The organism is Desulfomicrobium apsheronum, assembly GCF_900114115.1.
Classification (GTDB): Bacteria; Desulfobacterota; Desulfovibrionia; order Desulfovibrionales; family Desulfomicrobiaceae; genus Desulfomicrobium; species Desulfomicrobium apsheronum.
On the sequence record NZ_FORX01000001.1, the window covers coordinates 113,817 to 229,159 of the forward strand.

Genomic DNA, 115,343 nt, shown 5'->3' on the forward strand with positions numbered 1-115,343 from the left:
AGTCAGGGGTATGAAAAAACATGTACTCCTCCTTGGTCTGGCCAGTTTGGTGGATGCGGGCGGAATTGTCCAGCGGGCAAGAGCGCAATGCATCTTGACGCGCTAAGTATTTGCGGCTACATTCCCAGTTTACTTTTTTTGAAGGAGAAATGAAATGAGCAAGAGAACATATCAACCGAGCACCACCAAGCGTAAGAGAAGTCACGGGTTTCTGGTTCGTTCACGGACCAAGAGCGGCCAGGCCGTGCTGCGCCGCAGAAGAGCAAAGGGAAGAAAAAGATTAGCCGTCTAGCCTACCCTCCCTCGTATCGACTGAAGAGACGGCCCCAGTTTTGTAGCTGTTATGACCGGGGCCGTCGTTTTTTTTCAAAGAGTTTCACCCTCTTTGTGCTCGAGCGGGAAGATGCCGGGGAGTCCTGGCGTCTTGGGCTTACGGTGAGCAGAAAAATTGGCAAGTCCGTGCGGCGCAATCGGGTCAAGCGTTTGGTCCGGGAGTACTTCCGGCTTCACCGGCATGATTTTCACCTGCGCGCGGACATTGTCGTGGTGCCCAAGCGGGGCGTTTGCGTGGATTCCATGGACCTTGCGCAGGTGTCCTCGGAACTTGGTCCACTGATGACAAAAATCGTGTCTCGGGTTGGAGCGGCCTAGGTCTTTCCGGAGTTTTCATGCGCCAAGCCTTCGTATACATCCTTTCCCTGTATCAGTATCTGATATCCCCGCTCTATTCTCCCTGTTGCCGTTTCACTCCTTCGTGTTCCGAATATGCCCGGCAGGCCATCTTGTCTCATGGAATTTTTCGGGGGATGGGCCTTGTCATCTGGCGGTTGTTACGTTGTCATCCCCTGTGTGCCGGTGGTTACGATCCGGTTCCCTCCCCTAACTTGTCAAAGAGAGATTGAAATCAATGGATAGCAATAAACGCGTCATCCTCGCTGTTTCCCTGTCGCTACTGGTGCTTCTGGGCTGGAATTACATATTCCCTCCGGCGCCTCCCCTGGAAACGGCCACACAGAATCTTTCCGCACCCAATCAGACCGAGGCGCCCGCTCCCCAGGACGCGGCGCAGGTGATGCCTTCCTCGCCAACCGTGCAGTTCACTCCCGCCGCGGGGGAAAAACTTTCCATTGAAACGCCCCTGTATCGCGCCGTGATCAACACCTCCGGCGGTGTGCTGGAGAGTTTCGAGCTCAAGGAATACAAGGAAACCATCGATCCGGACGCCAAAAACATCGATCTGGTCACGGCGCAGTCCGTGACCAAGGCGCCCATGGGTCTGATCTGGAATTCCATGCCGACCTGGGCCCAGGGCGAATGGACTGTGCAGGGCGGCGATCTGGATCTTTCCGACGGTCAGAGCGGCACCATTCAGTTGAGCGGCGTCGTAGGCGGCGTGCAGATGGACCGGGTGCTGACTTTCACCGGCGGCACCTACGAGGTCAAGGAAGAGGTCAAGATCACCAATGTCACTGCGGCGCAGATTCAGGGACATCTGGCCTTTTCCGTGTCCAGCGTTCCGCTCACGGCCGAGGGCGACAACTACAATCATACCAAGATCGCCTATATGACCGCTGGAAGTCTGACCGAGGAAGACAGCCAGAAGGATCTTCAGATCGGCGTTGAATCTCCCACTCCGGCCCAGTGGGGCGGCATCGAGAGCAACTACTTTCTGCTGGGTATCGTGCCAACCTCTTCGGACATGTTCGCCCGCGCCAAGCTTGAGGACAATGTCTACCGCATGACCGTCGCCGATCAGGTCCTGCTTGATCCAGGCATCACGCAGCTGCGCACCGTGTCCTACTATTTCGGGCCCAAGACGGAAAAGAACCTCTCCATCATGCCCAAGGACCTCAAAGGCAGCATGCACTACGGGTTTTTCGACATCATCGCCAAGCCGCTCAATCAGTTCCTGAATTTCCTGTACGGCTATGTCGGTAACTACGGCATAGCGATCATCATTTTGACCGTCATCATCAAGCTCCTCTTCTGGCCCTTGTCGCACAAGAGCTACAAGTCCATGGAGCAGATGAAGAAGTTGCAGCCCATGATGGCCAAGATTCGTGAAAAGTACGCCGATGACCGCGAAAAGATGAACTCCGAGATCATGCAGCTCTACAAGACCTACAAGGTCAACCCGGCCGGCGGTTGCGTGCCCATGCTGCTGCAGATTCCCGTGTTCTTCGCCTTGTACCAGGCCCTCCTCGGCGCCATCGAGCTCAGGCATGCGGCGTTCATTCCGACCCTGCCCTTCACGGACTTCGTCTGGCTGGCCGACCTCTCGGCCAAGGACCCCTACTACATCACGCCGCTGGTCATGGGCGCGACCATGTTCCTGCAGCAGCGTCTGTCTCCGCCCATGGGCGACCCGATGCAGGCCAAGATCATGATGTTCATGCCTGTCATATTCACCTTCCTTTTCCTGAACTTTCCTTCCGGTCTGGTCGTGTACTGGTTGATCAACAACCTGCTGTCCATCGCCCAGCAGTCGTACATGATCAAAAAATCGAAGTAGCATTGAGGTCATGCCCAGCGGCGTCCGTTCATGGACGCCGCCGGACATGATGTGATGCGTTTTTTGATTTTTTCAGGAACGTGAAGGAGAGCTGGATGAATACATACAAGGATTTTCAGGCCAAGACCGTGGACCAGGCCATCGATGACGCATGCCGCTTTTTTGCAGTTGAGCGCGACGCATTGGAAATTGAAATCGTCAGCGGCGGGTCATCCGGAATATTCGGTCTTGGCGCCAAAAAGGCGACCATCCGGGCTAAAAGGCGTCGCCTGAATCCGGCCGTGGAAGAGCCTTCCGTGACCGCTGTGCCCGAAACGGTGCGTGCCGTGCCTACGGCCGTTCCGGCTTTGCCCGAGGAAGAGGGCCTGGCCGACGATGCCGCCCTTGAGCCGGATGCAGCCATCGATTTCGACGAGGAAGACGAGCCTCGCCCCGTCACGACGCTTTCCCCCGAGGAGATGGTCCGGCTGGAAGCGGATATCCGCACGATCATGACCGCCCTCATAACGCCCATCGCGGTCAACGTGACCCTGACGGTCGACGTGGCGTCAAGTCCGATCACCGTGCATATCGAGGACGGGGACAACTCGGGCCTGATCATCGGTCGTGACGGGCAGACCATCACCGCGCTCCAGTATCTGGCCAACCGTATCGTCTCCAAATCCTGGCCCCAGAGTCCGCGCATCCAGCTGGATGCGGGCGATTATCGCCAGAAGCAGGAGGAGCAGCTCCTCGGCATTGCCCAGTTCCTCTCGGAAAAGGCGAAGAAATCCGGGCGGGTGCAGAGCACAAGGCCGCTGTCTTCCTTTCATCGCCGGGTCGTGCACATGGCCCTGCAGGACGATCGCGGCGTGCAGACACGCAGCAAGGGCGAAGGGCACATGAAGCGGGTTCTCATCCTGCCGGTCAAGCGCGGTAAACCCGGCGGCCGGCCACCCAGACGTCAGGAAGCCGCCCAGGCTCGTCAATCCTAAACTTCGCGGGCCCTAGGCCCGCTTTTTTTTCATCATGAATACAAACTCCGACACCATCGTGGCCATCGCCACTCCCCCCGGCCAGGGCGCCATCGGCATTGTCCGCCTGAGCGGCCCGGCCGCCGGGGAAATCGCGCGTGGTCTTTTTCATTCCTCTCGTCCAGGCTTCACGGCCTTTAAACCCTATCATCTGCATCACGGGCAACTGCGAGACCCTGAAGGAAATTTTCTGGATGAGGTGCTGGCGGCTTTCATGCCCGGTCCGGGTTCCTTCACTGGAGAGGACGTCGTTGAATTGCAGTGCCATGGCGGCGGCGCGGTTTTGCGCCGGGTGGTGGAGGAATGTCTGGAGCATGGCGCGCGGCTGGCGGCTCCGGGCGAGTTTTCCAAGCGGGCTTTTCTCAATTCGCGCATGGATCTGACCCAGGCCGAGGCCATCATGGAGCTGGTCGGCGCGCCCACGGCCGTCGCCGTTGGGCTGGCCGGGAGCAAGCTTGAGGGTTTGCTGGCGCGTCGCATCGGCGAGCTTCGGGCCGGTCTTGAGTCCTTGCGCGTGCAGCTCTGCGTGGCTGTGGATTTTCCCGAGGACGAGGTCGAGTGTCTGGCCCCCGAGGATCTGGCGCGGGGCGTTGCCGAGGTCTGCGAGGCCATGACCGAGCTGGCCGACAATTACGATCGCGGGCGCTGCTGGCGCGACGGGGCTTTGGTGGTTTTGGCGGGGCAGGTAAACGCTGGCAAATCAAGCCTCATGAACGCGATCCTGGGCATCAATCGGGCCATAGTGACTGACATCCCGGGCACGACGCGGGACTATCTGGAGGAATCCGTGCAGATCGACGGTCTGCCAGTGCGGCTGGTGGACACGGCGGGTCTGCGAGCATCCCTCGACAGCGTGGAGCTTTTGGGCATCGAGCGCAGCCGCGAACTTCTCGGCCGGGCCGATCTGGTCCTGCTGGTCATCGATTCCGAACTCGGGCCTGGAGCCGAGGATCTGGACCTGGCCCTGAATACGGACAATCTGCTCGTTGTGGCCAACAAGATGGATCTTGTGGGCGGCGAGCCTGCTTGGCTTGACGAGAGTCCATGGAGTGAACGGGAGCTGTGTCCGCTATCCGCCAAGCATGGCCATGGCGTGTCTGATCTGCTGGCGGCCATCCGTCGGATCGTGGCCGCCACGGGCGCTCCCGAATCCGGAGCGCTGGTGCCCAACCTGCGCCAGCACACGGCCCTGGTCCGCGCCAGCGAAGAGCTTGCGCAAATGCTGGACGAACTCGCGGGCGGACTGCCCTACGACATTCTCTCCGTCCGCCTGGACACGGCCTGCGTTCTTCTGGCGGAAATCACAGGTGAGATATCCTCCCAGGAGGTGCTGAGCGCCGTGTTCGACGGATTTTGCATCGGGAAGTGACTTCAGGGCAACGTGAAGTTGATCTCCACCCGTTCCAGGCTCACTGCCTCAAGAATTACGTTCAGGGTCTGGCCCATGGCGAAGGTTTTTCCGGTGCGCTGGCCGAGCAGATCCTGGCGTTCCGGGTCAAATACGTAAAAGTCGTCCAGGGTGGCGAGCCGCACCAGTCCGTCCACGGGCATGTCCAGAAGTTCCACCCAGAAGCCGAAGTCGGCCACCCCTGAAACTACCCCGCGCATCTCCTCTCCAATCCGATCCTCAAGGGCCAGAATGGCCGATCTCTTCTGAATCTCCCGTTCCGCCTCCATGGCTTTGCGTTCCAGGGCGTTCAATCCTTCGCAGATGCCCTGTACGTCTCCCACGCTCATTTTTTCCGCTTCATTCGCCAGCAGCCTTTTGAGTGACCTGTGCACCAGAAGATCCGCATAACGGCGGATGGGTGAGGTGAAGTGGCAGTACGCGACCGAGGCCAGTCCGTAATGACCGTCGTTGTCCGGTGAATATTGCGCCTGCATCATGGTGCGCAGGATGAGGCGGTTGACCAGATATTCGATGTCCGTGCCCTTGGCCGCATGTGATATCTGCTGCAGGCCCATCTGATCCATTTCCTTGGGCAGGCGGTCCACCAGGCTGGTGTGCGAGAGCATGCGCAGCAGGGTCTCCAGCTTTTTTTCGTCGGGCTGGGGATGGATGCGGTACGGGAAGACGCGCTGGCGCTCGCCCATGTATTCGGCCACGCGTTCATTGGCCGCGATCATGAACTCCTCGATGAGGCGGTGGCTGAAGAGACGGGTCCCGGCGTGGACGCTGATGATGTCCTCGATCACGCGGACCTGGGCCTCGGGGATGTCGAAATCCAGGCAGCCGCGATCCATGCGGCGCTTCATGAAAATCCTGGCCAGTTCCTCGGCGTCGCGCAGCATGGGCAGAAGCGGGGCCGTGTCCTGGTCCGGCGAGCCGTCCAGGGCGCTTTGCACCTGATTGTAGGTCAGACGGGCCTGACTCATGATCACAGCGTTGTAGAGCCGCGGCGCGCCGGGTTCGCCATCAAGCGAGTAGGGCGTGTCCACGACCATGGCCAGTCGCGGAACCATCGGCCGCAGGCTGCACAGTCCGTTCGACAGGGCCTCGGGAAACATGGGCTCCACCGAGAGTGGGAAATAATAGGAATTGCCCCGGGTCAGCGCCTCGACGTCCAGTGGGGAGCCTTCGGGAACGTAATGAGCCACGTCGGCAATGGCCACGACCAGGCGGTATCCGTTCTCCTGTCGTTCGACGTAGACCGCGTCGTCGAAATCCTTGGCCGTCTCGCCGTCGATGGTCACCAATGCGAGGCGGCGCAGGTCATTTCGGCCTGCCCAGTCCTCGGGGGAGGGGACGTCCGGCAGGGCTTCGGCCTGCCGCAGCGTAGGAACCGGAAAGACTTCGGGAATGGAATAGCCGGTCTTGACGAGCAGTTCCTGGGTGGCCAGATCCCGCTCTTCTCCCAGACGGCGTAGGGCGGTGCAGCGCCAAAGTCCCTTTTCTTGCTCCTCCACCGGCGCGACGCTCAGGATGTCGCCTTTTTCGGGGCTTGGAATGCCGCTGGTATCGACCACGGTGTAGAAGGGCATGCGCGAGTCCGTGGGATGGCAGAAATAGCTGTCCTGATGGATGCGCCGGCTGACCCGGACCAGGAGTTCACGCGTGGCCCGGTCCAGAACCTCGACGACGCGTCCTTCCGGGGAGTCCTTCTTGCGCGAGCTGTCGATGACGGCGACGACCTTGTCGCCGGGCCAGGCTCCACCGAAGTTGCTGGGGTGGATGAAGAGATCCTTTTGCTTTTTGTCTTCGGAAATGAGGTAGCCCACTCCCGAGCGGCGCACGTCGAGGATGCCGGTCATGCGCGGCAGGTTGTCCAGGAGCCCGTAGCTCTTGCCCATCTGCACGATTTCGCCGCTCTCGACCATCTGGGCCAGCGTTGATTTGATGACCTTCTTGAGGGAGGCGTCGGCGTCGAACAGATCGTAGATGTTCTTGCTGCGCAGGGGCGCACCGGCCTGGTGCAGGGCGGTAAGAAGGTTTTTCTTGGAAAATTTGGTTTGTTTAGCTTGCTTTTTCGGGGGCATGTAAAGTCCATGGTAGGTTGTGAAAACGATCGCCGAGCCAGTCGCGAAACGACAGGGGGCCGGCGGTTGAAAAGGATGTCGTTAGCTGTGGAGTCCACAGCCGTTCATCGGCAAAGGGCGCCAGTTTGACGGCGTCTTTTGGCGTGCAGACGATGTGCGCGCAGTTGTTGCGTTCGGCGGCCGCGACAATGGCCTGCCAGTCGGAGATGCCGAAGGGGTGATGATCGGGATAGATCAGATGACGGACCGGCTTTTCTCCGAGATCGGTCTTGCAGGTCTGACACACTTTGTCCGGATTGGCGATGGCCGTGACGAGCAGAAAGCGCTGGCCGTCCAGCGTGTCTTGGGTTTCGCCGGTCAAGGCGTTGGCCACGCCTCGGGCCGTGACCCGAAAAAAGAAGATGGGCTTGCCCAGGATCGCCAGCTTAATGTGGGCGATGGTTTCAAGGCAGCCGTCATCGTCGAACATGGTGTTGATCAGAAACGCATCGGCCCTGGCCAGGGCGGAGGTGTCCTCGCGCCATGATCCGGCGGGGATGACCCGGTTCCATTCTTCGTCCAGGTCGCGCGGACACAGGAGGCACAGGTTCAGATCGCGCTGGATGCGCAGGTGCTGGTATCCGTCGTCGAGGACAAAGAGATCGGCCATTTTTCTGGCCGCGATCTTGCCCGCCCGGACGCGGTTGGGATCGACCAGGATTTGGGCCTGAGGGTGCGTGCGTTTGAGCAGCAGCGGTTCGTCACCCGCCTCGTGAGGCGGACTCAAAAGTTGGACCGCATAGGGCAGGTGCGGCGGTTTGCCGCCATAGCCGCGAGTCAGCACCGTGGGGCGAAGCCCTTCGTCGCGGGCCCAGTCCAGCAGCCAGGATACGACCGGGGTCTTGCCCGTGCCGCCCCAGGAGATGTTGCCTACACTGATGCAGGGGGCCGGAGGCCGCCAGGACACGCGCTTGCCCGAAGCATAGAGCCTGGCGCGCAGGCGCATAAGCCGGGCGTAGGCCTTGCTTAGGGGGCCCAGTATGTGGGGAAACTGGCTTTGCAGACGAGATATGCGGTCAGGAGTCATGATATGGGCGCCGAAAAAGGGAAAGGGCGGCTAGCAGCCGCCCCTGGATTAGTTTCGGGAAGATCCGAAGAATCGCAGCAAAAAGAGAAACAGGTTGATAAAGTCCAGATAAAGGGTCAGCGCGCCGAGAATTGTGCCGCGACGGACGGCCACTGTATCGTCCATGGGCGCGGACTCACCCATGACTTTAAGCTTCTGGGTGTCGTAGGCGGTGAGACCGGTGAAGATGAGCACGCCGATGCCGCTGATGACGAAATCAAGGGCGGAGCTGGCCATGAAGATGTTCACGATGGAGGCGATGATGATGCCGATGAGTCCCATGAACAAGAAGCTGCCCCAGCCGGTCAGGTCCTTCTTTGTGGTAGCGCCGTAAACGCTCATGGCCGCGAACATGCCGGTGCAGACGATGAAGGCCTTGAAGATGGAGGCCGCCGTGTAGACCATGAGGATGGACGACAGCGTGGCACCGGTCAAGGCGCTGTACAGAAGAAAAAGTCCCGTGGCGGTGCCGGCGGACATGCGATGCACGCCTCCGGATATGGCCAGAACCAGGCCGAACTGGGCGATGATCATGCCCCAGAAAATTATGGGATTGGCAAAGATGACCTGGGCAATAGCGGGCGTGTTGGCCACGGTATAGGCAACCACGGCGGTCAGCCCCAGCCCAAGGCTCATCCAGTTGTAGACCCCGCGCAGAAAAAGGTTGGTCGCCTGCACATCGGTGCGGGTCTGGGAAACAGTCTGGAAGTTCATTGTTCCTCCTCAATATTGTTATTTTTGTTCAGAATGAATTCCGGCAGTCCTTGCACGTATCCAGAGCATCCATCGTTATACTCCGGCCTGCATGGATTGACGCCAGAAATCAGCCCCTTTGATTTAGGTCATCTGGGGCGCAAGTCAAGGATTGGCGCTCTTAGGCTCAAAAATGGGCTCGAACTGACAAATTTTGTCAGCCATGCCTTGAATTCGCATCAGTTTGCCTGTTCCAGCCACCAAGAAAACACACAGATATCCCTCCGCAACAAAAAAATCCCCCCGCCACACCCCGGTCGAACTTTTGATCGTTGTGGCGATCATCGGTATCTTGGCCGCGATTGCGATTCCGCAGTTTACGAAGTATAAGAAAAATGCTGCTGCTTGCAATTCAGATATTCGAAACTGTATATCTGAGGCCGCTGCTAGATTTGCCAATTCTACAAGCGATAATAGTACGAATTGTGTAAGCGAGATGCCCGGCAGTAAAGTCGGGTCAGGGAATACTGTCTACTGTCTAAGAAAAGGGGGCAAGTCTTCTTTTGACTTTTATCAATCATCTTGACGATATTCTCAATTCTTTCAGCCACTTTTTTATCTGTATCAACCTTCCTCTTCACTCGCGCAATGGCGCTGGCGACGGTGCTGTACTTCTCGATTTTGAAGTGCTCCCCGATTTGTTTCAGGCTGTCTCCTTTGAGGATTCTGGAGAGATATATGGAGATGTCACGGGGATCGTTAGTGATTCCTCGCACTGACGAGGTCAGGACGTTTTCGGTGACGCCATGGACTTCGCAGACGGCCTTTTTGATCGCCTCTATGGTGACCGGCGCAAGTTGCCTTGATTCCGGGACTTCGGGGCTGAGCTTGGCTTCAAAAAAACGGTCTTTGATGGTCTGGACGAAGTCCGAATTCCCCAGAATCGCGGGCAATTTCTTGAGGGAGAAAATCCTTTCGATCTCCTCGTCTTCGTCCCGGGCCATGAAGCGACGGTATTCGGCGCGCGCCTTGGTCGGATCGTCGGAGAATTGCGAAAGCAGCGTCTCGGTATGCAGCCATTTCCATGCGTCCCCGCGTCGTAGATAGCCGAGGTGGCTGCTCCAGGGATATTCCGACAGTGACTTGGTCAACCCGGCCTTCAAAGGATTGTGGTGGATGTACCGGATCAAGCCTTGAAGATATTCGTCTTCGCCGACCAGGATGGCCTTGTATCTGCCTTTGAAAAGCTGCCCGTCCAGACCGTAACGCCGATTGAACCACTGCGTGTATACGCCGCCAAGATGCCGCATGGCGCGCGCCAAGTTGCCCTCGGAAGACTGGACCAGAATATGGTAGTGGTTGGACATCAGGCAATAAGCTGCGACGTTCACCCGGAACATCTCCGACGTGCTTTTGAGCAGGTCGGTGAATGCCTTGTAGTCCTGGGCGTCGCGGAAAATGTTCTCCCGCTGCCGTCCCCGGTTCATGACATGGTGCCATGCGCCATTAAAATCGATTCTGAGTGGTCGTGCCATGTGAGGAGAGTGCCAGCTTGGGATGGTTTAGTCAAAAGAAGACTTGACCCCTTATGTATGTAGACCCCTTATGTATTTCGTGTATGCGCCGCCAAGATGCCGCATGGCACGCGCCAAGTTGCCCTCGGAAGACTGGACTAGAATATGATAGTGGTTGGACATCAGGCAATAAGCTGCGACGTTCACCCGGAACATCTCCGACGTGCTTTTGAGCAGGTCGGTGAATGCCTTGTAGTCCTGGGCGTCGCGGAAAATGTTCTCCCGCTGCCGTCCCCGGTTCATGACATGGTGCCATGCGCCATTAAAATCGATTCTGAGTGGTCGTGCCATGTGAGGAGAGTGCCAGCTTGGGATGGTTTAGTCAAAAGAAGACTTGACCCCTTATGTATTTTCTTATGTATTTTTTGCGGTCACGTATTGTCATGACATTGTCAGGACGTTATAGAGAGGATAATTAAGGAGGGATTATGGCAACTACGACATTGTCCAAAACCGAAAGGATCGATGTGCGGGCCAGTATTTCTGTGAAGCAGCTGCTGCAGGAAGCCGCCCACGCCAGCCATAAAAGTGTCAGCGAATTTTTGTTGGACGCTGGTGTCAATGCGGCAAACCAAGCCCTTTCCGATCGTCGCCATTTCGTGCTTGATGAGGTCCAGTGGGAAGCCTTCGAACAGGCCCTCGACAGACCGGTTCAGGCCAAGGCTCGACTTCGCAGTCTCATTACCGACGCCGGAGTGCTCGACTGATGTTCGAACCAGTGCGCAAGCTCCAATCTAGTGACGACCTCGACGGGTTCGACTGTGGTCAGCCTGCGCTGAATCAGTTTCTGCAACGGTTTGCGCTAATAAATCAGAAGGCCAGCTGTACCCAGACTTACGTGAGCACTGTCCAGGGGCGCGTGGCCGGTTTCTATTCCCTTGCAGTTGGGAGCGTGTCACCTGCGGATGCTCCGGGCCGGGTTGCCAAAGGGCTGGCCCGACACCCCGTGCCGGGCATGATTCTGGCCAGGCTGGCGGTGGATGTGGAGTATCAGCGCAAAGGCCTGGGACGGGCGCTTCTCAAAAATGCATTGCTGCGAACGCTGCAGGCTGCGGACATCGCGGGGATCAGGGCGGTTCTTGTGCATGCCAAGGACGAACAGGCCCGGGAATGGTATGCTGCCTGGGATTTTGAACCGAGCATGACGGACCCGTATCATCTTTTTTTACTTCTGAAAGATCTTAAGTCCGCCCTTGATCGATAATCTTGCTCCGGGCATGATGCACCGCATCATCCCCTCCAAGGAGCGCCCGTGAAATCACCCGACTATATCGACTTTAAGGCCATTACGGCCCTTTTCCAACTCGCCCACGCCGAATCCCGAAATTTTCTCTACGAATACGAAGTCTATTCCCTTCTCTCCAAATCCGGCGCCGAGACTCCTCCTCGGGCGCATTTGCTTGTTCGCGGGGCGCGGGTTTCGGATGAGGAGTTGATGGCCATTCCCGGGGACAAGGCGGTGCTCAAGATCGTTTCCCCGACCATCGTGCACAAGACCGAGGTCGGCGGGGTGCGGATTGTGGGTAAGACGGCGCAGGGTGTTCGTTCGGCCCAGCGGCGCATGCTTTATGAGGTGCCCGAGAACTATGCGGCCTGGATCGAGCGCAACCCTGATGCCGCGCCGCCTTCCTATCGGGGACTTGGCGGGCAGGCTCTGGTCGCGGCCATCAGCCGGGATTTGAAGGGGGTGCTGCAGGTGCAGTTCATGCCTCCCGACTCCGACACCTTTGGTCATGAGCTCATCGTGGGCCTGCGACGCACGCGCGAGTTCGGGATGGTTTTAAGCGCCGGGCTCGGCGGGACCGACACCGAGCTTTACGCCCAGCGGTTTCGCAAGGGGCAGGCCATTGTGGCGGCGTCCACGGCCATGACCGATGGGCAGACATTTTTCGAGCTTTTCCGCCAGACCATCTCCTACAAAAAATTGGCCGGATTGACCCGGGGGCAGCGCCGCATCGTCACTGACGAGCAGCTCATCGAGTGTTTTGAAAGCTTCGTGGCCATGGCCAATTTTTATTCGCCGGACAATCCGGACGCGCCCTTCATCATCGAGGAACTGGAGGTCAATCCCTTCGCCTTCACCGATTATCTGATGGTACCCTTGGACGGCATGTGCCGCTTTTCCCTGCCCGAGTCGCAACCCGCATGTCGCCCGGTGGGCAAGATCCACAAGCTGCTGCATCCGGAGCGCATCGGTATTGTCGGGGTTTCGGCTTCGCGGCGAAATTTCGGGCGCATCATTCTGGAAAACATCCTGGCCCAGGGCTTTGCCCCGGAGAACGTGACCATTCTGCGCGAAGGTGCCCCGGATCAAAGCGGGGTGCGGTGCGTGCCTGATCTGACCGCGCTGCCGCACAAGCTCGATCTTTTGGTCGTGGCCGTCGGCGCGGCTCAGGTGCCTGATCTGGTGGAGGAAATCATCAGCAGGGACGCGGCCCACGCGGTCATGCTCATTCCCGGCGGCATGGGCGAGACCGAGGACAGCCGCGAGCGGGCTGCGCAGGTGGTGGCGCGGATCAATCAGGCCCACGGGGAGGGCGATGGCGGGCCGATTTTTTTGGGAGCAAACTGCATGGGTGTGGTCTCGCGGCCCGGGCGGTACGACACCTGGTTCATCCCCGAGGAGAAGCTGCCGCGTGATCGGGGCAAGCCCTACCGCCGCGCGGCCCTGGTCAGTCAGAGCGGAGCCTTCATGCTGCATCGCAGCAGTCAGTGCCCGGAACTGGTGCCGGCCTACATGATTTCCATGGGTAACCAGACCGACCTGACCCTTGGCGACATGGTCAGCTATTTCAAGGATTCGGATCAGGTGGATGTCATCGCGGTCTATGCCGAAGGTTTCAGCGATCTTGACGGGCTGGCTTTTTGCCGGGCCGTGCGTGAGGCGGTCATGGCAGGCAAGGAGGTGGTCTTCTACAAGGCGGGCCGTACACCCGAAGGCAAGTCCGCCACCAGTGGGCACACCGCGTCACTGGCCGGGGACTTTATGGTCTGCGAGAGCTGCGTGCGTCAGGCCGGAGCCATCGTGGCCCAGAATTTCAACCAGTTTCAGGACCTTTTTCTGCTGGCGGAAACCCTGAATAGCAAGAAGATCCGGGGCAACCGTTTGGCGGCGGTGAGCGGAGCAGGATTCGAGGCGGTGGGCATGGCGGATTCCATCCAGAGCGACGACTATTCCATGCAGCTTGCGCCATTCGCCTTGGAAAGTGTGGACAAGATCGCCGGGGTGTTGCGGGAGAAGCGGCTGGACGCGCTGGTCAGCATCGTCAATCCGCTGGACATCAACCCCGCCGCCGACGATGACGGCCACGCGCGAATCGCCGCCATCCTGGCCGCAGACCCAGGGGTGGACGCCGTGGTTCTGGGTCTGGACCCTCTTTCTCCGGCCATGCACACCCTGGCTGATACCGATGTTGCGGCCTTTGACCTGCACGCCGAAGGCAGCATTGCACGGTTGCTGCCGGAAGTGATCAGGCAGAGCGACAAGCCCATCATCGGCGTCATCGACGGCGGCCGCCTTTATGACCCATTGCGCGACGTGCTCATGGCCGCAGGCGTGCCTGTTTTTCCGGTCTGCGACCGCGCTGTGTCAGCCCTGGCCCAGTACATTCAGGCCAGATTGTACGCTGATGTGCTGCGGGGTGGTTCCTAGTCTTCCACGACAGCGCCCAGATCTACCTGAACCCCGGCCTCCCTGGCCTTTAAGACCCGGCGCACGATCTTGCCGCTGCTGGTTCGGGGCAGGGCCTCCACGAATTCCATGGAGCGGATTACGGCCACGGGCCCCACTTCCTTGCGGATATGGGTCTTGAGCATGCGGATGATCTCGTTGCGGTCGTCCAGGGCCGCGAATTCCGCCTGTAGTACGATGTAGGCCTTGGCCACCTCCCCCTTTATCTTGTCCGGGATGCCGATCACGGCCGCATCGGCCACGGCCTTGTGGGTCAGGAATGCGTTTTCGAGTTCGACGTTGCCGATGCGGTGCCCGGCTATGTTCATGACATCGTCGGAGCGGCCGTGGATCCAGATCAGGCCGTCTTCGTCGCGGGTGGCGATGTCCCCTGCCCAATACTTGCCGGGCCCCAGGGGCCAGTAGGTCGCGTCGCGGAGTTCGGGTTTGCCGAAAATATCAAGCAGCATGGACGGCCAGGGCCTCGTCACGATGAGATTGCCCGCGACTCCGGCTTCCACGGGATTGCCGTCCTCATCGACGATGTCCACCTCAATGCCGGGCATGGGGCGGTGAACGGAGCCCGGTTTCAGGACCGAGACCGGAAAGGGGCTGATCATGCATCCGCCGGTTTCGGTCTGCCACCAGGTGTCGAGAATGGGGCATTGGGAGTGGCCGATGAATTTGTAGAACCAGAGCCAGGTATCGGGCGAAATCGGTTCCCCCACGCTGGCCAGGAGGCGCAGGGTCGAGAGGTCGTGCATGCGCGGATACTGGTTGCCGTAGCGCATGAGCATGCGGATGACGGTCGGCGCCGTGTAGAGGATGGTCACGCCGTAACGGGCCACGATGTCCCACATGCGGTCGGCCTGCGGGTAGAGGGGGTGCCCTTCGTACATGACCGTGGTCGTACCGGCGATGAGCGGGCCGTAGACCACGTAGCTGTGCCCGGTGATCCAGCCCATGTCGCCGGTGCACCAGAAGATGTCCGTGGGCTTGATGTCGAAAACCCAGTCCAGCGAGCGGTGCAGGCCGACCATGTATCCGGCGTGGCCGTGCACGATGCCCTTGGGCTCGCCCGTGGTCCCGGAAGTGTGCAGGATGAAGAGCGGATCATCGGAGTTCATGATCTCGGTCGCCGCATCGGAGCGCTCCTGGCGGACCAGGGCATCGTACCAGATGTCGCGGGCCTCGCCCATGTCCACGTCCAGTTTGGCGCGGTTGACCACGACCACGGTCTCCACGCAGTCGCACCCGCCCACCAGCGCTTCGTCCACGGTGGCCTTCAGGTTGACGATGCGCCCGTTGCGGTAGAACCCGTCGGCCGTGACCACCAGCTTGGCTTCGACCTCGGTGATGCGCTGGCGCAGGGCCTTGGCGGAAAATCCGGCGAACACCGCGCAATGCACGGCCCCGATCTTGGCGCAGGCGAGCATGGCCATCATGGTCTGGGGGATGAGCGGCATGTAGAGCACCACCCGGTCGCCCTTGCCAAGGCCCAGTGAACGCATGGCGTTGGCCAGTTTGTTCACTTCGCGGTAGAGTTCATAGTAGGTGTATTTCTTGGTGTCACCTGCCTCGCCTTCCCAGATGAGCGCCAGCTTGTTCTTGTTGGCCGTGGTGATGTGGCGGTCGAGGGCGTTGTACACGATGTTGCACTGGGCGCCCTTGAACCACTGGTAGCGAGGGGCCTCGGAGTCATCCAGGACCACGTCCCATTTGTTGAACCAGTCCAGCTCCTGGGCCGCATCTTCCCAATACCCCAGGTTGTCGGCCTTGGCCGATGCCTGGGCCGTGGCAAACTCCTGCGGATTGACATTGGCCTCGATGACCAATTGAGGCAGGGGGCGGAAGACGAGTTCTTCGCCATAGGCCATGTCGGTTTCTTTCATGGCGTTCTCCTTGCGCGGCAGGCCGCGTTTCATGCCGGTGCGTCGTTCCATATTGTGTACTCGTTTTAGTATTCGGGGAAAGCCCATTCTCGGCTAATGGCCTTTTGGGGCAGGTAAGCGCCGCTAGAGCTGCAAAATTTTCTTCAGTTCACCGATGCGCCGCCTGCTGACCGGTAGTTCGATCTTCTTGCGTCCGGCCGTGCGCAGCATGAAATTGCCGCCGGGCATGGATGCGATCTCCGTGACCATGTCCAGATTGACCAGATACTTGCGGTGTACCCGGCAGAATCGATGCGGCCGCAGGCGCGCTTCCAGATTCTTGAGTCGGTAGGATGTCAGGAAGCGGTCCTGGGCCGTATGCACGAAGCTGTAGTCCTCGTAGGCCTCCACGTACACGATCTGGGTGTAGGGAATGAGGATGTGGCGACCCTCCTGATTGACCGGCAGCTTTTCGATTTCCGGAGAACGCTCCCGACTCATGTCCCACGCCTGACGCAGGGCGTTGACAAAGACCTCTTCCTCGTCGTCGCCCATGGACAATTGCACGGTTTCTTCACTTATGTGCTGACGGGCCTGCAGGGGCTGGGTCGGCGGGGATGCCTTCTTGCGTGGAAGCAGCGGGCGCAGGCGCTCGATGGAGCGCGCGAAGCGGTTCGCGTTGGCGGGCCAGAGCAGGTAGTCGGCGGCGCCGAGCTCGAAGGCGGTGAAGGCCTGATCCTCTTCCGTGGCCAGAAAAATGAGCGCGGGCGGGTCGTCGCCCTGGGCCAGATGCGCGGCCAGTTCCATGCCGCTGACTCCATGCGGGAGATCGGTGCCCATGAAAAAGACATCGTAGGGAATGAAAGCCAGCATCTCCAGGGCCTCGAACGAGGACACGGCCTCCCCGAGCACGGCAATCTCCTTGACAGGAGAGAGCATGTCTCGCAATTGAGACCTGACTTCGGGATCCGGGTGAAGAAGCAACGCTTTGAGTTTGGACATGGCGCCAGCCTGGTCGCAGGTAGTGGGAAAACGATCATATATCCTTGATTTCAAAAGTTCTCAAGCGCTGTTCCAGCCTTCGATGCCGGCCTTGGAGCGGGCTTGTTCTTGCTTGCTCCGCTATATTTCAAGTTGCTGAATATATTGCCTTTTGTTGTTTATCTTTGAATTTTGCCCCTCCTCGCGTTCATTGGACATCCCAAAGAAAATCAAATATCAATAAACGTTTTACCCGTAACGAACGCAAGTCTCTCCCCCAACACAGGACATATGGCTACACAAGAAAATATCAGAAATTTCAGTATTATAGCCCACATTGATCATGGCAAGTCCACCCTGGCCGACCGGATCATGGAAAAGACGGGGCTCATCTCCGATCGCCAGAAAAAGGACCAGTACCTGGATCGCATGGAGCTGGAACAGGAGCGCGGCATCACCATCAAGGCCCAGAGTGTGCGCATTCCGTACAAGGCGAAAGATGGTCGCAACTATATCCTCAATCTCATCGACACGCCCGGTCATGTCGACTTTTCCTATGAGGTTTCGCGCAGCCTGGCCGCGTGCGACGGGGCGCTGCTGGTGGTAGACGCCACTCAGGGCGTGGAAGCCCAGACCCTGGCCAACGTTTACATGGCCCTGGACAATGACCTCGAAGTGCTGCCGGTCCTGAACAAGATCGACCTGCCCAGCTCCGAGCCGGAACGGGTGGCGGAGGAGATCGAGGAAGTCATCGGCATCGATTGCACCGATATCATCAAGGTTTCGGCCAAGTCCGGGCTTGGCGTGGAAGATCTGCTCGAACGGCTTGTCGAACGGGTGCCGCCGCCGAAGGGCGACACCGACGCCCCGCTCAAGGCCCTGATCTTCGACTCCTGGTACGATTCGTATCAGGGCGTGGTCGTGCTTTTCAGGGTCCTGGAAGGGCGGATCAAAACCGGGCAGCGCGTACAGATGTGCGCCACGGGCAAGAAGTTCGAGGTCACCAAGCTCGGCGTTTTTTCGCCCGAGCCCACGGACATAAAACAGCTCGCGGCGGGCGAGGTCGGCTTCATGTGCGGAGCCATCAAGGAGCTTAAAGATGCCCAGGTCGGCGATACCATCACCGATCCCGACAATCCCACAGCCTCCCCTTTCCCCGGATTCAAGACCATCAAGCCCATGGTTTTCTGTGGTCTCTATCCCGTGGAACCGGCGGAATACGACACCCTGAAGTCTGCGCTGGAGAAGCTGCAACTCAACGACGCCGCCCTGTACTACGAGCCCGAGACCTCGCAGGCGCTCGGCTTCGGGTTCCGTTGCGGGTTTCTGGGGCTCCTGCACATGGAGGTCATCCAGGAACGGCTTGAGCGCGAGTTTCAGGCCAAGCTCATTGCGACGGCTCCTTCGGTCATCTACCGAGTGACCCGTATTGACGGCGTGACCTTTGACATCGACAATCCGAGCAACCTGCCGCCGCAGGAAAAGATCCAGTCCATCGCCGAGCCCTTCGTCCGCATGGAGATTCACGTCCCGAACGACTATGTCGGCAACGTGCTGGGCCTTTGCGAGGAGAAGCGCGGCATCCAGAAGGACATGCGCTACATGACGTCCACCCGCGTGGTCATCAGTTACGAGCTGCCCTTCTCGGAGATCGTCTACGACTTCTTCGACCGCCTCAAGTCGGTGACCAAGGGCTTCGCTTCCCTGGACTACGAGGTCATCGACTACCGGGTGGCCGATCTGGTCAAGCTGGATGTGCTCATCAACAGCGAACCCGTGGACGCCATGGCCGTCATCGTGCACCGCTCCAACGCGGCGTACCGGGGCCGCGCCCTTGCACTGAAGCTCAAGCGGGTCATCCACCGCCAGCTGTTCGAGATCATCATCCAGGCGGCCGTGGGCAGCAAGATCATCGCGCGTGAGCGGGTTTCGCCCATGCGCAAGAACGTCACGGCCAAATGTTACGGCGGTGACATTACCAGAAAGCGCAAGCTCCTGGAAAAACAGAAAGAAGGCAAAAAGCGCATGAAGCGCATGGGCAGCGTGGAGATTCCGCAGGAAGCATTCCTGGCTGCCCTCCAGTCGGACGAATAGATTCTTACTTTCGATAACAACTGCATCGGCAGATTACGTATCAGGCAGGTAAAGACATGAACCCTCGTTGGCAGACAATGCTCAAGGAATACGCCGAAGCCCTCATCGTGGCGCTCATCTTGGCGTTTTTCATTCGTTCTTTCGTGGTCCAGGCATTCAAGATTCCGTCCGGATCCATGCTCCAGACCTTGCAGATCGGCGACCATCTGCTGGTCACCAAGTTTGCATACGGCGTAAAGATTCCCTTCACCAACACCATGATCATCGAGCGTGAAGGGCCCGATCATGGCGACATCATCGTGTTCGAATTTCCCGAGGATCCGTCCAAGGACTTCATCAAGCGGGTTATCGGCCTGCCGGGCGACGTCATCGAGGTTCGGGAAAAGAAGGTCTTTCGCAACGGCGTGGAACTTCAGGAGTCCTACATTCAGCATGTCGACACCTCGACGTCCGTGCCCCGGCGGGACAATTTCGGACCGGTCATGGTGCCGGAAAACAAGTACTTCGTCCTGGGTGACAATCGCGACGAATCCTACGACTCGCGTTTCTGGGGCTTTGTCGAGCGCAACACCATCGAAGGCAAGGCGCTCATCCTGTACTGGTCCTGGGCCAGCCTGACCGACATCCGCTGGGAACGCATCGGGCAGCTGGTGGAATAGGCATGATCGCCAAGGTCTCCACCGCCGCCTTGCTGGGAATCGACGGATTCTCCATCGAGCTTGAGGTGGACCTGGCGCGTTCGGGCATGCCCGCCTTCATCATGGTCGGGCTGGCCGAGGGCGCGGTGCGCGAGGCCAAGGAGCGCGTTTTTTCGGCGCTCAAGAATTCGGGCTTCAAGCTGCCGCCTAGCCGCATCACGGTGAACATCGCCCCGGCTGACATCCGCAAGGAGGGCTCGGGCTACGACCTCCCCCTGGCCCTTGGCCTTTTGGCCGGGGCCGAAGTCATCCCCGGGGAAAAGCTCTCCGGCCTCTATCTGGCCGGGGAGCTTTCACTTTCCGGGGAACTCAAACCCGTGCCGGGCGCCTTGCCTCTGGCACTCCGGGCCCGCGAAGCCGGTGCCCGGGGCATGATCGTGCCCGAGGCCAATGGCAGGGAGGCGGCCGTGGTGCAGGGCTTGCCGGTGTACGGATGCAGAAGTCTGGCCCAGGTTGTGCGTTTCGTGCTCGGCGAAGAGGATATCGCACCCCTGGTCTGCGACGTTGCCGGTCTGTGGGGTGAGCAGGAACAGTTCCGGCGGGACTTCTCGGAGGTCAAGGGCCAGGAGCGGGCCAAGCGGGCCATAGAGATCGCCTGTGCAGGCTCGCACAACATGCTTTTCATCGGTCCTCCGGGTAGCGGCAAGACCATGCTCTCAAGCCGCATCCCGACTGTCCTGCCGCCGCTCGGTTTCGACGAGGCCCTGGAAGTCACCAAGGTCTATTCCGTGGCCGGGAAGCTGCCGCCGGATCAGCCGTTGGTGGTGACCCGCCCTTTCAGATCTCCGCATCACACCATTTCCGACGCCGGCCTCATCGGCGGCGGGCAATATCCGCGTCCCGGAGAGCTATCCCTGGCCCACCGGGGCGTGCTTTTTCTGGACGAACTCCCCGAATTCAAGAAGCATGTCCTTGAAGTCCTGCGCCAGCCCCTGGAAGAGGGCCGCGTGACCATCTCACGCGCCGCCGTCTCGCTTGAATACCCCGGCGACGTCATGCTCGTGGCGGCCATGAACCCTTGCCCGTGCGGCTATCTGGGCGATGAGAAGCATCACTGCTCCTGCACGCCCATACAGATCCAGCGCTACCGTTCCCGTCTCTCGGGTCCGCTCTTGGATCGCATCGATCTGCACGTCGAGGTCCCGGCCGTTCCATACCGTGACCTGAAGCAGGAGCAGGGCAGCATCAGCTCCGCTGTCATGCAGGAGCGCATCAACGCCGCCCGCAAGGTCCAGCGGGAACGTTACGAGGGTTTGCACTTCTCCTCGAATTCAGAGCTTACGGGCAAATGGTTGGAGCGGTTTTGCCCTCTGACCGAGAGCGAGCATGTCTTTCTGGAAGGCGCGGTGCAGCGCCTGGGCATGTCGGCACGGGCCTTTGTGCGCGTGCTGCGCATTTCCCGCACCATCGCCGATCTGGCCGGAGACCGGGATCTTTCGACCATACATCTGGCCGAAGCCATCAATTACAGGGGTTTGGACCGTCAGAGCCGGGAATGAGGCGTTGGCCTGGCCGGGCGGGTTGTCAGCGTGCGGGCCATTGGTGTAGGCTTTGCGCATGAATTCTACTGAAGGAGTCGAACATGAGCTCTGTTTTTGACGATCGTGCCTATCGCGGCACCCTGACCCGCCGGGACTTCATCAGGCTTTCCGCCCTGGCCGCCGTGTCCACGGCCGTGGCGGGCTGCGCGGCCAATCCCGTGACCGGCCAAAGCCAGTTCATGCTCATGGGGGAAGGCGAGGAAGTCCAGATCGACAGGGTCAACGCGCCTCATCAGTTTTCAGCCGACTACGGCGTGAGCCAGGACGCGGCCCTGAGCGGCTACGTCAGCGGCGTGGGCGCCCGTCTGGCCAGGGTCACGCATCGCTCGCACATGCCTTACAAGTTCAATGTAGTGAACGCGACCTACGTGAACGCCTACGCCTTTCCCGGAGGGAGCATTGCCATTACGCGCGGCATCCTGGCCGAGCTGGACAGCGAGGCGGAACTGGCCGGCCTGATCGGTCATGAGCTGGGGCACGTCAACGCCAGGCACACGGCGGCGCGCATGTCCAAGAGCAAGATTCTTGGAGCGCTGGTCGGCGGCGCCTCGCTCATCGCGGGTTCGGCCAGTCAGAGTCTTGGCAACCTGGCCGGGACCGTGGGCGGCCTCGGCGCAAGTCTTTTCCTGGCCAAGTACAGCCGCGAGGATGAGCGCCAGGCCGATGATCTGGGCATGGAGTACATGGTCGGGGCCGGATACTCCCCCCAAGGCATGGTCGGGCTCATGGATGTGTTGCGTTCCATGGGCAGGAGCCAGCCCAGCGCCATCGAAGCCATGTTCTCCTCGCACCCCATGAGCACCGAGCGCTACGACACCGCCGTGGCCCGTTCGCGCACCCGTTTCGGGAGCAGCCAGAACCTTCCGGTTTACAGGGAACGCTATATGGATTCCACGGCCCGGCTGCGCAAGCTCGCACCCATGTTCAAGCGTTTTCAGGAAGGGGACAAGGCCATGGGCGCCAAGGAATACGCGGTCGCTCAAGGCCTGTACGCCGAAGGTCTCAAGTTTTCTCCAGACGACTATGCAGGGCTGGTCATGATGTCCAAGTGCCTGATTGCCCAAAAAAAGGGGAAAGCGGCGGCGGATTACGCGGCCAGGGCGAGACGGGTCTATCCCACCGAAGCCCAGGCCCATCACATGCACGGCGTGGCCTCCATCCTGAACAAGGATTACGCAAGCGCCCTGACGGATTTTTCATCCTATGAGCGGGTTCTGCCCGGCAACCCGACGACGATCTTCATGAAGGGTTTTTCCAATGAGGGCATGAAAAACAAACAAGATGCGGCCCGGGAATACCACCGCTACCTCAAGGTCGTGACCCAGGGCGAAATGGCCCAGCACGCTTATTCCAGGCTCAAGACCTGGGGATATCTGTAAACCTGAAGGCTGACTGCACAGGAGGCCACTTGGGAACGGGTGGCCTCTTTGTTTGAGGAATGTATGAAAACGAAGATGTTGGTTTTGACGCTTCTGATTGCGAGCTTTTTATGTTCAGGCACCCTCGGTCGGGCCGAGGGGGAGCCGCCTGTTTCCGAAAGCGTGACGGTGCTCTCCTCCTTTTTTCAAACCAAGGCCAAAGAGATAGATGGTCTGCAACGGGAAGTGGATCAGTTGCAGCAGGAACTGGACAGGCAGGAGGCGGGATTCAAGACAGCCCTTGAAACCGCCCGCGCGCGCTTGCAGACCATTGAAGTCATGGCGCGCATGGTCAAGACGAATCCATACGACATGCGCGTGACCCTGGCCGAGGCCACGTATCTGCAATTGACCCTGGCCAAGGAGTCGCAGCCGCTTGAGGCTTTGGTCAAGGAGGTTCAGACCAAGGCGATCACTGTCGACACCCTGCAGGAGGATCTGGATCGCAAATGGGCGACCGGCCTCGACAAGGCCGTGCGCGATGATGTGCAGGCCATGCGCCGGAATGTCACCGCCGTGGATCGAAAAGTGACGGATTTGCAGGACCGGCTGGAAAAATTGCAGGCCCAGATGGCTGAAATTCAGGCCCGCGCCGATGAGTGGGTAAGCAACTTTCAGAACCAGCTTCCTCTCATCTGGAAGGCGGAATTTCTGGATGCCAAGGAATTCAGTCTGTTACCGGCAACAGGTGCCGACGTCCGCAAGGATCTCGAGGACTGGTTTTCAAATCTCAAGATTTTGTTCGTCAGCCAGTATTCCATCGTGTCGCAGGAGCGAGGGGATTGGATCGGAATGCTCGTGCTGTTTTGGCTGCCCTTCGTATTTGTCGGTTTTGCCGCTTACAGATTTCTGGAACGGGTGTTTCAGAATGCCTACGCCGGCGGACGTTTGACTTCAGCTTTCGGCATTCTCTGCCTGTCTCTGGCACTTTCGCTGCTTGCGGCGTTTCTGGCCGGGCAGGTCAAGCAGACATCCCTGCTTCTGGCCGCCACGCATGTGCTCATGCTGATGGGCGTGCAGGCCTTGGCCTGGGTTTTTCGCAACGTGCGCGGGAGGTTGGAGAAGAAGAGCCTGCAACCGCTACTGCCACTGGTCTTTCTGTCCATCAGCGTGGCGGTGCTGGATCTGTTGCGCCTGCCGCAATGGATGGAGCATCTCACCTGGGTGGGCCTTGTGGTTTTGAGCAGTCTTTTCTTTGGCATGATTCAGCCCGCGCTGCGCTACGAGCGTCTCATCCGCAGGGTGCATCCCTACGCAATGGCGATTCTGGTGGCCATGGCCGTGCTCGGCTGGGGCAATCTGGCCGTGCTGGCCAGCACGCTGTGGGGTGTCCTGGCCCTGGCCGTCCAACTGGGGATCGGGGCGTCGAGCGTGGTGCGGGTGGTATTCGAAAACCTCGACAAGAGCGGCTTTAAGGCCCTGGTGGCGGATTTGGCCGTGACCTTCCTGACGCTGCTGGTCTGGCTGGTCGTGGTGCTCGGTATCATGGCCTGGATCTCGATCAATCTTGGCACCAACGTTGTTTATGAAAAACTGTCGACACTGGAATTGAACTGGGGGGATTTCTCCTTCAATTTCCTGCGTCTTGGCGTTGTTCTCCTGCTTTTTCAGGTTGTCCGCTCCCTGGCCCTGGCCTGGAAAACGGTCCTGGACAGCGAGAATCTGCGCTGGAAAAACATCGATCACGGCGCGGCGGCGTCGCTCCAGCGCATCGGCATCTATTGCCTGTGGTTGCTTTTCGGTCTGGTCAGCGTGAACCTGCTCGGCATCAGCCTGACCAACTTCGCGGTCATCGCCGGTGGTCTTTCGGTGGGTATCGGTTTTGGCATGCAGACCATCATCAGCAACTTCATCAGCGGTCTCATTCTTCTCTTTGACCGCGCCATTCAGCCCGGCGACATCATCGAGGTCAACGGGATCTGGGCCAAGGTCATGAGCGTCAACATCCGCAACACCGAGGTCCAGACCTTCGAAAACGCCAAGATCTTTCTGCCCAATTCCACCCTCATCGCCAACCAGGTCACCAACTGGACGCATCGCAACGATGTGAAAATCAGGCGGGATGTGCTTGTGGGCGTGGCCTACGGATCTGATGTGCAGCTGGTCAAGAAGATCCTGGTGGAAACCGCCGGAGAACACCCTGCAGTCCTGGCGAGCCCCGAGCCATGGGTCATTTTCAACGACTTCGGGGCCAGTTCCCTGGATTTCATCCTGCGCTTCTGGGTGCGACACGTTGATTTTGGGCTTTCCGCATGCTCGGAGATTCGTGAGACTATCGAAGCCAAGTTTCGTGAACACAGAGTGGAGATTCCCTTCCCGCAGATGGATGTGCACATGCGTCCCGGTGACGGGACCATCGAGGTCAAATCCAAGGCTTGAGTTCCTGACAACCCAAAATCAAGGGCCGTTCTTCCTGCGAAGAGCGGCCTTTTTTCATGTCCTTTTTCCGGCATGTGACGGTGGCTGTTCATAAATGCGTATGAGTGTGAAAGAACAAGTTCTGAACATCGCCTCGCAATGAGCAACAGTTTTTGAACACGATACGAACAGGCCTGATGACAGGAAAAAGGCTAGTCTAAAGCAGCTTGTAGGTATGTTTCTAATTAAGCTAACATTCTGAAATTAGAAAAGAAGTTAAGGTCAATGCTCGGTTTTTTCGTCCGCCGGATCTGCGTAGGTGTTCATAAGAGGAGCCAACTACCTGTGTTCCCAGAGATTTCAGAGTTATAAACAGCGAGGGAACAGCTTGCTGCACAATGTGGATCCGGGTGAGGTTTCTCGTTGGGCTTGTTGTTTGCAATGTTTGTAATATGTTTAATAGCTTGAAATAATGAGGTTAAATATGCACAGTCCGGAGGGAGGGGCAGTTGGAGGACAACGGTCCGCTTTGAGGGAACGGATGCGCGGGAGGGTGTGTCGGTTTGTTCGTATTCTTGGTATCTATCTAAAATAATGAGAACATTTTGCGAACATTCTCATCATTTTCGCCACGTGAAGGTGAATCTGCAGCAGGGCCGACCTTGCATTATGGTTTCGGAGCGCTGCATGTCCAGGCAGGGGCTATAGCCATGGGCGAAGGGTTCGTCCCGGGCGCAGGACAGCATGAAACCCAGTTCCGGCTCAAGGCTTATTTCCGCATAGACGCGGGCGTAGGCGCAGTTCGTGACGACAAAATTCAGAGTGTCGTCGCTGAGTTCCACATCTTCGATGACAAGAGCGTTGTCTTCCCGCCATCGTTCAAGAACGGTTGCGAAGTGTTTCAGATTTGGCCCGTCGGGAGCCTGACCGGCAAATGCCTGTCCGGCGGCCATGGCATCGGCCTGGATGGCTTCGGTCAGAATTTTTCCGGCCAGCGATGGATCAAGATTTGCTTTCAGGGAAGTGAAGATTCGGGCGGCAAGCACGGCCTGGGCCGTGCGGGCGGCGATCATGCTCATGGGGCCTCTTTGCTTTCAGTAGAGTCTTGAGGTACTGGGCGGGGCATGCTCGCAATGGATGTTCCCGCACGTTTTCGGGAAAGCGATTTCCCCGCCCAATCCCCGGTTTTGGCGGATTTTGACAGCCCCGAGCTGGACGAGTCCGGTCGCGGGGCTCTGCTTTGCCGCACCTGCGGCCAGCCCGTGACCCGGATTCGGGACCGGATTTCAGTGGGCGGCAAGCATGTGCATGCCCTGTTCAATCCTGCCGGCATCCTCTTTGAAGTCGGCTGCTTCGCCGCTGCGCCGGGATGCCGCTTTGAAGGTGATTTCACGCATGAGTTCAGCTGGTTCGCGGGTTATGCGTGGCGTTATGCCATGTGCCGCCGGTGCGCCGTCCACCTCGGCTGGGAATATCGCGGGGCGGGGGACGGGTTTACGGGCCTGATCATGGCCGAACTGCGCGAGTCAGGTTCATGACTTGTCTTTGTCCTTGGGCTGCCAACTGCAGCTCTTTGATGCCGGTCCTCAGCCGTGAATGCCGATTTTGGGGAATACGACCTTGATCAAGACCACCCATATGCCCACCAAGAGCAGTAGGTACAATATGCTTTCCATGTCATCCTCCTTGAGGTTGTGCTCCGAACTCCTTTCATGCGCACGCCTGGGGGCGGCGTCAACTCGTGTGATTCAAATCACGGCATGAGCATGGCAAATTCATTTCATGTTTCAGATGCGCCCGGGCTGGTCGATGCCCACTGCCACCTGCAGGACGGCTTTTTGCGTCATGCCCTGGAACCGGCCCTGATCCGGGCCCGAGCAGCCGGGGTGCGCATGATGTGCTGCAACGGGACCCACGAGGGGGATTGGGATTATGTGCTGGGGCTTGGCCGCAGCCATGCCGATATCTGTGTGTCTTTGGGCCTGCACCCCTGGTACGTGGCCGAGCGTGGACCGGGCTGGCTTGCACGGCTTGAAGAACTGGTGGCGGGCAACCCTGTCGGCGTCGGCGAAATAGGGCTGGATAACGCCCTGGAGGAACGCAACGACGCCGAGCAGGAGGAAGTGTTTCTGGCCCAGATGGAACTGGCGGCGCGGTACGGACGGCCCGTGACGGTGCATTGCCGCAAGGCTTTTGGCCGGTTGGCGGATCTGGTCGGAGGGATGCAAAGACGGCCGCCCTTCATGATGCTGCACGCCTATGCCGGGTCGCATGAGATGGTTCCGGTTTTTGAGAAACTGGGCTTTCACATCTCCATTTGTGCTTCCATAACGAGGACGGCCAATCGCAAGGCGCGCACGGCGTGTACAAAAGTTTCACCCGAGCGGTTGCTGGTGGAGTCCGACAGTCCAGCCATCGCTCCGGTCGGAGTGGATTTTGAACGCAACGAACCTGCTTACCTGCCCATGGTGGTGGAGGTGCTGGCGGAGTTGCGGGGAGAGAGGCCGGAGGGGGTGGCGGCGCAGACGGCTGCCAATGCGAGGGCGTTTTTTGGGTGCTGTGAGAGTGGCGGCGCGTTGACGTAATGAAATGTAGGGGCAGGCCTGCGTGCCTGCCCTTCTTCGCCCCCATGCCGCCCAATATCCGGGCGCCGCGCAGGGCAGCGATCCATCTTAATCTGATATTTTTGAACACGAAGAGAGACGATGCAATCCGTTATGGAGGATGACCAATGATGCAATTCGCCCGGACCATGCAGCTCATTGGCGAGGATGGCCTGGCCCGCCTGCAGGGGGGGACGGTGGCCGTGTTCGGGTTGGGGGCCGTGGGGTCCTATGTGGTGGAGGCTCTGGCTCGGGCCGGAGTGGGGAGCCTGGTTCTTTTTGACCACGATACCGTAGGGCTCTCCAACATCAATCGGCAACTTTTCGCCCTGCACTCGACCGTGGGCAGACACAAGGCGGATGTGGCTCGGGAACGGGTGCTGGACATCAACCCGGACTGTCGTGTCGAGGCCCGGGTGCAGTTCGTGGACGGAGACAACGTGGCCGGGCTCATGGAGCCGCGCTTCGATATGGTGGTGGACGCCATCGACGGCGTTAACTCCAAGGTCAACCTCATCGTGGCAGCACGCGAGGCAGGCCTGCCTGTCGTGGTCAGCATGGGCGCGGCGGCCAAGCTGGATCCCTCCAAGATCCTGGCTGCGGATATTTCAAAGTCCTTCATGTGCCCCCTGGCCCAGATCATCCGCAAGCGTCTGCGCCGCCGGGGCGTGACCACGGACGTGCGCTGCGTCTTCTCCACCGAGGCTGCGCTGAACAAGAACGCTCCGGTCATCGACGAGGGGCTTGAACAAGGCGTCAGCGGCCGTCCGCGCGCGCCAATCGGGTCCATTTCGTACCTGACGGGCATGTTCGGGCTCTACGTGGCCAGCGAGGTCGTGCGCGTCCTGCTCGGCGGATTCGAACCCGGTAAGGACGCTGAAAACACTAAGGGGGAAGAATGAGGACTCGTCTGGCTCTGCTGTGCATGATGGTGTTGCTCTTTTCCTGTTCCCCTAACCAGGATTGGCGCACGGCCAGTCGCGAACCTGCCGGGATCGCCCCCGATCCGGCCCAGACTCCCGAGGCCGTGCTGCATGTTTACGGAGCCGACGCCTGGGGCTGGCGGGGCTGGTTCGCCATCCATACCTGGGTCGCGGCCAAACGCACAGGGGAAGATTCCTACACGGTGTACGATGTGGTCGGCTGGAGGGCGTACAGGGGCAACCCGGTCGTGGGCATTGCCAAGGACGCGCCCGACCGCCACTGGTACGGTGCCCCGCCCCGTTTGCTCGTGGAACACAGGGGGCCGGGCGTGGACGAGATGATCGACGCCGTGGACCGCGCCGCCAGAAATTACCCGTGGCCAACGGAATACAAGGCCTTCCCCGGCCCCAACAGCAACACCTTCGTGGCCTGGATCGGCAGACAAGTCCCGGAACTGGGCCTGAACCTGCCTTTTTCCGCCATAGGCAGCGGGTACGCTGCTTCCAGGTGATCATTGGCTGGGGCGACTGGCCGTGTCAAAGCTAGGTCCCCAAATTGACCATCTTTGGGTTGAAGATTCTTTAACAAATTAGAATCATGCAAAAAAAAGACCCCGCGATCAGAAGATGCGCGGGGTCGGTTCGTACCTGCAGCGGCTTTCAGCCCTTGAGCTTCAAACCGATTTCGGCCAGGTATCTGGCCTGGAAGCGTACTCCCTCAAGCTCGTTCTCCGAAGGCTGCCTGGAGCCGTCGCCACCGGCGATGGTGCTGGCTCCGTAGGGCGAACCGCCGGTGATCTCGTCAATGCGCATCTGGCCCTGGAATGCATAGGGCAGACCGACCACCACCATGCCCTGATGCAGCAGATAGGTGTGAAAGGACAGAATCGTCGATTCCTGCCCGCCGTGCTGGGTCGCGCTGGACGCGAATACCCCGCCGGGCTTGCCGACCAGGGCACCCTTCATCCACAGCCCACCGGTCGAGTCCAGAAATTGCCTCATCTGGGCGGTCATGTTGCCAAAGCGTGTCGGAGTGCCAAACAGCACGGCATCGGCTTCCGCCAATTCCTCGACCGTGACTACCGGCACATCGGCCTGCGCCTTGGCCGCTTCCAGCGCGCCCATCTTGCCCAGGATGTCATCGCTCAACGTTTCACTCACGCGGCGCAGGGTCACTTCTACTCCCGGAATTTCACGGGCCGCAGCAGCGGCTGCTTCTGCCATGGTACGGATATGCCCGTAGGCCGAATAATAAATTATCAGCATTTTCATGATTACTCTCCATAAGTTGTGATCAGGATTAGTCACAATGTTGATGGTTTTGGTAGGCATTACTATTGACGAGTTTATTGATACGAGTCAAGGGCACCGGCCGAAATGATACGAAAACCCTGTTCTTTTCGTGCTTTGATACGGGATTTTACGGCGTAAGGATACGAAAAAGGAGGGCTGGAGGCAAAGAATGGGTGATTCGAGGCGGAAAATGTCGAAACGGTCAGATTTCGTCCAGTGTTCGCTCCCAAATCTTCTGCTGCGCCCGGGTCTGGGGCCAGGTCAGATTGTCCTCGAAGCCGTGGGGCCTGTCGGGACGGACTGAAATGATGCGTTCCTCGCCATGGCGCTCGATGGAAACTTCCACGGCATCCTCGTGCATTCTGGCCTTTGGGGAAAAGGATGCCAGGCAGGCCGCCGCTTCGGCCAGGATCTCATCGGTCCAGTTCAGCCCGGGAATCGGGACGCCGACGGCGCTGGGCCCGGGGAAGCTTTTGAGTTCGAGGACGTACTGTTCGGGGCTGACCAGTTTCAGGAGTTTCTGGTTGTCCCTGTGATCCCGGCCCATGACCATCCAGTGGCCGGTGACCGTGTCGGCCTCCCTGCGCCAGAGCTGTCGGCCGACGTTGGCCAGATCGAAATATGGGGCAAGGGGTTTGGGGAATGTTCGCATGATGGGCCAGTAGCGCCGGGCCGATTCCCGTTCTCCGAGGCGGCATCCGCCAGCCTGGGTCGGAATTTTGGTCACGCCCAGCTCCTTGGCCAGGGCGTATTGTCCTTTGCGTCCGCGGCCGACCAGGGAGCGCAGCTTGGCGCGATCGATCAGCCCTGATTCCTCCATGGGCGTGACGGGAAGCAGTCCCGCGCTTAGAGGGCGCAGCAGCACTTCGCGGACATCGGCGTCGTTGCGGATGATGTTCAGGGTGTCTGCGCGTTGCGACATGGGACGCTGCCCGAGAACCTCGCCGGAAATTATGTATGATGCTCCATAGACCGGCAGCAGCTTTTTGGCCCGGCGCAGCATGAGGATCTTGCAATCCACACAGGGGTTCAGGACCTTGCCGAAGCCGTGGGGAGGGAAGGCGGCCATGAGGTCCACGAATTCCTGACCCACGTCGATGGTCGTGATGGGGATGCCGTATTCCCGTTCCCATTCGGGCACCTGCTCCGGCTTGCCGAAAAAAGGACTGACGAAATGCAGCCCCAGGACCTTGTGTCCGAGGCTTTGCATCAGCTTGCTGGCCAGGATGCTGTCCAGGCCGCCGGAGAAAAGGGAAAGCGCGTCAAAGGTGTTCATGACCCGTGCTGCTAGCCAAAGCCCGGGAGAGGCGCAAGGATGAAAAATACATACGAGCCCCCCATTTTCACGCACTGCGCGGGAATTGTACGAATTTCCCGGCGACCTGAAGAATTGTCTTCCAAAACCATATTTGCTACGAATCACTGCTTGTCCGTTTTTCGGAAACCCCAACTTTCATGGAGCTGCTCATGGCCCGACCAAAAAACGTTTCTCCCGAAGATGCCCGCCGCGAAGCGCTGGAAACCGCGCTGGCAACAATCGAGCGCCGCTACGGCCTGGGCTCGGTCATGCGTCTTTCCGATACATCCCATCAGGTGGTCCCGGTCATTCCCACGGGTTCCATCGGTCTTGATCTGGCGCTGGGCGTGGGCGGCATTCCGCGCGGCCGGGTCACTGAAATTTTCGGGCCTGAATCCTCCGGTAAAACCACCCAGGCCCTGCACATCATCGCCGAAGCCCAGAAGCGCGGCGGCGTGGCGGCCTTCATCGACGCCGAGCACGCCCTGGATATCAACTATGCCCGCAGGCTCGGGGTCAAGACCGAAGATCTGCTCATCTCGCAGCCCGACTACGGCGAGCAGGCCCTGGAGATCGCGGACATGCTGGTCCGTTCCAGCGCCGTGGACGTGGTCGTGGTCGACTCCGTGGCCGCCCTCATCCCCCAGGCCGAACTGGAAGGAAGCATGGGCGAGACCCAGGTCGGCGGACAGGCCCGGCTCATGTCTCATGCCATGCGTAAGCTGACCGGCACGATCCACAAGTCGCGCACATCCATCATCTTCATCAACCAGTTGCGCATGAAGATCGGCATGACCGGTTACGGCAGCCCCGAGACGACCACCGGCGGCAATGCGCTGAAGTTCTACGCCTCCGTGCGTCTGGACCTGCGCCGCATCCAGACCCTCAAGGACAAGGAAGAGTCCTACGGCAACCGGGTGCGGGTCAAGGTCGTCAAGAACAAGATGGCTCCGCCCTTCCGCGAAGCCGAGTACGACGTGCTTTTCGGCACCGGCATTTCGCGCGTTGGGGAACTGCTCGACCTTGGCGTTGAGCAGGGCATCGTCGACAAGAGCGGCGCCTGGTACGCCTTCGGTTCGGAGCGGCTGGGCCAGGGCAAGGAGAACGTGCGCGCCTTTTTGCAGGATAACGACGATTTGCGCACGCAGATCGAACGCGCCCTGCTCGAACACCTGGGCATGCCCGTTCCGGAGCAGGAAGCGCCGGTTGAGCTCGCGCCCGTCGAATAGCTTTTTTTGGCTGAATTTTTTTCGTTGAACGTAAAGTGAAAAGCATGGATTTCCGCCTTTGCGGGGATGACGACAAACTGCCGCGTCAGGGATGCGTCATTTCCGTCAAGGCTTAAGTCTGTGCCTTTTTTATAAATATCTAGGCCCTGCAAGGAACAGGCAGGGTGAAACGAGGTGGATAAAGTGATCAGTGCCGGCGAAATTCGCAAACGGTTTTTGGAATATTTCCGGGAGCATGGACACAGCGTGCAGCCCAGCTCATCCTTGGTGCCCCAGGACGACCCGACCCTTCTGTTCACCAACGCGGGTATGGTCCAATTCAAGAAAATCTTCCTGGGCCAGGAAAAACGCGATTACACAAGGGCGGCTACATCCCAGAAATGTCTGCGTGTCGGCGGCAAGCACAACGATCTTGAAAACGTGGGACGCACTGCGCGCCACCACACCTTTTTCGAGATGCTCGGCAATTTTTCCTTTGGCGATTATTTCAAGGAAGACGCCATCCGTCTGGCCTGGAATTTCGTGACCGTGGAGCTGGGGCTCGATAAGGAAAAGCTCTTTGTGTCCATCTTCCGTGATGACGACGAAGCGGGAGAACTGTGGCGCAAGGTGGCCGGTGTGCCCACCGAGCGCATCTTCCGCCTGGGCGAGAAGGACAATTTTTGGGCCATGGGCGACACCGGCCCTTGCGGCCCGTGTTCCGAAATCTATGTGGACCAGGGCGCGGACATGGCCTGCGGCCCGGACTGCGGCATCGGCAAGTGCGACTGCGACAGGTACCTTGAAATCTGGAACTTGGTCTTCATGCAGTTCAATCGTTCCGAGGACGGAATCCTGACCCCCCTGCCCAAGCCCAGCATCGACACGGGCATGGGTCTTGAGCGCATCACGGCCGTTTGTCAGGGCAAGCGCTCCAATTTCGACACCGACCTTTTCCAGGGCCTCATCCAGACCATGGCCAAAAAGGCAGGCGTGGCCTACCATCAGGGCGAGGACTCGGACACGGCGCTGCGCGTCATCGCCGACCACAGCCGTTCCATCGCCTTTCTTCTGGCCGACGGCATGCTGCCTTCCAATGAAGGTCGCGGCTATGTGCTGCGCCGTCTGATCCGCCGCGCCTATCGCTTCGGCAAGCTGCTCGGCTTTGACGAACCCTTTCTGTGCGACACCGCTGACCAGGTCGTGAGCGAGATGGGCGGCACTTTTCCGGAGCTCGTCGCCAGCAGGGAGTTCATGGTTCGCGTCGTCCGTCAGGAAGAAGAGCGTTTTGGCGAAACCCTGGACAAGGGCCTGCGCATTTTGGAGGACGAGATGGCCGACCTGAAGGCGAAGGGCCTTTCGACCATCAGCGGGGAGACGGCTTTCAAGCTTTATGACACGTACGGTTTTCCGCTCGATATCGTCAACGACATCGCCGAAAAACAGGGCTTCAGCGTGGATGAAGCCGGTTTTCGCGAGCACATGGCCGTGCAGAAGAAGAAGTCCAAGCAGGCCTGGGCGGGTTCCGGCGACAAGGGTCTGGCCGGTCAGTTCGCGGCCCTCACTGGAGCTGGGCTGGAGTCGGAGTTTATCGGCTACGATTGCCTGACCGCGACCAGCCGCATTGTCGCACTGCTTGACGCCGAGGGGCAGCCGGTCGAGCGTCTGAATTCCGGCACGGGCTTCATGGTCACCTTGAAGACCCCCTTCTACGGCGAATCGGGCGGACAGATGGGAGACACTGGCCGTGTGCAGGCGCCCACGGGCAGCGCCAGAGTCCTGGACACCCTGAAGCCCGCTGCCGGACTTCTCGTGCACAAGATCGAAGTCGGCGGCGGAGAGATCCTGGCCGATCAGGAAGTGGAACTTTTTGTCGAGGAGGGCGAGCGCATCGCCACGGCACGCAACCACTCCTCCACCCACCTGCTGCACGCGGCCCTGCGCCGGGTGCTGGGCGAGCATGTCAAGCAGGCCGGGTCCCTGGTCGGGCCGTCACGGTTGCGTTTCGACTTCACGCACATAAGCGGCCTTTCGGCGGAGGAACTGCAAAAGGTCGAGGACGAGGTCAATCGGGCCATCCTGGCCGACGCGCCCATTGTCACCCAGGTCATGTCCTATGATGCTGCCGTGCAACAGAAGCAGGCCATGGCCCTTTTCGGGGAAAAATACGAGGCCGACGTGCGTGTGGTCGAGATGGCGGGCGAATCCGTGGAACTCTGCGGCGGAACCCATCTGTCCTCCACTGGTCAGGCCGGAACATTCGTCATTCTTTCCGAGGCGGGCATCGCCGCCGGTGTGCGCCGCATCGAAGCCCTGACCGGTTGGGACGCCCTGCGTCACTGGCAGGCGCAGCGCGAGGAAGTGCGCTCGGCGGCAGCCGCGCTCAAGGCCGCGCCTCATGAGCTGGGCAAGAAGATCATCGTCCTGCAGGATCAGTCCAAGGCGCTGGCCCGCGAGCTGCAAGCCTTGCAGGCCAGGGTCATGTCCGAGAGCGGCAAGGATCTGGCATCGGAGGCCAAGGACATCGCCGGAATGAAGGTGCTGGCCAGAAAGATCGACGCTCCGGACATGAATGCGCTCAGGAATCTCATGGACGACCTGCGCTCCAAGCTCTCAAGCGGCATCATCGCCCTGGCCGCCGAGATCGACGGCAAGGCCATGCTCGTGCTCGCGGTCAGCAAGGATTTGCACGGGCGCTACACGGCCCCGGCGCTCATCAAGGAGGTCTCGGGAGAGATCAAGGGCGGCGGCGGCGGCCGGCCAGATCTGGCTCAGGCCGGAGGCTCGGAGCCAGAGGGCATAGACCGGGCGCTGGCGAAGCTGGAAGCCTTCCTCGCCAAATAGAAGCAAGGAGCCGCCGAACATGGCGGCTCTTTTTTTTAGGCAAGACCAGGGCGCGAATTTTCCTCGCGGACGCATCGAAGCGCCCCGCGTGGCGGGATTTGGCAGGGTTTACAATGCGTTTTCTGGTTCGGCCCGAAGGACTACACCGTCACGCTGATCATGGGATTGACGGTGCGGGTCTGAAAGGCCTGCTGGCTGTAGGCGCCTGCGCGGATGCGCTGCAGGTTCGCGTTTTGGGAATAGTCTCCGGCGGGCCTGTACGGGGAAACGTGCTGGGTCAGGTACTGAAGCTCCAGCTCCTGCGCGAAATCCTTGAGGATTTTTGGCGCGGGTTCGTCCAGGGAGATGTTCTGGGTGCTCAGGCTTACGCCGAGCTTGCCGAGCTGCACGGCGACGGTGCGCGTGGACACCTTGGCCATGAGCATTTCCCGCGACTGCCCGCCATTCCACTTCACGTCGGAGCCAAGGCTCTGACTGGAATATGAACTTAGGGGATCGACGGTCATGGGGAAGTCCTTCCTGCACGGGATTTTAGTACTGCTTACGATTGCCGGGGGATTTTGACAAGCACGAGAAAAATGCCGCCTTCCCGGCAACTTGCATGACAAGCTGCGCGGCCTGAAGCATGCGGAGTGCGGGAGCGTACGCTACCTGGGGCAGGTTTCGCCGTCTTTGGGGGCGTCATCAAAGCGCCTTCGGGCAAAGGCACATAAGCCCTTTGCCATGGGGCGTGGGTGCCACGGGCCCCGGAAATCGCGCGAAGGCCGGGACTTCTCCAGCTTGTCACTTTCGTATTCTCCCGATACACAACCGGTTCCGGGTATTCGCTCGGAACCGGTTGTTTGCGCTTTTGCGCACCGTGAATCCGTTACCGTTTTTCCGTTGCCGTCGACAGGCAAATTTTAGGATATGTTATGGCTCAATACGTTGGTGTTTCATTCAGACGCCAGGGACAGATATATTATTTTTTGGCCACGCCGTTCGTGCTCTCGCTGCATGACATGGTCCTGGTCAAGACCGAGGAAGGGATCGGATTCGGGGAGATAGTGGCCTTGCGCGACAGTCTGCCCGAAGGCTTGGACCTGGAGTCGATCAAACCGATCTATCGTCCGGCCACGGCCGAAGATGTGGAGATTGGCCGCGAAAACGACGAGCTGGCCAAAGACGCCCGCAAGTACTGCCAGAAATCCATGGCGCGGATGAATCTGGACATGAAACTTGTGGACGTTGAGATCTACTTCGACAAAAGCAAGATGATCTTCTACTTCACGGCTCCGGGCCGGGTCGATTTTCGGGAGCTGGTCAAGGATCTGGTGCGAAATTACCGCACCCGCATCGAGCTGCGTCAGATCGGCGTGCGTCATGAAACGCAGATGATCGGGGCGCTCGGCAATTGCGGGCAGATGTGCTGCTGCCGCCGCTACCTGCGGCGCTTCGAGCCGGTGACCATCAAGATGGCCAAGGATCAGAACCTTTTTTTGAATCCGGCCAAGATTTCCGGGGTTTGCGGGCGCCTGCTCTGCTGCCTGGCCTACGAGAAAGAAAATTATGCTGATTTTCAGCGCCGCGCCCCCAAGCTGGGCCGTCGCTACATGACCACGCAGGGCCCCATGAAAACCCTGCGGGCCAACATGTTTCGAGATTCCGTCAGCGTTCTGAACGAGGTCGGGGATGAGCTGGATTTTTCCCTGTCCGACTGGGCGGCCATGATCCTGCCGGACCAGCCGCGCATGACCACCCGTGACGATGCCCCCGAGGACGTCCCGGCCGAGTTGGCCGCGCTCATGGATCCGGAGCTCAGAAACAAGACTGCGCGCCCGGAGCGCAGGCCCAAACCCCCTCGCAGGGAACAGCGTCCCCGCTCCGGCGGTGAGCGCCCCGCCGGACCCAAAACGGATCGCCCGGAGCGTTCCGAACGGACTGATCGTTCCGAACGTTCAGATCGTCCAGATCGTTCCGACCGACCCGCCCGTTCCGATCGGCCCGCCCGTCCTGATCGACCCGATCGTGCTCCTTCCCGTCCCAAAAGCGACGATGCGCCGACGCTGGCCGCCGACCGCCCCGAGAGCCGGCCGGAGGGTTCTGATCAGCAGCGCGAACGCAAGGAATATCGGCCCAGGGACAAGCGGCGAAGGTCAGGTCCCGGGCGCAAGGATCATTCACCAAAGCCCTCCGGGCAGCAATAAATTCCGGCAGACAAGGAGAACCGCTTGAAACCGTTTTTCATATCCACACCCATATACTACGTGAACGCCCGGCCCCATCTGGGGCACGGATATACGACCATTGTCGCCGACAGCGTGAGCCGTTTCCATCGCCTTAGGGGCGACGCGACATTTTTTCTGACCGGCACCGACGAACATGGCGACAAGATCGTGCAGGCCGCCGAGGCGGCCGGGCAGGATCCCAAGGCCTATTCCGATACCATCAGCCAGCTCTTCAAGGACCTCTGGCCCGTGCTGGAAGTGACCAACGACCAGTTCATCCGGACCACGGACCTGAAGCACAAGGCGTGCGTGCGTCACGTTTTGCAGACCGTGTACGACAAGGGAGACATCTACTTCGACGAGTACGGCGGGCACTATTGCTTCGGGTGCGAGCGTTTCTACACGGACAAGGAACTGGTGGACGGCAAGTGCCCGGACCATCAGACCGTGCCCACGTTCATCAAGGAAAAGAACTATTTTTTCCGCATGAGCAAGTATCTTGAGCCGCTGCGCGAGCATATCGAGGCCAATCCGGACTTCATTCAGCCCGAGCGCTACCGTAACGAGGTCCTGTCCATGCTCAAGGAGGACCTGGGCGATCTGTGCATTTCCCGGCCGAAAACGCGGCTGACCTGGGGCATCGAGCTGCCCTTCGATTCCGATTTTGTGACCTATGTGTGGTTTGACGCGCTCATCAACTACATTTCGGCTCTTGGCTATCCCGACGGCGAGGATTTTCGCAAATACTGGTCCGGGGCGCATCATCTGGTGGCCAAGGACATCCTGAAGCCGCACGCCATATTCTGGCCGACCATGCTCATGTCGGCGGGGATTCCGCTCTACAAGGGGCTGCGCGTGCATGGATACTGGACCGTGAACGAGACCAAAATGTCCAAGAGCATAGGCAACGTCGTCGCTCCCCTGGACATGGCCCAGAAATACGGCCTCAGCGCTTTTCGCTACTTTCTGCTGTCGGAGATGAGCTTCGGCCAGGACTCCTCTTTCAGCGAGGACGCCCTGGTGGGACGTTTCAACGCCGACCTGGCCAACGATCTGGGCAATCTCTTTTCGCGCAGCCTGTCCATGACCCACAAGTATTTTGGCGGGGCGGTGCCTGAATGCGGAGAGCTTCTCGATCTTGACCGGGAGGTGCTTGAGATCGGGCACAACGCCATGGCCAACTATCAGAGCCAGTTCGAACACTTTCAGTTTTCAAGGGCGCTCAAATCCCTGTGGGAGCTGGTCCGCCATCTGAACAAGTACATTGACTCTTCGGCTCCCTGGACCCTCTACAAGAACAAGGACATGAACCGTCTTGGGACGGTGCTCTATGTCATCCTCGAAGGCATGCGCAAGGTGGCCGTGCATCTGTGGCCCGTCATGCCGAGCACGAGCGAGACAATGCTGGCCCAGCTCGGGGTGAAGTTCAACGTCGAAGGTACGGACCTCGAGTCCGAAACTTCCTCCTGGTTCGGTCTTGCCCCGGGGACCCCCGTCGCGGAACGTTCCAATCTTTTCCCCCGCCAGGACCTGGAACAGCGGGAGGAGAAGGCCGCCGAGCCCAAGAAAGTCAAGCCCGCCAAGGAACCAAAGCCCGAACCCAAGATCGCGATGGCCTGTCCAGAATGTATCGAGTTCGAGGATTTTGCCAAGGTCGATCTGCGTGTCGGCACGGTGCTTGAGGCGAATCCGCATCCCGAAGCGGACCGCCTGCTGGTGCTCAAGATCGATACAGCCGACGAAACGCCGCGTCAGGTCGTGGCCGGTATTGCCGAATTCTTCAAGCCCGAGGAACTGGTGGGCCGGCAAGTGGTCGTGGTTGCCAATCTGAAACCGCGCAAGTTGCGTGGCCTGGTTTCCCAGGGCATGGTGCTGGCGGTGAAGAAGGAAGGGGGCCTCGCTTTGCTTGGGCCGAGCTCGGAAGTGGCCAACGGGGGCAAGGTGTCCTGATCAGGGCCGCAGCCTCGGACTCTGGATTTGAAAAGCAGAATCCCCGCTTTCGCGGGGATGAAATCATGGTGAAGCCAGTGGTCAGGGGGCTGGCCGGAACTCCGACCGGCCGCCTTGAGCCCCGCGTCATTCCCGCGAAGGCGGGAATCCATCTCCCAGACTTATCCGACGGACCCGTGCCATCATTTGGCGCGGGTCCGTCTTTTTGCTTGCGGTCTAGAACAGTCCGCTGATCACGCCCTTTTCGTCGATGTCGATTTTTTCAGCCGAGGGCACTTCCGGCAGTCCGGGCATGCGCATCATGTTGCCGGTGATGGGGACCAGAAAGCCCGCTCCGGAGGCGATCTCGACCTCGCGCACGGTGGCTACGAAATCCCGTGGGCGGCCGCGCAGCCCCGGCTGGTCCGAGAGGGAGCTTTGGGTCTTGGCGATGCACACGGGCAATCCCTCAAGGCCCAGTTGCTTGACTTTTTCCAGATCCTTCAGCGCGCCGGGCGCGTATTCCACCGAGGCCGCGCCGTAGACGCGGGTGGCAATGATCTCGATCTTTTCGCGCACGCTCTGGTTCCAGTCGTACAACGGCTTGTAGTGCGCGGTGCACTGGTCGGCCGTGGCCGCGACAAGCTCGGCCAGCTCCTCGGCCCCTTCGCCGCCCTTCTCCCAGGCTTCCATGACGGCTGCCTGCACTCCCATGAACTGACAGTGGTCGAGGATGACCTGATGCTCTTCATCCGTGTCCGTGGCGAAGCGGTTGATGGCCACGATGGGCGTGAGGTGAAAGAGGCGCACGTTCTCGATCTGCTTGGTGAGATTTTCAAGACCCCGGCTGAGGGCCTTGGCATTGGGCACGGGCAGGTGCGCAAGCTCGACCCCACCATGGTATTTGAGCGCCCGCACCGTGGCCACCAGGACCACTGCGCAGGGATCGAACCCGGCGGACTGGCACTTGATGTCCAGGAATTTTTCGCCGCCAAGATCAAAGCCGAATCCTGCCTCCGTGACCACATAGTCGGCCAGGCAAAGGCCCGTACGGGTGGCGATGACCGTGTTGGTGCCCTGGGCGATGTTGGCGAAGGGGCCGCCGTGCATGATGGCCGGATTGCCTTCCAGGGACTGGATGAGGTTGGGCTTGACGGCTTCCTTGAGCAGGGCGGCCATGGCTCCCTGGGCGTTCAGGTCCCGGGCGTGGATGGGTTCGCGGGCAAAGGTGAACCCGAGAAAGATGTCTCCCAGGCGGCGTTTGAGGTCCGGCAGATCGTCGGCCAGGCAAAGGATGGCCATGATCTCCGAGGCCGCCGTAATGTCGAATCCGGTCTCGCGGGGCACGCCGTGTGCCAGACCTCCCAGGCCGCAGACCAGACGTCGAAGCGAGCGGTCGTTCATGTCCATGACCCGCTTCCAGGCCACGGTTCGGCCGTCGAGATTGAGCGAGCGGTTTTTACTCTGCAGATTGTTGTCGATGAGGGCGGCCAGCAGGTTGTTGGCTTTTTCGATGGCGGCGAAGTCGCCGGTGAAGTGGAGGTTGATGTCCTCCATGGGCAAGAGCTGCGAGTAGCCGCCACCTGTGGCGCCGCCCTTGATGCCGAACACCGGGCCGAGCGAAGGCTCGCGCAGCACGACCATGGACTTCTTGCCGATGCGGTTCAGCCCGTCATTCAGCCCGATGGATACGGTGGTCTTGCCTTCACCGGCCGGGGTCGGGGTGATGGCCGAAACGAGGATGAGCTTGCCGTATTTGCACTGGTCCTTTTCGGCCAGGGCCAGCGGGAGCTTGGCCTTGTATTTGCCATAGGGTTCGAGCTGGTCGTCCCCGAGGCCGAGTTTTGCCGCGATGTCGCGGATGTGATGCATCTTGGCTTTTTGGGCGATGTCGATGTCGGACTGCACGGCCTTGGGCATGGGGCTCTCCTGGCTTATTTGTGATCGGGGCAGAAGGGGCAGAGGCATTGTTCAAGTTCAAGTTCGTATCCGAAACGCTCCAGCACTGTTTTGCGGCAAATCTCCACCAGTTCGAGCACGTCCCGGCATGTGGCGTTGTCGACGTTGACGATGAATCCGGCGTGTTTTTCCGAAACCTGCGCGCCACCCACGCGCAGGCCCTTGAGACCGGCTTGGTCGATGAGCTGGGATGCATAGGCTCCTGTGGGGCGTTTGAAGACGCTGCCGGCGGATGGAAATTCAAGCGGCTGTTTTTCCTTGCGCCGGGCCAGTATTTCCTTGCGCTTGGTCAGCAGGGGGCTAGGGTCGGATTGCGGCAGCTCCCAGGTTCCGGCCAGCACGACCGCTTCGCGCAGGGCCAGAGCCTGGCGGTAGGCGAACCCGCATTCGGCTTTGGGAATGTCGATCACGCGTCCGCCTTTGGTCAGGATCGTGACGTAGACGAGATGGTCCGAGATTTCGTGGCCGTAGGCTCCGGCGTTCATGTACAGCGCCCCGCCGAGGGTTCCGGGAATGCCCGAGAGACATTCGATTCCTCCGAGGCCATCGCGCAGGCATTCCAGAACCCAGGCGTCCATGGTCTTTCCGGCCTCCGCGCGCACGGTGCCGCCATCGCGGACGCAGGCCGTCATTTCGCTGGTGGAGATGACGGGCAGGAGGATTTCGTCGTCCGGGAAAAGGGTGTTGGCTCCGCCGCCGTGAATCCAGAAAGCAGTGTTTTCGGCGCGATGACGGAGGACGATTTCAGCCAACTCCTGCGGGGTTTCCGGGAAGAAGATATCTTTTGCCACGCCTCCGATACGGAAGGTGCAGTAGTTCTTGAGAGGGACGTTTTGGAGGTGCTTCATGCTTTGTGCCTAGTTACTCCCGCTGCCTGAAGGGTGCAATATTGCGGTGCGGCCTTTGACCATGTAGGGAACATTAAACCTTGCCGGTCAGGCCGGAATTCGCGGTGCTTTGCGAGCGGGAACCGGCATGTTTTTTTGACGCATTCTTGAGTTGCCGTCGAATCAAAATAAAATTCCAATCATTCGAGATTATTATGAAGCTTTCCGCGAAATCCAGATATGCGTCCCGTATCCTGCTTGACCTGGCTCTGCACAACGAGGGCGTGCCTCATCGCGTTAACGACATTTCCGAGCGCACGGGAATCACCGTGCCGTTCATCGAACAAATCATCAAGCCCCTGAAGCATGCCGGGATGGTCACGAGCAAGCGCGGAGCATCAGGCGGGCATCAGCTGAGCCGGTCGCCGGAGAATATCTCCCTGGGAGACATCGTGCGCATCATGGAAGGCTCGGTGGAACTTTCGGCCTGCTTGAGCGCCCCCGAGCTGTGCGAAAGGACGGACGTCTGCCCTACCCGAGCGGCCTGGCAGCGGGCCACGGACGCCATGCTGCGTGAGCTGGACACCATCAGCCTGGCCGAGCTGGCCAAGGGCGCGCCCAATTGCTGCCAGCTGTCCGACGACTATTTCGAGCGCGACAGCTAGCTCCCTGTTTGACAAAGATTTTCCCCCCTGTCAGAATTCCTGGTTCCGCATTTTTGGGGCGGAACTTTCTGCAGCTGGAGGCACAATGAGTATTCCTTCGGGATTCCAATTTTCAACCGCGCAGTGCGGTTTCAAGCGACCTGGGCGCTCCGATCTGGGGCTGGTGGTCAGCACGGTCCCGGCGGTTGCGGCCGGAGTCTTCACCACCAATCGTTTTCAGGCCGCTCCCGTTCTTGTGGCCCGGGACATTCTTGAAAGAGATCCTTCGGGCATCCGCGCCATCGTGGTCAATTCCGGGCAGGCCAACGCCTGTACGGGGCAGGAAGGCATTGCGAACTGCCGGGCTACCCTTGAAATGCTGTCCGCCCTCGGCCTTGAAGCCTCCGCAATCCTGCCCGCTTCCACGGGCGTTATCGGCGACCAGCTCAAGATGGAGCTCTGGGAAAAGGGAATCCCCGCCCTGCGTGACAATCTCGGGCAGGTGGGGCTGGTGGACATGGCCCGGGCGATCATGACTACGGACACTTTTCCCAAACTCGCCGCGCGCGAAGTCCGGCTTTCCTCCGGCACGGTCCGCCTGGCCGGGTTTTGCAAGGGCGCGGGCATGATCTGCCCGAACATGGCCACGATGCTCGGATTCATCCTGTGCGACGCCGGGGTCGAGCAAGAGTGGTGGCAGGCCGCCCTGGTCCGCTGTGTGGACAAGAGCTTCAACGCCATCACCGTTGATGGCGATACCAGCACCAACGACTGCGTTCTGGCATTGGCCAACGGCACCGCAGCCGAGGCGAGGGGAGCGGATCTGGATATTCTGGAGGAGGCCCTGCTCGAAATCTGCCAGGATCTGGCCTACATGATCGTGCAGGACGCCGAGGGCGGGACCAAGGTCATGCGCATCAACGTGCGCGGCGCGGCCAGCATGGCCGACGCGCAGCTTGCCGCGCGGGCGGTGGGCAATTCTCCGCTGGTCAAGACCGCCCTGTATGGCCGCGATCCCAACTGGGGGCGTATCGTGGCTGCTCTGGGTCGCAGCGGAGCAACGTTCACGCCCGAAGATGTGGTCGTGCGCATCGCTGGCATGACCATTTTCCGCCAGGGCACTCCGGTCAAGGCGGACTGGGACAGCCTTCTGGCCTCGGCCCTGCGCCGGGACGTCGTCGATATCGACCTGGAGCTTCATGCCGGAGAGGCCGAGCTCATGCTCATGGCTTCCGATTTTACCGAGGAGTACATCAAGATCAATGCTGAATACCGAACCTGAAGCCAAGACCATGACGGACCAAACCTGGAAACGTCTGGCTGATTTTGTTTTCGAGCTTGGCATGTTGCGCAAGACGCCGCGCACCGGATACCAGTTTCTGGGTTCGGGAGCCGAAAACGTGGCCGAGCATTCCTTCCGCACGGCCATGATCGGCTACATGCTGGCGCGCAAGGCCGGTGCCGACGTTGCCAGGACCGTATTCCTGTGTCTCTTCCATGATGTGCACGAGGCCCGCATCGGCGATTTCAACTACGTGAATCGCATCTACAATACGAGCAACCCGGTCCTGGCCCTCACGCACGCCCTGGAGGGCACCGGCCTTCGGGAGGAGGCACTCGGGCTCTGGCACGAGCTGGAGGCCGGCGTGACGCTTGAATCCAGATTGGCGCAAGATGCGGATCAGCTCGATTTCATCGCCAACCTGAAGGAAGAACAGGATCTGGGCAACCCCTATGCGGCCAAATGGCTTGACCATGCGGTTTTGCGACTCAAAACGGACCCGGCCCTGGAGCTTGCCCGGGCCATACAGACCACGGATCAGTCGGACTGGTGGTTTGTGCGGCCGGACGAGTCCTGGTGGCGCAAGGGGAACGGCAAGCCCCGCCCATAGCGGACCATGACAGCGCCAGAAGCAAGCAGATTCCGTCACGGGAGGGCAGTATTCAGCTTTTTTCTGGCTCTTTGCCTGCACGTCATTCCTGCCTGGTTTGTCGTTTTCGGGCCTCTTTACGGTCTGCCAAGCGTCCTTGAACTCAACCTCGACACCATCAACATGTACCGCGAACGAATCTTTCGTGAGCAGCTAGCCCGGGGCGTTTCCCAGCTGGATTCGGCTCCATTGCATATTTCCGTTGATGTGCAGGCGCGTCCCGATACGCGCAAGCGAGTCTCAAAGCCTCGTAGCGAAGCGGATCTGAAACGCGCCAGGGCTGTGCAGCGAGCCATCCGGTCCCTGTGGGAAAACATGTCTCCTGACAGTACCGGCTACGCTCTGGTCAGCATGAGCATTCTCGAAGACGGCAGGATCGGCGAGTTTGTGGTCAATCGTGTTTCCGGCGACCAGGAATTCCAGGCTTTTCTGCTCTTGTTTTTGTCCACGCTCAAATCCACGTATGGCAATTCAGCCGGCCCCGGAGAATCTCTGTGGATTGAATGCGAATTCGTGATTCAACCTTTGGCGCGCAAGGAGGCTTCGTGATTGTCGCGGTCATGTCCGATACGCACTTGGATCAACCGGATAACCTGCTTGCCGCGATTTTCGAACGGCACTGCCGTGACGCCGATGTGCTTCTGCATTGCGGGGACTGCGTGAGCGAGGAAACATGGTCGTTTCTCAATTCCCATCCCAGATTTTACTCCGTGCAAGGCAATTGCGACCAGTCCCTCTTGAACGGGACTCTGCCCGTGCTGCGCGAGTTGGAGCTGGAAGGAGTTCGGCTGGGCATGGGGCATGGATGGGGGCCGCGTTCCCGGGTGGGAGATGTCGTCGCGGCCCGATTTCAGGGCGTGGACATTGTCTGCTACGGACACACGCATATTCGTGACTGGCGACTGTCGCCCGAAGGCGTGCGCCTGCTCAACCCCGGCTCCCTGTTTTGGCCAAGGTCCGGCGAGGGCGGGATGGCTCGGCTCTATCTCAAGTCCGGGCAGGAGCCCGAAGTGGAGTGGATCACCATCTGAAGGAGCCTTGTCGGCACGCATGAAAAAAGCCCGCCTCAGTCGAGACGGGCTTTCGCATTTTTCAGGGAACGTGAGTGGCGGGGCTAGTTTTCGAGCAGCGCGGGGTTGGCGATGCGCACATCCGCCTTGGCGCGCAGATCCGCGACAAAGGCCTGCACGGTCTGCTCTTCGGCGCGCTCATTGAGGGAAGTCAGCCATAATTCCTTCTCTGCGGCCCATTCTTCTTCAGCCGGAGGAGTCACCTTGTCGGCTCTGGCCAGAACGTAGCCTTCGGGGAAGGCGTATGCCTCGGGCAGCCATGAACCGGCTTCAGTTTCAAAGGCCTTGTTGGCCAGCAGCTGGTTCATGCCCAGGCCAGCGATGGATCCTTGCCGCCCGAAGGGTTCCGTTTCCTTCAGTGTGGCGTCGGCCAGGGATTCACCCTTGAGAAGCGCTTCCAGATCCTTTTCCGCGGCGGTCTTGGCCATTTTCAGGGCTTCTTCACGGGTGATGGCCGCGACGATTTCCGTCTTGACCTCCTCCAGCGGCTTCACGCTTTCGGAAACCTGTTCAAGCTTGGTGGCAAGCAGGTATCCGTCGGCAATGGGGAGCGGGGACTGTGTCGTGATGTCCAGGGGCAGGTCGAACAGAGCCTGGGCGTTTTCCGGAGAAAGACCGGGCAGCTCCCTCGGTCCTTGATTCTTGGCAAAGTAGCCCGATTCGCGGACTTCAAGCTTCAGGCCAATGGCCTTGGCCACGGCATCGAGAGGCTCCCCAACGAGCACCATCTCCAGGGCCTGATCCAGGCGATCCTGCAGCGTTTCCGCCGCCCGATCCTCGGCGATGATGTTTGCTATGTCGGCCGCGACGGATTCGAAATCTTCATATCCCGCGCCTTTGACGTCTTCCACGCTAATAAGGTGAAAGCCGAACTGGGTGCGGATCGGCTCGCTGACAGCCCCCTTTTCAAGGGCGAAAGCGGCGTCTTCGAAGGGTTTGACCATCCTGCCTCGGCCGAACCAGCCAAGTTCGCCCCCGGTCTGCGTGCCGGAGGGATCCTCGGTGTATTTCGCGGCGACCTCGGCAAAGGATTTGCCTGCCGCCAAGTCTTTCTGGGCGGCCTCAATGGTCTGCATGGCTTTTTCCACGGCCGCGTCATCGGCGTTTTCGTCAACACGCACAAGAAGGTGGCGGGCTCTGATCTGCTCTTCGATTTTGAACTGTTCCTTGTTCTCGGCGTAGTATTTTTCGGTTTCCTCGGGGGAGACGAGCGAAAGGTCGGCCAAGGTCGCGGGAGTGAGCAGCAGGTAGGCGATTTTGGCCCGGGCGGGTACGGCATAGTTGGCCTTGCGCGCCTCGTAATATTCGTTGATGCGCTCTTCCGTGGCGTTGACCTGATCCTGGTAGCTTTCCCACGGGTACATCATATAGGATATGACTGCGGTGCTGCGCCCGTAGGTATAGAAATCGTGGGCCTGATCCTCGCCGAGGCGTCCGGGCAGACCGACGTAGGTCCGCAGCTTGTCCATGGTCATCCCGCGCATGTATTCGGACTCGAATTTGCCGGGAGTGAGGTTGTTGGCGCGCAGCACGTTCTGGTAGGCGCCCGGGTCGAAGACGTTGCTTTCGTTCTGGAAGGCGGGAATGAGATGAATCTCCTTGGCCAACTCTTCCTTGGAAACAGTCAGGCCGAGCTTTGCAGCCTGCTGCATCATCAGTTCTTCGATGACCATCTGTTCAAGAATCTGCCTTTTGAATCCCATCTGGGCCAGAATTTCGGCAGTCAGGTTCGGATTTTGGCTGCGTGCGAGTTCGAGGCTGCGCTGCACACGTTCCTGAAAAGGCTTAAAGAGAATGGGGGAATCGTTGACCGTGGCGACGACGGTGGTCTGGTCGTTTTGCACGCGATTCATGCCAAAGGCCAAAACGAAAACGGCAATGATGATGCCGAAGAGGATTTTTATTCCCCAACTTTGGGCGCCCTGGCGCAGGATTTCAAGCATGGAATCTCCGACAAAGTGTCTGAAGTTAAAAATAATGGGAACTGCCCCGAGAGGCTTTTATTTTTGCCTGTCGTTGACGTAATTGAGCAAACCGCCCGCTTTGATAATGGCTATTTCATTACCCGTCAAATCATGGGTCAAGGTGAGCTGTCTGCCTTCCGATGTCGAGGCCAAAAGAGTCGCCCCGGGTGCGAGAGCGCCAAGCTCGATGCGCAGGACATCGCCCTGGGCCAGTGAGTCGTAGTCGGCTTCGTTGGCGAGCATCAGGGGAAGGATGCCGAAATTGATCAGGTTCGCCTTGTGAATGCGGGCAAAGGACTTGGTCAGAACCACCCGGACCCCGAGATGACGGGGGGCGAGCGCCGCATGTTCGCGGCTGGAGCCTTGGCCGTAGTTCTCGCCGCCGAGGATGAGCCCTTGGCCGGCGGCTTCGGCGCGGGTCACGAAATCCTTGTCCACGCGCTCGAAGACGTGCCTGCTGATGGCCGGGATGTTGGAGCGCAGGGCGGTGATGGCTGCACCGGCAGGCATGATGTGGTCGGTGGTGATGTTGTCCGCGACCTTGATCAGCACGGGCAGCTCCAGAACATCCGGCAACCTGTCGAAGGGCGACAGGGGCACGATGTTGGGCCCGCGCAGGATTTCAACCTCGCTTCCATCCTCGGGCGGGAAGGCGAAGAGATGGCGGATGGATGGCGCTGTGGCTGGCAGGGACGGCTTGGAAACGGCCTTGGTCCAGGTTGCCGGATCGGTGAACTTGCCGTTCAGGGCGCAAAAAGCGGCGGTGATCGGACTCACAAGATAAACCTGCCCGTCCTGGGTTCCGCTGCGACCCTCGAAATTGCGGTTGAAGGTCCGGGCGCTGACGCCGCCGCTGGACGGAGAGCCGCCCATGCCGATGCACGGGCCGCAGGAGCACTCCATGAGCCGTCCCCCGGCGTCGAGGATGAGATCGAGCAGGCCTTCGCTCATGAGCATCTTGAGCACCTGTTTGGAGCCCGGTGACAGGAGCAGGTCGGTGCTTGGGGCGATGTGTTCGTCCTTGAGGATCTGGGCCACGCTCTGCAGGTCCGAGTAGGAGGAGTTGGTGCAGGAGCCGATGGCCACCTGATCGACATTCAGGCCGTCGAGTTCGGCCACGGGAACTACCCTGTCCGGCATGTGCGGCTGGGCGGCCAGGGGCGCAAGGGTGCTCAGGTCGATGACGATTTCCCGGTCATAGGTCGCTCCTTCGTCGGCGGCCAGCGGCGTGAAGTCATTTTCCCTGCCCATGAGCGCAAGAAACGCGCGGGTCTGCTCGTCGCTCGGAAAGATGGAAGCCGTGGCGCCAAGCTCCGCGCCCATGTTGGTGATGGTCGCGCGTTCGGGTACGCTCAAGGTGGCCACGCCCGGACCGTGGTATTCCATGACCGCGCCCACGCCGCCCTTGACGGTCAGGATGCCGAGCAGGTGCAGGATGACGTCCTTGGCCGAGGCGAATCCGGTCAGTTGCCCTTCGAGGCGAATCTTGAAGACCTTGGGCATGGTGATGGTGTAGGGTTCTCCGGCCATGGCCAGGGCCACGGAGAGGCCCCCGGCGCCCATGGACAGGCTGCCGATGCCGCCGGCAGTGGGCGTGTGCGAGTCGGACCCGATGAGCGTCTTGCCCGGAATCGCGAAATTTTCCAGATGCAGCTGGTGGCAGATGCCGGTGCCGGGAGGAGAGAAGACGATGCCGTACCTGGCGGCCACGCTGCGCAGGTAACGGTGGTCATCGGGGTTGCGAAAGCCCATCTGCAGGGTGTTGTGATCGACATAGCTGACGGACAGTTCCGTCTTGACCCGGGGCAGGCCGATGGCTTCCCACTGCAGGTAGGCCATGGTCCCGGTGGCATCCTGGGTCAGGGTTTGGTCTATCTTGATGGCCACTTCGTTTCCGGGCTGCATATCGCCTTCAACGAGGTGCGCCGCGATGATCTTCTGGGTGAGGTTCTGGTTCATGCGCGCTCCTTCAATTTTGCCGTTGAATATCTTTGAAAAAAGGCTCCCAGCCGAAGCTGGGAGCCTGAATCGTTGGGCTTACCACGTGGATGCAAGCCGTCTGAGCTTGACTTTCAGAATCTGAATTTCAGTGTCCAGGCGCAGGTTGTCCTGCTGCAGCCGGAAAATGTCCTCGTGAAAGGTTATTCCACGCGCGGGATCTTCACGCTGCAGCAATTCCTTTACCTTGGCCTGGGCTTCGGCCTGCTCGGCCTTGAACCTGCCGATTTCTTTTTCAATGGTCTCAATCTGTTGTGATTCGGATTCGTTTACGCTTTGGCTTGTCATCTTGAGTTTCGTCTACCTGTTCTTCGATCCGTGAGGAATTGATGAAGTTTTGAGGGCTTGGGAGGTTCATGAAAATTTTCCAGAACCAGGGCCAGGCCGAGGAGATATTGTCCGCATTGGTCATGCAGACCCCCGGATGCGTGAAGGATATGAGCGATCCAGCCAGCGTCCAGTATGGGCCGGGACTCTGCCAGGGCGACTCGCTGACTTTCTTGGCGTTGGGCAGCCCGAGCTGCAATAGCCCGGGTTCAATGGCATATCCGGCGCCCAGATTTTCGAGCAGGTCCTGGGCGTAATCGACATCCTCGCGCTTGGTGTCCAGTGTGATGGCGCATTGGCCGCGCAATCCCATGGACATGGCCAGCATCAAAGGCAGGTATTCCTGGCATGAGGTTATGTCTATGGATAGTTTTTGGGGCCTGTTGCTCATGGACGATGTGATCTGGCCGCCCTGCACGCTGATCCGCAATCCGAACTCGTGCAGGATATCCATGATGTCATGGAGGTGGGGCGCGTAGTGAGGCCATTTTCCATGCAGGACGACCTTGCCGTCCGTAAAGAACGGAAGGACCAGCAGATGGAGGCTCATCAGCGGATCTATGGGGATATCTACTGCGGAGAGGTCAAGGTTGGTGGACGCCGGAGGGACGATGATGCTCAGTCCCTCGAATTGAAGCTCCGGATTGTGCTCCTGCAGGAATCCGATCCCCTTGCGCAGCAGTTTGCTGTTTGAAAACGATTCATGAAGCTGGATCGAAAGTCCGGATTTGTAGGTGGTGGCAGCGACAACAAGAGCCAGCACGAATTTCTTGGAAACGCCCTTGGGGATGGAGATGGTCTCCGGAAGCTGCCCACTGCTTTCCACCCTGACCGGCAACCCGTAGCTGTGCGGCTCAACAACCGTGAGCCGGGCGCCAAGCTGAGGCAAAAGGTCCTGCACAGGCCTGACGTCATGAATCTTGAGCTTGGTGGATCCGGTGAATTTGGCCCGGGTCACCTGCCCGAGGGCAAGGCACAGCAGGAGGTAGAAGTGGAATTTGCTCTGCCCGGCATAGATGATCTTGTTGTCCATGGACCAGGAATCGACGGGCTGGGTTTCGCATTGACGATTCTGGAACGTGAGCTTGAACCCGCAGAGATTGAGGGCATTGATCAGTTCAAGGGAAATGTCGTTCCCCTGGAATGGCGCAATGGTCAGCGGCGAGGAATTCGTGGCTCCAAGAAAGAACATCATGCTGCGCAGGATCTGGTCCCGGGGAGCATCGAGGTCTATTTCCACGGGCTTGCGCCGGGGGAAGAGGCACAGAGGTTTCTCGTTGGAGGAATTGCGCTCGACCCTGGCATAGGACAGGTTGTTCGAGAGGTGAAAGATTTTTTTGAGAATCTGGGGCTCCAGATTGTCCGCCTTGGATGCGTCGCGCCAAACTTGCCACAGCACTTTTTCCTGGTTGGGATCGGTGATGCCGAGGTTTTTGGAGCGCCTGGTGGATGCCGCCCTGGACAAAAGGTTCGTCCTGGACATGAGAAGGGAAACAAGCTTTTCGTCGAGTTGCGCCAGTTCCTGCGTCAGAGATAGAGTATTATGTTTTTCGGCCATGCGAATTCTTTCAGGATAGGGAGGTTGATGTTCATGGGTGCATGAACGCATGATGAAAGCTGATATCAAAGGGGTACATTAACAATAAGACTTTGGGGATTGCAAGCGGTTATTGTTCGATATAAATATAATATGCTAAAATAAAAGAAAAAACTGAGAGAAGGCCCAAAATGTCCGGTGAAGTCACGTCAATCCCGAAAATTCAGGGAGGTCAGGATTGGCGGATACTTGCGTGGTTGATAAAAAAATCACAAAACGGTTGACAAGACGCTCGTTGCGAAGCAAAAAGGGGTCTCCGTTTTTTTATTTGTGAAAATAAAAACAAACTATATTTAGGAGGATCCACGTTATGGCTCTCGTACCCCCGCATGGTGGAAAAGGTTTGGTTTGCTGTCTGCTTCAGGGTGCCGAACTGGCTGCCGAGCAGAAAAAGGCCGAAGGACTGAAGAAGATCGACATCAGCCCCCGCGCCAAGGGCGACCTGATCATGATGGGCATCGGCGGCTTCAGCCCGCTGAGCGGCTTCATGACCAAGGCCGACTGGAAGTCCGTGTGTGAAAATTTCACCCTGGCTGACGGCACCTTCTGGCCCGTGCCCGTGACCCTGGATGTAGATGAAGAAGTGAAGGTCGGCGAAGAGATCGCTCTGTTCGATCCCAAGAAGGGCGTCTTCATGGCCACAATGAAGGTCAACGAAGTTTACGAAATGACCGACGCCGACAAGAAGTGGGAATGTGAGAAGGTCTACAAGGGCCAGGGCGAAGAGTCCGCCGATGACAAGTTCTGGGAAATCGCTCCCAAGGATCACCCCGGCGTGCAGATGGTTTTGGCTCAGAAGAAATACAACGTTGCCGGTCCTGTCAAAGTCCTTTCCGAAGGCGACTACCGCGACAGATTCCCCGGTTGCTACATGTCTCCGGCCGAAGCCCGCGCCACCTTCGAAGAGAAAGGTTGGAGCAAGGTTGCCGCTCTTCAGCTGCGTAACCCCATGCACCGCTCTCACGAATACCTGGCCAAGATCGCTGTTGAAGTGTGCGACGGCGTTTTCATTCACTCCCTGGTCGGCAACTTGAAGCCCGGCGACATCCCGGCCGAAGTCCGCATCAAGTGCATCGACACCCTCATTGAAAAATACTTCGTGAAGGCCAATGTGGTTCAGGGCGGCTATCCCCTGGATATGCGTTATGCCGGTCCCCGCGAAGGCCTGCTGCACGCAACCTTCCGCCAGAACTACGGCGTTTCCGACATGCTGATCGGCCGCGACCATGCTGGCGTCGGTGACTTCTACGGTCTGTTCGAGGCTCAGGAAATCTTTGATCGCGTTCCCAAGAACCTGGGCGCTGGCAAGGATCTGATCACCCAGCCCATGAAGATCGACTGGACCTTCTACTGCTACAAGTGTGACGGCATGGCTTCCCTGCGCACCTGCCCGCACAGCAAGGACGACCGCGTCGTTCTGTCCGGCACCAAGCTGCGCAAGGCTCTGTCCGAAGGCGCCGAGGTTGTTGATCACTTCGGTCGTGACGAAGTCCTCGTCATCCTGCGCGAATACTACTCCACTCTGACCGAGAAGGTCGAAGTGAAGATGCAGGGTGCCGCTTCCGGCGCAGCCATGTAGTTTTGATTTCAACCAACAGGGCGGGCTTTTTGTCCGCCCTGCTGATTTGGTCTTGCGACGTGAAGTCACACAAGGCCTATGATTGTCAATATGCGGCTTGACACGACAAAAGTGCTTTGATAAAAGATTCACAAGCGAAAAGCTTGAGTAAAATTTTTGTTTGTTTCGGGCCTGTGGCTAAGTTGTTTTAAACTCTTTATTCGGAGGAATTATGCCAACCTTTGTTGATCCAGCAAAGTGTGATGGATGCAAGGGCGGTGAAAAGACTGCCTGTATGTACATCTGTCCTAACGACCTGATGATCCTGGACCCTGTAGAGATGAAGGCTTACAATCAGGAGCCGGCCGCTTGCTGGGAATGTTACTCCTGTATCAAGATTTGTCCCCAGGGCGCGATCACCGCTCGTCCGTATGCTGACTTCGCTCCCATGGGCGGTACCTGTATCCCGCTGCGCGGTGCAGAAGACATCATGTGGACCGTTCAGTTCCGCAATGGCGAAGTAAAGCGCTTCAAGTTCCCCATCCGCACCACTGTGGAAGGTTCCATCAAGCCCTTCGAAGGCAAGCCTGAGGCAGGGAACCTGGAAGATGAGCTTCTGTTCACCGAGACCGCTTTGGCCACTCCCAAAGAAGCTCTCGGCCAGAAGATTGAAGTCGGTGAAGCAGACCTGAAGGTCACCTTCAAGTCGGCCGTCGCCTAATTCGGCGCTTTAAACGAAAGAAATTTCAGGAGGAACATATGCCTCAGATTCCTGTTAAAGACGTGATCAAGGGTCTGGCCTGCGCAGAGCCCGAACTCGTTGAGATTGATACCGACATTCTTATGGTCGGCGGTGGTATGGGTAACTGCGGTACTGCTTTCGAAGCAGTGCGCTGGGCCGACAAGGTTGGCGGCGACATCAAGATCCTTTTGGTTGACAAGGCTGCTGTCGATCGCGGCGGCGCGGTTGCTCAGGGTCTTTCCGCCATCAACACCTACATCGGCGAGAACGATGTCGACGACTATGTCCGCATGGTCCGCACCGACCTCATGGGCATCGTTCGCGAAGACTTGATCTACGACCTTGGCCGCCACGTGGATGACTCCGTTCATCTGTTCGAAGAATGGGGCCTGCCTTGCTGGGTCAAGAAAGACGGCAAGAACCTGGACGGCGCTCAGGCCAAGAAAGAGGGCATGTCCCTGCGCTCTGGCGCAGCTCCTGTCCGCTCCGGCCGCTGGCAGATCATGATCAACGGTGAGTCCTACAAGGTCATCGTTGCTGAAGCTGCAAAGAATGCCCTTGGTTCCGATCGTTACCTGGAGCGTATTTTCATCGTTAAGCTGCTGCTTGACGCCAAGACGCCCAACCGTATCGCCGGTGCTGTCGGCTTCTCTGTTCGTGAAAACAAAGTGTACGTCATCAAAGCCAACGCCATGTCCGTTGCTTGCGGTGGCGCCGTCAACGTATACCGTCCCCGCTCCACTGGTGAAGGTCTTGGTCGTGCATGGTATCCCGTATGGAACGCCGGCTCCACCTACACCATGTGTGCCCAGGTTGGCGCTGAAATGACCATGATGGAAAACCGCTTCGTACCCGCCCGCTTCAAGGACGGTTACGGCCCGGTTGGTGCATGGTTCCTGCTCTTCAAGGCCAAAGCAACCAACGCCAAGGGTGAAGACTATTGTGTCACCAACCGCGCCATGTTGAAGCCTTACGAAGATCGCGGTTACGCCAAGGGTCACATCATCCCGACCTGTCTGCGCAACCACATGATGCTTCGCGAAATGCGCGAAGGTCGCGGTCCCATCTACATGGACACCGCCACCGCTCTGCAGACCACCTTCAAGGATCTGTCCAAGTCCGAGCAGAAGCATCTTGAGTCCGAAGCTTGGGAAGACTTCCTGGATATGTGTGTTGGTCAGGCCAACCTGTGGGCCGCCATGAACATCAAGCCCGAAGAGCGCGGTTCCGAAATCATGCCCACTGAGCCTTACCTGCTCGGTTCGCATTCCGGTTGCTGCGGTATCTGGGTTTCCGGTCCGAACGAGGCTTGGGTTCCTGAAGAGTACAAGGTCAAGGCTGACAACGGCAAAGTGTACAACCGCATGACCACCGTAAACGGTCTGTGGACATGTGCTGACGGCGTTGGCGCTTCCGGCCACAAGTTCTCCTCCGGTTCTCATGCTGAAGGCCGCATCGTTGGCAAGCAGATGGTCCGTTGGGTTGTCGATCACAAGGATTTCCAGCCCACCTTGGCTGTTTCCGCTGCTGATCTGAAGAAAGAGATCTACGATCCTTGGTACACCTACGAGCAGTTCAAGGGTGCTTCCACTGATCCGGTAGTCAACCCGAACTACATCTCCCCCAACAACTTCATGATGCGCCTCATCAAGTGCACCGATGAATACGGCGGAGGTTGCGCTACCCTGTACACCACCTCTGACAGACTGCTCGACACGGGCTTTGGCCTTCTCGACATGCTGGAAGAAGATTCCAAGAAATTGGCGGCTCGTGACCTGCACGAACTGCTTCGTTGCTGGGAGCAGTACCACAGACTGTGGACCGTTCGCCTGCACATGCAGCACATTCGTTTCCGTCAGGAAAGCCGTTACCCCGGTTTCTACTATCGCGCAGACTTCATGGGTCTGGACGATGCCAAGTGGAAGTGCTTTGTTAACTCCAAGTTCAACCCGGCCACTGGTGAAACCGAGATCTTCAAGAAACATTACTACCAGATCATCCCTGTCTAGTTTACGGGCCAAAAGGCTGCGGGTCCTTCCCGCAGCCTTTTTTCTCTATCAGGAAATAGAATGGTCTATGCATGATCTGTAACCTCTGGTAGTTATAGATTATGCTTGGGCCATTCTATTCATTTTTATGGCCTTCAACTTAAGTGCTCTGGGAGGAATCGAATGGCTAGCAACAGCATACTTGTCATCGGTGGTGGCTTTGCAGGACTCACCGCCGCCCTCGAGGCCGCTGAGATCGGTCATGAGGTCTTCATCATAGAGAAGACCCCATTTCTGGGTGGACGTGTTATGCAGCTGAACAAATATTTCCCGAAGCTGTGTCCACCTTCGTGCGGTTTGGAAATTCAGTATCAGCGGATCAAGAACAACCCCAACGTGAAGTTTTTTACCTTGGCCGAAGTGACCAAGGTGGACGGGTCCGTTGGAAATTATGAAGTTACGGTACAGATCAAACCGCGCTACGCTGGTCCCAGCAGCCCTGATCTTTCCGACTTGTGTGATGAGCTCTCCACGGAAGTGGTCAATGACTACGAGTTTGGCTTGGCAACGCGCAAGCCCGTGTACATGGATGCGCCTTTTGCTTTTCCGCAGCGCTACGTTGTGGACAAGGCCAGCCTGAGCGACTCGGACAAGAGCAAGGTCCAGAAATGCGACTACCTCGATCTGACCGAGGAAGAAAAGACCATCACCTTGAGCGTTGGGTCCATCATCATCGCCACGGGCTGGAAGCCCTATGATGTGACGAATCTGTCCAACCTGGGCGCTGGCGCGGTCAAAAACTGCATTTCCAACATGCAGATGGAGCGCCTCGCATCGCCTTATGGCCCGACCAGCGGAAAGATTCTTCGGCCTTCCGATGGCCGCGAGCCCAGAAAAATTGCATTCGTGCAGTGTGCCGGCTCTCGTGACGAGAACCATCTGCATTATTGCTCTTACATTTGTTGCATGGCTTCCCTGAAGCAGGCACAATATGTTCGCGAACAGTACCCTGACGCTGAAGTGACTATCTATTACATTGATTTGCGGACTCCTGGCCGTTACGACACTTTCGCCAAGAAGATTCTGGCGGATGAGAAGATCTTCGCCGTCAAAGGCAAGGTTGCTGCGGTTGAGCAGGACAACGCAGGCGATGACGTGTGGCTCACCGTTGAAGATGCGGTGTCATGCTCCAAGTCTGTCGAACGTTTCGATCTCGTGGTTCTGGCCACAGGAATGCAGCCCAGCCTGGCCGGCGCTTCCCTGCCAATCGATGTCCCGGTTGATGCCGAAGGGTTCATCGTTGGAGGGGAGGAAAAAGGTATTTTCGCCGCGGGCTGTGCCAAACAACCTCTGGACGTTATGAAGTCGGCCCAGTCTGCCACCGGGGCAGCGATGAAAGCGATCCAGACGGTGAGAGGGAGGTAGGTCATGGCCGACAAGATTGGTGTATATTTTGATGAATCAAGCCTTGGCGGGGTTCTCGACATCCAGAGACTGTGCGACGGAGTGCAGAAAAAATGGAGTGATTGCTGTCCCGTAGTCAAGGTACATCCGAGGCTGGCTACCGACGAAGGACGGGCAATGATCCAGGCGGACATCGATGCCGGGCTGATCAATGCTGTCTGCGTTTGCGGTTCTTCGCCTCGCGTGGATTGGGATTTTTACAAGTTCGGACGGGAAATCCTGGTTGACCGGGTCAACCTGCGCGAACTTTGCGTGCTTTGTTACGAAGATCCGAGCAAGGAAAAGGTCCTTCCGGGCACCACTCCCGAATTGCTTTTCAAGATGGCCAACGACTATGTGAACATGGGCGTGGTCAAATTGCAGAAAGCGGCGGTTCCGGAAGATGGCGGGATCGATGTTGTCAACCGGGTGCTGGTCATCGGTGGCGGTTGGGCTGGCATGAGCGCGGCTCTTGATGTCGCGGCTGTCGGATACGACGTTACGCTGGTTGAAAAGAAAGACATGCTGGGTGGCGCTGCCGCCGGAATGTACAAGACCATTCCCTTTGCATTCCCCTATGACGCGGCTCATGCCACGGGCGTTGAAAAGAAGATTGCCCAGGTGCAGGCCGCCGAAAAGATCGACGTTCTCCTTGAATCCGAAATCGTCAGTATTGCCGGAGCTCCCGGCAACTACGAAGTTACAGTGAAGGTTGGCAAGGAAGAGCGCGTCGTGGCGGTCGGGTCCGTGGTTATCGCCACCGGCTGGGTGCCGCAGGATACGGCATTCCTGAAGCCGTTTGGCTACGGAACGCTCAAGAACGTGGTTACTTCCCGTGAGTTCGAGATGATGGCCAAGGCCGGTTCCGTAGTGCGCAAGAGTGATGGCGCCAAGCCTTCGAAGGTCATGTTCCTGCTCGGATTCGGCGACAAGCTCGCCCCCTTCGAGGTCAAGGAAGAGGAAGCTCGCGCCGCAGCACTGGCCGCGGCAGAGGTCAAGGAGGCCGACGACACGCCCAAGACCAACTTCGTCAAGCAGGACACCTACAAGCATTTGTCCTACAGCTCCGAACTGACTTCACTGACAGCCCTGAAGCAGGCGAACTACGTGCGCGAATTCATTCCCGGCGGCGTGGCCATGGTGGTCTATGAGCACATGATGGTCCCCGGCATGAATGAGCTGTATTACAAGGCCGCGCAGAACGACCCGAGCGTCATGATGACCAAGGGCGTGATCAGCGAAGTCCGCGACGGCGGCGATGGCGACATCGTTGTGGTACTTGAGGACACCCTTCTTGGCGCAAAGGTCGAGATCGAAGTGGACATGCTCGTGCTACCCACCGCAATGGTGCCCACTACCGCGCTTGATCCGATCCTCAAACTCCAATATCGGCAGGGCCCGGCCATGCCGGACCTTGAGCTGTTCAGCGGTTACGCCGATTCCAACTACATATGCTTCCCGTACGAAACGCGCCGCACAGGCATTTATGCCGCCGGCACGGTGCGCCAGCCCATGACCATGGCCACGGCCGAGGTCGATGCCGCCGGCGCCGCCCTGAAAGCGGTTCAGTGTCTTGAATCCTCGAACAGAGGCATGGCGGTTCACCCGCGTTCGGGCGATCTGTCCTTTCCGAAGTTCAACCTGGTGCGTTGCACCCAGTGCAAGCGCTGTACGGAAGAATGTCCTTTCGGCGCCCTGGACGAGGACGAAAAGGGCAATCCGATGCCCAATACCTCCCGTTGCCGCCGTTGTGGAACGTGCATGGGCGCCTGCCCTGAACGTGTCATCTTCTTCGACAACTACAACGTCGACCAGATCGGATCCATGATCAAGCAGGTCGAGGTTCCCGACGATATGGAAGTGGGCGGTCCGCGCATGCTCATTCTCGCCTGCGAGAACGATGCCTACCCCGCCCTCGACATGGCCGCCCTGCGCGGCAAGAAATGGAGCCCCTACGTACGTATCGTTCCGGTGCGTTGCCTTGGTTCGGTCAATACCATCTGGATTGCCGACGCCATGTCCAAGGGCACGGACGGTTGCCTGCTGCTGGGTTGCAAGTACGGTGAAGATTACCAGTGCCATTTCGTCAAGGGCTCGGACCTGTGCAGCCGGCGCATGGCCAACATCGGTGAGACCCTGGGCAAGCTTGGCATCGAAACCGAACGGGTACAGCAGATGCAGGTCGCCATTGACGAATACGACAAGGTTCCCGGCATGATTGACGAGTTTGTTGATGCGATCACCAAGCTTGGTCCCAACCCGTTCAAGGGATACTAGGAGGAGCATGTATGTCCAAAACAATAAAGATTGAGCCTAATCTGCAGTTCGTCAAGGAACTGCAGGAGGTGGGTGGTGCGGATCTCAAGAAGTGCTACCAGTGCGCTACCTGCTCTGTCGCATGCCCCATGTCTCCTGCGGACAATCCCTATCCGCGCAAGGAAATGGTCTGGGCCCAGTGGGGTCTCAAAGACAAGCTGGTCAACGACATCGACATCTGGTTGTGTCACAATTGCGGAACCTGTTCCGAACTGTGTCCTCGCGGAGCAAAACCGGGAGACCTGCTGGCCGCCCTGCGCAACATGACCTACCGCAAGCTGGTGAAGCCTGCCATTATCGGCGAGTGGATGAGTTCGCCCAAGCACCTGCCCATCCTGGCGGGTATTCCTATGGCTATTTTCGCCTTCATCTGGATGATTCGTGCCGCTCTCGTGGGCTCCTTCTTTCCGCTCACGGAAGACGGCAAGATCGTTTACGGTAACCTCTTCCCCGGTGATTTCACCATTGACCCCCTGTTCGGACTGGTCGCCATCTTCGTGGCCATCTGCTTCGGGCTTGGAGTCAAGAACATGATCGACGGGTTCAAGGCCAACGTGACCGAGACGTTTGTCATCGGATACAAGAAGCCGACCTTGAAAGACGCGATCATCGCGACGATCAAGTACGATGTCCTCCAGCATTCCCGCTTCAAGAACTGCGTGGACAGCCCCGCGGATGAAGAACGGGTCAAGGGCCATCAGATTCTGTTCTACGGTTTCGTGGCCTGCGCCATCGTCACGTCTATCGTGGCCGTGGCTCACTGGGGCGGCAAGGTCATTCCCCTGCTGGCACCTGTCGGCCATACGCCCATGCCTCTTTGGCATCCGGTCAAGATTCTGGCCAATGTGGGCGCAGTGCTGCTGGTGACCGGTCTCACTCTGCTGACCCGTCGGCGTTTGAATTCGGACACGAAGAAGTCCGTTTCCAACTACTATGACTGGTACCTGCTCGGTGTGATCTGGGTTGTGACCCTGACCGGCATCGGCGCCCAGATCTTCCGTCTGGCGGGCGTCGCACCCCTGGCCTTCTTCACGTATTATCTGCATCTGGTCAGCATCTTCATGCTGATTGCGTATCTGCCTTGGTCCAAACTTGGGCATTTGGTGTACCGCACCACAGCGCTCATTTATGCACGGTATATTGGTCGTTTGCCCATTGACGAAAAACTCATCGAAGATGACAAAATCTTTGTTATTTAATTAAAGGAGGACACCATGTCTGAAGCTCGCAAGATTTTTCCCATGGATACTTTTGTGGCCTACCTGAAGGGTGATGGCAACGCTTCCGTTGCCGAGATGCTGGGCTACCTGACCCAGAAAGACCTGGATGGCGATTCCACTCCTTTTGCCGCGGCTCTGGCCAAGGCCTGGATTTATGAGCAGCATCCCGAATTGACCAAGATGTCCAAGGGACAGATGGTCGAGCTGGGACAGTCCGTCTCCGTCGCGCCCATGCCTGTCAAGGCCAAGGCCGAAGTGGACGAAGTCTTTGCCAAGCTGGCCGACTACAAGGGCCAGATCAACGCCAAGAGCGCCAAGGTCGACGAACTGACCAAGGCCCTGGCCGCCAAGGACGCCGAGATCGCCGCCCTGAGCGCCAAGGTCAAGGAATTCGAAGGACAGAAGAAGGGCGAAGCCGAAGCTCTGTTCGTGACCACTGAAGCTCGTATCGTCGAATTCACCGGCAAGCTCGAAGCCCTGCTGAAGGAAGTCGAGGAAGTGAAGAAGACCGGCGTGGTTGTCGCAGGCGTAGCCGGCGTTGCCGCTGCCGCCGGCGCAGCTGCTCCCGCCGCTGCCGAAGCCGCTGGTGCTCCTGCCGAAACTGCTGCCGGTACCGATTTCGGTTTCGCCGGCGGATCGCAGGACCCCTTCGCCGATTCCAACTGGTAGAAACGCACTTGCATCACTGCCTCAAAGGCTCCTCCTCCGGGGGGAGCCTTTTTTTTAGCCTGCCGCGCAGGCTGAAAACGTTGCAATAAGGGCGTGATTCTGGGAAGTTGCCGGATAAATCACAAGAGCAGGAGGCGATGATGAAATACTGGTTGATGAAGACTGAGCCAGGGTGTTTTTCCATCGATGATCTGGCAGCTGCGCCAAACCAGACTTCGAGTTGGGACGGTGTGCGCAACTTTCAGGCCCGCAATTTCATGCGCGACCAGATGAGCGTTGGCGATCTGATCCTTTTTTATCACAGCGTGAAGAATCCGGGCGTGGTGGGTATCGCCCGGGTGGCGCGAGAAAGCTACCCGGACCACACGGCCCAGGATCCTGGGGATCAGCACTTTGATCCGCGCTCCACGCCGGAAAATCCTTTGTGGTTCATGGTCGATGTGCAGTTCGTAGAGAAATTTGCGCATCCGGTCCCGCTTGGGTCATTGCGCGGTGTGAAGGGGCTTGAAAGGATGGAACTTCTGAAAAAGGGGTCGCGGCTTTCGGTCATGCCCGTGACGGAAGAGGAATTCGAGATCGTCGTTCGTCTTGGGAGGCAGTGACTTTTTGGAATGGACTCAAGATCGCAGACAAAAAAGCCACGCCGGTGTTTACGACGTGGCTTTGCGCTTTCAAAGAATGGGGGTGCGTGGGGCTAGTGCCCTCCGCCCAGATATGCCTGCTGCACCTGTTCGTTTTTGAGCAGATTGGCCGCCGTATCGGCCAGCACGATGTTGCCGACCTCCATGACATAGCCACGATGGGCCAGCTTGAGGGCGGCCTTGGCATTCTGCTCGACCAGGATGACGGTCACGCCGGTTTTGTTGATTTCCTTGACCGTGTCGAAGATTGATTTGACCAGAATCGGAGCCAGGCCAAGGCTTGGCTCGTCAAGGAGCAGGATCTTGGGATTGGCCATCAGCGCCCGGCCGATGGCCAGCATCTGTTGCTCGCCTCCGCTCAGGGTTCCCGCCATCTGCTTGCGCCGTTCCTGCAGACGTGGAAAAAGCTCGTAAATCCACTTCAGGCTCTTCTGAATGCGCTCGGTGTTGGTAGACGTGAACGCTCCCAGAATAAGGTTCTCCTGCACGGTCAGAGTCGTGAAGACACGGCGACCTTCGGGACTCTGGGTGATCTTGTGCTTGACGATTTCATGCGCGGGAAGTTTGTGCAGGGCCGTGTCGCGGAAGAAGATCGTCCCTCCGGTGATGCTTACCAGTCCGCTGATGGCGTTGAGCGTTGTCGATTTCCCGGCGCCGTTGGCTCCGAGGATGGTTACGATTTCGCCTTCTTCAACTTCGAGGTTGATTCCGTGCAGGGCTTCGACATTGCCATAGTTCACGCGCAGATTCTCAATTTTAAGCAGCATGTGTGGTCCTTTATTCGTCGGAATCGACACCGAGGTAGGCTTCGATGACACGCGGGTTTGCCTGAATCTCGGCAGGCGTGCCGGACGCGATTTTCGCGCCGTGCTCCAGCACGACCAGGGATGAGCAGACACGCATGACCAGACCCATGTCGTGTTCGATCAAGAGGACCGTGATGCCTCGATCCTGAATGGCGCGGATCAGGCGGATGAGGTCATGGGTTTCCTGGTCGTTCATGCCACCGGCCGGTTCGTCGAGCACGATGAGCTTGGGCTTGGTGGCAAGGGCGCGTGCGATTTCAAGGAGTCTTTGATTGCCGTAGGACAGGTTTTTGGCCTTGTTCTGCCATTCATGGGACAGGCCCACGAATTCCAGTTCGGCCATTGCCTGGCGCATGGACTCATGTTCCTCTCGCCGTTGGGTCGGTGTTCGGAACATGGCCGCCAGTGAGCCCGAGTGCATGCGGCAATGGCCGCCCGCGAGCACGTTTTCAAGGACGCTCATGTTCTGAAACAGACGGATGGTTTGAAAGGTGCGGGCTATGCCCCGTTCCACGATGGTGTGGGTGGGCAGGCCGACAAGGTTCTGGGCGTCAAAGAGGACCGTGCCGGTGTTGGGCTGGTAGTTGCCGGTGATGAGGTTGAAAACGGTAGTCTTGCCTGCGCCGTTGGGACCGATGAGACCGACGATGCTGCCTGCCTCGACATCAAAGGAAACCTCGTTGACAGCCATGAGACCGCCAAAGTTCTTGCTCAGGTTTTCTATGGAGAGCAGCGTCATTTGCGACCTCCGGCGGGCAGAAGGCTGGCGATGTCATAATTCTTGGGACCGGGCGGAAGCAGGCCCTGGTTCCGGAAGATCATCATGAGCACCATGGCCGCGCCGAAGACCAGCATGCGGTATTCGGCCAGACCTCGAAACAGTTCGGGCAGCCCGACCAGGAGAAACGCCCCCAGGATTACGCCGGGAATGCTTCCCGCCCCGCCCAGGATGACGATGGTGAAAAGGACCACGGATTCGGCGAAGGAAAACGACTCCGGGGCGATGATGGTCATCTTGGATGCGTAAATGGTTCCGCACATGCCGGCCCAGACCGCGCCGATGATGAAGGCCACCAGTTTGTGGTGGGAGACGTTTATTCCGCTTCCTCCGGCGGCCACCTCATCCTCTTTGATGTACATGAGCGCCCGTCCGAAACGGGAGTGCTCAAGTCGCAGGAGGAGAAAGATGGTCACGGCCGCGAAACCCCAGATCAGGTAGAAGAACTGGTCCGGTTTGGATATCTTGTACCCAAAGACCGTTGGGCGGCTGATGCCGAAGATGCCGTTGGCCCCGCCGGTGATGTCGAAGACGTTGTTGATGAGCGCGATGCGCACGATCTCGACGATGCCGATGGTGACGATCAGCAGATAATCCCCGCGTAGGTGGATGATGGGTCTGGCCACGATCATGGCGAAGATACCGGCCATTATCCCAGCCAGCGGCATGCTCCATAGCACGGGAATGCCGAAGGTGGTGTTCAGGATGGCCGTGGTATAGGCGCCGATGGCGTAGAATGCGGCGTGCCCCATGTGGAAAAGGCCGGCATGGCCGAGGATGACGTTGAGGCTCAGGGCCAGAATTGCGTAAAGCCCGACGTTGTTGAAGACGTCGGTCCAGTAGGCGTTCAGAAACAGCGGACATGAGGCCATGAGCAGGGCAAAAATGAAGTAGTAGAGGATGTTGCGTGATTTCATACTTTTTCAGCCACCCTTTCTCCTAGAAGGCCCGTGGGCCTGACGATGAGGATCAGGATCAAGACGCAAAAGGCGATGGCGTCTTTCCAGGCTATGGAAATGTACGCCGCGCCAAGGGCCTCGATGACACCCAGCAGCAAACCGCCGACCATGGCTCCCGGAATGTTGCCGATGCCGCCCAGAATGGCTGCAGTGAAGGCTTTGAGGCCGAACATCCAGCCCATGCTGAAATTGATCTGCCCGTAATACAGGCCGACCATGAGTCCGGCCGCGCCGCCAAGCGCCGGGCCGATGCAAAAGACCAGCATGATGACCCGGTCGACGTTGATGCCCATCAGCTTGGCCGCGCCCTGGTCGATGGCGGCGGCCCGGATGGCCGTGCCGATCTTGGTCTTCTGTATGAAGAAATACAGCGCCGCCATGAGCACAAGGGACGTCGCGAACATGATGATGCGCATGACCGGGATGTCCAGGCCCATGATGTTCACGACCGTCCTGGGCAGGATGTTGTGCGGGTAGACCAGGAACTTGGGGCTGTAGATGGCCATGATCGCATTTTGAAAGAAGATGGACGCACCGAGGGCTGACACCACGGCTGAAAGCCGGGGCGACTGGCGAAGCGGCCGATAGGCCACGCGCTCCAGTATCGCGCCGATGATGGCGACCAGGATCATGACCATGATGGCCAGCAGGATCACAGCGGGCAGCGGTCCGATTTTGTCGAAAAGGCCCATGGAGACGAGCAGGGTCAGACCAAGATAGGCGCCGATGGTGAAAAGATCGCCGTGAGCGAAATTGATCAGCTTCAGGACCCCGTAGACCATGGTGTACCCGAGGGCGATCAGGGCATAGATGCCCCCGACGGCCAGGCCATTGGTCAGTTGTTGAAAAAATTCTTCCATGATGTGTGTCGGGGCAAGATGTTGAAAAAAAAGGGCTCCTCCCTGAAGAGGAGCCCTTGCTTTTTACGGCTGCAGAACAAAGGCTCCGGCGGCGTCAACCTTGTACACGCGGTACAGGTCTCCAACGCGGTCACCCTTTTCGTTGAAGGAGATCTTGCCGGTCAGGCCGGAGAAATCCTTCATTTCATTCTTCATGTAGGCGGCCAGTTTTTCGCTGGAGGTGTCCTTGGTCTGGGCAACGGCTTCGGCGATGACGCGGTAGGCGTCGCCGGCCAACACTGCCCATACGGAACCCGGGGCGTTGCCGTAGGCGGCCTTGTAGGCGGTCATGAAATCCTTGGCTTCGGGGGTGTCCAGATCAGCCGGGACAGGGGGGCTCAGGAACATGAAACCCTCGGCGGCCTGGTTGCCCGCGATCTTGACCAGATCGGGGTTGTTGGTCGCGTCGCCGCCGATCATGGGCACGTTCCAGCCCATTTCCGTCTTCTGGCGCAGGAGCATGCCGGCCTCGGGATAGTAGCCGGTGAAGAAGATGACTTCGGGGGCGGCGGATTTGATCTTGGTCAGGATTGCGTTGTAGTCGCGCTCGCCGGGAGTCAGCGCGTCGTAGAAGGCGATGGTCTTGCCGGAGGCTTCAAGCAGGGACTTGGCTTCATCGGCCAGACCCTTGGCGTATGAGGTGTTGTCGTGCAGGATGGCTATCTTGCTGAAACCAAGCTCGCCCAGGGTCTTGGCGGCAACCGTGCCCTGCTCGTCATCGCGGGGGCAGGTGCGGAAGAAAAGAGGCAGGCTCTTTTCGGACAGGCGGATGGCCGTGGAACCGGTGGCGACTTGGAGGATGCCGGACTCGGCATAGATGTTCTGGGAAGCTTCGGTGACGGACGATCCGTAGGTGCCGATAACGGCGGAAATTTCCTTGGTGGTCAGACGGGTTGCGGCCAGGGCTGCCTGACGCGGATCACCGCCGTCGTCTTCGACCACGATCTCGACCTGATTGCCGTTGATTCCGCCAGCTTTGTTGGTCTCGGCGGCCAGCAGTTCAACGATCTGTTTCATGTCCTGACCTTCGCTGGCCCAGGAGCCCGTCAGGGGGCACATGAGGCCGATGCGGATGGTTTCGGCCCAGGCGGAGCCCAGGGTCAACGCCACGAGGGCCAGGGTCAGGAAACCAAGTGTACAAAGTTTTTTCTTCATGAAGTCCTCCTTGAAGGTTGCAGAGCCCTTGGGTTCGCAGGGTGCGAACCGGTTTTAGGTAAGATATGAGACCGGAGAGTCCGGATAACCCCTTTGAGGGACGCATGAAAAACAAGGGATGGAAACGCTAAAGCAGGAATTAATTTGTAAAAAATGTAAAATTTGACTACATGAGAAGCGTTTAAAAATCAATTTTTTTCCAAAAAGAGACAAGTGCTCGCATGTAAAAGTACCTGCATGACGATTGTTCGATTTAAACGCCGCCATTTTAAATTTTATTCAAAATGGCAGCGCGGAGCAAGGTTTTTTGCGCATGTTTGGCTAAACGGCTTCGGCTCCGCCGAATGCGGCATGCGCAAGGTGATCCAAATTTAAAAGAGTATCGATCATATGAATTTGGCGCGCTGTTCCATTGGATAACAAAAAGGCCCGCCATGAACGAGTCTCGGCGGGCCGCAAAGGCAGGGCGGGGCAGAGGCGATCAGATGATCCAGTCGTCGTCCTCTTCGATGGGCGCGAAGCCGCGGCGCATGGTGTTTTCGCAGACCAGTCTCGGGTCCATGAACTGCAACAGGTAGTCCGGGCCGCCTGCCTTGGAGCCTATGCCGGACATGTTGAAACCGCCAAAGGGGTGGCGTTCCACCAGCGCGCCGGTGGAGCCGCGATTGAGGTAGAGGTTGCCGACGTTGAACTGTTCGCGGGCCTTTTCGAGATGTTTGGGGCTGCGCGAGAACACGGCTCCGGTCAGGGAGTAGCGCGTGGAATTGGCCCACTCGATGGCCTGATCGAAGTTTTTGACCTTCATGACCGCAAGGATGGGACCGAAGACCTCTTCCTGGGCGATGCGGTGTTCGGGGGTGATGCCCTCGACGATGGTCAGGGGCGCGTAATACCCGCTGTCCGGGACAGGGCTCGAGTACAGGAGTTTGCCTTCGCTGGTGGCGATGTCTAAGTATTTGAGCACGTTCTGCTGGGCCTTGTCGTCCACCACCGGCCCCATGAAGTAGGTCGGGTCCTCGGCGGGTCCGATGGCCAGAGACTTGGCTCCTTCCACCAGACGTTCGATGAACTTGGCATAGATGGGTTCGACGACGATGACACGGGAACAGGCCGAGCATTTCTGACCCTGGAAGGCGAAGGCCGAGTGCAGGACTTCCTTGATGGCCTCGTCCAGATCGGCGTCGTCATCGATGATGATGGCGTTCTTGCCGCCAAGTTCGGCGATGACTTTCTTGATCTGTTTCTGGCCGGGATGAACCACGGACGCCTTGTTGATGATGCGGTGGCCGACTTCCATGGATCCGGTGAAGGCGATCAGCGCGACGTCGGGATGTTCGACCAGGTAGTCGCCCATGACCGAGCCCCTGCCCGGCACATAGTTGAACACGCCGTCCGGCAGGCCGGCCTTGCGGAAGATTTCGGACAGGGTGAAGCCGACCACGGAGGACGGCCCGGCCGGCTTGTACAGCACGGGGTTCCCGGCGACGATGGCGGCCGAGCTCATGCCGCAGCTGATGGCCAGCGGGAAGTTCCAGGGGGCGATGACGGCCGCGATGCCCTTGGGCTGGTACATGAGCTGGCTCATCTCGCCCGGGGCGCGGCCCATGCGCTGGGGTTTTCCGAAGCGGATCATCTCGCGGGCGTAGTATTCCATGAAATCAATGGCTTCAGCCACATCGGCCTGGGCCTGATCGTACTGCTTGCCCACTTCGAGGGTCTGCCAGGCGCACAGGGTGAAGATCTCCGTGCGCGCGATTTCGGCGGCCTTGAGCAGATATCCGGCCCGTTCCTCGGGAGACAGCGCTTTCCAGGCCGGAGCGGCCTTTTTGGCGGCTTCGATGGCCAGGTCGATTTCCTTGGTGGAAGCCTGGCAGATGGTGCCGATGACTTCGCTCGGATTGGCCGGGTTGACCGACTGCAGCGTGTCGGCCGTGCGCACCTCCTGGCCGCCGATGACCAGCGGATATTCCTTGCCAAGCTGCGTACGCACCACGGCGACGGCATCCACAAAGGCTTGGCGTACTGCCTCCTGGGTGAAATCGGCGAAGGGCTCGTTCTCGAAGCGGGTGAGGCCCTTGACCTCTGGTTTGGCCTCGGGATGGCGCTGGGCCTTTTCCCGTTCGACGGTCACCACCGGATTTTCCATCAGACGTTCCACCTCGGCTTCCTCGGCAAAGGATTGACGCAGGAACGATTCGTTGGCCGTGTTTTCGAGCAGGCGGCGCACCAGATAGGCCATGCCGGGCAGCAGATCGCCATAAGGGGCGTAGAGACGCACGCGTTTAGCCACCTTCATCAGACCTTTGCGCACGGGTTCGGCCATGCCGTAGAGGACCTGGAACTCGTAGCGCTCATCGGGCACGTTCAGGGCCTTGGCAGTCTCCATGACCGCGGCGATGGTGCGGATGTTGTGCGAGGCGCAACCGAAATGGCAGATGTCGTGGTTTTCCAGGATGACCTTTGCCTGGCGTTCATAGGCGGCGTCGCTTTCGGCCTTGATGGTCCAGACCGGGATGTCCCAGCCGTTCTGCTTGGCGATGACGGTCTCGGAATCCCAGTAGGCTCCCTTGACCAGGCGGACGGAGATGGGCAGGCCCTGAGCCCTGGACCAGGCCAGCAGATCGGCCAGATCCTTGTCCGTGTCCTTCAGGTAGGCCTGCAACACGATGCCCAGATGCGGGTAGTCGCGGAATTCCTCGCAGGAGCGCAGGCGGCGGTACACCTCAAGGGTGATGTCCTTGAATTTGTACTGCTCCATGTCGATGCGCATGAAGCCGTTCATTTCCTTGACCTTGCGCAGGATCGCGGCCAGACGCTTCTCGATGCCCCGGACCGAGCCCTCGAAGTCCTTGGGCGATGCCTGGGAGAAGAGCGCCGTGGGTTTGACGGAAATGTTGACCTTGGGCGCATGTCCCCAGTCCAGCTCTCCGCCGCCGAGGGCCGCCCAGGAGGTGTGCTCCTTTTTCAGTGCGTCCAGGAGTTCGATGTATTCGTTCAGATAGGCTTCGGATTCGATCTCGCTGACCGATGCCTCGCCAAGGATGTCCACCGTGAAGGCGAAGCCGTCCTTGCGGATTTTCTTGAGGTTCTTCATGGCGTCGGAGGTGTTCTCGCCGATGATGAACTGCTTGGCCATGCCCTCGATGTTGGAGCGGATGGTCTTGGCCATCAGCCCGGCGGCCAGCTTGCCGCCAAGGCCTGAGCCCATGGCGCCCGCGCCCCATTTCAGGACTTTGGGGACGTCCTGGTCGTCACCGGCGAAATATTCGTCGATGTGCCGGGTCAGGGAATCCGAAGTGTTCAGGTAGGGCAGGACGTCCACAAAGCGGAACAGCTGCACCTTGAAGTTTTCGTTCTTCATGGACCAGTCCATGACCTTGCCGGTCCACCAGCCCTTGTTGAAAATGGAAGGGGCTTCGCCGGAGATGCTGGCAAAAAATTCCTTGCCACGGTCGCTGATCTTTTTGTCCAACACCATACTGTCCATTTTTGACTCCTGGATTTTAGAACTGGTTTATTTTGCGGATTTCCTGGGGTTTTTGCACGCGATGAACTGTAGGGAAAGGGCCTGGGTCTCTTTTAGGGTGTCGAGCACCAGAGTGGTCCGGCTGTCACGGACTCCGGGTATTTCGCCGAACTGTTTCATGAGCTGGGCCAGCGTTTCCGTGCTGCTGACCCGGGCTTTGACCAGATAGTTGTACTCCCCGGCGGTCCAGTGCACTTCCTGCACCTCGTCGATTTCGGCCAGCTTTCTGCCGATCTCCGAGCTGCCGACCGAATCGGAGGTCTTGATCTGAATGAAGGTGGAAAGGGAGATCCCCAGGGCCTTGGGGTTCAGGCGGACTTCGTATTTATCGATGACGCCCTTCTGTTCGAGTTTCTTGACCCGCTCCAGCACGCCGGACGGAGCCATGCCGATCTGGCGGGCCAGTTCGGCATTGGTGATCTTTCCGTTTTCTTGAAGGATATTCAGGATCTCGATATCTGTGCTGTCTAACATTGTTGTTCGCCTCTTAGTTTGGGAATATAATTCTTGATAAGATCTTCGTCAATGAAGATTGCCATAATTGGAGAATTGCGTGTGTCTCTTGGCGGGGGTCTGCATGGACTCCGCCGGACCGGGTGTGAGTCAGCAATCAGTGTCGAATAATATTCGCAAAGAACATCGAAGAAAAGAATAAAAATTGAAAAAAGATAAATTCAAGGTCCGGATCGTAAATTTTTAGCGGAGAAATAAGTGTTACGTATTTGACATGCGCGTTCGGGAGCCGGGGGCGTGGTTGGTCCGGGAGTGAATTTTTCCGTGATTTGGCGGTGATGGATGGGTCTGCGGAGCGTGCGTAACCAGTGTTTGACCTTCCAGTGTACTGTGTTTAATGTACCCGGGCCTCATGAGTGTGGGCAAGACGGCTGTCAGGCCGCCTGCGCTCCTGAAGTGATTTCCAACATATAACCCACCCAATCATCCATGCCCAAGAGAACAGATCTCAAGAAGATAATGCTCATCGGCTCGGGCCCCATCGTCATCGGACAGGCCTGCGAGTTCGACTATTCCGGGACCCAGGCCTTGAAGGCCCTCAAAGAAGAGGGCTACGAGGTCATCCTGGTCAACTCCAACCCGGCGACGATCATGACCGATCCGAACCTGGCCGACCGGACCTACATCGAGCCCATCGAGCCCGAGACCGTAGCCCGCATCATTGAAAAGGAACGCCCCTGCGCCCTTCTTCCGACCCTTGGCGGCCAGACCGGCCTGAACACGGCGGTGGCCGTGGCCGAGAACGGGGTCCTGGAGAAGTACGGCGTGGAGCTGATCGGCGCATCCCTGCCGAGCATCAAGAAAGCCGAGAGCCGTCAGCTTTTCCGCAAGGCCATGGAGAATATCGGCCTCAAGGTTCCAAAGAGCGGCATCGCCCGCACCCTGGACGACGTCCGCGAGTGGGGCGACAAGCTCAAGTTTCCCATCATTGTCCGCCCGGCGTACACCCTCGGCGGCACCGGCGGCGGCGTAGCCTACAACAAGGAAGATCTGGAGTGCATCGCCCAGCAGGGCCTGGCGGCCAGTCTGACCTCAGAGGTCATGCTGGAGGAGTCGCTTCTGGGCTGGAAGGAGTATGAGCTCGAAGTCGTGCGCGACAAGAAGGACAACTGCGTCATCATCTGCTCCATCGAAAACCTTGATCCCATGGGCGTGCACACCGGCGATTCCGTGACCGTGGCCCCGGCCCAGACCCTGACCGATGACGAATATCAGAAAATGCGCGACGCCTCCCTGGCCATCATGCGCGAGATCGGCGTCGAGACCGGCGGTTCCAACGTCCAGTTCGCGCTGAATCCGGCCAACGGCGACATGATGATCATCGAGATGAACCCGCGCGTGTCGCGTTCCTCGGCCCTGGCGTCGAAGGCAACGGGCTTCCCCATCGCCAAGATCGCGGCCAAGCTGGCCATCGGCTACACCCTGGACGAACTGCAGAACGACATCACCCGCGAGACCATGGCCGCCTTCGAGCCGACCATCGACTACGTGGTCATCAAGATTCCCCGTTTCACCTTCGAGAAATTTCCCGGCGCCGAAGATTATCTGACCACGGCCATGAAGAGCGTGGGCGAGACCATGGCCATCGGGCGAACCTTCAAGGAAGCGCTGCAAAAGGGTCTGCGTTCCCTTGAGACCGGCTATCCCGGACTGGGCAAGACCTTCGACGGACAGCTGCCCGACATCGAGGACACCCTGGCCGGACTGCGTAAGCCCAACTCCCGCCGCCTTTATCAGTTGCGCGACGCGTTGCTGTCCGGCATCTCCGAGGAGGACATCTTCGCGGCCTCGGCCATCGATCCCTGGTTCATTCGCCAGTTCAAGGACATCGTCGATTTCGAAGGCGTGCTCAAGAACGCCGGCCTGCAGGGGAATCTGTCCGTGGACAATCCCGATTTCGTGACGGTGCTGCGCGATGCCAAGGCCATGGGTTTTTCGGACCGGCAACTGGCCACGATCTGGAAACGCAGCGAGCGCGACATCCGGTCCATGCGCAAGGACGCGGGCATCATCCCCTCCTACAAGCTGGTCGATACCTGCGCCGCCGAATTCGAGGCCTACACCCCCTACTATTATTCGACCTACGAAACCGAAAACGAGGCCCGCGTCTCGGACAAACGCAAGGTGGTCATCCTCGGTGGCGGCCCCAACCGTATCGGTCAGGGCATCGAGTTCGACTACTGCTGCGTGCATGCCTCCTACGCCCTGCGCGAAATGGGCATCGAATCCATCATGGTCAACTCCAACCCCGAGACTGTCTCGACCGACTACGATACCTCGGACCGTCTCTATTTCGAGCCCCTGACCCGCGAGGACGTGCTGGCCATCATCGAGCAGGAAAAGCCCGAGGGTGTCATCGTGCAGTTCGGCGGGCAGACTCCGCTCAATCTGGCCGTGCCGCTTCTGCGCGAGGGCGTGCCGATCCTGGGCACCTCGCCGGATTCCATCGACCGCGCCGAGGACCGCGAGCGTTTTCAGGCCCTGCTCAAGAAGCTCGACCTCCTGCAGCCCAACAACGGCACCGCCATGAGCATCGAGGAGGCCGTGATCGTGGCCGCCCGCATCGGCTACCCGGTGGTGGTCCGCCCCTCCTATGTGCTGGGCGGCCGGGCCATGGACATCGTCTATGATGAAAAGGACCTGCGCACCTATTTCGACAAGCACGTCACCGTCGTGCCGGATCATCCCATCCTCATCGACAAGTTCCTGGAGAACGCCATCGAGATCGACGTCGACGCCGTCAGTGACGGTGAGGACACCTATGTTGCCGGAATCATGGAGCACATCGAGGAAGCGGGCATTCATTCCGGCGATTCGGCCTGCGTGCTGCCCCCGCACACCGTGGGCAAGATGTGGATTCAGGAGATCGAGCGCCAGACCAAGGCCTTGGCCAAGGAACTGGGCGTGGTCGGACTCATGAACATCCAGTTCGCCCTCAAGGATGAGCAGGTTTACATTCTCGAAGTGAATCCCCGCGCCTCGCGCACCTCCCCCTTTGTTTCCAAGGCCACCGGCGTGCCCCTGGCCAAGCTGGCCACGCGGGTCATGATGGGCGAGAAGCTTGCCGACCTGAAGCCCTGGGACATGCGCAAGGGAGGCTATTACGCGGTCAAGGAGGCGGTCCTGCCGTTCAACCGCTTCCCCGGCGTGGACGCCCTGCTCGGGCCGGAAATGCGCTCCACCGGCGAGGTCATGGGCATCGACCCGTCCCTCGGACTGGCCTTCATGAAGGCCCAGCTCGCGGCCGGACAGTTTCTGCCTGCCTCCGGGTGCGTGTTCATTTCTGTCAACGATCATGACAAGAGCGGGATCATCGTGCCTGCCAAGACCTTCCAGAAGCTCGGCTTCACCATCATGTCCACTCGCGGCACGGCGGCCTTTCTGGCCGGGCACGGGGTCGAGTGCCAGGTGGTGAACAAGGTCTACGAGGGGCGCCCCAACGTCATCGATCACATCAAGAACGGAGACATTCAGCTGGTCATCAACACGTCTTCCGGCAAGCGCACCAAGGAGGACTCCTCGGAGCTCCGCCGGACCACGGTCATGTACGGCCTGCCCTACACGACCAATCTGGCCGCCGCCAAGGCGCTGGCCATGGCCATCAAGGAGCGCAGCACCTCCGGGCTCGACGTGAAATGCCTGCAGGAATATTACAAGGAATCTGGCCGGGATTTCTAACCTCCGGACACCGGAGATCAGGGATTTTGGTGCAAAGCTCAGGGCCAATCGTGGCCCTGGGCTTTTGCGCATTCAAGAACACCTACACGGAACGTGAATCAATATGAAAAAGGAAGCCTGCGGATTATTTGGAATTTACGGACATCCGGAAGCGGCGCGCATGACCTATTTCGGGCTTTATGCCTTGCAGCATCGCGGTCAGGAAAGTGCCGGCATTATCACCTGGGACGGGCAGACCATCCGCGAGCAGCGCGGCATGGGGCTGGTCGCCGACGTGTTCGAGGAGCGTCATCTCGGGCATCAGCTAAAAGGGAGCGTGGCCATGGGCCACATCCGCTATTCCACCACCGGGGCCTCGCTCATCCGCAACGCGCAGCCCTTCAAGGTCACCTACAAGGGCATCAATCTGGCCCTGGCCCACAACGGCAATCTGGTCAACACCATCTCGCTGCGCGAAGAGCTGGAGAATCAGGGCACCATCTTCCAGACCACCATGGACAGTGAAGTGATCATGCATCTGGTGGCCAAGTACATGAACGGCGGCACTCCCGAGGAGGCCATCGCCAAGGCTTGCAGCCGTATCCAGGGCTCCTACAGCCTGCTCTTCATGGTCGATCAGAAGCTCATCGCCGTGCGCGATCCGTGGGGTTTTCGGCCCCTGTCCCTGGGCCGCGTCGGAGATGCCTACGTACTGGCCTCCGAGACCTGCGCCTTTGACCTGCTTGAGGCCGAGTACCTGCGCTGTCTGGACCCGGGCGAGATGCTGGTCATCGAGGACGGCCGGATGATGTCGCACCGCTACATGGAACCCGCCGACAAGCAGAGTTCCTGCATTTTCGAACTCATCTACTTCGCGCGGCCGGACTCCCTGGTTTTCGACCAGGAAGTCTACAACGCCCGCAAGAGCATGGGCAAGATCCTGGCCCAAGAATGCCCGGTTGAAGGCGATTTCGTCATGCCCTTTCCGGATTCGGGGGTGTATGCGGCCGTGGGCTACGCCCAGGAGTCGGGCCTGCCGTTCGAGGCCTGCATGATCAGAAATCATTATGTCGGCCGGACTTTCATTCAGCCGACCCAGGGCATGCGTGACTTTTCGGTTCGCGTGAAGCTCAATCCGGTGAAGTCCATGATCAAGGGCAAGCGCGTGGTCATCGTCGAGGATTCCATCGTGCGCGGTACGACCATCCGCACCCGCGTCAAGCAGCTCCGCGAACTGGGCGCCAAGGAAATCCACATGCGCGTCAGCTGCCCGCCGATTCGCTATCCTTGCTACTACGGCATCGATTTTTCATCCAAGGGCGAGCTCATCGCGGCCAATCATTCCGTGGCCGACATCGGGCGTTATCTGGGGCTGGACAGCCTGCACTACATCACCATCGGCGGACTGCTCAAGGCAGTGCGCGGGCCCGAAAACTTTTGTCTGGCCTGCTTCAACGGAGCCTATCCGGTCCTGCCCGATGGAGGCATCGGCAAACTCTCCCTGGAGTGTTGCTAGATGCCGGGGGCAAGTACGCAGACAGACTGGCTGGCCAAGGCCCGGGAGGTGCTCGACATCGAGACTCGCGGGCTGGTCGCTGTTCGTGACCGTTTGGACGACTCCTTTGTGCGTGCCCTCGGGATCATGGCCGGTTGTTCGGGCCGCGTGGTCATCACGGGGCTCGGCAAGTCCGGTCTGGTCGGGCGCAAGATCGCCGCGACCCTGAGCAGCACCGGCACGCCGTCCTTTTTTCTGCATCCGGTGGAGGGCGCGCACGGAGATCTGGGCATGATTCGTCACGAAGACGTCATCGTGGCCATCTCCAATTCCGGCGAGACCGATGAGCTGAACAACATCCTGCCCAGCCTCAAAAGCCTGGCCGGGCATGTCATCTCCCTGACCGGGGGTGCGCATTCGACCATGGCCCGGCTGTCCGACGTGGTCATCGACACCTCGGTGCCTTGCGAGGCCTGCCCGCACGGGCTTGCCCCCACGGCCAGCACCACGGCCACCCTGGCCGTGGGAGACGCCCTGGCGGTCTGCCTCATCGAGTGGAAGTCCTTTGCTTTGGACGACTTTCGTCGTTTTCATCCCGGGGGAGCCCTGGGCCAGCGCCTGACCCGAAAGGTCGAAGAGCTGATGCGTTCCTCCCAGTTGCCCGTGGTGCCAAGCGGGGCGTCCCTGGGACAGGCCCTTGAGGTGCTCAACGCGGGTCGTCTGGGCTGCGTGTGCGTGCTGGACGCAGGGGGGCATCTGCTGGGCCTTTTGACCGACGGCGATGTGCGCCGCCTCGTCTGCGCGAACCGGTTGATTCTGGACGACGTGATCGATTCGGTCATGACCGCGTCGCCCCTGCACGCCACCTGCGGACAGAAAGCCGCCGAAGTCCTCGATATCATGGAGTCCCGGGCCATTACCGTGCTGCCCGTGGTCGCCCCCGACCAGACCCTGGCAGGCATGGTGCACATGCATGACGTGCTGGGGCAGGGCCGGGTCAAGTTTTCGCGTTCCTGAAAAGAGGGACGCTTCTTTTCACACACATTTTTTCCAAACAAATATGAACGATACATCCATTATACATCCAGATGTCTGCGGCCGCTGCGCTGCCAGGGGCAGGACGTGCTGCACGGTCACCAGCGGGGACGAGGAATTCTGTTTTCCCATCTCCATTCCAGAAATGAACGCCATTCGCGGTGCCGGACAGGGCGGGGAAGATTCCTTTGTGCTCGTCCCCAACACACCCGGCTTTGTCGAGCAGCTCGGTTTTCTCATGCCGGAGCGCGACATCGCGGCCGCATTCCCCCGGCAGGGCTCGCATTGGCGGCTGGCCACGACTCCGCAAGGCGAATGCACCTTTCTGGGGCACGACGGATGCGTTCTGGATCGGAGCGTGCGGCCGATCTACTGCCGACTTTTTCCGCTGTGGCAATTTCACGGCCAGCTGACCTGGTTCACCGCCGCCGAATGTCTGGCCAACGAGGAATGCGCCTCTCTTGCGACCATGATCGAGGCCATGAATACAAGCAGCGCCGAAGTCAGGGCCCTGTTTGGCGAAATGTGCTCGAAGCTGGGGCTTGAGCCGGACGCGAAGGTGAAGTCATGAAAGTTCTGAAGATATTCCTGGTGCTTGTTGTGCTGGGCGTGTTTCTTGCCGCCGGCGCGGGAATTGGTCTCTATTACTGGGCCCAGGAGGATTTGCCCGGATTCACGAAGCTCAGTGACTATTCTCCGGCCCTGGCTACGACGGTCCGGGCCCGGGATGGCCGGATTCTCGGTTATTTCTACCGCGAAAAGAGGTTTCTCATTCCCCTGTCGATGATGAGCCCGATCACGGTCAAAGCCTTTCTGGCGGCCGAGGATTCCGGATTCTATCAGCACGAGGGCGTGGATCTGCCGGGAATTTTCCGGGCGGCCGTGAAGAACTTCATTGCCGGGGGCATCGTCCAGGGCGGCAGCACCATCACCCAGCAGGTCATCAAGTCCATGCTGCTCACACCCGAGCGCAGCTACGAACGCAAGCTCAAGGAAGTCATCCTGGCCTATCGCCTGGAGAAATATCTGAGCAAGGACGAGATCCTGACAATTTATCTCAATCAGATCTACCTTGGCGCCAAGGCCTACGGAGTGGAGGCGGCCGCGCGGGAATATTTCGGCGTGAACGCCTCCCAGCTGAGCCTTGCCCAGGGCGCATTGCTGGCCGGCCTGCCCAAGGCTCCGTCGCGCTATTCGCCCTACGGCAATCCCGAGCGGGCCAGGGAGCGTCAGCTCTATGTCCTCGCCCGGCTGAGGGATCTGGGCTGGATCGACCGCGGCGAATACGAAGCCGCCGTGAACGAACCCCTCATTTACGGGGCGCAGGAAGATCCGTCCTGGAAAGTGGGCCCCTACTATCTTGAGGAAGTGCGACGACAGCTGGTCGATAGCTATGGCGAGGACATGGTTTACGGCGGAGGCCTGCAGGTGCGCACGGCCATGGACATGGACCACCAGGTCGTTGCCGATCAGGCCCTTCGGGCTGGTTTGGTCGAAACCGCCAAGCGTCACGGCTGGCAGGGGCCGGTCAGGCATATCGACGAGGGCGAGTACGAGGAATTTCTTGGCGCCCGCAAGGACGTCGAGTCCGAGCCCGGAGACTGGATGCAGGTCCTGGTCACCGGCGTGGAAAAGGCCGGGGCGAAGGTGCGCTTCGGCACCAAGTCGGGCATCGTTTCCGTGGCGTCCATGAGCTGGGCCCGAGTGCCCAATCCCAAGCTGGCTCCGGAAGAGGCGGGCAAGGTCGGCGACGCCCGCAAGGTGCTCAAACCCGGAGACGTGATCTGGGTCTCGGTGGAGGAGGTTTCACAGGACAAGCCCTGGAAGCTCAAGCTCGAACAGGAGCCCAAGGTTGAAGGCGCGCTTGTGTCCATCGATCCCCGCAGCGGTGAGGTGCTTGCGCTCTGCGGCGGGTACGATTTCTTCCGCAGCCAGTTCAACCGGGCGACCCAGGCGCTGCGCCAGCCCGGCTCGGCCTTCAAACCCATCGTCTATTCGGCGGCGCTGGACAACGGGTTCACTGCGGCCAGCATCGTCCTGGACGCTCCCATCGTCTATCAGGACGGAAGCGGGGAGATGTGGAAGCCCGAAAACTTTGAGGGCATATTCTACGGACCGACACTCCTGCGCACGGCCCTGGTCAAATCCCGCAACCTGGTCACCATCCGCGTGGCCCAGCAGGTCGGCATCCAGAAAATCGTCGAGCGCGGCAAGGCCCTGGGGCTGAACGGAATCATGGAGCCCAATCTTTCCCTGGCCCTGGGGTCGGGGCAGTTCTCTCCGCTCAATCTGTGCCAGGCGTATACGGCGTTTCCCCGTGGCGGGACCAGCATCAAGCCCAGGCTGATCGAAAGCGTGGTCTCGCCCTGGGGCGAACAGCTCTTTTTGGCCAAGGAAGAAGTGGCCGAGGCCATCTCCCCGGAAACAGCCTATATCATTTCCCATCTGCTGCAGCAGGTCGTGCAGTACGGAACGGGCGCGCGTGCCAAGGTTCTGGGACGCCCGGTCGCGGGCAAGACCGGCACCACCAACGACGAGCAGGATGCCTGGTTCATGGGTTTCTCCCCCTATCTGCTGACCGGGGTCTGGGTAGGCTACGATCAGGTCAAGCCCATGGGCAAGTACGAGACCGGTGCCCGGGCCGCCCTGCCTATCTGGATCGACTATCGCAGCAAGGTCGAACCCGGCTACCCGGTTCAGGACTTCCAGGCTCCCCCCGGCATCGTCATGGCCCGGGTGGACGCACGTACCGGCCGCTTGGCAGGTCCCGGTGCGAGCGAGGCCTACATGCTGCCCTTCGCGAACGGCACGGAGCCTTTGCCGAGCGCGGGCCTCGATGAGCTTGACGCCGATCCGGGCTCGTCCAATGCTGGCGGGGAAAGTCTGCTCAAGCAGATCTTCTAGAGGTTTTTGTTTCATGCCGCGTGATTTCGCCCGGCCCTGTCGCACGGGGCCGGAAAGATGCCTCTTGCCTGTTTGTTCATGGCATGGCGCGGAGGAAATGCGTGGCCGTCAACCCGTCTTTTTTGCACAGAACGGAAATCCATGACCATCCTTCAAGAAATAAAGAGCGTCCTGTGGCGTTCGGGGCGCATCAGCCTTGAACTCTACAAGATCATGGTCCCCATCATCATCGTGGTCAAAATCCTGCAGGAGCTGGGGCTTGTGGTCTGGCTCGCCCGGCCGCTGGCTCCGGTCATGCAGATGGTTGGGCTACCCGGGGAGATGGGGCTCGTCTGGGCCACGGCACTGGTCAGCAACATTTACGGAAGCATGATCGTTTTCGTGTCCCTGGCCGGAGAGCATCCTCTGAGCGTGGCGCAGGTCACCGTGCTTGGGGTCATGATCCTGATCGCCCACGGTCTCCCGGTGGAGCTGCAGATCGTGCGCAAGTCGGGTCCGCGCATGGGCTTTCAGGCATTGCTGCGCATCGGCGGCGCCCTGATGCTGGGCTGGCTTCTGTCCCGGATCTACGCCTGGGGAGGATGGCTGCAGGAGACCAACGTCCTGCTCTGGCAACCTCAGCCGGAAAGCACGGACCTTCTGGTCTGGGGACTTGGACAGCTGCAGAATCTGGCCATGGTTTTTGTCATCATCGTGGCCCTCAGCGCGATCATGCGCGTGTTCACGGCCATCGGACTTACGAGTCTGTGCGTGCGGCTGCTGGCTCCGCTCCTGCGCGTACTCGGCATCGGTTCCGAGGCCGGAACCCTGACCATCGTGGGCATGATCATGGGGCTGGCCTACGGCGGGGGCATGATCATGCACGAGGCGCATTCGGGCAAGGTTGGCTCCAAGGACATCTTTTCGTCCTTGAGCCTCATGGGCCTGTCTCATTCGGTGTTCGAGGACACCCTGCTCATGGTCGTCATCGGAGGGCATGTCTCCGGGCTGCTCTGGGCGCGGATCATCTTCACCCTTGTGGTCATCGCGCTTCTGGTGCGCGTGGTCGCATGGCTTGGGGATGACTTTTTCCATCGGCATCTGTTCAAGCCCGTCGAGGTCTATTCCAAGCCCGAGCCCTGCTGTCCAGGCGCCATCGTGCCGGACAGGAAATGAACTTGCGGATCTCTTCTTCACAGCAAATCAAGGCGTATCGACCATGAACCATGCCAAGCGTCTTCAAGGACTGAAAAATCTCATGCAGGAGCAGGACATCGATGCCCTGCTCGTGGTCCATCCGGCCAACCGTTTTTATCTGTCGGGCTTCGAACTGCATGACGGGCAATGTAACGAAAGCTCGGGCTGCCTGCTGATCCGCCTGGACGGACCGGACTGGCTGCTGACCGATGCCCGTTTCACGGAGGAGGCCCGGCGGCACTGGCCAGGCGAACATGTGCATGTGTACGGGGCGCCGCGCGTCGAAAAGATAGCCCGGTTCGTGAAGAGCCTTGGCGTTAGCGAACTGTGGGTTGAAACCCATGCCATGTGCGCGGGCATGTATCTGGAGCTGGCCGGGATGCTGGCCTTGCGCCAGGCCCCGCGCTTGGTGGAAAAGCTGCGCACGGTCAAGGATGGCGAGGAACTGGCAAGGCTCAGGGCCTCCTGCGCATTGAACCACCGGGTTTACGAGGCCCTTCGGCCGAAGCTGGTGCCCGGCGTTACGGAACGGGAAGTGGCCTGGATGCTGGAGAAGGAATTCCGGGAAGGGGGAGCCGAGAGCCTCAGTTTCGCGCCCATTGTCGGGTTCGGTCCCAACGGAGCCTTGCCGCACGCCACGCCCGCAGATGCCCGCCTTGTGGCGCAGACTCCGGTTCTGATCGACATGGGTGGACGGCTGGATGGTTACTGCTCGGATCAGACCCGTACATGGTGGATCGGGGACGAGCCCACGGACGAGTTCAAGCGCACCCTTGCCCTGGTGCAGGAAGCCCAGTCCCTGGCCATCGCCAGAGTCGCTCCGGGGGTTGGCACCGATGAGTTGCACGCCACGGCCAGGGAGTTTTTCGCGCGGCACGGGGTGGCCGAGCATTTCACGCATTCCCTTGGGCACGGCATCGGCCTTGAAACGCACGAGGCTCCGGGAGTCGGCCCTGTTCGTCCTACGGTGCTCAGGCCCGGCATGGTCATCACCGTGGAGCCGGGTCTGTATTATCCGCAGTGGGGTGGAGTGCGCTGGGAACATATGGTCGTGGTCACCGAGGACGGTCATGAAGTGCTCTGAGCCGTCATCACCGGTACCGCGCAAGTCTCGGCCCCGAAAGCCCCGCAAGGAGAAGAACCCCGCGCCGGCGTGCCTTAACAGCAGGGTCCTTTACGCCGAGGTGCCCCGCAACCGGATCGCCCTCTATCGCTTTCTGCTCGAAGGCTACGACAACCTGGCCATCATGAGCGTGGTCGATCGCTACCGGGCCGTGATCAAGCTGCGCTTCACGCCCGGCGCGGAGCGGACTCTGCGCGAAGTGCTTGTGGGCCAGGGCGCGAAAATCATCGAACCGCCGGGATGCTCAGCCGGCTAGGCCGAAAAAGCCTCTCGCGTTGTCGCCGCAGCGCGCCCACAATTCATGCGGATTTTCGCCGCGAAGCAGGGCGATTTCTAGGGCCGTGAAGCCCAGCAGGGCGGGTTCGTTGCGTTTGCCCCGGTAGGGCTCAGGGGAGAGGTAGGGGGCGTCGGTTTCAAGGAGCAACCTGTCCGCCGGGATGATCCGGACCGCTTCGCGCAGGGCTTCGGATTTGGCGTATGTGACCGTGCCGGGCACGGAGAGGTGCCAGCCGCGCCGGAGCAGTTTTTCCGCCCATTCCGGCCCAAGACCGAAGCAGTGCCAGAGCAGGGGCCGACCGCCAAGACCCATTTCATCCAGGATTTCCAGGCAGTCGTCCTCGGCGTCGCGGCAGTGGATGACCACGCGCTGATCAAGCTCCAGGGCCAGTTCCAGCTGGCGGCGGAACCACAGCTGCTGCGTTTCGCGGGGGGAGAAGTCGTAGAAGTAGTCAAGGCCGATCTCGCCTACCGCGCGTAGCCTGTGATCGGTCGAGAACGCCTGGCGCATGTCTGCAAGATCGGCGTCCGTCATTTTCGCGGCTTCGTGCGGGTGCACTCCGAGCAGGAAAAAAACATCGTCGTGACGCTCGAAAAGGGCCCGTCCTTCGCGGTAGGCCGCAGGGCCCAGAAAGACGTTGCCCACGGTGCGCACACCGCAGGCCAGGGCCCGCGCCAGAACCGCGTCCACGTCATTGTCCCGGCCGTCAAGATGGGCATGGCTGTCCGCTCCCACTGGGGGTAGCCCCAGGGTTTCGGGAAGCTGCCGCTCTTTCTTTTTGCTCATCGTTATTTCTCGCGCACGCCCTGGTCCCACTTTTCAACGGCGATGGCTTCGTCGATGAGCATGACCGGAATTTCCTCGCGCACAGGGTAGACGACGCCGCAGGAAGCGCATTTGAGACCTTCTTCCTGACCGATGAGTTCCAGGTCGCCCTTGCATTTGGGGCAGGCCAGAATTTGCAGAAGTTCCTTGTTCAGGGCCATGTTTCCTCCACATGATGAATGGTAAGATGTTGAAGAGGGGCTTATCCTGAACGAAAACGCGTTACAAGCGGACAGATGCCACCCGGTCCTTGAGTTTTCAAACCAATGCGATACAACCGCTCCCATGATGCATGGCAATAAAACACTCTCCGGGGGACCGGTGCTGCTCTTCGATGTGGGCAACACCAACGTGAAGCTTTGTCTGGCGGACGAAAACGGCCTTGGCCGGACCTATTCGCTGCCCTCCACCAACCGGGAGACTTCCGATTCCCTGGGCCTTTGCATCGCAGGAATCTGCGCCCGCGAGGGCGTGGCCGAGGGCGAGGTGCAGGCCTGGGTGCTGTCGTCCGTGGTGCCGCCCATGAACAGCCTGCTGAAGGCCGCCTGCGCGGATTTTTTTTCCTGTCCGGCCCTGTTCGTGCCCGGTGACATCGCGCTGCCGCTCGAAAACCGCTACGCCAGACCGCAGGAAGTCGGCGCGGACCGTCTACTGGGCGGTTTCGCGGCGCGGACCCTTTTTGACGACGAGACGCTCATTGTCGTCGATTTTGGCACGGCCACGACGTTCGACTGCGTGCAGGGCAACTCCTATTTGGGCGGGCTCATCTGTCCGGGTGTGCTCAGTTCGGTCACGGCGCTGGGCACCCAGACCGCCAAGCTGCCCCAGATCAGCCTGGAACCGGGCAGCGCGGACCTGGACATCGGCACCAGCACCCGGCAGAGTCTCAATCACGGCGTGCTCTTTGGCTTCGCGGCCATGCTGGAGGGGCTGACCGCGCGGCTCAAGAAACGTCTGGCCGCTCCCGACGCCCGCGTCATCGCCACGGGCGGTTTTGCCCCGCACTTGGCGGCCATCACCTCATGCATCGACAATCTGGCCCCGGACCTGCTCATGCAGGGCCTTTTGGCCGCATATTTTCAGAAACATTCACCAAGGAACGCAAGGGAGCAATCATGAGCACCATCACAGGTATTTGGGCCCGGGAGATTCTGGATTCCAGGGGCAACCCCACCGTTGAAGTGGAAGTCACCCTCGAATCGGGCGCCACGGGCCGCGCCGCCGTGCCTTCAGGCGCATCCACGGGCACGCGTGAAGCCCTCGAACTGCGCGACGGCGACGCCGACCGCTTTGGCGGCAAGGGCGTTGAGCAGGCCGTGCGCAACGTCATGGAAGAGATCGCCTCCGAGATCATCGGCCTTGAAGCCATCCGCCAGGTGGAAGTGGATCAGGCCCTCATCGAGCTGGACGGCACCGAGAACAAGTCTCGCCTGGGCGCCAACGCCATGCTCGGCGTGTCCATGGCCACGGCCAAGGCCGCCGCGGAATTTCTGGGCCTGCCGCTCTACAAATACATCGGCGGCATCAACGCCAAGGTCTTGCCCGCGCCCATGATGAACATCATCAACGGCGGAGCGCACGCGGCCAACAACCTGGACATCCAGGAGTTCATGATCCTGCCGCTCGGCGCGGCCAGCTTCAAGGAAGCCCTGCGCATGGGTGCCGAGACCTTTCACACCCTGAAGAAGATCCTGCACAAGGATGGCCTGGCCACCTCCGTCGGCGACGAGGGCGGATTTGCTCCCAATTTCGCCAGTCACGAGCAGGCTTTCACATACATCATGAAGGCCATCGAGGAAGCCGGATACGAGCCCGGTAGCCAGATCGCCCTGGCCATCGACGCCGCCGCCTCGGAATTCTACAAGGACGGCAAGTACCATTTCGTCGGTGAGAACAAGATCCTGACCGCGCGTGAACTGACCGACTACTACGCCGATCTGGCCGGAAAATTCCCGCTGGTGTCCATCGAGGACGGCCTGGCCGAAGCGGACTGGGACGGCTGGGAAGTTCTCTCCGACGTGCTGGGCGACCGCCTGCAGCTGGTCGGCGACGACATTTTCGTCACCAACCCGGCCCTTTTGGCCGACGGCATCATGCGCGGCGTGGGCAACGCCATCCTCATCAAGCTCAACCAGATCGGTACGCTGACCGAGACCATGGACTGCATCGAAATGGCCAAGGAAGCCTCTTTCGCCACGGTCATCTCCCATCGCTCCGGCGAGACCGAGGACAGCTTCATCGCTGACCTGTCCGTGGCCGTGAACGCCGGGCAGATCAAGACCGGCTCCCTGTGCCGCTCCGACCGCATGGCCAAGTACAACCAGCTGCTGCGCATCGAGGAAGACCTGGATTCGCAGGGCGTCTATTTTGGACCGGCCATGGCCGCCAACTGGTTTGACGAAGAATAACAACCCCTATGGCGCACTTCGGTGCGCCTTTTTTATTTTCAGCCGAGGACAACATGCAAATCATCGACGGAAAAAAGACGGCCGCCATCATCCGTCAGGAACTCAAGGATCAGGTCGCGGTGCTGACGGCAAGGCATGGGCGGGCGCCGGGCCTTGCCGTGATCCTGGTCGGCGGCGATCCCGCCTCGCAGGTCTATGTCCGCAACAAGGAGCGGGCTTGCGAGGACGTGGGCATCATCTCCAAGGGCTTTCGCCTGCCGGAGGATATTCCGCAGGCGCAGCTGGAAGACACGATCATGTTCCTGAACAGCGACCCCGCCATTGACGGATTGCTGTTGCAGCTGCCCCTGCCCAAGGGCCTGGACAGCCAGCGCTGCCTTGACCTGATCAGCCCTTCCAAGGACGTGGACGGCTTCCATCCCGTGAACATGGGCCGCCTGGCGCTGGGCCTGCCCTGTCTGCGCTCCTGCACGCCGGCGGGAATCATGACCCTCATGGAGCGCCACGGCATAGACGTGTCCGGAAAGAAGGCGGTGGTCATCGGACGCAGCAACATTGTAGGCAAGCCTTTGGCGCTCATGCTGCTGCAGAAGAACGCGACGGTTACGGTCTGTCATTCCCGGACCCGGAACATCGCCGCCGAGGTGTGCAGCGCCGATATCGTCCTGGCCGCCGTGGGCATTCCCAAGTTCGTGACGCGCGACATGGTCAAGCCTGGAGCCGTGGTCATCGACGTGGGCATCAACAGGACCGAGCTTGGCCTGGTCGGGGATTGTGATTTTGAAGGGTTGCAGGACGTGGCTTCGGCCATGACTCCGGTGCCCGGCGGAGTGGGCCCCATGACCATCGCCCAGCTCCTGGTCAACACGGTCGAAGCCTACGTGGAACACATGGGCTAAAGGCCTCGTAAAACAGCAAAGGGGCCGTTTTGGCCCCTTCCCCGAATTTTCTTTTTCCCGCCGCCAATCCTACTCGATGATGATCCCTGCGTAGCCCACCACTCTGGACACGTCTCCGTTCACGTCCGCCGATGTGGCGTAGGCCACCAGCTCCGCTTTTTTCGCGCCCTGGATGTTGGCCAGGTGCATGCCGAGGGTCATGGGCAGCACGCCGCACATGGAGATGTTCTCCTCCCGCACCTTGCCGTAAAAACCCATGGGGTCCAGGGCCAGGATGCGGTCCAGCGCGTGCCGGTCGATGACGCGGGTTTTTTCGTCGGACGCGAAGTGGTTCATGTCCGAGCTGACCACGACGGATACTTCCCGGCCGAGCTTCGCGAGCACTTCGGCGATCTTGGTCGCCGCGCCACCGAGCTTGTGCGGCCTGGGGTCGCCCACTGCGATGGGGATGATGCGCATTTCCGGGTTCTTGGCCCATAGAAAGGGCAGGATGACTTCGAGGGAGTGCTCCTGAAGATGGGCCACGCGGTCGGCGGTCAAGGCCGGTTCCGCCGCCAGAAGTGCGGCGGCCAGTTCGGCGTCAACGTCCATGGCGGCGCCGGGCAGCAGCCATTTGCCGTCCGGCCATACGGCCATGGGCGCGCCCATGCCGGTGTGGTTGGGGCCAAGCAGGATCACTGTATCCGTCAATTTGGCCCGGGCCAGGGTCTGCCCCGCGACGCCGCCTGAAAAGACGTGTCCGGCATGGGGGACCATGGCCAGTTTGGTGGTTTTCTCATTCTCTTTTTCACCGCGCATGCACGCCTGCACGGTTGCCAGCCACTGGTCCTGACGTCCGGCATAAAACTGGCCCGCGACAACGGGCTCGCGATCAAAACTCATGTCTGCCTCCTAGCGAAATTTTCGTACTTCCCTTTCGATCCGTGTCCCTTCGAGTTCTGCGGCAGCCATACGACCATGCAGGGAGTTTGGGAAGAGTTCCTTGAGGCGGTTCAAGTTTTCCCGCCATTTGTCCGTTTCCGAGTTCTTCTTGAAGAGCAGGGCCTTGCGATAGGTGTGCGCGGGCCAGTCCGCGTCATTCTCGTCAACATAGCCGTCGTACTCCAGGGTCCAGGCCAGCGCGTCCTGGGCGCGGCCGCTTTTCTCGGCGGCCTGGATCAGGAGTTCCAAGGTTTCCTTGAGCTTCGGGATGTCGCTTTTCTCCTTCTGCAGCAGCGTCAGGGCTTCCTGTCCAAGGATGGTGGCCTGTTCAAGCCGTCCTGCGCCCAGCGCGTCCCGGCCCAGGAAATAGTGGGCGTAACCACGCTGCGTGTCGGTCAGGCCCATGTCGGTGGCCAGCTTGGTCCACAGCGGTCCGGCACTGGCGGACTGCTCCAGTTTTTCATGGGCCAGGGCCGTCGCGTAATCCACCTGTCGCTGCCGCTCCTGTCCCAGATTCCAGGATTCGACCTTTTTGGACAGTTCCAGGATGTCCCGCCATTTTTGCAGCTCCACCTGCATGGCCAGGGTCACCTCCAGGCCGGGCTCGGAAAATTCTCCCCTGGGGGCGGAGCCGAAAACGAACGGCCTGGCCATGTCCAGAGCTTCCTGGGAGCGGCCGGTCTGCATGAGGGCCGTGGCCACGATCAGCCTGATTCGAGGGTCCACGTCGCGGTCCTGATACATGTTTTCGTGCGCGCCCCAGTGCAGCACCGCACCATTGAAATCCTCAAGCTCAAGATCGTTGGTGAGCCAGTCCCGAAGCGCCGTGTCCGCCACTTCCCGAGCCTTGGGCAGCAGTTCGTGCTCCGGATGCTCGTCCTGAAACCGACGGATTTCCTCCAGGCTCGCGTCATACTTCTTGTTCCAGAGGTGCCACATGGCCAGCTTGAGCCGTGCCACGGGAGCCAGCGGGCTGTCCGCATGTTCCAGGATGCTGTTGTAGATCTGCTCGGGATTCGATTCGGGGCGGCTGAATACGGGATTCATGTCCGCGATGCTCGGCTGGTCGAGAACGCCTTCCTCGGCCAGGCGCATCTTGGCGATGAGGCCGCCTTCCCTGGCCGGGTAGGCCTCGGAAGTGCGGTGATATATCTCGCGGGCCGCTTCGGGATTGTTTTCCTTGAGGAGGATGTCGCCGATACGGGCCATGGCCACGTCCACATCCGGGGCGTCCGGGACGATGTTGGCATAGGCCCAGAAATAGTCCTTGGCCCGGGCCGGATTGCCGCTGAGCATGGCGGCATACCCGGCGGACATCAGAAAGGACGGGTCGCTCAGGTAATAGCTTGGCCAACGTTTTTCAATGTTGTCCACTACTTGAAGGGCTTTTTCGAAATATCCCAGCCCCGTGAATGCCCTGAGCAGTCCGACCGTGCTCGGCTGCACGGCCAGGCTCATGGGAAAGTTCTGGATCGCGTATTGGAAGTGCTCGGCGGCCCGGCTGTATTCCTTGAGCCGTAGGTAGTGTTCGCCCCAGTAATAGTCGATCATGGCCACCCGGCGATCGTCCGGGTATTTCCTGCGCAGGAAGTCGAAGTAGCCTTTGGCTTCGGGCACGTTGCCCACGAAGAGGTGAAGGTATCCGATGCGAGAGATGGCCTCGGGCACATTGCGTGAATTAAGGTTCGAGTTCTTGGCGGTCTCGTAGGCTTCCAGGATCGAGGCGAAATTGCCCTCAAGGTCCGCAAGCCCTTCCTTCATGGTGATGTCGGCCAAGGTGTAGAGCAATTCTTCGTACAGCGTTTCGGAAATTTTGGGGTGCTCGATCATGTTTGTCACCGCTGTGCGCGCCGTAGCCAGGTCGCCTACGATCAAGGCGGTTTGAGCGGTTTTGTACAATTCCTCAAGCTCGGCCGTGCTGTTGTCCTCGGCGCTGCCGGAGATGTCCGATGCGTTCACGGTCTGGTTTGTCTGGGAATCCGTGGGCTCCGGCTCGAGTATTGTTTCGGGCGCAATGATGGCGGACGGTGTGGGCGATTGCGCCATATCGGCATTCTCGTTGCCGGGTTTTTGGGTGGTCGTGGCGGGGGCAGGTTCCGGAGGCGTGATGTCGGACTGGACCGTGTCCGGGAGTTCGCCAGTTTGATTGACCTCCGGCGTGTCCGGACCCGTGACCAGGGGCTGCGTCGCGTTTTGCCCGGGTGCCGTTGTGTTGGAAGGCAGGGACGCAGGCGGGAGTTGTTCCGAAGCGCCTGCGTCCGTCTTCGCCTCGTCAGCGGAAGACGTTTGCGGGGTTTGGCCGGGAGGCGTCGCGGCGCGATCGATGGGGCGGCGGACTACGGACTGCGGAGGCTCCTGCGCCATCGGATCCGGCGGATCCTGACCAGGACGCACTATTTTGCTGCGCACGGAGGCCAGCCCCGAAAGTGACGAATCTTCCGCGAGCAAATCTTCCTGATTGACGCCGGTGGCATTTTCCGGGCTTGCCTCCGCTGACGAGTTCGATGCTGCCTGCGCTTCGGGACCTGCGTCTTGAGCTGTGTCTTCCTCGGTCAGGGCTTGATCCTGGGGCGGGGAAGTCTCCGCGCTGGCGTTGGTATCGGTGGCGTTGCCCCCGCCTTTGGGCGTGGGCGAGGCTGGTTCAGGTTTTTCGGACTCGGGGGGCGCGGGAGGATACAGCTCGATGGAGAGTTCCTTGCGTTTGGAATCCGAGGAAGAGGATAAAATGAAGTCGCTCGACCGCGTTTGAATGAAGACGCCGTCCGGGCTGATCAGGACCTCTTGGACAAGCTTGGAGGAAGAGAAATCGGGGATTGTCGGTTTGCGTTCACTTTGCCAGAAACTCCACGGGATGGAGATCTGAACCTGAGCCAGGCCACGCTGCCTTGGCTCCGCAATGGGCAGGACACTGTCGAACTTGAAGACAAGTTCTTCGCCATTTGGCAGCTTGTTCCACGTCAAAACCGCGCCATGGGCGGCGTGCAATGGTATCAGGCCCAGAATGGCCGGGACGAGGAGCCAGATCAGGCTGGCAAGGGGGCGTGTGCGCACGGGCTGCTGTAAGCAAGAATTGGGCACATTGTTACAACATGTTCTTTTTTTTGAGCTTCTCAATAAGCGTGGTCCGCTTGATGCCCAAAACTTCGGCGGCCTTGTTCTTGACTCCGTCAACTTCCCCCAGTGCTTCGCTCAAGAGCCGCTCTTCGACCTGGTCCAGGAATTCCTTCAGGCCCAGCTGCTGGTCCCGCAAGTCTTGGAGTTCGGGCCAGCGGAAGCCCGCATCCATCGTCGGCATGGGGCGCTTTGGCACCTCGACGCCGGTTTCACGCAGGATTTTGTCGGGCAGGTCAACGATTCCGATGTGGTCGGCATCACACAAGATGGACATGCGTTCCATGAAATTTTCCAGCTCGCGCACGTTGCCGGGCCAGGAATAACGGGCCAGGATCTCTCGTGCGTCCTCGGCCATTTCGAGAACGCAGTTACGGCGATTCACGCAGAAGTGCTTCAGGAAATGGTGCGCCAGGACCAGCACGTCCCCGCCGCGTTCGCGCAGGGGGGGCAGGGTGATGGGGATGACGTTCAGGCGGTAGAAGAGATCTTCGCGGAAGGTGCCCTTGCGGACTTCCTCTTCCAGATCACGGTTGGTCGCCGCGACCACGCGCACGTCGGCCTTGATGGTCTTGCCGCCTCCGACCCGCTCGAACTCCCGCTCCTGCAGAACGCGCAGGATCTTGACCTGCAGGGAGAGATCCATCTCTCCGATTTCATCCAGGAACACCGTGCCGCCATTCGCCATTTCGAAGCGGCCTATTTTGGTCCGGATGGCATGCGTGAAAGCGCCTTTTTCATGCCCGAAGAGTTCCGATTCCAGCAACTCGCGCGGGATGGCCCCGCAGTTGATGGGCACGAAGGGCTTGTCCGCCCGGCCGCTGTTGCGATGCAGGGCGCGCACAAGGAGTTCCTTGCCGGTTCCGGATTCTCCCGTGACCAGGACCGTGCTGTCCGAAGGGGCCACTTTGGCGAGGATCCGAAATACCTCTTGCAAGGCGGAACTCTTTCCAATTATTCCACACGTATCAAATGACATGGCCTCTCCTGGAACGTTGATGAGCTTCAACGCTGTTCTGATACTGCCTAACTGTCAAGATTATGACGGAAAAGCAACTCCAAAAATGCATCATCTCTTGAAATTTCCCCCCCGAAGCCGTAGCGCCGTCTTTGTCGCTCGCGAGAAACGTTTTCTGGTTCACGTGCTCCTGGACGGCCGACCGGTGACTGTGCACACCAACAATTCCGGATCCATGCTCGGCCTGTTGCGTCCCGGCATGGAGGTGTTCATTTCCCCTGCCGAGTCCCCGAAGCGAAAGCTGCCCTACACCCTTGAGCTGGTCCGGCCATGCGGCGATTGGATCGGGGTCAATACGTCAACTCCCAACCGGCTGCTCAAAAGGGCCTGGGAGACGGCGGCCATGCCGGAGCTTCGCGGTTATCCAGAGTTCACACCCGAGGCGGTGCACGGGGATTCCCGCCTCGACGCCAGGCTGTCCGGGCCATCCGGAGAATTCTGGATCGAGGCCAAGAACGTGACCATGGTCGAGGATGGGGTGGCCTGCTTTCCGGACGCGGTCACGGAGCGCGGGCAGAAGCATCTGCTCGAACTCATGAATCTGGCCCAGAGCGGCGTGCGGGTGGGCGTCTTTCTGGCGGTACAGCGTCCCGACGGCGGATGCTTCGGACCGGCGGATTTCATAGATCCGCGCTTTGCCGAGCTTTTTTGGATGGCCGTGGGCAAGGGCGTGGAGTTTTTGCCCCACGTCGTGCACGCAAGCCCTGAGGGCATCGCCCTTGGAGCCCGCTTGCCGCTTGTTTCCCGAAATTCAACCCAATCTGGATAATCACATGAACGATCAGCTTGTCCGCGTCATCTCCGATGAGGCCAATGTGCGCGCCATGGCCTGCCTGACCACCGCCACAGTGCGCGAGGCCTGTTCTCGGCACGCCACTCTCCCGACCGCTTCCGTGGCTCTGGGCCGCGCCATGACCGGGGCCGTGCTTCTGGGCGCGCTCCTCAAAGGGCGGCAGCGCGTGGCCCTTAAATTCGAGGGCAACGGTCCGCTGGGCAAGATCGTGGTCGAGGCCGATCCCATGTGCCTCGTGCATGGCTACGTGGGCAACCCGGCGGTGGATCTGCCGCTCAAGGACGGGCGCTTCGACATCCCCGGAGCCCTGGGCCGGGCGGGCCTTTTGACCGTTACCAAGGACTTGCGGCTCAAGGCCCCCTACCAGGGCGTCGTCAATCTCGTGTCGAGCGAAATCGCCGAAGACATCGCCTACTATCTGACGGATTCGGAACAGACGCCCTCGGCCATGGGCCTGACCACAATCCCCGACGATCGCGGCGGAATCGCCGTGGCCGGGGGATTTCTGATTCAGTCCCTGCCTCCGGCCAACGAGGAGGCCCTGGATGCCCTGATGCAGCGGATAAAGGCCCTTCCGCCCCTGGCCAAGATGCTTTTGGAAGGCGCGACCCCCAAAGAGGTGCTGGACAGGATTTTTGGGGATATTCCCTTTGAAATTCTCGGGCATCAGGACGTGGCCTTCCATTGCGGCTGTTCCCGCGACCGCATCGAACAGGCGCTTATCACCCTTGGTGTGGAAGAAATCAAAAGCCTCGCCGAGCAGGGCGAAGACACCGTCATCACCTGTGAATTCTGCCGGGAACCATACGCATTTACCTCGGACGACCTGCGCCGTCTGGCCGAGGAGCGGCATTAGAGGCAAAATGCCTCCGGCGGGCAGGAAGGGCGCCCCCTGCACTCCGGGGGGCCTGACTATCCTGTTGAAAAAGGCATGGATCCATGCGCAGCCGCTCGTTCTTTCCATCAAGTTCACTAGTCATCCCCGCGTAAGCGGGGATCCATGGCCTGGGGCGCAGTCGAGCTGGTCTGTACCGAAGTCATCCCCGCGCAGGCGGGAATCCATGCCTATGGGGCAATGGCCGGCAATGGACGTGAAAAAGGCCGCTCTCCTTTACGGAAAGCGGCCTTGCTGTTTCGCGCGTGTCAAAAAATCAGACCATCATGTTGATGATCACGCCGGTCATGTCCAGTTGGGTGTGCAGGGCGGCCGCGTTGGCGGCGAAGGCGTGTTCGTTTTCAATCATCTGCACCATTTCTGTGGCCAGGTCGGTGTTTGATCCTTCGACCAGCAGCTCTTCGTAGCGCAGCCCCTCGTCGGTCTCGACGTACTCCCCGCCCGGCACCAGCGGCCCGGCGGCGGTGTTTTCATAGACATCCTGAACCTGAACGCCCTGGCCGTTCGGGCCGGTCTCGAATTCGACCCGGCTGGAACGAAAGCCGTTCGTGTTCATGTTGGCCACGTTGTCGGCCGCGACCTGCTGGGAAAAACTGATGGCCTGCAAGGCCTGAACATTTTCCATCATGGCGCACCTCCAATCAAACTATCTAACGCGGGCGGGACTTCCGTCAAGGCCTGCGTGGCCTGCGTCGGTGTCTTCGTCCATCTGGTCGATGCAGGCATAGGCGCTGTGGTTGTGGATGGATTCAAAGGATTCCACCTCGACCCGAAATCCGTTTACCTTGGGATGTGCGGCCAGTCGCGCCGCCGCGCCGCGCACCACATCTTCCACGAAGGTCGGGGCGGCGAAGGCCGCTTCGGTCACGTATTTCTCGTCCTCGCGTTTCAAAAGGGCGTAAACCGGCGAGGATCCGGATTCCTGCGCGATGGCGATGAGATCCTCAAGCCAGAGCATGCCCAGGCACTGCGCCTCTATGCGGACCATGGCCCGCTGGCTGTGAGCGCCTTCGCGGGAGATCGCCTTGGAACAGGGGCACACGGTCATGACCGGCACTTCCACGCCGAGCATCAGGCTGACCTCGCCGTCGCGCAGCACCCCGCGCAGAAAGCAGGAATAATCCATGAGTGCCGGGCTGCCCGTGACCGGGGCGCGCTGTTCCATGAAGTAGGTGAAAAGAAAGCACAGGTGCGAGCTTTCGGCGTGCAGGCGATCGCGCAGATCCAGCAGCAGATTCTTACAGCTGTCCGCATCCAGGGTCGTGTCCATGTCACGCAGGGCTTCAAGGAACCTGCTCATGTGCGTGCCCTTGAATTCCGCAGGTAGATCCACGCTGAGGTCCACGCGCGCCACGGTGTGCAGGCGTCCCTTGGCCCGGTCGCGCACCGTCAGGGGAATGGACAGGTTCTTGACCCCCACGCGGTCGATGCGCAGGGCCACATCCGCCGGGCCGCTCTGTACGTCGCGCATCAGGTCAGGTCCTGGCCGGTGGTGGCCAGATTGAGTTTGCCGTGCTTCACGCCCTTGGTGGAGATGAGCCGTTCCGCGGTGGCTTTGATGTCCTGGCCCGGGCCGCGCAGGATGAGCACTTCCATGCAGTTGTGATGGTCGAGATGGATGTGCAGGGACGTTACGATGACATCCAGCGATGAATGCTGGATTTCGGTCATCTTTTGCGCGAGGTCGGAATGATGATGGTCATAGACCAGGGTCAGGGTGCCGACCATCTCCTTGTTCAGGTCTTCCCATTCCTTCTGCACCAGGGTGCCTCGGATAAGGTCGCGGATGGCCTCGGAGCGCGTCTGATAGCAGCGTTCCTCGCACAGCGCGTCAAATTTTTCCAGTAGATCGGAGTCGAGCGACACTCCAAAACGAATAGTCTGACCCATCATTCCTCCTTAAATCGCTAAAGGGCGAGAGAGTTCCCACACGTTGACCGTCATGCGAGCCTGGTCAAAGGGGACCACTTCCCGGCTCTGATTCCTGACCCGCCAGCCCCGGCGGGAAAACCTGGACCACACCGTGCTCGACACGGTCCGTTCGGGATCGCCGAACCAGACCTTGCCGCCCGGAGCCAGGCTGCACAGCAAAAGATTTTCCAAGGGTTCGAAAAACCGCTGCTCGTAAAAAATGTCGCCGCCCCAGATGCGGTCGAAGCATGCCGGCGCAAGGCCTGGTTTGTTCCAGTCCATGCGCACCCAAAGCGGCGAAGGGACGGAATTGATGCGGGCGTTTCTGGCCGCGAAGTGCAGGGCGCCTTGCTCGTAATCCATCCCGACAACCCGCGCGCCGAGGTTTGCGGCCACAAGGGCGGACAAACCAAGGCCACAGCCCAGATCCAGGCACCTGCGTCCGGCCAGTTCCTGCCGGGCCAGCCAGCCGCAAAGGGCCAGGGTGGCGGGCCAGAGTTCCACCCAGTAGGGGATGTGCTCTTCGGCCTCCGGGTCGTCCTCGTCCATGGATTGCCAGAGGGATTCAAGGTCCGCCGGGCGCTCCAGGGTCCAGGACCTGCCGGCGGCGGTCACCGTGAGCTGTCCGTGGGGCTCGGAAATTTCAGTCATCATCGCCGGGCTTCATGCCTGCCATCATCTGTCCGATGCGGTCAACGCGCTGCCGGTCGTCCGCCGGGAAGGTGTCCACGATGGCTCCTCCATACATGACCGCGACGCGATCAGCCAGCGCCAGGGCCTCGGACAGGTCCCCGGTGACGAGCAGTATTCCGGCCTCTTCGCGGGCCGCGAGCAGAGTGGCCCAGACTTCCTCGATGGCCGAGACGTCAAGGCCCTGGGTGGGCTGCTCCGCGACGATGAGACGTGGCCTGCGATGAAATTCCCGCGCCAGGACCATTTTCTGCAGATTCCCGCCCGAAAGCTGTCTGGCCTGGCAGTGCACATCGGGTGGGGAGACCTTGAATTGACGGACCAGCTCCTGGGCCACTGCCTTGGCCTTGTCGCGCTGCAGCCAGACCGAAGAACAGTAGCCCTGGCGGGTGGTCAGCAGGAAATTATCGACCAGGTCCATGCCCCGGCATACGGCCAGGCCCATGCGATCTTCGGGTATGTAGCTCAGCCCCCCCTGCCAGGCAGGTTCGGAGAAGAAGGCCTGCCAGCTCTTGCCGAGCACGTTGACCTCGCCCTTGCGGGGCTCCTTCAGGCCGCACACGACTTCGACCAGATCCTTCTGGCCATTGCCGGCCACGCCGACCACGGCCAGGATTTCGCCCTGTCTCAGGCTGAGGGAAACGTCCCTCAAGGTTTCGGTGCCGACATCCTGCATGCGCAGCACGTTCTGCCGCAGCTCCATGGGTTCGCGGTGCACTTCCAGCAGCACTTCCCGCCCGACCATGCGCCGGGCCAGGTCGGCCGGGGAATGCACGTCGCCGGCCGGAAGCTCGTCCACCACTTCGCCCCGGCGCAGGATGGCGATCTCGTCGGCCAAGGCCATGACTTCGCCCAGCTTGTGGGAGATGTAGACGATGGCCTTGCCCTGAGCCGCCATGCTGCGCAGGGCCGTGAAGAGCTGCTGCGCCTCCTGGGGCGTGAGCACCGCCGTTGGTTCGTCGAAGATGAGGATACGGCTTTTGCGTTGCAGGAGCTTCAGGATTTCAACCCGTTGCTTTTCGCCCATGGACAGGTCCGCCACGCGTGCGGCCGGGTCGATGTCCAAGCCAAAACCTTGCGCCAGCGTTCGGACCTGCTCGCGCATTTCACGGGGAGAGAGAAAGAAGCCCGGCTCCTGGCCCAGGAAGACGTTCTCGGCCACGGTCATGGCCTCCACCAGCATGAAGTGCTGATAGACCATGCCGATTCCGGCTCTGATGGCGTCCTTGGTCGATCGCAGCGCGCTTTCGTGGCCGTCGATCAGTATCCGGCCGCTGTCGGGCAGGTAATGCCCGGCCAGGATGGACATGAGCGTGCTCTTGCCCGCCCCGTTTTCGCCAAGCAGGGCTTTTATCCGGCCTGCGTGGATGTCCAGACTGATGTCGTTGTTGGCCCGGACCGCGCCGAAGACCTTGGTGATGCCGCGCAGACTGACCGCGGCCGTGGAAGCTGACACGCCTCAGCCCTGCCGCATCCCGGCGATGGGCTGCACGAACTGCGATTCCGTGTCCCACGGAAAGAGGATCCAGGTGTCCTGGCTGACCTCGGTGACGAAGGTGTCCACCAGCGGGCGTCCAGCGGGTTTGGCGTAGACGGAGGCGAAGTGGGCCTTGGGCAGCAGTTCGCGGATGAGCTTGGCCGTACGGCCGGTGTCGACCAGGTCATCGATGATGAGCCAGCCCTCGCCGTTGCCCTCGATGCCTTTCAAAAGCTTGACCTCGCCCTTCTGGTTTTTCCAGTCGTAGCTGGACACGCAGATCGTATCCACCAGACGGATGTCCAGTTCGCGGGCGATGATCGCGGCCGGCACGAGGCCCCCACGGGTCACGGCGATGATGCCGTTGAAGAAATCCTTGTCCAGGAGCCGCCAGGAGAGGGCCTTGGCGTCACGGTGCAACTGGTCCCAGGAGATGGGGTAGGTGCGCTGATATCTGTTTTCGGTCATAAAGGTTTCCTATTCAGAAGGTTCCATGTTCACGCCCAGAGCGGCCGGGGCTTGGGTGCGATCGCTGCGCCATGACGAGAAGGCCAGGGCCGCGATGGTCAATACATAGGGCAGCATGAGCAGGATGGACGAGGGCAACGCCGTGCCCATAGCCTGCAGACGGAGCTGAAAAGCCATGACTCCGCCGAAGAGGTAGGCGCCGATCATGGCCCGGCTCGGGCGCCAGAAGGCGAAGATGACCAGGGCGACGGCGATCCAGCCCCGGCCGGAAGTCAGGCCGTTGGTCCACAGGTGAGTGTAGGCAAGGCTCAGGTAGCTTCCGCCGAAACCGACCAGCATCCCGCCTCCCAGCAGTGCCGCCCAGCGATAGGCCAGAACGTTCAGGCCGGCGGCCCGTGTCGCGGCGGGACTCTCCCCGGCGGCGCGGACGGCCATGCCCCAGCGGGTGTAGCGGAAGAAGGCCCACAGCAGCGGCGGAATGATGTAGGAAAGATAGACCAGGGCGTCCTGCTGGAAGAAGATCGTGCCCAGGCCGGGCAGGTCGCCAAGAACGGGCAGGGAGAACTTGTCGAAGCCGGGGGCGGTGCGGCCGATGTAGGGCGTGCCGAAAAATCCGGCCAGTCCCGTGCCAAAAATGGTCAGGGCAAGTCCGGAGACGACCTGGTTGCCCATGAACCAGATGCAGACGACGCCGTGCAGCGCGGCCATGCAGGCTCCTGCCAATCCGCCAGCCACGAAGGCCAGCACTGGCGAGCCCGTGTGCAGGGCCGTGAGGAATCCGACCAGGGCGCCGACCAGCATCATGCCTTCCACGCCGAGGTTCAGGATGCCACCTTTCTCGGTGAGGATCTCCCCCAGGGTGGCGTACAGGATCGGGGTTCCGGCCTGAACCGTGGCCGCCAGCAGGGCGAGCAGAATTTCAGGGGTCATCCGATCCTCCGCAGGTGCAGGCGGTAACGCGAGAAGAAGCCTCCGGCCAGCACGGCCAGAAGGATGAAGCCTTCCATGATGGCGCCGAAGGCCGCCGGAATCTGCAGATCGAGTTGCAGGCTTTCCATGCCCACGCGCAGGCCAGCCAGAAGAAAGGAGGACACGGCGATGATCAGGGGATTGAGGTTGGCGAGCCAGGCCACGACAATGGCCGTGTAGCCGTAGCCGGACATGATGCTCGGCTGCAGGCGTCCGAGGGTGGCCGAGGCTTCCAGAAAACCGGCCCAACCGGCCAAGGCTCCGCTCACTCCCATGACCAGGATCACCAGCAGGGAGTAGGGCATGCGAGCATAGCGGGCCGCGCGGACATTTTCGCCGCAGGCCCGAAGCTCGTATCCCAGGCGGGTCGAGCGCAGGAAAACCGTCATCAGCACTCCGATGGCCAGGCAGAGCAGCAGGCCCCAGTTCAGGCGGGTGTCGCCGATGCGCGCGACCACGGCGGCGGGCACGAATTCGCTGGTCATGGGAAAGCCGAAGCTGCCCGGATCCTTCCATGCGCCATAGACGAGATATTCGAGAATCAGGATGCCGACGTAATTGAGCATCAAGGTGACGATAATCTCGTTGGTCTTAAGCTTGAGGCGCAGCACGGCGGGAATGATCCCCCACAGGCTGCCGGTCAGCGAGGCGCAGATCAGCATGGTCGGCAGCAGGGCGTACCAGGGCCAGCCGGGAAAGGTCAGGGCGGCCCAAGTTGCGCCCACGGCCCCCAGGGCGAACTGGCCCTCCGCGCCGATGTTCCAGATCTGCAGGCGAAAAGTCAGGCCCACGCCAAGTGAACACAGAAAAATGGGAATGGCCTTGATCAGGCAGTCCTCAAGGGCATAGCCGGAGCCGAAGGCGCTGTGCACAAGCAGCCACAGGGCGCTTGCGGGCGGCTTGCCCTGCATGGCCAGGAGCAGTCCGCTGACGACAAAAGCCAGGCCAAGGGCTGCCAGAAAAACAAGACAGGAGCCCCAGCCAAGGGGCTCCTGTCGTCGTACGGCGCTGAGTTGAAGCATCGAGGGACCTTATTCCAGGGTGCCGACAACGCCCTGCACGAACCAGTTGAATCCAAGCAGGTCGCCATCGGCCATGACCGTACCGGCGGCGACTTTCTCGACGCCGGCCTGATCCTTGATGGGGCCGCTGAAGACCTGATAGGCGCCGGAGGCGATCTCCGCCTTCTTGTCGAGAACGGTCTTCTGCACATCGGCCGGGACCATTTCGCCGAAGGGCGCGATGTCGACGATGCCCTTGTCCAGTCCGTGCCAGTAGAAGTCGCTTTTCCAGGTGCCGTCCTTGATCTGCTGGACCATTTCCGTGTAGAACGGGCCCCAGTTCCAAGTGGCTGCGGTCAGGTGTGACTTGGGCGCAAAGGCGGACATGTCGGTGTTGTAGCCCACGGAGTAGACGCCGCGTTCCTGGGCCGCTTCCTGCGGGCCGGGGGAATCCTGATGCTGGGCGATGACGTCGCAGCCGACGTCGAGCAAGGACTTGCCAGCCTCTTTTTCCGTCGCCGGGTCGTACCAGGTCTTGGTCCAGACCACGCGGACCTGCACGTCGGGATTGACGGCCTGGGCGCCGAGGGTGAAGGCGTTGATGCCGCGGATGACCTCGGGGATGGGGAAGGCCGCCACGTAGCCCAGAACGTTGGACTTGGTCATGGCGCCCGCGACCATGCCGGTCAGATAGCGGGCCTGATAGATGCGCCCGAAATAGTTGGCCATGTTTTCAGCGTTCTTGTAGCCGGAACAGTGCAGGAACTTGACCTTGGGAAAATCCTTGGCCACTTTGAGCATGGGGTCCATGTAGCCGTAGCTGGTGGCGAAGATGACGTCATACCCCTTGCGGGCCATGTTCATGATGACACGTTCGGAATCCTGGCCTTCGGCGACGGATTCGACAAACGACGTGGTCACTCCGTCCATGGCTTCGACAGCCAGGCGGCCCTGATCATGGGCATAGGAATATCCGGCGTCGCCCACCGGGGACACATAGACAAATCCAACTTTCATGTCTTCGGCGAAGCAGGTTGATCCCAGGGCCAAAAAGGCCAGCAGGAACAAGGGCAAACATTTTCGCATCATCCGTCCTCCGTAATGTGTTGCTGCAAGGGGTGGCCCCGGGGCACGACGCCCATTCGTGGGGAGAGTTCCAAGCACATGGCACATAGCCAATACCCTCTAAGCTGGCAACAGGCAGGTAGCCATGCTTTCATCCATGTAAACCGGACAAATGTCAGACAGTTGTTGACAAGAACGCGAAAAGTCCGGAAAAAAACAGACAATAATTGATGGCGTACTGGGGTCCGGTTTTTGTCCTTTTTGTATTAACATGTTGAAATAAAGATATATTGATGCCTCCGGCACGGTTCTGTCATACTGTCTTACATTCGCCCCGCAGGATAGCTTCAGAGAAGGGAGTAAACATGTCCAAAGACACGATGATAAGTTTCAGGACCACGGAAGATTTCAGCAAATCGCTGAAAAAATTTGCCAAGAAGAACAAGGTCACGCTTTCGGGGTTTATCGACGCCGTCCTGCAGGATTTTCTTCAGTCCCAGGCGGGGCAGGATATCCTGCTGGAGGATCGGCGCAGATTTCCGCGGCAGCACAAGGCCATTCCAGCCATCATCAGCGGTCAGGTCGGCTCGCAAAAATATTTCCATGCCAGCAAGATAACCAACCTGTCCCTGGGCGGGATCAATCTTGTCGTGCCCAAGAACGGTGATGGCTGCAATCTGGCCGATCAGGAGCTGGACTCTTTTGATGTCGTTTTCGCCTTGCCGCGGGAAGATCGGCCTATCACCATCCAGTGTCAGGGCAAGAGGGTTTTCCAGACTTCGGACTGCTACCAGGTTGGCGCCAGTTTCGACGACACCGATCTGGACAGTTATCAGGCCTTGCAGAGCTACCTCTACTGAGTTTTTTGGCCAGGGTTGAGGTTTTGCGCCCCGGGACACGCAGGTGTTCCGGGGCGTTTTGCGTCTGGGTGGACGGTATGGGCGGCGTGATTACACTTCCAGCCATCTGCGCAGGTGTTCCGTTTCCTCTTTCCAGCGCGGACTGAAGCGCAGGTCGAGGAAGCGTGCGTAGACCAGATCCAGGTAATCCATGCATTTTTCCAGCAGATAGATCTTTTCGAGGATGCACCCGTCGGGGTCTTCGCCTTCCTCCAGCTTCATTTCCACCTTGGGGGTTTTGAGGCCCTGCAGGGTGAAGTTGGCCGCGTCCAGAAGCACCTGCCAGCTGACCTCGTCCCGCTCGACTCGGACCTTGGCCTTGTTGACCTTCTTGCCATTGCGAAGCCCCATGCGTGCCTCGCGCAGTTCGGCCATGGGCCCGCTGCACACGGCCGTTTCCCTGGCCTCTCCCTCGCCTCCCTGGACCGAGACCTTCTGCTCCACCGTGACCGAGAAGGCCTCGCCTTCCCTGGTCCGAAAAAGTCCGTTGCTGGTTTCGCTGGCAAACCACAGCCAAGTCAGAAATTCCTGTCCCAGAAGGAGGCTCACTGTTTCCGCGCGTTCAAGATCCATCATGCACCTCCCTGGGCGAAAACGGTCGGTTCAAAATCGTCGAGTTCGGCCTGACGTTCGGCCCCAAGGGTGCTTAGAGCCAGAAAATAAGGAGTCAGAGGCTCCAGATTGAGGCCGAAAGTGTGCGTGAAAAGCTCCTCGAAGAGTTCCGTCAGCCTGGACTGGGTGGAGGCGATGTAGACCAGCTGTCTGGTCGTGTCCCAGACCACGTCGAAGCAGGCCGGGATGGGCAGGGTCCGGGCGCGCAGGCGTAGTTCGACCTGCTCGCGGATCTCGGTTTTCTGTTCTTTGGTCAGAAATTTCTTGCCCTGATCGCGCATGGATCGCATGGCCTCGTTCACGGCCACGGCGAAATGTTTTTTCATGACCGCAGGCGGCACGCGGCGCGTGTCCAGGCGCAGGGTGAAGGTCAGGTATGGGCCTTTTTCTGGCGGGCACAAGGCAAATTCCGGATCGAGCATGTTGTCGAAGGAGACCCAGCCGAAACTGCGCTCCTCGGCACTGGCGTCGATGTCGCGGAAGGCGTTGCGTTTGAGCCGCTCGTCCACTTCGTGCCAGAAGCTCGAAGGGATATCATCCTCCACAATGCGGTAGCGCGTGATTCCCACGCTTGCTGACATGAATCCCAAGGCGTCCTCCCCGCCGTCTTCGTCTTTGTGCTTTGACGGCATCTTGGTTTTGTTTAAAGGTCTATATTCATCACTCGAATTTCACGGAGTTCCCATGTCCAAAGCACTCTGCATACACGGTCATTTTTATCAGCCGCCCCGCTTCGATCCCTGGCTCGAAGACGTGCTGCCGGAAGGCAGCGCCGCCCCGGAACATGACTGGAACGCGCGCATCACCAGGGAATGCTACGCTCCCCTGGCCTGGGCGCGGCGACTCGACGGGACGGGCATGATCAGCGAGCTTGTCAATTGCTATGCATGGATGAGCTTCAATTTCGGCCCCACCCTGCTGCGCTGGATGGAGCTTCATGTTCCCGAGACCTACACGCGCATTCTGGAGGGGGACAGGCAGAGCCTTGAGCGTCTGGGGCATGGTAATGCCCTGGCTCAAGTGTACCATCACTCCATCATGCCCTTGGCGACGGAATTGGACAAGGACCTGGAAATCGCCTGGGCCGTCCAGGATTTCCGGACTCGCTTCGGCCGGGAGCCCGAGGGCATGTGGCTGGCCGAGACCGCCGTGGATCTTCCGACGCTTGAAGCCCTGGCCAAGGCCGGCATCCGCTTTACCATCCTGGCTCCCCGTCAGGCTCGGGCCGTTCTCGGGACAGACGGGGCATTTCATCCTGTGACCGAAGACAGCCTCGACACCACGCGGCCCTATCTGGTCAGGCTCCCACAAGGCAAGTCAATAAGCGTGTTTTTTTATGACGGGGCCGTCTCCAGGGCCGTGGCCTTCGAACGCCTGCTCGGCAGCGGAGAAAATTTCTGGACCAGGTTGTCCGGTTCCTTTTCCGAGGGTCTCGGCAACATCGCTACGGACGGAGAGTCCTACGGGCATCATTTCAAGTTCGGCGAGATGGCGCTGGCCTACGTCATTCAGCAGTCCAGAGAGGGGCGCGACGAAGTCGGACTGACCAACTACGGCGCCTACCTTGCGGCGCATCCGGCCACGGACGAGGCGCAGATCCATGAAAACAGCTCCTGGAGTTGCGTGCACGGAGTGGAACGCTGGAAAACGCACTGCGGGTGCTCTGACGGCGGCCACCCGGACTGGGTGCAGGATTGGCGCAGACCGTTGCGGCGTTGTCTCAACTATTTGAAATACTATGCCGACGAGCATTTTTTCAAACGGGGCGGCGCTTTTTTCCGCGACAGCGGCGTGGCCCTGCGGGAGTACGGGCTGGTTCTGGCCGGGAGCGAAAGCTTGGAGGCGTTTCTTGAGAGGCAATGTCTGCCCGGCCTTGAGCAGGCGCAGCGCACCGACGCCTGCCGGTTGCTGCTCATGCAGAGGCTGGCCCTGGCCGCCTTTTCCAGCTGCGCCTGGTTTTTCGATGACATTGCCCGGATCGAACCGCTCAATGGCCTGACCTCCGCCAGACGCGCCCTGGATCTGCTCGCGGCCACAGGGGGGCCGGATGTGGAGGCCGGGTTTGTGCGCGTGCTGGCCGAAGCCCAGTCGAACATGCGCGACGACTGGGACGGGGCGTTCCTGTGGGAGAAATTTGTCACGCCCAGGCGGCCGTCATCAAAGGAGCTTGCCGCCTATCCGCGCCGTTTTCCGGCGGCAGGCGACCGGCCCGAGGTGGCCTGGCCGGGCGTTCGGCTTGAGCTTGAACCCGAGGGACAGGGATATAGGCTGCGCTGCTTCTGGACCCGGACCCTGGAGGAGGAAACGGCCGTGCTGTCAGGGCCGGAAGAATTTTCGGCGCATTCCCGGCACAAGGCCGAGGTGGGCTTTCGTCTGGCCAGGGAGCATGAACGGGAACTGTTGCGGCAATCCTGCCTGCTTGCCCGTGAAATGGCGCCACTGTTGTCCGGTTTCGCCGAAGGGCAAAGCGTGTCCCAGGAGCTTTTGGCCATGCAGATTCCAGGGCTGGTCTGGAACTGGCTTTTCGAAGGCGGGGAGTTGCCGCAAGACATGCAGGATTCTCTTGCGGCCTGGTTCGGGGCCAACGCAGGCATTCGCAAACTGCTGCAACGCCTGATTGAGGAGCGTGGCACCGAGATGGCCCTGTCCCTGCCCGATCAGGCCCACGCACTGGTGGATTTGATCACCCGCTCACGCCATGTGGGGCTGTCCATTTATTGGTGGGAGGTCCAGAACACGGTCATGGCCGTGCCGCACAGGGGCGTGCACGTGGAGCTTTGCATGCTGCTGGGGCTGTCGGTTCCTGAGGTCTAGAAACGTAGGGGCAAAAAATTTTAGGCGAAAAATTTTAGGGCGAAAAATTTTTCGCCCCTACGGTATGGATACCCATCTCCCTGAAAGGGGTGCAGGGGACGTGTCCCCTGCCCGCCGGAGGCATCTTTTCCTATTCCCCATCTCCGTCGATCCACTTTGTCCAGACTTCCCGCGCTCGCTGCGCGTAGAGTTCCTTGCGCTTTTTCTTGGGGGCCTTGCGGTTCAGGGCGGGCATGAGGCCAAAATGGACGTTGGAGGGCTGGAAGTGCTTGGCCGGGGTGCGCAGATGGCCGAGCAGCGCGCCCAGGGCCGTTTCCACCGGGGGGAGGTCCCGCTGGCCCGCCAGAAAAAGTCCAAGCCACAGGCCTGTTGCGGCCGATTCCAGATATCCCTCCACGCCGCTGATCTGACCGGCCAGATATGTGCCCGGACGGCCCCGCAGTTCAAGGGTCGGGGTCAGGACTTCCGGGGCCAGCACGTAGGTGTTGCGGTGGATGCTGCCCATGCGCAGGAATTCGGCGTGCGCGAGGCCGGGAATCGTGGCGAAGATGCGTTTTTGTTCACCGTATTTGAGTTTGGTCTGGAATCCGACCATGTTCATGGCCGTCTTTTCCCGGTTCTCGGCGCGCAGCTGCACTACGGCATGGGGCTGCTCCCCGGTGCGCGGATCGATGAGACCCACGGGTTTCAAGGGGCCAAAAGCCAGGGTCATTTCCCCGCGCTCGGCCATGACCTCGATGGGCAGGCAGCCCTCGAAATGGATCTCCTTTTCGAACTCCCTCGGAGCGACCTTTTCTCCGGCCACCAGCGCACGCACGAAGGCCAGGTACTCGTCCTCGTTCATGGGGCAGTTCAGGTAATCCTTGTCCTCGGGGGCGTAGCGCGAGGCCCAGAAAGCCACGCTCATGTCCACCGACTCCGTGAGCACGATGGGCGCGATGGCGTCGTAAAAAGCCAGTGAATCCTGCCCGACGATGCGTGCCAGGTCCGAGGACAGGGCGTCGCTGGCCAGGGGACCGGCGGTGACGATCAGGGCGGCGTATCCTTGCCCGTCAAGTTCGGCCAAGCTGCTGATTTCGCGGCGCATAAGGGTGATGCGCGGGTGCGCTTCGATCCGTCTGGTCATTTCACGGGAGAAGAGCTCCCTGTCCACGGCCAGCGCCTTTCCGGCGGGCACTTCAACCCCTTTGGCCACATCCATGACCAGGCTGCCAAGCTCTGCCATTTCAAGTTTCAAAAGGCCGATTCCGGTTTCAGGCTCCGCCGAGCGAAAGGAGTTGGAGCAGACCAGTTCGGCCAGGCCCTCGCTCTGATGGGCGGGGGAGAAGCGCTGGGGCTTCATCTCGTAAAGGACAACGTCGCATCCGGCCTGGGCCAGTTGCCATGCGGCTTCGCATCCGGCCAGTCCGGCCCCGACTATTGCGTAGGTAGTGCTCATCTCTTGTTCCCGTGATGGTGGTGAAAGGCGGACTTGTGGCTCATGGTCGCGCCGTGGTCAATCGTTATGAATGATGCCCGATCCGTTTTTACGCGGATCGGGCATCAGGGAAAAAAGGGGAGGCGGGCCTCCCCGGTCTATGCTCTGACGGCCTTTGCCGGACGGTTGCGGAGCCATTTTTCGACTTCGATGATGATGAAGGCCAGAATCGAGACTCCGATGATCTTGAGCCAGGGCAGCAGGCCGATGGGCGCGCTGCCGAACAGGACGTTCATGAACGGGACGTAGGTGAACGCGAGCTGCAGGACTACCATGATCCCGAATCCGGCGACCACCCACGGGTTTGTCCACAGGCCCAGGGCGAAGGGGGAGCGGGTGAAGGAGCGGCTGTTGAAGAGGTAGAAGGCCTCGACCATGACGAAGACGTTGACGGCCACGGTGCGCGCCTGTTCCTGCACGCCGGTGGTGCGCAGCTCCCACTCGTAGAGGCCGAAGGCGGCGATGAGGAGCAAGCCGCCCACAAGCATGATGCGGATGTACAGCTCCGAGTCCAGGATGGGCATGCGCGGGTCGCGCGGGTCGCGGTCCATGATGCCCGGTTCCTTGGGCTCGAAGGCGAGCATGAGGCCGAGACATCCGGCCGTGGTCATGTTGATCCACAGGATCTGCACCGGCAGGATGGGCAGGGCCACTCCCATCAGGATGGCGGCGAGAATGACCAAACCTTCGCCGACGTTGGTCGGCAGGGTCCAGACGATGAATTTGAGCAGGTTGTCATACACGCCCCGGCCTTCTTCCACGGCCGCCTCGATGGTGGCGAAATTGTCGTCGGTCAGGATCATGTCCGAAGCTTCCTTGGCCGCCTCGGTGCCGCCTCTGCCCATGGCCACGCCGATGTCGGCCTGCTTCAGGGCCGGGGCGTCGTTGACGCCGTCGCCGGTCATGGCCACGACTTCGCCTCGATTCTGCAGCGCCATGACCAGGCGCAGCTTCTGATCCGGGGCGACGCGGGCGAAGACGGAGGTGTCCGCAGCCTTGGCGATCAGCTCTTCATCGGACATGAGAGCCATCTCCGAACCGCTCATGACCTGGCAGGTCGGCTGCCCGGGGCACGTCTGTATGCCAAGGCCGAGCTGGACGCCGATGGCCGCCGCCGTGACCGCGTGATCACCGGTGATCATCTTCACGTTGACTCCGGCGCGGTGGAAGGCCTGTACGGCCTTGATGGCCTCGGGGCGCGGCGGGTCGATCATGGCCGTGAGGCCGAGGAAGATCAGGTCGGAGGCGACATCGCCGTGATCAAGGGAGGAGGCGTCCTTGGGCAGCTCCTTGCAGCCCATGGCCAGGACGCGCATGCCGTCGAGACCGAGGCGTTCGACCTCGGCGCGGATTGCAGCCTGATCAAGCGGAGCAAGGCTGCCGTCGGGCAGAAGCTCCATGGCCGCGCGGTCGAGCATGGCTTCGACCGAGCCCTTGAAGAAAGCCAGGCGAGGGGTGTCTGCGCCCTGGTTGTGCAGGGTGCCCATGTATTGGTGTTCGGATTCAAACGGCAGGGTGTCGAGCCGGGGCAGGCCCTTGGATTCGGCATCAAGGTCGAGGCCGCCTTTGCCGGCGGCCACGATGAGCGCCGCCTCGGTGGGGTCGCCGATGACCTTTTCCCCGCCTTCCAGATATTCAATGCGGGTGTCGTTGCACAGAAGTCCGGCCAGCAGGGTCGTGCGCAGGGCCTGATCCGTGTCGTTGAATCCTTCGATGGAACCCTCGGGCCGATAGCCGGTCCCGCTGACCTCATGGCTGGCGCGGCCCGCGAAGATGGCGGTGACCGTCATCTGGTTTTCGGTCAGGGTGCCGGTTTTGTCCGAGCAGATGACCGAGGCTCCGCCAAGGGTTTCCACGGCGGGGAGCTTGCGGATGATGGCACCGCGCGAGGCCATGCGCGAGACGCCCATGGCCAGGATGACGGTCACGGCAGCGGGCAGGCCTTCGGGGATGGCGCCTACGGCCAGGGCCACGGCGGCCATGAACATGTCGGCGGCTTTCTCGCCGCGCAGGACGCCCGCCGCGAAGGTCAGGGCCGCCAGGCCCAGGATGGCCCAGAGCAGGATGTGGCTGAAGCTTGTGATCTTGCGGGTCAGGGGCGTGGCCAGTTCATCGGCCTCGGAGACCATGGTCGAGATGCGGCCGATTTCAGTGCAGTCGCCGGTGCCCACGACCACACCCGTGGCCTGGCCGTAGGTGATCAGGGTGGAGGCGTAGGCCATGTTGCGGCGGTCACCGAGGACGGCATCCTGCGGCAAAAGGTCTGTGGATTTGCCTACGGGCACGGATTCGCCGGTCAGGGCCGATTCGTCCACGCGTAGATCCTTGATGGCGACGAGGCGCAGGTCGGCGGGAACCTTGTCGCCCGAGCGCAGAACCACGATGTCTCCGGGAACCAGTTCGGAAGCCGCCACGCGCCTGGTGGAGCCCGAACGGATGACCACCGCCTCGGTGATCATGGAATTGGCGAGGGCTTCGAGCGCTCCGGCCGCCTTGGCTTCCTGGATGTAGCCCACGATGGCATTGACCAGGACCACGCCGACGATGACTCCTGAATCCACCACCTCCCCAAGGGCTGCGGTGATTATTCCGGCCGCGATGAGGATGTAGACCAGGGGCTGGTGAAACTGGAGCAGAAAGCGTTCGAGCTTGGTTTTGCCCCGGCGAGCGGTCAGTGAGTTGGGACCGAATTCGTCCGTCCGCCACTTGAGCTGCAGAGTGTCCAGGCCTTTGTCCGGGTCGACCTGGAATACTTCCAGCACTTCCTTTGAAGGCAGGTGGTGCCAGACTTTTCCGCTAAAGCAATCCATATGAACGCTCCTCGTGTTGGTGATGGGGAAGACGCAATGCAACCACGTCGGTTTTGGGAAAAACAAGTGTTTACTGAGTAGAGCACATAATGGCAAACTTCAAGAAGTGAAGTGCAATGGCGTGTCTTGCGGCCGTTCGGAGGCATTCCTGCCGCGAGCATCGGCCAGGCGTTGTCTGGACAACTCGCGGAGGCTTCATCCATGGGCTTTTGGAATCGACTGTCGCCGTGCGATCTGCGGCCCTGTAGGCCTGGGTCTGGGCGTTTTGCGTGGCCGTTTCAGGACTTCGCGTTCATCGTGAATGGAGCCGTTCCGGGCGCTGTCTTGTTCTTGGCGGGAAAAGGAAATGGTGATCGGCGTGCCGGATTTTGAAGTGATCGCGCAGGAGCCCGGATTTTTTGTCGTGCACAAGGATCCGGGGCTTGATTTTCATGATTGCGACGGCCGTCCCGGGCTGTGCACCCTGGTCCGGGATCGGTTGGGCCGGAGGGTTTTTCCGGTGCACCGCCTGGACAAGGCCACCTCCGGGTTACTGCTGCTGGCCGAAAGCCGGGAGTGGGCCGGGGTCCTGGCCGGGCTGTTTCGGGAACGCGCCGTCAGTAAATACTACGTCGCCCTGTCGGACATGGCCCCGCACAAAAAGCAGGGGCTCATCCAGGGCGACATGGTCCGCTCGCGCCGGGGCAGCTGGATGCTGGCCCGGACCATGGAGCGTCCGGCAAGGACGCGGTTTTTGAGTTGGTCCGTGCGGCCGGGCCTGCGCCTCTTCGTCCTGAAACCCATGACCGGGCGCACGCATCAGCTACGCGTGGCCATGAAGAGCCTGGGCGCGCCTGTTCTGGGCGATGTCCTCTACCACCCCATTGTCCCGGAGTGGCCGGATCGCATGTATCTGCACGCTCACACCCTGCGTTTTTCCCTGGACGGAAAGGATTTTGCCTACGCCTGCCCGCCCAAAAGCGGAGCCGTCTTTCTGGAGGGTGCGACCAGGAGCGCCCTTGAGGCCCTGGGGCCGCTGGACGCCCTTGCGTGGCCAAAGGGCGCCGGAAATTCTTCGAAGAAGTAGCGTTTGTTTTTGCTGGAGAAGCGGTCAGGTATCGAGCAGGTTGTTGCCCTTGACGCGCATGCGGGAGTTCAGGGCGTCGATGCGTTCCTGCAGGCGTGCGCGGCGGTGTTCGTTATTTTCGCCATAGAAGGAACGCAGCAGAAAGTTGCGGCAATGAAACAGGGTGTGCGACTCCTGATCGATATCGACCAGTTTTCCGCAAATGGCGCAGGTGCTGAATTTGGCCATGGATCACACCCCCTTGGGCGGCTGAAAGGGGGCGTTTGAATTGTCTTCCCAGGATACGCCGGTCAGCAGGCGGTACATCTTGAGCGCTTCGAGATGTTCCGGAGACAGCCCCAAAGCGAGTTTGATGCATTCCAGTGCGTTTGCCGGTTGGGCATCGCAAAAATAGGCTTTGGCCATGTTGTAGTGAATGTTCTCATCCTTGGGGCTGAGCTGGACGGCCTGGAAATAAGCCTGAATGGCTTCCTTGTACTGTTTTTCCTGACGCAGCCTGATGCCAAGTGTATTGTACGGATTGGGCGCGTTGATGTCGTATTTGACGATTTCGACGAATATTTTTTTGACCTTGGCAAAGTTGTTGAGCTTTGCATACTCTTCGGCAGCTTTTTGCAGATAATGGCGATAGCGGTCGGTGTCGTTCTTGCCCAGATAGGCTTGGGCCAGTCCTTCGTAAGCCTTGATGAAGGTCTGGTTGCGGGCCAGGGACTGGTTGAAGGCCTGGAGGGCGTCGGACCACTTCTTGTCCACCAGAAACTGGCAGCCCCGGAAGAAGAGGCGGCTGGCCTGTTCGTCCTCCTGGTTGACGACGGGGGTCAGGTCGCCGATGGCGTCCTCGTATCTGCCCTGGACGATGAGCGTCTCGGCCTGCTCCACGGTTTCACGATCACTGTCCTGGGTCTGCACCATCTTTCTGGACTGGGCCATATGCTTTTCCAGGGCCGACAGGTTGTAGGGGCGCAGAACCAGTCCCGAACATCCGGCCGAGATGACGCCAAGCACGAACTCCTCGGCCCGCTCCGCCGAAATGACCAGTATGTGGAGGTATTCCGCCTGCCGGACTTCTCGCAGGGCGCTGACGAATTCGGCGATGGTCAGGTCCTCGACTTCCGTGTCGACGATGATGATCCGGGCCGGATTGAATTTGATGAACTCCACCGCCGACTTGCCCGAGGAAAACCGTGCGCAGTTGCTGTATCCGAGCTTGGCAAGGTGATCCCTGGTTTCCTGGAAAAGGGAGTCTTGGCTTGTGGCCACGAAAACGAGATCCGTCATTCCCATGTGCTTACATGTCCTGTTTTCCTACGTGTTCTTAGGTAGTGTCGTGCAATTGTCATACGCGTTTAGTGCGTAGTTCACAAGCATTCGGCTGCCTCCGCCGCGTATTGGTCCTTGACAGCCCCCCTGCCCGTTACGCTACCCGGAATCAGTTCGCCTGCCTTTTGATCAACTTTTCATACGCAGCAGCGCCGCTGGCCTCCCGCCTGCGGACATCAACTTTCGGCTCAGGGCCGTTGGTCTTCCCATGGAAATCAAGAAAAAAATCGAAATTCTCGCCCCGGCCGGTGATATTGACAGCTTTTTGGCCGCCATCGCCGCCGGCGCCGACGCCATCTATTGTGGGCTTAAAAATTTTTCCGCGCGCATGGAGGCGGAGAATTTCTCTCTGACCGAGCTCGCGGCCCTGACGGAACTTGCCCATGCCAAGGGTATTCGTGTGCATGTGGCCATGAACAACCTGCTCAAGACCCCCGAGCTGGACCAGGCTGGCCGTCTCATTCACCGGCTGCAAACCCAGGTCGGGCCGGACGCGCTCATCGTGCAGGATCTCGGCCTGCCCGCCCTGGCCCGGCAGGCCGGGTTCAAGGGCGAGCTGCACCTCTCCACCCTGGCCAACGGCGGAACCATCGCCGGGCTGCCGCAGATCCTGGCGCTGGGCGTGGACCGGCTGGTGCTGCCCCGGGAGTTGTCCATCGACGAGATTAAGGCCGTCGCCGCCGGCTGTCCCGAGGGGTTGGGCCTTGAGGTGTTTGTGCATGGCGCGCTGTGCTATGCCGTCTCGGGCAGGTGCTACTGGTCGAGTTATCTGGGCGGCAAAAGCGGCCTGCGCGGCCGCTGCGTGCAGCCCTGTCGCCGTCAGTATCAGCAGAAGAGCCAGAAGACCTCGTTCTTCTCCTGTGACGACCTGTCCCTGGATGTGCTGGTGCGCCCCTTGAGCGGGGTGGACAAGGCCTGCTCCTGGAAGATCGAGGGGCGCAAGAAGGGGCCCCATTACGTGTATTACACGGTCACGGCCTATCGCATGCTGCGTGACGCCGGCGATGATCCGGCCCAGCGCAAGGCGGCCCTCGGGCTTTTGGACATGGCGCTGGGGCGGCCGGCCTCGCACTATAATTTTCTTGGGCATCGGCCCAGCAACCCCATCGCCGACCGGGAGCAGACGGCTTCCGGGCACATGGTCGGCAAGGTCCAAGGCGGGTTCAAGGCCGCCTACGTCTCCCCGCGCGAGCCGCTCAAAAGCGGCGATCTGCTGCGCATCGGCTACGAGGATCAGGCCGGGCACCAGACCGTGAAAATCCGGCGCGACATCCCGAAGGGCGGCCGCCTGGAGCTGGCCAAGGGGCAGGGGCGCCCCGCTCCCCAGGGCGCTCCGGTCTTTCTGGTGGACCGCCGGGAGCGGGAGTTGCAAGCCCTGATCGCGGACCTGAAAAAAGATCTGGCTTTCGACCGCCCGACCAAGGAGTCAACCTTTTCGCCGACCCTGCCCAGATCCGTTCGGCGCAAGGGCAAGCCGCGCGAGATGGACGTCTGGCGCAGCCTTCCGGCCAGGCTCGGCAATCAGAGCGAGCAGGCCGTATGGCTCACCCCCGGCGTGGAGCGGAACATCTCCCGCAATATTTTCGGGCGCATCTGGTGGTGGCTGCCGCCCGTGATCTGGCCCGGGGAGGAAAAGGCCTGGACCGAGTGCCTGGACAACATGACCCGCCTTGGAGCCCGGCAGTTCGTGCTGAACGCGCCCTGGCAGATGGGGCTTTTCGGCAAGCCCGAACGCCAGACCTTCTGGGCCGGGCCCATGTGCAACACGGCCAACCCGCTGGCCCTGGCGGAGCTTGCCCGCATGGGTTTTGCCGGGGCCTTTGTCAGCCCGGAACTCGATCGTCAGGGGTTTTTGGAATTGCCGGCCCTGTCGCCCTTGCCGCTCGGCATTCTGGTCAAGGGCATCCATCCGTTGTGCGTCTCGCGCATCCGTTCGGAAAATCTGCGCGAACGCGAACCGTTCCAGAGTCCCAAGGGAGAGCAGTTCTGGTCAAGAACCTACGGCGGACTGGTCTGGACCTTCCCCAATTGGGAAATCGATCTGAGTGAGAAATGGACGGAGTTGGAAAAGGCCGGATACGCCCTTTTGGCGCGTTTGCACGAGCCGGTGCCCGAGAAGGTCTCGATCAAGGAGCGCCAAGGGCTTTGGAACTGGGATTTGAAAATGCTGTAGTCATTTTTGCATGTCCGATACGGAGCAGGTCTGATTTGTCAGGCCTGCTTTTTTTATGCTTTTACGTAGTTGCGTGTCGTAATAAATGGTATGTGTTTGTTAAGATCATTCTTTGTTTTTCGTATACATAGTGAGATCCTGTATGTGTTTATGTCCATGATGCTCACTTGTTTTGTACATTGATAAATCAATATTGTGGATTGGCGTGAATTTATGCATTGATCCTCCGAAATTCATAAGGAGGTTATTTGATGAAGAAATTTTTGCATGTGATGATCTGCGTTTTGCTGCTGGGCTTTTTTGCCGCTCCGGGCTTTGCGCAGGACCTGGTCAACATCAACACCGCGACCGTACAGGAACTCACGAGCCTGCCCGGAATCGGGCCGGTGACCGCCGCCAAGATCGTTGAGTACCGGGAAGCCCACCCTTTCGCCACGGTGGAGGAGATTCAGGAAGTGAAGGGCATTGGCCCGGCCAAGTACGAGACCATCAAGGATCGTGTCACCGTAGGCCAAACGAAGGAGGCAAAAGAGTAGTTCGGCTGGTTTTCATCCTCGCTTAAGCGGCTCCCCTCACACTGCGGGGAGTCGCTTTTTTGTCGCCTGCTTTCTTGCATATCGTTCAAAATGGCTGTACGAAAAGCCCATGCTTTCGGAACTATTTTCATCTAAAACGCGCATTCAATTGCTGCTCAAGCTGTTCCTCAATCCTGATGTATCCTGCTATCTCAGGGAGTTGGCAACGGAATTCGCCGTCTCTCCCAATGCCGTCAAGGAAGAACTCGATAGCCTGACCGAAGCCGGCTATCTGGAAAAAAACAAACAGGGCCGTTCCCTTTTTTTTCGCGCCAACACCAAGCACCCCATTTTTCCCGAACTGCACTCCATCGTCAAAAAGAGCCTCGGCATCGACCGGGTGGTCGAAGACGTCCGCCGGGACCTTGGCGACGTGCATGCGGTCTACATCCTTGACGACTACGCCCTGGGCAAGGACTCCGGCCTCATCGACCTTTTGATCGTCGGCGAGGTCAAGGCAGACAGGCTGGGCGAGTATGTGCGCTTGACCGAAGGCAAGATCCGAAGAAAGCTGAGAGTGATGGTGATTGGGGAGGATGAATTCGAGGATTCGAAGAAGACTTTTTTGGGGCGGCCGCATTGGAAGGTGGTTTAAGCACGAGGTGATCATGGGGAGCAAGTCTGATTTCTGGCTGATATC

The 115,343-nt window shown here is 59.9% G+C and carries 100 protein-coding genes (2 of these 100 cut by a window edge); 55 read left to right on the forward strand and 45 right to left on the reverse strand.

Going from position 1 to position 115,343, the window contains the following annotated elements:
- On the reverse strand, positions 1-22 hold the beginning of the coding sequence (locus BMZ40_RS00500; RefSeq protein WP_092372196.1) for a phosphatase PAP2 family protein. It extends 566 nt beyond the left edge of the window; the window shows 22 of its 588 coding nt (coding positions 1-22); it begins with the start codon at positions 20-22; its stop codon lies off the left edge, out of view.
- Positions 23-154: 132 nt separating this feature from the next.
- Here BMZ40_RS00500 and rpmH point away from each other — a divergent pair, with 132 nt between their 5' ends.
- The 6 genes from rpmH (at position 155) to mnmE (ending at position 4,894) form a co-directional block, all read left to right on the forward strand.
- Positions 155-292: a 50S ribosomal protein L34 gene (gene rpmH, locus BMZ40_RS00505; protein WP_092372197.1), complete on the forward strand. Its 138-nt coding sequence runs from the start codon at positions 155-157 to the stop codon at positions 290-292.
- On the forward strand, positions 280-651 hold the full coding sequence (rnpA, locus tag BMZ40_RS00510) for a ribonuclease P protein component (RefSeq protein ID WP_092189910.1): 372 nt from the start codon (positions 280-282) through the stop codon (positions 649-651). Before rpmH ends, rnpA begins: the two co-directional genes overlap by 13 nt.
- A gap of 17 nt (positions 652-668) precedes the next feature.
- A complete protein-coding gene (gene yidD / locus BMZ40_RS00515; RefSeq protein WP_092372198.1) occupies positions 669-902 on the forward strand; it encodes a membrane protein insertion efficiency factor YidD in 234 nt (77 codons plus the stop codon).
- A gap of 5 nt (positions 903-907) precedes the next feature.
- Positions 908-2,512, forward strand: a complete 1,605-nt coding sequence (yidC, locus tag BMZ40_RS00520) for a membrane protein insertase YidC (RefSeq protein WP_092372199.1) — start codon at positions 908-910, stop codon at positions 2,510-2,512.
- A gap of 95 nt (positions 2,513-2,607) precedes the next feature.
- Positions 2,608-3,486, forward strand: a complete 879-nt coding sequence (gene jag / locus BMZ40_RS00525) for an RNA-binding cell elongation regulator Jag/EloR (RefSeq protein ID WP_092372200.1) — start codon at positions 2,608-2,610, stop codon at positions 3,484-3,486.
- A 34-nt stretch (positions 3,487-3,520) separates the two neighbouring features.
- Positions 3,521-4,894: a tRNA uridine-5-carboxymethylaminomethyl(34) synthesis GTPase MnmE gene (mnmE, locus tag BMZ40_RS00530; protein WP_092372201.1), complete on the forward strand. Its 1,374-nt coding sequence runs from the start codon at positions 3,521-3,523 to the stop codon at positions 4,892-4,894.
- Positions 4,895-4,896: 2 nt separating this feature from the next.
- Here mnmE and rnr read toward each other — a convergent pair whose 3' ends face one another.
- The 5 genes from rnr to BMZ40_RS00560 all read right to left on the reverse strand — a co-directional run bounded on the left by rnr (position 4,897) and on the right by BMZ40_RS00560 (position 10,665).
- On the reverse strand, positions 4,897-7,002 hold the full coding sequence (gene rnr, locus BMZ40_RS00535; protein WP_092372202.1) for a ribonuclease R: 2,106 nt from the start codon (positions 7,000-7,002) through the stop codon (positions 4,897-4,899).
- Positions 6,980-8,068: a tetraacyldisaccharide 4'-kinase gene (gene lpxK, locus BMZ40_RS00540; protein WP_092372203.1), complete on the reverse strand. Its 1,089-nt coding sequence runs from the start codon at positions 8,066-8,068 to the stop codon at positions 6,980-6,982. Before lpxK ends, rnr begins: the two co-directional genes overlap by 23 nt.
- A gap of 48 nt (positions 8,069-8,116) precedes the next feature.
- Positions 8,117-8,821 carry a Bax inhibitor-1/YccA family protein gene (locus BMZ40_RS00545; RefSeq protein ID WP_092372204.1) on the reverse strand — a complete coding sequence of 235 codons (705 nt, stop codon included), beginning with the start codon at positions 8,819-8,821 and terminating at the stop codon, positions 8,117-8,119.
- Between the two features lie 440 nt (positions 8,822-9,261).
- A complete protein-coding gene (locus tag BMZ40_RS00555; RefSeq protein ID WP_245750988.1) occupies positions 9,262-10,335 on the reverse strand; it encodes a transposase in 1,074 nt (357 codons plus the stop codon).
- Between the two features lie 51 nt (positions 10,336-10,386).
- A complete protein-coding gene (locus BMZ40_RS00560) occupies positions 10,387-10,665 on the reverse strand; it encodes a transposase (RefSeq protein ID WP_092372205.1) in 279 nt (92 codons plus the stop codon).
- A 137-nt stretch (positions 10,666-10,802) separates the two neighbouring features.
- On the opposite strand from BMZ40_RS00560, the gene BMZ40_RS00565 reads away from it, so the two are divergent.
- The 3 genes from BMZ40_RS00565 to BMZ40_RS00575 are packed head-to-tail and all read left to right on the forward strand — an operon-like array spanning position 10,803 to position 14,026.
- Positions 10,803-11,081 carry a type II toxin-antitoxin system TacA family antitoxin gene (locus BMZ40_RS00565; RefSeq protein ID WP_092372206.1) on the forward strand — a complete coding sequence of 93 codons (279 nt, stop codon included), beginning with the start codon at positions 10,803-10,805 and terminating at the stop codon, positions 11,079-11,081.
- Complete coding sequence (locus BMZ40_RS00570) at positions 11,081-11,578, forward strand: GNAT family N-acetyltransferase (RefSeq protein WP_092372207.1); 498 nt, start codon at positions 11,081-11,083, stop codon at positions 11,576-11,578. Before BMZ40_RS00565 ends, BMZ40_RS00570 begins: the two co-directional genes overlap by 1 nt.
- A gap of 48 nt (positions 11,579-11,626) precedes the next feature.
- Complete coding sequence (locus BMZ40_RS00575) at positions 11,627-14,026, forward strand: acetate--CoA ligase family protein (protein ID WP_092372208.1); 2,400 nt, start codon at positions 11,627-11,629, stop codon at positions 14,024-14,026.
- Here the strand turns inward: BMZ40_RS00575 and acs are convergent.
- Positions 14,023-15,969, reverse strand: a complete 1,947-nt coding sequence (gene acs / locus BMZ40_RS00580) for an acetate--CoA ligase (protein ID WP_092372471.1) — start codon at positions 15,967-15,969, stop codon at positions 14,023-14,025. The two genes, BMZ40_RS00575 and acs, sit on opposite strands and share 4 nt — an antisense overlap.
- Before the next feature lie 90 nt (positions 15,970-16,059).
- Positions 16,060-16,917, reverse strand: a complete 858-nt coding sequence (locus tag BMZ40_RS00585; RefSeq protein ID WP_092189930.1) for a LytR/AlgR family response regulator transcription factor — start codon at positions 16,915-16,917, stop codon at positions 16,060-16,062.
- Between the two features lie 270 nt (positions 16,918-17,187).
- Between BMZ40_RS00585 and lepA the strand changes: the two genes are divergently transcribed.
- The 5 genes from lepA (at position 17,188) to BMZ40_RS00610 (ending at position 25,026) form a co-directional block, all read left to right on the forward strand.
- Positions 17,188-18,990, forward strand: coding sequence for a translation elongation factor 4 (gene lepA, locus BMZ40_RS00590; RefSeq protein WP_092372209.1), 1,803 nt, complete (start codon positions 17,188-17,190; stop codon positions 18,988-18,990).
- 56 nt (positions 18,991-19,046) lie between these two features.
- Positions 19,047-19,649 (forward strand): signal peptidase I, encoded by a 603-nt coding sequence (gene lepB, locus BMZ40_RS00595; protein ID WP_092372210.1) that lies wholly within the window; start codon positions 19,047-19,049, stop codon positions 19,647-19,649.
- A gap of 2 nt (positions 19,650-19,651) precedes the next feature.
- Positions 19,652-21,187 (forward strand): YifB family Mg chelatase-like AAA ATPase, encoded by a 1,536-nt coding sequence (locus tag BMZ40_RS00600; protein ID WP_092372211.1) that lies wholly within the window; start codon positions 19,652-19,654, stop codon positions 21,185-21,187.
- Positions 21,188-21,270: 83 nt separating this feature from the next.
- Positions 21,271-22,608 (forward strand): M48 family metalloprotease, encoded by a 1,338-nt coding sequence (locus tag BMZ40_RS00605; RefSeq protein ID WP_092372212.1) that lies wholly within the window; start codon positions 21,271-21,273, stop codon positions 22,606-22,608.
- Between the two features lie 63 nt (positions 22,609-22,671).
- Positions 22,672-25,026 (forward strand): mechanosensitive ion channel domain-containing protein, encoded by a 2,355-nt coding sequence (locus BMZ40_RS00610; RefSeq protein ID WP_092372213.1) that lies wholly within the window; start codon positions 22,672-22,674, stop codon positions 25,024-25,026.
- 599 nt (positions 25,027-25,625) lie between these two features.
- Here the strand turns inward: BMZ40_RS00610 and BMZ40_RS00615 are convergent.
- Positions 25,626-26,084 carry an L-2-amino-thiazoline-4-carboxylic acid hydrolase gene (locus tag BMZ40_RS00615; protein WP_092372214.1) on the reverse strand — a complete coding sequence of 153 codons (459 nt, stop codon included), beginning with the start codon at positions 26,082-26,084 and terminating at the stop codon, positions 25,626-25,628.
- A gap of 45 nt (positions 26,085-26,129) precedes the next feature.
- Here BMZ40_RS00615 and BMZ40_RS00620 point away from each other — a divergent pair, with 45 nt between their 5' ends.
- The 4 genes from BMZ40_RS00620 (at position 26,130) to BMZ40_RS00635 (ending at position 29,043) form a co-directional block, all read left to right on the forward strand.
- Complete coding sequence (locus BMZ40_RS00620) at positions 26,130-26,543, forward strand: cereblon family protein (RefSeq protein ID WP_092372215.1); 414 nt, start codon at positions 26,130-26,132, stop codon at positions 26,541-26,543.
- Positions 26,544-26,771: 228 nt separating this feature from the next.
- Positions 26,772-27,590 (forward strand): TatD family hydrolase, encoded by an 819-nt coding sequence (locus tag BMZ40_RS00625; protein WP_177192940.1) that lies wholly within the window; start codon positions 26,772-26,774, stop codon positions 27,588-27,590.
- Between the two features lie 146 nt (positions 27,591-27,736).
- Positions 27,737-28,510 (forward strand): tRNA threonylcarbamoyladenosine dehydratase, encoded by a 774-nt coding sequence (locus BMZ40_RS00630; RefSeq protein ID WP_092372217.1) that lies wholly within the window; start codon positions 27,737-27,739, stop codon positions 28,508-28,510.
- Complete coding sequence (locus tag BMZ40_RS00635) at positions 28,507-29,043, forward strand: DUF3750 domain-containing protein (RefSeq protein ID WP_092372218.1); 537 nt, start codon at positions 28,507-28,509, stop codon at positions 29,041-29,043. The genes BMZ40_RS00630 and BMZ40_RS00635 overlap by 4 nt, the downstream gene beginning before the upstream one ends.
- Positions 29,044-29,191: 148 nt before the next feature.
- Here the strand turns inward: BMZ40_RS00635 and wrbA are convergent, their stop codons facing one another.
- Together wrbA and BMZ40_RS00645 are read right to left on the reverse strand one after the other, a co-directional pair.
- Positions 29,192-29,803, reverse strand: coding sequence for an NAD(P)H:quinone oxidoreductase (gene wrbA, locus BMZ40_RS00640; protein WP_092372219.1), 612 nt, complete (start codon positions 29,801-29,803; stop codon positions 29,192-29,194).
- Positions 29,804-30,026: 223 nt separating this feature from the next.
- Positions 30,027-31,100, reverse strand: coding sequence for an adenine nucleotide alpha hydrolase family protein (locus tag BMZ40_RS00645; RefSeq protein ID WP_092372220.1), 1,074 nt, complete (start codon positions 31,098-31,100; stop codon positions 30,027-30,029).
- 191 nt (positions 31,101-31,291) lie between these two features.
- On the opposite strand from BMZ40_RS00645, the gene recA reads away from it, so the two are divergent.
- Both recA and alaS read left to right on the forward strand, forming a co-directional pair.
- Positions 31,292-32,350 carry a recombinase RecA gene (gene recA, locus BMZ40_RS00650; protein ID WP_092372472.1) on the forward strand — a complete coding sequence of 353 codons (1,059 nt, stop codon included), beginning with the start codon at positions 31,292-31,294 and terminating at the stop codon, positions 32,348-32,350.
- Positions 32,351-32,533: 183 nt separating this feature from the next.
- Positions 32,534-35,173, forward strand: coding sequence for an alanine--tRNA ligase (alaS, locus tag BMZ40_RS00655; protein WP_092372221.1), 2,640 nt, complete (start codon positions 32,534-32,536; stop codon positions 35,171-35,173).
- Between the two features lie 140 nt (positions 35,174-35,313).
- On the opposite strand, the gene BMZ40_RS00660 is transcribed toward alaS, so the two are convergent.
- Positions 35,314-35,679 (reverse strand): hypothetical protein, encoded by a 366-nt coding sequence (locus tag BMZ40_RS00660; protein WP_092372222.1) that lies wholly within the window; start codon positions 35,677-35,679, stop codon positions 35,314-35,316.
- 408 nt (positions 35,680-36,087) lie between these two features.
- Here BMZ40_RS00660 and BMZ40_RS00665 point away from each other — a divergent pair, with 408 nt between their 5' ends.
- Entirely contained in the window at positions 36,088-37,359 is a 1,272-nt protein-coding gene (locus tag BMZ40_RS00665; RefSeq protein ID WP_092372223.1) for a PSP1 domain-containing protein, read from the forward strand.
- A 24-nt stretch (positions 37,360-37,383) separates the two neighbouring features.
- A complete protein-coding gene (gene metG, locus BMZ40_RS00670) occupies positions 37,384-39,330 on the forward strand; it encodes a methionine--tRNA ligase (protein ID WP_092372224.1) in 1,947 nt (648 codons plus the stop codon).
- Between the two features lie 216 nt (positions 39,331-39,546).
- On the opposite strand, the gene BMZ40_RS00675 is transcribed toward metG, so the two are convergent.
- Both BMZ40_RS00675 and murB read right to left on the reverse strand, forming a co-directional pair.
- A complete protein-coding gene (locus tag BMZ40_RS00675) occupies positions 39,547-41,229 on the reverse strand; it encodes a formate--tetrahydrofolate ligase (RefSeq protein ID WP_177192941.1) in 1,683 nt (560 codons plus the stop codon).
- 14 nt (positions 41,230-41,243) lie between these two features.
- Entirely contained in the window at positions 41,244-42,116 is an 873-nt protein-coding gene (murB, locus tag BMZ40_RS00680; protein WP_092372225.1) for a UDP-N-acetylmuramate dehydrogenase, read from the reverse strand.
- A gap of 194 nt (positions 42,117-42,310) precedes the next feature.
- On the opposite strand from murB, the gene BMZ40_RS00685 reads away from it, so the two are divergent.
- From BMZ40_RS00685 to BMZ40_RS00700, 5 genes are all read left to right on the forward strand, one after another.
- Positions 42,311-42,760 (forward strand): RrF2 family transcriptional regulator, encoded by a 450-nt coding sequence (locus BMZ40_RS00685; RefSeq protein WP_092372226.1) that lies wholly within the window; start codon positions 42,311-42,313, stop codon positions 42,758-42,760.
- A gap of 85 nt (positions 42,761-42,845) precedes the next feature.
- Positions 42,846-44,021 (forward strand): bifunctional glutamate N-acetyltransferase/amino-acid acetyltransferase ArgJ, encoded by a 1,176-nt coding sequence (gene argJ / locus BMZ40_RS00690; protein WP_092372227.1) that lies wholly within the window; start codon positions 42,846-42,848, stop codon positions 44,019-44,021.
- Positions 44,002-44,631, forward strand: a complete 630-nt coding sequence (locus BMZ40_RS00695) for an HD domain-containing protein (RefSeq protein WP_092372228.1) — start codon at positions 44,002-44,004, stop codon at positions 44,629-44,631. Before argJ ends, BMZ40_RS00695 begins: the two co-directional genes overlap by 20 nt.
- Before the next feature lie 6 nt (positions 44,632-44,637).
- Positions 44,638-45,219: a hypothetical protein gene (locus tag BMZ40_RS19030; RefSeq protein ID WP_143075495.1), complete on the forward strand. Its 582-nt coding sequence runs from the start codon at positions 44,638-44,640 to the stop codon at positions 45,217-45,219.
- A complete protein-coding gene (locus BMZ40_RS00700) occupies positions 45,216-45,701 on the forward strand; it encodes a metallophosphoesterase family protein (protein WP_177192942.1) in 486 nt (161 codons plus the stop codon). The genes BMZ40_RS19030 and BMZ40_RS00700 overlap by 4 nt, the downstream gene beginning before the upstream one ends.
- Positions 45,702-45,784: 83 nt before the next feature.
- Here BMZ40_RS00700 and BMZ40_RS00705 read toward each other — a convergent pair whose 3' ends face one another.
- The 4 genes from BMZ40_RS00705 to BMZ40_RS00720 form a co-directional block, all read right to left on the reverse strand.
- Positions 45,785-47,683 carry a peptidylprolyl isomerase gene (locus tag BMZ40_RS00705; RefSeq protein ID WP_092372230.1) on the reverse strand — a complete coding sequence of 633 codons (1,899 nt, stop codon included), beginning with the start codon at positions 47,681-47,683 and terminating at the stop codon, positions 45,785-45,787.
- A gap of 57 nt (positions 47,684-47,740) precedes the next feature.
- Positions 47,741-49,663, reverse strand: coding sequence for an aconitate hydratase (locus BMZ40_RS00710; RefSeq protein WP_092372231.1), 1,923 nt, complete (start codon positions 49,661-49,663; stop codon positions 47,741-47,743).
- Positions 49,664-49,741: 78 nt separating this feature from the next.
- Entirely contained in the window at positions 49,742-49,990 is a 249-nt protein-coding gene (locus BMZ40_RS00715; protein WP_092372232.1) for a hypothetical protein, read from the reverse strand.
- On the reverse strand, positions 49,947-51,587 hold the full coding sequence (locus tag BMZ40_RS00720) for a chorismate mutase (RefSeq protein ID WP_177192943.1): 1,641 nt from the start codon (positions 51,585-51,587) through the stop codon (positions 49,947-49,949). Before BMZ40_RS00720 ends, BMZ40_RS00715 begins: the two co-directional genes overlap by 44 nt.
- A 349-nt stretch (positions 51,588-51,936) precedes the next feature.
- On the opposite strand from BMZ40_RS00720, the gene sat reads away from it, so the two are divergent.
- The 8 genes from sat (at position 51,937) to BMZ40_RS00760 (ending at position 62,164) form a co-directional block, all read left to right on the forward strand.
- Positions 51,937-53,205: a sulfate adenylyltransferase gene (gene sat / locus BMZ40_RS00725; protein ID WP_092372234.1), complete on the forward strand. Its 1,269-nt coding sequence runs from the start codon at positions 51,937-51,939 to the stop codon at positions 53,203-53,205.
- Between the two features lie 211 nt (positions 53,206-53,416).
- Positions 53,417-53,905, forward strand: a complete 489-nt coding sequence (gene aprB / locus BMZ40_RS00730; RefSeq protein ID WP_092372235.1) for an adenylyl-sulfate reductase subunit beta — start codon at positions 53,417-53,419, stop codon at positions 53,903-53,905.
- A 38-nt stretch (positions 53,906-53,943) separates the two neighbouring features.
- Entirely contained in the window at positions 53,944-55,935 is a 1,992-nt protein-coding gene (aprA, locus tag BMZ40_RS00735) for an adenylyl-sulfate reductase subunit alpha (RefSeq protein ID WP_092372236.1), read from the forward strand.
- Positions 55,936-56,097: 162 nt separating this feature from the next.
- Positions 56,098-57,339: a CoB--CoM heterodisulfide reductase iron-sulfur subunit A family protein gene (locus tag BMZ40_RS00740; protein ID WP_092372237.1), complete on the forward strand. Its 1,242-nt coding sequence runs from the start codon at positions 56,098-56,100 to the stop codon at positions 57,337-57,339.
- Between the two features lie 3 nt (positions 57,340-57,342).
- A complete protein-coding gene (locus BMZ40_RS00745; RefSeq protein ID WP_092372238.1) occupies positions 57,343-59,634 on the forward strand; it encodes an FAD-dependent oxidoreductase in 2,292 nt (763 codons plus the stop codon).
- A gap of 11 nt (positions 59,635-59,645) precedes the next feature.
- Positions 59,646-60,872 carry a quinone-interacting membrane-bound oxidoreductase complex subunit QmoC gene (qmoC, locus tag BMZ40_RS00750; protein ID WP_092372239.1) on the forward strand — a complete coding sequence of 409 codons (1,227 nt, stop codon included), beginning with the start codon at positions 59,646-59,648 and terminating at the stop codon, positions 60,870-60,872.
- A gap of 15 nt (positions 60,873-60,887) precedes the next feature.
- Positions 60,888-61,562, forward strand: a complete 675-nt coding sequence (locus tag BMZ40_RS00755; protein ID WP_092372240.1) for a hypothetical protein — start codon at positions 60,888-60,890, stop codon at positions 61,560-61,562.
- 140 nt (positions 61,563-61,702) lie between these two features.
- On the forward strand, positions 61,703-62,164 hold the full coding sequence (locus BMZ40_RS00760; RefSeq protein WP_092372241.1) for an EVE domain-containing protein: 462 nt from the start codon (positions 61,703-61,705) through the stop codon (positions 62,162-62,164).
- A gap of 92 nt (positions 62,165-62,256) precedes the next feature.
- Here the strand turns inward: BMZ40_RS00760 and BMZ40_RS00765 are convergent, their stop codons facing one another.
- The 7 genes from BMZ40_RS00765 to BMZ40_RS00795 all read right to left on the reverse strand — a co-directional run bounded on the left by BMZ40_RS00765 (position 62,257) and on the right by BMZ40_RS00795 (position 70,800).
- A complete protein-coding gene (locus tag BMZ40_RS00765) occupies positions 62,257-62,970 on the reverse strand; it encodes an ABC transporter ATP-binding protein (protein WP_092190000.1) in 714 nt (237 codons plus the stop codon).
- A 10-nt stretch (positions 62,971-62,980) separates the two neighbouring features.
- Positions 62,981-63,748, reverse strand: coding sequence for an ABC transporter ATP-binding protein (locus BMZ40_RS00770; RefSeq protein WP_092372242.1), 768 nt, complete (start codon positions 63,746-63,748; stop codon positions 62,981-62,983).
- Complete coding sequence (locus BMZ40_RS00775; RefSeq protein WP_092372243.1) at positions 63,745-64,704, reverse strand: branched-chain amino acid ABC transporter permease; 960 nt, start codon at positions 64,702-64,704, stop codon at positions 63,745-63,747. Before BMZ40_RS00775 ends, BMZ40_RS00770 begins: the two co-directional genes overlap by 4 nt.
- Positions 64,701-65,606, reverse strand: coding sequence for a branched-chain amino acid ABC transporter permease (locus BMZ40_RS00780; RefSeq protein ID WP_092372244.1), 906 nt, complete (start codon positions 65,604-65,606; stop codon positions 64,701-64,703). Before BMZ40_RS00780 ends, BMZ40_RS00775 begins: the two co-directional genes overlap by 4 nt.
- Positions 65,607-65,669: 63 nt before the next feature.
- On the reverse strand, positions 65,670-66,800 hold the full coding sequence (locus tag BMZ40_RS00785) for a branched-chain amino acid ABC transporter substrate-binding protein (RefSeq protein ID WP_092372245.1): 1,131 nt from the start codon (positions 66,798-66,800) through the stop codon (positions 65,670-65,672).
- A 481-nt stretch (positions 66,801-67,281) separates the two neighbouring features.
- The gene (pruA, locus tag BMZ40_RS00790) at positions 67,282-70,287 is read right to left on the reverse strand and encodes an L-glutamate gamma-semialdehyde dehydrogenase (RefSeq protein ID WP_092372246.1); all 3,006 of its coding nucleotides are present in this window, start codon (positions 70,285-70,287) and stop codon (positions 67,282-67,284) included.
- Between the two features lie 27 nt (positions 70,288-70,314).
- Positions 70,315-70,800 carry an Lrp/AsnC family transcriptional regulator gene (locus tag BMZ40_RS00795; protein WP_092372247.1) on the reverse strand — a complete coding sequence of 162 codons (486 nt, stop codon included), beginning with the start codon at positions 70,798-70,800 and terminating at the stop codon, positions 70,315-70,317.
- Positions 70,801-71,268: 468 nt separating this feature from the next.
- Between BMZ40_RS00795 and carB the strand changes: the two genes are divergently transcribed.
- From carB to BMZ40_RS00835, 8 genes are all read left to right on the forward strand, one after another.
- The gene (gene carB / locus BMZ40_RS00800; RefSeq protein WP_092372248.1) at positions 71,269-74,517 is read left to right on the forward strand and encodes a carbamoyl-phosphate synthase large subunit; all 3,249 of its coding nucleotides are present in this window, start codon (positions 71,269-71,271) and stop codon (positions 74,515-74,517) included.
- 103 nt (positions 74,518-74,620) lie between these two features.
- Entirely contained in the window at positions 74,621-76,012 is a 1,392-nt protein-coding gene (purF, locus tag BMZ40_RS00805) for an amidophosphoribosyltransferase (RefSeq protein ID WP_092372249.1), read from the forward strand.
- Positions 76,013-77,008: a KpsF/GutQ family sugar-phosphate isomerase gene (locus tag BMZ40_RS00810; protein WP_092372250.1), complete on the forward strand. Its 996-nt coding sequence runs from the start codon at positions 76,013-76,015 to the stop codon at positions 77,006-77,008.
- Between the two features lie 43 nt (positions 77,009-77,051).
- Positions 77,052-77,597: a zinc/iron-chelating domain-containing protein gene (locus BMZ40_RS00815; RefSeq protein ID WP_143075496.1), complete on the forward strand. Its 546-nt coding sequence runs from the start codon at positions 77,052-77,054 to the stop codon at positions 77,595-77,597.
- A complete protein-coding gene (locus BMZ40_RS00820) occupies positions 77,594-79,930 on the forward strand; it encodes a penicillin-binding protein 1A (RefSeq protein WP_092372252.1) in 2,337 nt (778 codons plus the stop codon). Before BMZ40_RS00815 ends, BMZ40_RS00820 begins: the two co-directional genes overlap by 4 nt.
- Before the next feature lie 141 nt (positions 79,931-80,071).
- A complete protein-coding gene (locus tag BMZ40_RS00825) occupies positions 80,072-81,085 on the forward strand; it encodes a nucleoside recognition domain-containing protein (protein ID WP_092372253.1) in 1,014 nt (337 codons plus the stop codon).
- Between the two features lie 43 nt (positions 81,086-81,128).
- Positions 81,129-82,190 carry a M24 family metallopeptidase gene (locus tag BMZ40_RS00830; RefSeq protein ID WP_092372254.1) on the forward strand — a complete coding sequence of 354 codons (1,062 nt, stop codon included), beginning with the start codon at positions 81,129-81,131 and terminating at the stop codon, positions 82,188-82,190.
- Positions 82,177-82,485: a DUF4911 domain-containing protein gene (locus BMZ40_RS00835; protein ID WP_092372255.1), complete on the forward strand. Its 309-nt coding sequence runs from the start codon at positions 82,177-82,179 to the stop codon at positions 82,483-82,485. Before BMZ40_RS00830 ends, BMZ40_RS00835 begins: the two co-directional genes overlap by 14 nt.
- On the opposite strand, the gene BMZ40_RS00840 is transcribed toward BMZ40_RS00835, so the two are convergent.
- Together BMZ40_RS00840 and BMZ40_RS00845 are read right to left on the reverse strand one after the other, a co-directional pair.
- Complete coding sequence (locus BMZ40_RS00840; protein ID WP_092372256.1) at positions 82,474-83,292, reverse strand: TatD family hydrolase; 819 nt, start codon at positions 83,290-83,292, stop codon at positions 82,474-82,476. The two genes, BMZ40_RS00835 and BMZ40_RS00840, sit on opposite strands and share 12 nt — an antisense overlap.
- Before the next feature lie 2 nt (positions 83,293-83,294).
- Positions 83,295-83,492 (reverse strand): Trm112 family protein, encoded by a 198-nt coding sequence (locus BMZ40_RS00845; protein WP_092372257.1) that lies wholly within the window; start codon positions 83,490-83,492, stop codon positions 83,295-83,297.
- A gap of 124 nt (positions 83,493-83,616) precedes the next feature.
- Here BMZ40_RS00845 and BMZ40_RS00850 point away from each other — a divergent pair, with 124 nt between their 5' ends.
- The 3 genes from BMZ40_RS00850 to folD are packed head-to-tail and all read left to right on the forward strand — an operon-like array spanning position 83,617 to position 86,638.
- On the forward strand, positions 83,617-84,450 hold the full coding sequence (locus BMZ40_RS00850; protein ID WP_245750989.1) for a type III pantothenate kinase: 834 nt from the start codon (positions 83,617-83,619) through the stop codon (positions 84,448-84,450).
- A complete protein-coding gene (gene eno / locus BMZ40_RS00855; protein ID WP_092372258.1) occupies positions 84,447-85,739 on the forward strand; it encodes a phosphopyruvate hydratase in 1,293 nt (430 codons plus the stop codon). Before BMZ40_RS00850 ends, eno begins: the two co-directional genes overlap by 4 nt.
- 53 nt (positions 85,740-85,792) lie before the next feature.
- Positions 85,793-86,638, forward strand: coding sequence for a bifunctional methylenetetrahydrofolate dehydrogenase/methenyltetrahydrofolate cyclohydrolase FolD (gene folD, locus BMZ40_RS00860; protein ID WP_092190234.1), 846 nt, complete (start codon positions 85,793-85,795; stop codon positions 86,636-86,638).
- A gap of 69 nt (positions 86,639-86,707) precedes the next feature.
- Here the strand turns inward: folD and amrB are convergent, their stop codons facing one another.
- From amrB to BMZ40_RS00875, 3 genes are read right to left on the reverse strand one after another with little or no spacing between them, the layout of a single operon-like run.
- Positions 86,708-87,520, reverse strand: a complete 813-nt coding sequence (gene amrB, locus BMZ40_RS00865; protein WP_092372259.1) for an AmmeMemoRadiSam system protein B — start codon at positions 87,518-87,520, stop codon at positions 86,708-86,710.
- Positions 87,521-87,529: 9 nt separating this feature from the next.
- Entirely contained in the window at positions 87,530-90,610 is a 3,081-nt protein-coding gene (locus BMZ40_RS00870; RefSeq protein WP_092372260.1) for a tetratricopeptide repeat protein, read from the reverse strand.
- 31 nt (positions 90,611-90,641) lie between these two features.
- Complete coding sequence (locus tag BMZ40_RS00875) at positions 90,642-91,649, reverse strand: sigma-54 interaction domain-containing protein (protein WP_092372261.1); 1,008 nt, start codon at positions 91,647-91,649, stop codon at positions 90,642-90,644.
- Between the two features lie 85 nt (positions 91,650-91,734).
- On the opposite strand from BMZ40_RS00875, the gene sfsA reads away from it, so the two are divergent.
- Complete coding sequence (gene sfsA, locus BMZ40_RS00880; RefSeq protein WP_092372262.1) at positions 91,735-92,457, forward strand: DNA/RNA nuclease SfsA; 723 nt, start codon at positions 91,735-91,737, stop codon at positions 92,455-92,457.
- A gap of 4 nt (positions 92,458-92,461) precedes the next feature.
- Positions 92,462-93,337 carry an Hsp33 family molecular chaperone HslO gene (gene hslO / locus BMZ40_RS00885; protein WP_092372263.1) on the forward strand — a complete coding sequence of 292 codons (876 nt, stop codon included), beginning with the start codon at positions 92,462-92,464 and terminating at the stop codon, positions 93,335-93,337.
- A 295-nt stretch (positions 93,338-93,632) separates the two neighbouring features.
- Here the strand turns inward: hslO and BMZ40_RS00890 are convergent, their stop codons facing one another.
- The 9 genes from BMZ40_RS00890 to BMZ40_RS00930 are packed head-to-tail and all read right to left on the reverse strand — an operon-like array spanning position 93,633 to position 100,978.
- Positions 93,633-94,004 (reverse strand): flagellar basal body rod C-terminal domain-containing protein, encoded by a 372-nt coding sequence (locus BMZ40_RS00890; RefSeq protein ID WP_092372264.1) that lies wholly within the window; start codon positions 94,002-94,004, stop codon positions 93,633-93,635.
- A gap of 18 nt (positions 94,005-94,022) precedes the next feature.
- Entirely contained in the window at positions 94,023-94,847 is an 825-nt protein-coding gene (gene folE2 / locus BMZ40_RS00895; protein ID WP_092372265.1) for a GTP cyclohydrolase FolE2, read from the reverse strand.
- On the reverse strand, positions 94,847-95,266 hold the full coding sequence (gene nikR / locus BMZ40_RS00900) for a nickel-responsive transcriptional regulator NikR (RefSeq protein WP_015775395.1): 420 nt from the start codon (positions 95,264-95,266) through the stop codon (positions 94,847-94,849). Before nikR ends, folE2 begins: the two co-directional genes overlap by 1 nt.
- 9 nt (positions 95,267-95,275) lie before the next feature.
- A complete protein-coding gene (locus BMZ40_RS00905; protein ID WP_092372475.1) occupies positions 95,276-95,938 on the reverse strand; it encodes a class I SAM-dependent methyltransferase in 663 nt (220 codons plus the stop codon).
- The gene (locus BMZ40_RS00910) at positions 95,931-97,433 is read right to left on the reverse strand and encodes an ABC transporter ATP-binding protein (protein ID WP_092372266.1); all 1,503 of its coding nucleotides are present in this window, start codon (positions 97,431-97,433) and stop codon (positions 95,931-95,933) included. The genes BMZ40_RS00905 and BMZ40_RS00910 overlap by 8 nt, the downstream gene beginning before the upstream one ends.
- Positions 97,434-97,436: 3 nt before the next feature.
- Entirely contained in the window at positions 97,437-97,922 is a 486-nt protein-coding gene (gene gpt / locus BMZ40_RS00915; protein WP_015775398.1) for a xanthine phosphoribosyltransferase, read from the reverse strand.
- A gap of 9 nt (positions 97,923-97,931) precedes the next feature.
- A complete protein-coding gene (locus tag BMZ40_RS00920) occupies positions 97,932-98,852 on the reverse strand; it encodes an ABC transporter permease (RefSeq protein ID WP_092372267.1) in 921 nt (306 codons plus the stop codon).
- On the reverse strand, positions 98,849-99,913 hold the full coding sequence (locus BMZ40_RS00925) for an ABC transporter permease (RefSeq protein ID WP_092372268.1): 1,065 nt from the start codon (positions 99,911-99,913) through the stop codon (positions 98,849-98,851). The genes BMZ40_RS00920 and BMZ40_RS00925 overlap by 4 nt, the downstream gene beginning before the upstream one ends.
- A 9-nt stretch (positions 99,914-99,922) precedes the next feature.
- Positions 99,923-100,978: a BMP family ABC transporter substrate-binding protein gene (locus BMZ40_RS00930; RefSeq protein ID WP_092372476.1), complete on the reverse strand. Its 1,056-nt coding sequence runs from the start codon at positions 100,976-100,978 to the stop codon at positions 99,923-99,925.
- Between the two features lie 344 nt (positions 100,979-101,322).
- Here BMZ40_RS00930 and BMZ40_RS00935 point away from each other — a divergent pair, with 344 nt between their 5' ends.
- On the forward strand, positions 101,323-101,817 hold the full coding sequence (locus BMZ40_RS00935) for a PilZ domain-containing protein (RefSeq protein WP_177192944.1): 495 nt from the start codon (positions 101,323-101,325) through the stop codon (positions 101,815-101,817).
- Between the two features lie 90 nt (positions 101,818-101,907).
- Here BMZ40_RS00935 and BMZ40_RS00940 read toward each other — a convergent pair whose 3' ends face one another.
- Positions 101,908-102,429, reverse strand: coding sequence for a hypothetical protein (locus tag BMZ40_RS00940; RefSeq protein ID WP_092372270.1), 522 nt, complete (start codon positions 102,427-102,429; stop codon positions 101,908-101,910).
- Positions 102,429-103,058 carry a recombination-associated protein RdgC gene (gene rdgC, locus BMZ40_RS00945; protein WP_092372477.1) on the reverse strand — a complete coding sequence of 210 codons (630 nt, stop codon included), beginning with the start codon at positions 103,056-103,058 and terminating at the stop codon, positions 102,429-102,431. The genes BMZ40_RS00940 and rdgC overlap by 1 nt, the downstream gene beginning before the upstream one ends.
- 94 nt (positions 103,059-103,152) lie before the next feature.
- Between rdgC and BMZ40_RS00950 the strand changes: the two genes are divergently transcribed.
- Entirely contained in the window at positions 103,153-105,282 is a 2,130-nt protein-coding gene (locus BMZ40_RS00950; protein ID WP_092372271.1) for a DUF3536 domain-containing protein, read from the forward strand.
- 130 nt (positions 105,283-105,412) lie between these two features.
- On the opposite strand, the gene trmFO is transcribed toward BMZ40_RS00950, so the two are convergent.
- Together trmFO and BMZ40_RS00960 are read right to left on the reverse strand one after the other, a co-directional pair.
- The gene (gene trmFO / locus BMZ40_RS00955) at positions 105,413-106,720 is read right to left on the reverse strand and encodes a methylenetetrahydrofolate--tRNA-(uracil(54)-C(5))-methyltransferase (FADH(2)-oxidizing) TrmFO (RefSeq protein WP_092372272.1); all 1,308 of its coding nucleotides are present in this window, start codon (positions 106,718-106,720) and stop codon (positions 105,413-105,415) included.
- 137 nt (positions 106,721-106,857) lie between these two features.
- Positions 106,858-109,569, reverse strand: coding sequence for a cation-transporting P-type ATPase (locus BMZ40_RS00960; RefSeq protein WP_092372273.1), 2,712 nt, complete (start codon positions 109,567-109,569; stop codon positions 106,858-106,860).
- Between the two features lie 346 nt (positions 109,570-109,915).
- On the opposite strand from BMZ40_RS00960, the gene BMZ40_RS00965 reads away from it, so the two are divergent.
- On the forward strand, positions 109,916-110,635 hold the full coding sequence (locus BMZ40_RS00965; protein ID WP_092372274.1) for a pseudouridine synthase: 720 nt from the start codon (positions 109,916-109,918) through the stop codon (positions 110,633-110,635).
- 24 nt (positions 110,636-110,659) lie between these two features.
- Here the strand turns inward: BMZ40_RS00965 and BMZ40_RS00970 are convergent, their stop codons facing one another.
- Positions 110,660-110,863 (reverse strand): hypothetical protein, encoded by a 204-nt coding sequence (locus BMZ40_RS00970; RefSeq protein ID WP_092372275.1) that lies wholly within the window; start codon positions 110,861-110,863, stop codon positions 110,660-110,662.
- Positions 110,864-110,866: 3 nt separating this feature from the next.
- Entirely contained in the window at positions 110,867-111,913 is a 1,047-nt protein-coding gene (locus tag BMZ40_RS00975) for a tetratricopeptide repeat protein (RefSeq protein WP_177192945.1), read from the reverse strand.
- 250 nt (positions 111,914-112,163) lie between these two features.
- Between BMZ40_RS00975 and BMZ40_RS00980 the strand changes: the two genes are divergently transcribed.
- The 4 genes from BMZ40_RS00980 to BMZ40_RS00995 form a co-directional block, all read left to right on the forward strand.
- Positions 112,164-114,128: a peptidase U32 family protein gene (locus tag BMZ40_RS00980; RefSeq protein WP_092372277.1), complete on the forward strand. Its 1,965-nt coding sequence runs from the start codon at positions 112,164-112,166 to the stop codon at positions 114,126-114,128.
- A 251-nt stretch (positions 114,129-114,379) separates the two neighbouring features.
- Positions 114,380-114,664: a ComEA family DNA-binding protein gene (locus tag BMZ40_RS00985; RefSeq protein WP_092372278.1), complete on the forward strand. Its 285-nt coding sequence runs from the start codon at positions 114,380-114,382 to the stop codon at positions 114,662-114,664.
- Between the two features lie 109 nt (positions 114,665-114,773).
- Complete coding sequence (locus BMZ40_RS00990) at positions 114,774-115,298, forward strand: winged helix-turn-helix domain-containing protein (protein ID WP_092372279.1); 525 nt, start codon at positions 114,774-114,776, stop codon at positions 115,296-115,298.
- Positions 115,299-115,311: 13 nt separating this feature from the next.
- Positions 115,312-115,343, forward strand: partial view of a HEPN domain-containing protein gene (locus BMZ40_RS00995; protein WP_177192946.1) — the 5' portion only. Its footprint extends 352 nt past the window's final position; only the first 32 of its 384 coding nucleotides appear in the window; its start codon is at positions 115,312-115,314; its stop codon lies beyond the right edge, outside the window.

Bases quoted from the DNA above. Each gene is read 5' to 3' on its own strand.
- rpmH (WP_092372197.1), top strand. From the start codon at position 155: ATGAGCAAGAGAACATATCAACCGAGCACCACCAAGCGTAAGAGAAGT.
- yidD (WP_092372198.1), top strand. From the start codon at position 669: ATGCGCCAAGCCTTCGTATACATCCTTTCCCTGTATCAGTATCTGATA.
- yidC (WP_092372199.1), top strand. From the start codon at position 908: ATGGATAGCAATAAACGCGTCATCCTCGCTGTTTCCCTGTCGCTACTG.
- jag (WP_092372200.1), top strand. From the start codon at position 2,608: ATGAATACATACAAGGATTTTCAGGCCAAGACCGTGGACCAGGCCATC.
- mnmE (WP_092372201.1), top strand. From the start codon at position 3,521: ATGAATACAAACTCCGACACCATCGTGGCCATCGCCACTCCCCCCGGC.
- rnr (WP_092372202.1), bottom strand. From the start codon at position 7,002: ATGCCCCCGAAAAAGCAAGCTAAACAAACCAAATTTTCCAAGAAAAAC.
- lpxK (WP_092372203.1), bottom strand. From the start codon at position 8,068: ATGACTCCTGACCGCATATCTCGTCTGCAAAGCCAGTTTCCCCACATA.
- BMZ40_RS00545 (WP_092372204.1), bottom strand. From the start codon at position 8,821: ATGAACTTCCAGACTGTTTCCCAGACCCGCACCGATGTGCAGGCGACC.
- BMZ40_RS00555 (WP_245750988.1), bottom strand. From the start codon at position 10,335: ATGGCACGACCACTCAGAATCGATTTTAATGGCGCATGGCACCATGTC.
- BMZ40_RS00560 (WP_092372205.1), bottom strand. From the start codon at position 10,665: ATGGCACGACCACTCAGAATCGATTTTAATGGCGCATGGCACCATGTC.
- BMZ40_RS00565 (WP_092372206.1), top strand. From the start codon at position 10,803: ATGGCAACTACGACATTGTCCAAAACCGAAAGGATCGATGTGCGGGCC.
- BMZ40_RS00570 (WP_092372207.1), top strand. From the start codon at position 11,081: ATGTTCGAACCAGTGCGCAAGCTCCAATCTAGTGACGACCTCGACGGG.
- acs (WP_092372471.1), bottom strand. From the start codon at position 15,969: ATGAAACGCGGCCTGCCGCGCAAGGAGAACGCCATGAAAGAAACCGAC.
- BMZ40_RS00585 (WP_092189930.1), bottom strand. From the start codon at position 16,917: ATGTCCAAACTCAAAGCGTTGCTTCTTCACCCGGATCCCGAAGTCAGG.
- lepA (WP_092372209.1), top strand. From the start codon at position 17,188: ATGGCTACACAAGAAAATATCAGAAATTTCAGTATTATAGCCCACATT.
- lepB (WP_092372210.1), top strand. From the start codon at position 19,047: ATGAACCCTCGTTGGCAGACAATGCTCAAGGAATACGCCGAAGCCCTC.
- BMZ40_RS00600 (WP_092372211.1), top strand. From the start codon at position 19,652: ATGATCGCCAAGGTCTCCACCGCCGCCTTGCTGGGAATCGACGGATTC.
- BMZ40_RS00605 (WP_092372212.1), top strand. From the start codon at position 21,271: ATGAGCTCTGTTTTTGACGATCGTGCCTATCGCGGCACCCTGACCCGC.
- BMZ40_RS00610 (WP_092372213.1), top strand. From the start codon at position 22,672: ATGAAAACGAAGATGTTGGTTTTGACGCTTCTGATTGCGAGCTTTTTA.
- BMZ40_RS00615 (WP_092372214.1), bottom strand. From the start codon at position 26,084: ATGAGCATGATCGCCGCCCGCACGGCCCAGGCCGTGCTTGCCGCCCGA.
- BMZ40_RS00620 (WP_092372215.1), top strand. From the start codon at position 26,130: ATGCTCGCAATGGATGTTCCCGCACGTTTTCGGGAAAGCGATTTCCCC.
- BMZ40_RS00625 (WP_177192940.1), top strand. From the start codon at position 26,772: ATGGCAAATTCATTTCATGTTTCAGATGCGCCCGGGCTGGTCGATGCC.
- BMZ40_RS00630 (WP_092372217.1), top strand. From the start codon at position 27,737: ATGATGCAATTCGCCCGGACCATGCAGCTCATTGGCGAGGATGGCCTG.
- BMZ40_RS00635 (WP_092372218.1), top strand. From the start codon at position 28,507: ATGAGGACTCGTCTGGCTCTGCTGTGCATGATGGTGTTGCTCTTTTCC.
- wrbA (WP_092372219.1), bottom strand. From the start codon at position 29,803: ATGAAAATGCTGATAATTTATTATTCGGCCTACGGGCATATCCGTACC.
- BMZ40_RS00645 (WP_092372220.1), bottom strand. From the start codon at position 31,100: ATGAACACCTTTGACGCGCTTTCCCTTTTCTCCGGCGGCCTGGACAGC.
- recA (WP_092372472.1), top strand. From the start codon at position 31,292: ATGGCCCGACCAAAAAACGTTTCTCCCGAAGATGCCCGCCGCGAAGCG.
- BMZ40_RS00660 (WP_092372222.1), bottom strand. From the start codon at position 35,679: ATGACCGTCGATCCCCTAAGTTCATATTCCAGTCAGAGCCTTGGCTCC.
- BMZ40_RS00665 (WP_092372223.1), top strand. From the start codon at position 36,088: ATGGCTCAATACGTTGGTGTTTCATTCAGACGCCAGGGACAGATATAT.
- BMZ40_RS00675 (WP_177192941.1), bottom strand. From the start codon at position 41,229: ATGCCCAAGGCCGTGCAGTCCGACATCGACATCGCCCAAAAAGCCAAG.
- murB (WP_092372225.1), bottom strand. From the start codon at position 42,116: ATGAAGCACCTCCAAAACGTCCCTCTCAAGAACTACTGCACCTTCCGT.
- BMZ40_RS00685 (WP_092372226.1), top strand. From the start codon at position 42,311: ATGAAGCTTTCCGCGAAATCCAGATATGCGTCCCGTATCCTGCTTGAC.
- argJ (WP_092372227.1), top strand. From the start codon at position 42,846: ATGAGTATTCCTTCGGGATTCCAATTTTCAACCGCGCAGTGCGGTTTC.
- BMZ40_RS00695 (WP_092372228.1), top strand. From the start codon at position 44,002: ATGCTGAATACCGAACCTGAAGCCAAGACCATGACGGACCAAACCTGG.
- BMZ40_RS19030 (WP_143075495.1), top strand. From the start codon at position 44,638: ATGACAGCGCCAGAAGCAAGCAGATTCCGTCACGGGAGGGCAGTATTC.
- BMZ40_RS00705 (WP_092372230.1), bottom strand. From the start codon at position 47,683: ATGCTTGAAATCCTGCGCCAGGGCGCCCAAAGTTGGGGAATAAAAATC.
- BMZ40_RS00710 (WP_092372231.1), bottom strand. From the start codon at position 49,663: ATGAACCAGAACCTCACCCAGAAGATCATCGCGGCGCACCTCGTTGAA.
- BMZ40_RS00715 (WP_092372232.1), bottom strand. From the start codon at position 49,990: ATGACAAGCCAAAGCGTAAACGAATCCGAATCACAACAGATTGAGACC.
- BMZ40_RS00720 (WP_177192943.1), bottom strand. From the start codon at position 51,587: ATGGCCGAAAAACATAATACTCTATCTCTGACGCAGGAACTGGCGCAA.
- sat (WP_092372234.1), top strand. From the start codon at position 51,937: ATGGCTCTCGTACCCCCGCATGGTGGAAAAGGTTTGGTTTGCTGTCTG.
- aprB (WP_092372235.1), top strand. From the start codon at position 53,417: ATGCCAACCTTTGTTGATCCAGCAAAGTGTGATGGATGCAAGGGCGGT.
- aprA (WP_092372236.1), top strand. From the start codon at position 53,944: ATGCCTCAGATTCCTGTTAAAGACGTGATCAAGGGTCTGGCCTGCGCA.
- BMZ40_RS00740 (WP_092372237.1), top strand. From the start codon at position 56,098: ATGGCTAGCAACAGCATACTTGTCATCGGTGGTGGCTTTGCAGGACTC.
- BMZ40_RS00745 (WP_092372238.1), top strand. From the start codon at position 57,343: ATGGCCGACAAGATTGGTGTATATTTTGATGAATCAAGCCTTGGCGGG.
- qmoC (WP_092372239.1), top strand. From the start codon at position 59,646: ATGTCCAAAACAATAAAGATTGAGCCTAATCTGCAGTTCGTCAAGGAA.
- BMZ40_RS00755 (WP_092372240.1), top strand. From the start codon at position 60,888: ATGTCTGAAGCTCGCAAGATTTTTCCCATGGATACTTTTGTGGCCTAC.
- BMZ40_RS00760 (WP_092372241.1), top strand. From the start codon at position 61,703: ATGAAATACTGGTTGATGAAGACTGAGCCAGGGTGTTTTTCCATCGAT.
- BMZ40_RS00765 (WP_092190000.1), bottom strand. From the start codon at position 62,970: ATGCTGCTTAAAATTGAGAATCTGCGCGTGAACTATGGCAATGTCGAA.
- BMZ40_RS00770 (WP_092372242.1), bottom strand. From the start codon at position 63,748: ATGACGCTGCTCTCCATAGAAAACCTGAGCAAGAACTTTGGCGGTCTC.
- BMZ40_RS00775 (WP_092372243.1), bottom strand. From the start codon at position 64,704: ATGAAATCACGCAACATCCTCTACTACTTCATTTTTGCCCTGCTCATG.
- BMZ40_RS00780 (WP_092372244.1), bottom strand. From the start codon at position 65,606: ATGGAAGAATTTTTTCAACAACTGACCAATGGCCTGGCCGTCGGGGGC.
- BMZ40_RS00785 (WP_092372245.1), bottom strand. From the start codon at position 66,800: ATGAAGAAAAAACTTTGTACACTTGGTTTCCTGACCCTGGCCCTCGTG.
- pruA (WP_092372246.1), bottom strand. From the start codon at position 70,287: ATGGACAGTATGGTGTTGGACAAAAAGATCAGCGACCGTGGCAAGGAA.
- BMZ40_RS00795 (WP_092372247.1), bottom strand. From the start codon at position 70,800: ATGTTAGACAGCACAGATATCGAGATCCTGAATATCCTTCAAGAAAAC.
- carB (WP_092372248.1), top strand. From the start codon at position 71,269: ATGCCCAAGAGAACAGATCTCAAGAAGATAATGCTCATCGGCTCGGGC.
- purF (WP_092372249.1), top strand. From the start codon at position 74,621: ATGAAAAAGGAAGCCTGCGGATTATTTGGAATTTACGGACATCCGGAA.
- BMZ40_RS00810 (WP_092372250.1), top strand. From the start codon at position 76,013: ATGCCGGGGGCAAGTACGCAGACAGACTGGCTGGCCAAGGCCCGGGAG.
- BMZ40_RS00815 (WP_143075496.1), top strand. From the start codon at position 77,052: ATGAACGATACATCCATTATACATCCAGATGTCTGCGGCCGCTGCGCT.
- BMZ40_RS00820 (WP_092372252.1), top strand. From the start codon at position 77,594: ATGAAAGTTCTGAAGATATTCCTGGTGCTTGTTGTGCTGGGCGTGTTT.
- BMZ40_RS00825 (WP_092372253.1), top strand. From the start codon at position 80,072: ATGACCATCCTTCAAGAAATAAAGAGCGTCCTGTGGCGTTCGGGGCGC.
- BMZ40_RS00830 (WP_092372254.1), top strand. From the start codon at position 81,129: ATGAACCATGCCAAGCGTCTTCAAGGACTGAAAAATCTCATGCAGGAG.
- BMZ40_RS00835 (WP_092372255.1), top strand. From the start codon at position 82,177: ATGAAGTGCTCTGAGCCGTCATCACCGGTACCGCGCAAGTCTCGGCCC.
- BMZ40_RS00840 (WP_092372256.1), bottom strand. From the start codon at position 83,292: ATGAGCAAAAAGAAAGAGCGGCAGCTTCCCGAAACCCTGGGGCTACCC.
- BMZ40_RS00845 (WP_092372257.1), bottom strand. From the start codon at position 83,492: ATGGCCCTGAACAAGGAACTTCTGCAAATTCTGGCCTGCCCCAAATGC.
- BMZ40_RS00850 (WP_245750989.1), top strand. From the start codon at position 83,617: ATGATGCATGGCAATAAAACACTCTCCGGGGGACCGGTGCTGCTCTTC.
- eno (WP_092372258.1), top strand. From the start codon at position 84,447: ATGAGCACCATCACAGGTATTTGGGCCCGGGAGATTCTGGATTCCAGG.
- folD (WP_092190234.1), top strand. From the start codon at position 85,793: ATGCAAATCATCGACGGAAAAAAGACGGCCGCCATCATCCGTCAGGAA.
- amrB (WP_092372259.1), bottom strand. From the start codon at position 87,520: ATGAGTTTTGATCGCGAGCCCGTTGTCGCGGGCCAGTTTTATGCCGGA.
- BMZ40_RS00875 (WP_092372261.1), bottom strand. From the start codon at position 91,649: ATGTCATTTGATACGTGTGGAATAATTGGAAAGAGTTCCGCCTTGCAA.
- sfsA (WP_092372262.1), top strand. From the start codon at position 91,735: ATGCATCATCTCTTGAAATTTCCCCCCCGAAGCCGTAGCGCCGTCTTT.
- hslO (WP_092372263.1), top strand. From the start codon at position 92,462: ATGAACGATCAGCTTGTCCGCGTCATCTCCGATGAGGCCAATGTGCGC.
- BMZ40_RS00890 (WP_092372264.1), bottom strand. From the start codon at position 94,004: ATGATGGAAAATGTTCAGGCCTTGCAGGCCATCAGTTTTTCCCAGCAG.
- folE2 (WP_092372265.1), bottom strand. From the start codon at position 94,847: ATGCGCGACGTACAGAGCGGCCCGGCGGATGTGGCCCTGCGCATCGAC.
- nikR (WP_015775395.1), bottom strand. From the start codon at position 95,266: ATGGGTCAGACTATTCGTTTTGGAGTGTCGCTCGACTCCGATCTACTG.
- BMZ40_RS00905 (WP_092372475.1), bottom strand. From the start codon at position 95,938: ATGACTGAAATTTCCGAGCCCCACGGACAGCTCACGGTGACCGCCGCC.
- gpt (WP_015775398.1), bottom strand. From the start codon at position 97,922: ATGACCGAAAACAGATATCAGCGCACCTACCCCATCTCCTGGGACCAG.
- BMZ40_RS00920 (WP_092372267.1), bottom strand. From the start codon at position 98,852: ATGACCCCTGAAATTCTGCTCGCCCTGCTGGCGGCCACGGTTCAGGCC.
- BMZ40_RS00925 (WP_092372268.1), bottom strand. From the start codon at position 99,913: ATGCTTCAACTCAGCGCCGTACGACGACAGGAGCCCCTTGGCTGGGGC.
- BMZ40_RS00930 (WP_092372476.1), bottom strand. From the start codon at position 100,978: ATGCGAAAATGTTTGCCCTTGTTCCTGCTGGCCTTTTTGGCCCTGGGA.
- BMZ40_RS00935 (WP_177192944.1), top strand. From the start codon at position 101,323: ATGTCCAAAGACACGATGATAAGTTTCAGGACCACGGAAGATTTCAGC.
- BMZ40_RS00940 (WP_092372270.1), bottom strand. From the start codon at position 102,429: ATGGATCTTGAACGCGCGGAAACAGTGAGCCTCCTTCTGGGACAGGAA.
- BMZ40_RS00950 (WP_092372271.1), top strand. From the start codon at position 103,153: ATGTCCAAAGCACTCTGCATACACGGTCATTTTTATCAGCCGCCCCGC.
- trmFO (WP_092372272.1), bottom strand. From the start codon at position 106,720: ATGAGCACTACCTACGCAATAGTCGGGGCCGGACTGGCCGGATGCGAA.
- BMZ40_RS00960 (WP_092372273.1), bottom strand. From the start codon at position 109,569: ATGGATTGCTTTAGCGGAAAAGTCTGGCACCACCTGCCTTCAAAGGAA.
- BMZ40_RS00965 (WP_092372274.1), top strand. From the start codon at position 109,916: ATGGTGATCGGCGTGCCGGATTTTGAAGTGATCGCGCAGGAGCCCGGA.
- BMZ40_RS00970 (WP_092372275.1), bottom strand. From the start codon at position 110,863: ATGGCCAAATTCAGCACCTGCGCCATTTGCGGAAAACTGGTCGATATC.
- BMZ40_RS00975 (WP_177192945.1), bottom strand. From the start codon at position 111,913: ATGACGGATCTCGTTTTCGTGGCCACAAGCCAAGACTCCCTTTTCCAG.
- BMZ40_RS00980 (WP_092372277.1), top strand. From the start codon at position 112,164: ATGGAAATCAAGAAAAAAATCGAAATTCTCGCCCCGGCCGGTGATATT.
- BMZ40_RS00985 (WP_092372278.1), top strand. From the start codon at position 114,380: ATGAAGAAATTTTTGCATGTGATGATCTGCGTTTTGCTGCTGGGCTTT.
- BMZ40_RS00990 (WP_092372279.1), top strand. From the start codon at position 114,774: ATGCTTTCGGAACTATTTTCATCTAAAACGCGCATTCAATTGCTGCTC.